General features: G+C 41.5%; 96 protein-coding genes, 6 pseudogenes and 2 riboswitches (2 of these 104 only partly in view). Of the genes and pseudogenes, 20 read left to right on the top strand and 82 right to left on the bottom strand.

Annotated features, from left to right (window positions below; genetic code table 11):
* Positions 1-1,581, bottom strand: the 5' portion of a protein-coding gene (uvrB, locus tag ACFSN5_RS03330) for an excinuclease ABC subunit UvrB (protein WP_165209554.1). 411 nt of this gene lie to the left of the window's left edge; only the first 1,581 of its 1,992 coding nucleotides appear in the window; it begins with the start codon at positions 1,579-1,581; the stop codon falls past the left edge of the window.
* Between the two features lie 174 nt (positions 1,582-1,755).
* Between uvrB and ACFSN5_RS03325 the strand changes: the two genes are divergently transcribed.
* The 3 genes from ACFSN5_RS03325 to ACFSN5_RS03315 all read left to right on the top strand — a co-directional run bounded on the left by ACFSN5_RS03325 (position 1,756) and on the right by ACFSN5_RS03315 (position 6,579).
* On the top strand, positions 1,756-3,951 hold the full coding sequence (locus ACFSN5_RS03325) for an ABC transporter substrate-binding protein/permease (protein ID WP_165209551.1): 2,196 nt from the start codon (positions 1,756-1,758) through the stop codon (positions 3,949-3,951).
* The gene (locus ACFSN5_RS03320; protein WP_165209548.1) at positions 3,951-4,691 is read left to right on the top strand and encodes an amino acid ABC transporter ATP-binding protein; all 741 of its coding nucleotides are present in this window, start codon (positions 3,951-3,953) and stop codon (positions 4,689-4,691) included. Before ACFSN5_RS03325 ends, ACFSN5_RS03320 begins: the two co-directional genes overlap by 1 nt.
* A 382-nt stretch (positions 4,692-5,073) precedes the next feature.
* On the top strand, positions 5,074-6,579 hold the full coding sequence (locus tag ACFSN5_RS03315) for an ATP-binding cassette domain-containing protein (RefSeq protein WP_165209545.1): 1,506 nt from the start codon (positions 5,074-5,076) through the stop codon (positions 6,577-6,579).
* A 322-nt stretch (positions 6,580-6,901) separates the two neighbouring features.
* On the opposite strand, the gene ACFSN5_RS03310 is transcribed toward ACFSN5_RS03315, so the two are convergent.
* From ACFSN5_RS03310 to cdaA, 7 genes and pseudogenes are all read right to left on the bottom strand, one after another.
* Positions 6,902-7,084: a hypothetical protein gene (locus tag ACFSN5_RS03310; RefSeq protein ID WP_165329151.1), complete on the bottom strand. Its 183-nt coding sequence runs from the start codon at positions 7,082-7,084 to the stop codon at positions 6,902-6,904.
* A 150-nt stretch (positions 7,085-7,234) separates the two neighbouring features.
* The gene (obgE, locus tag ACFSN5_RS03305; protein WP_165329152.1) at positions 7,235-8,548 is read right to left on the bottom strand and encodes a GTPase ObgE; all 1,314 of its coding nucleotides are present in this window, start codon (positions 8,546-8,548) and stop codon (positions 7,235-7,237) included.
* Between the two features lie 314 nt (positions 8,549-8,862).
* Entirely contained in the window at positions 8,863-8,991 is a 129-nt protein-coding gene (locus ACFSN5_RS03300) for a DUF4044 domain-containing protein (RefSeq protein ID WP_165209536.1), read from the bottom strand.
* 51 nt (positions 8,992-9,042) lie between these two features.
* Positions 9,043-9,788 (bottom strand): annotated as a pseudogene (locus ACFSN5_RS03295) (pseudouridine synthase).
* 106 nt (positions 9,789-9,894) lie between these two features.
* Positions 9,895-11,247: a phosphoglucosamine mutase gene (gene glmM / locus ACFSN5_RS03290; RefSeq protein ID WP_165209533.1), complete on the bottom strand. Its 1,353-nt coding sequence runs from the start codon at positions 11,245-11,247 to the stop codon at positions 9,895-9,897.
* A gap of 50 nt (positions 11,248-11,297) precedes the next feature.
* A pseudogene (locus ACFSN5_RS03285) lies at positions 11,298-12,287 on the bottom strand (YbbR-like domain-containing protein).
* Positions 12,277-13,134, bottom strand: a complete 858-nt coding sequence (gene cdaA, locus ACFSN5_RS03280) for a diadenylate cyclase CdaA (protein WP_165209530.1) — start codon at positions 13,132-13,134, stop codon at positions 12,277-12,279. Before cdaA ends, ACFSN5_RS03285 begins: the two are co-directional and overlap by 11 nt.
* Positions 13,135-13,421: 287 nt before the next feature.
* On the opposite strand from cdaA, the gene ACFSN5_RS03275 reads away from it, so the two are divergent.
* From ACFSN5_RS03275 to gatD, 3 genes are all read left to right on the top strand, one after another.
* Complete coding sequence (locus ACFSN5_RS03275; protein ID WP_004225329.1) at positions 13,422-13,652, top strand: GlsB/YeaQ/YmgE family stress response membrane protein; 231 nt, start codon at positions 13,422-13,424, stop codon at positions 13,650-13,652.
* A 952-nt stretch (positions 13,653-14,604) separates the two neighbouring features.
* Entirely contained in the window at positions 14,605-15,948 is a 1,344-nt protein-coding gene (gene murT / locus ACFSN5_RS03270; protein ID WP_165209527.1) for a lipid II isoglutaminyl synthase subunit MurT, read from the top strand.
* Positions 15,948-16,736, top strand: a complete 789-nt coding sequence (gatD, locus tag ACFSN5_RS03265) for a lipid II isoglutaminyl synthase subunit GatD (protein ID WP_165209524.1) — start codon at positions 15,948-15,950, stop codon at positions 16,734-16,736. The genes murT and gatD overlap by 1 nt, the downstream gene beginning before the upstream one ends.
* Positions 16,737-16,924: 188 nt before the next feature.
* Here the strand turns inward: gatD and ACFSN5_RS03260 are convergent, their stop codons facing one another.
* From ACFSN5_RS03260 to murF, 18 genes and pseudogenes are all read right to left on the bottom strand, one after another.
* A complete protein-coding gene (locus ACFSN5_RS03260) occupies positions 16,925-18,838 on the bottom strand; it encodes a GbpC/Spa domain-containing protein (RefSeq protein WP_165209521.1) in 1,914 nt (637 codons plus the stop codon).
* A gap of 322 nt (positions 18,839-19,160) precedes the next feature.
* Complete coding sequence (locus ACFSN5_RS03255; protein WP_165209518.1) at positions 19,161-19,394, bottom strand: hypothetical protein; 234 nt, start codon at positions 19,392-19,394, stop codon at positions 19,161-19,163.
* Positions 19,395-19,776: 382 nt separating this feature from the next.
* Positions 19,777-20,391 carry an SGNH/GDSL hydrolase family protein gene (locus tag ACFSN5_RS03250; RefSeq protein WP_241154183.1) on the bottom strand — a complete coding sequence of 205 codons (615 nt, stop codon included), beginning with the start codon at positions 20,389-20,391 and terminating at the stop codon, positions 19,777-19,779.
* Between the two features lie 237 nt (positions 20,392-20,628).
* A complete protein-coding gene (locus ACFSN5_RS03245) occupies positions 20,629-22,476 on the bottom strand; it encodes a GbpC/Spa domain-containing protein (RefSeq protein WP_165209515.1) in 1,848 nt (615 codons plus the stop codon).
* A 199-nt stretch (positions 22,477-22,675) separates the two neighbouring features.
* Positions 22,676-23,665 carry a lipoate--protein ligase gene (locus ACFSN5_RS03240; RefSeq protein ID WP_165209512.1) on the bottom strand — a complete coding sequence of 330 codons (990 nt, stop codon included), beginning with the start codon at positions 23,663-23,665 and terminating at the stop codon, positions 22,676-22,678.
* A 130-nt stretch (positions 23,666-23,795) separates the two neighbouring features.
* Positions 23,796-25,562 carry a dihydrolipoyl dehydrogenase gene (gene lpdA, locus ACFSN5_RS03235; protein WP_165209509.1) on the bottom strand — a complete coding sequence of 589 codons (1,767 nt, stop codon included), beginning with the start codon at positions 25,560-25,562 and terminating at the stop codon, positions 23,796-23,798.
* A gap of 196 nt (positions 25,563-25,758) precedes the next feature.
* Positions 25,759-27,201 carry a dihydrolipoamide acetyltransferase gene (locus tag ACFSN5_RS03230; protein ID WP_165209506.1) on the bottom strand — a complete coding sequence of 481 codons (1,443 nt, stop codon included), beginning with the start codon at positions 27,199-27,201 and terminating at the stop codon, positions 25,759-25,761.
* Positions 27,202-27,276: 75 nt separating this feature from the next.
* Positions 27,277-28,275, bottom strand: coding sequence for an alpha-ketoacid dehydrogenase subunit beta (locus ACFSN5_RS03225; protein ID WP_165329153.1), 999 nt, complete (start codon positions 28,273-28,275; stop codon positions 27,277-27,279).
* A gap of 47 nt (positions 28,276-28,322) precedes the next feature.
* Complete coding sequence (locus tag ACFSN5_RS03220; RefSeq protein ID WP_165329154.1) at positions 28,323-29,291, bottom strand: thiamine pyrophosphate-dependent dehydrogenase E1 component subunit alpha; 969 nt, start codon at positions 29,289-29,291, stop codon at positions 28,323-28,325.
* 176 nt (positions 29,292-29,467) lie between these two features.
* Positions 29,468-31,396, bottom strand: coding sequence for an ABC-F family ATP-binding cassette domain-containing protein (locus tag ACFSN5_RS03215; protein ID WP_165209497.1), 1,929 nt, complete (start codon positions 31,394-31,396; stop codon positions 29,468-29,470).
* A 169-nt stretch (positions 31,397-31,565) separates the two neighbouring features.
* On the bottom strand, positions 31,566-31,934 hold the full coding sequence (locus ACFSN5_RS03210; protein WP_165329155.1) for a hypothetical protein: 369 nt from the start codon (positions 31,932-31,934) through the stop codon (positions 31,566-31,568).
* 8 nt (positions 31,935-31,942) lie between these two features.
* On the bottom strand, positions 31,943-32,659 hold the full coding sequence (locus ACFSN5_RS03205; protein ID WP_165329156.1) for a matrixin family metalloprotease: 717 nt from the start codon (positions 32,657-32,659) through the stop codon (positions 31,943-31,945).
* A 113-nt stretch (positions 32,660-32,772) separates the two neighbouring features.
* Entirely contained in the window at positions 32,773-33,558 is a 786-nt protein-coding gene (locus ACFSN5_RS03200) for an alpha/beta hydrolase (protein WP_165329157.1), read from the bottom strand.
* A 110-nt stretch (positions 33,559-33,668) separates the two neighbouring features.
* Entirely contained in the window at positions 33,669-35,330 is a 1,662-nt protein-coding gene (locus tag ACFSN5_RS03195; RefSeq protein ID WP_165329158.1) for a ribonuclease J, read from the bottom strand.
* A 460-nt stretch (positions 35,331-35,790) separates the two neighbouring features.
* Positions 35,791-36,372, bottom strand: a complete 582-nt coding sequence (locus ACFSN5_RS03190; RefSeq protein ID WP_165209482.1) for a DNA-3-methyladenine glycosylase — start codon at positions 36,370-36,372, stop codon at positions 35,791-35,793.
* Positions 36,373-36,379: 7 nt separating this feature from the next.
* Positions 36,380-36,868: pseudogene (locus tag ACFSN5_RS03185) on the bottom strand (endonuclease III domain-containing protein); the annotation flags it as partial.
* Positions 36,869-37,578: 710 nt separating this feature from the next.
* On the bottom strand, positions 37,579-38,268 hold the full coding sequence (locus tag ACFSN5_RS03180) for a YwaF family protein (RefSeq protein ID WP_165329159.1): 690 nt from the start codon (positions 38,266-38,268) through the stop codon (positions 37,579-37,581).
* A 135-nt stretch (positions 38,269-38,403) separates the two neighbouring features.
* Complete coding sequence (murF, locus tag ACFSN5_RS03175) at positions 38,404-39,768, bottom strand: UDP-N-acetylmuramoyl-tripeptide--D-alanyl-D-alanine ligase (RefSeq protein WP_165329160.1); 1,365 nt, start codon at positions 39,766-39,768, stop codon at positions 38,404-38,406.
* A gap of 179 nt (positions 39,769-39,947) precedes the next feature.
* A riboswitch (THF riboswitch) is annotated at positions 39,948-40,037 on the top strand.
* A 95-nt stretch (positions 40,038-40,132) separates the two neighbouring features.
* On the opposite strand from murF, the gene ACFSN5_RS03170 reads away from it, so the two are divergent.
* Entirely contained in the window at positions 40,133-40,699 is a 567-nt protein-coding gene (locus ACFSN5_RS03170; RefSeq protein WP_165209473.1) for a folate family ECF transporter S component, read from the top strand.
* A gap of 168 nt (positions 40,700-40,867) precedes the next feature.
* Here ACFSN5_RS03170 and ACFSN5_RS03165 read toward each other — a convergent pair whose 3' ends face one another.
* The 5 genes from ACFSN5_RS03165 to ACFSN5_RS03145 are packed head-to-tail and all read right to left on the bottom strand — an operon-like array spanning position 40,868 to position 44,084.
* Positions 40,868-41,638, bottom strand: coding sequence for a class II aldolase/adducin family protein (locus ACFSN5_RS03165; RefSeq protein WP_165329161.1), 771 nt, complete (start codon positions 41,636-41,638; stop codon positions 40,868-40,870).
* Positions 41,639-41,653: 15 nt separating this feature from the next.
* Positions 41,654-41,878, bottom strand: a complete 225-nt coding sequence (locus ACFSN5_RS03160) for a hypothetical protein (RefSeq protein WP_165209467.1) — start codon at positions 41,876-41,878, stop codon at positions 41,654-41,656.
* Positions 41,879-41,901: 23 nt separating this feature from the next.
* Positions 41,902-43,248 carry a PTS galactitol transporter subunit IIC gene (locus ACFSN5_RS03155; protein WP_165209464.1) on the bottom strand — a complete coding sequence of 449 codons (1,347 nt, stop codon included), beginning with the start codon at positions 43,246-43,248 and terminating at the stop codon, positions 41,902-41,904.
* A 40-nt stretch (positions 43,249-43,288) separates the two neighbouring features.
* Positions 43,289-43,609 carry a PTS galactitol transporter subunit IIB gene (locus tag ACFSN5_RS03150; RefSeq protein ID WP_165209461.1) on the bottom strand — a complete coding sequence of 107 codons (321 nt, stop codon included), beginning with the start codon at positions 43,607-43,609 and terminating at the stop codon, positions 43,289-43,291.
* Between the two features lie 13 nt (positions 43,610-43,622).
* The gene (locus ACFSN5_RS03145; RefSeq protein ID WP_165209458.1) at positions 43,623-44,084 is read right to left on the bottom strand and encodes a PTS sugar transporter subunit IIA; all 462 of its coding nucleotides are present in this window, start codon (positions 44,082-44,084) and stop codon (positions 43,623-43,625) included.
* 90 nt (positions 44,085-44,174) lie between these two features.
* On the opposite strand from ACFSN5_RS03145, the gene ACFSN5_RS03140 reads away from it, so the two are divergent.
* Positions 44,175-45,014 (top strand): DeoR/GlpR family DNA-binding transcription regulator, encoded by an 840-nt coding sequence (locus tag ACFSN5_RS03140; protein WP_241154181.1) that lies wholly within the window; start codon positions 44,175-44,177, stop codon positions 45,012-45,014.
* Positions 45,015-45,034: 20 nt separating this feature from the next.
* Positions 45,035-45,991, top strand: coding sequence for a 1-phosphofructokinase family hexose kinase (locus tag ACFSN5_RS03135; protein ID WP_165209455.1), 957 nt, complete (start codon positions 45,035-45,037; stop codon positions 45,989-45,991).
* Positions 45,992-46,264: 273 nt separating this feature from the next.
* Here ACFSN5_RS03135 and ACFSN5_RS03130 read toward each other — a convergent pair whose 3' ends face one another.
* From ACFSN5_RS03130 to ACFSN5_RS03115, 4 genes and pseudogenes are all read right to left on the bottom strand, one after another.
* Positions 46,265-47,215 carry a bile acid:sodium symporter family protein gene (locus tag ACFSN5_RS03130; RefSeq protein ID WP_165209452.1) on the bottom strand — a complete coding sequence of 317 codons (951 nt, stop codon included), beginning with the start codon at positions 47,213-47,215 and terminating at the stop codon, positions 46,265-46,267.
* A gap of 306 nt (positions 47,216-47,521) precedes the next feature.
* The gene (locus ACFSN5_RS03125) at positions 47,522-48,568 is read right to left on the bottom strand and encodes a D-alanine--D-alanine ligase (RefSeq protein ID WP_165209449.1); all 1,047 of its coding nucleotides are present in this window, start codon (positions 48,566-48,568) and stop codon (positions 47,522-47,524) included.
* Positions 48,569-48,764: 196 nt separating this feature from the next.
* Positions 48,765-50,002, bottom strand: a pseudogene (locus ACFSN5_RS03120) (acyl-CoA thioester hydrolase/BAAT C-terminal domain-containing protein).
* On the bottom strand, positions 49,992-50,471 hold the full coding sequence (locus ACFSN5_RS03115; protein WP_165209446.1) for a MarR family transcriptional regulator: 480 nt from the start codon (positions 50,469-50,471) through the stop codon (positions 49,992-49,994). The pseudogene ACFSN5_RS03120 and the gene ACFSN5_RS03115 overlap by 11 nt, the downstream one beginning before the upstream one ends.
* Positions 50,472-50,618: 147 nt before the next feature.
* Between ACFSN5_RS03115 and ACFSN5_RS03110 the strand changes: the two genes are divergently transcribed.
* Positions 50,619-51,215 carry a TetR/AcrR family transcriptional regulator gene (locus tag ACFSN5_RS03110; RefSeq protein ID WP_165209443.1) on the top strand — a complete coding sequence of 199 codons (597 nt, stop codon included), beginning with the start codon at positions 50,619-50,621 and terminating at the stop codon, positions 51,213-51,215.
* Positions 51,212-51,775: an NAD(P)H-dependent oxidoreductase gene (locus ACFSN5_RS03105; protein WP_165209440.1), complete on the top strand. Its 564-nt coding sequence runs from the start codon at positions 51,212-51,214 to the stop codon at positions 51,773-51,775. Before ACFSN5_RS03110 ends, ACFSN5_RS03105 begins: the two co-directional genes overlap by 4 nt.
* An 81-nt stretch (positions 51,776-51,856) precedes the next feature.
* Here the strand turns inward: ACFSN5_RS03105 and recR are convergent, their stop codons facing one another.
* The 3 genes from recR to ACFSN5_RS03090 form a co-directional block, all read right to left on the bottom strand.
* On the bottom strand, positions 51,857-52,453 hold the full coding sequence (recR, locus tag ACFSN5_RS03100; RefSeq protein WP_165209437.1) for a recombination mediator RecR: 597 nt from the start codon (positions 52,451-52,453) through the stop codon (positions 51,857-51,859).
* 67 nt (positions 52,454-52,520) lie between these two features.
* Positions 52,521-54,683, bottom strand: a complete 2,163-nt coding sequence (gene pbp2b, locus ACFSN5_RS03095) for a penicillin-binding protein PBP2B (protein ID WP_165209434.1) — start codon at positions 54,681-54,683, stop codon at positions 52,521-52,523.
* Positions 54,684-55,196: 513 nt separating this feature from the next.
* Positions 55,197-55,889, bottom strand: coding sequence for a phosphoglycerate mutase (locus tag ACFSN5_RS03090; RefSeq protein WP_165209431.1), 693 nt, complete (start codon positions 55,887-55,889; stop codon positions 55,197-55,199).
* A gap of 278 nt (positions 55,890-56,167) precedes the next feature.
* Between ACFSN5_RS03090 and ACFSN5_RS03085 the strand changes: the two genes are divergently transcribed.
* Complete coding sequence (locus ACFSN5_RS03085; RefSeq protein WP_165209428.1) at positions 56,168-57,103, top strand: dihydroorotate oxidase; 936 nt, start codon at positions 56,168-56,170, stop codon at positions 57,101-57,103.
* 169 nt (positions 57,104-57,272) lie between these two features.
* Positions 57,273-58,310, top strand: a complete 1,038-nt coding sequence (locus tag ACFSN5_RS03080; RefSeq protein WP_165209425.1) for an NADH:flavin oxidoreductase/NADH oxidase — start codon at positions 57,273-57,275, stop codon at positions 58,308-58,310.
* A gap of 122 nt (positions 58,311-58,432) precedes the next feature.
* On the opposite strand, the gene ACFSN5_RS03075 is transcribed toward ACFSN5_RS03080, so the two are convergent.
* The 5 genes from ACFSN5_RS03075 to ACFSN5_RS03055 form a co-directional block, all read right to left on the bottom strand.
* Positions 58,433-58,618, bottom strand: coding sequence for a hypothetical protein (locus tag ACFSN5_RS03075; protein ID WP_165209422.1), 186 nt, complete (start codon positions 58,616-58,618; stop codon positions 58,433-58,435).
* A 68-nt stretch (positions 58,619-58,686) separates the two neighbouring features.
* Positions 58,687-58,962: an HU family DNA-binding protein gene (locus tag ACFSN5_RS03070; RefSeq protein WP_004228960.1), complete on the bottom strand. Its 276-nt coding sequence runs from the start codon at positions 58,960-58,962 to the stop codon at positions 58,687-58,689.
* Positions 58,963-59,219: 257 nt separating this feature from the next.
* Positions 59,220-59,816, bottom strand: coding sequence for a YpmS family protein (locus ACFSN5_RS03065; protein ID WP_165209419.1), 597 nt, complete (start codon positions 59,814-59,816; stop codon positions 59,220-59,222).
* Entirely contained in the window at positions 59,794-60,636 is an 843-nt protein-coding gene (locus tag ACFSN5_RS03060; RefSeq protein WP_165209416.1) for an SGNH/GDSL hydrolase family protein, read from the bottom strand. The genes ACFSN5_RS03065 and ACFSN5_RS03060 overlap by 23 nt, the downstream gene beginning before the upstream one ends.
* Entirely contained in the window at positions 60,629-61,471 is an 843-nt protein-coding gene (locus ACFSN5_RS03055; RefSeq protein ID WP_165209413.1) for a DegV family protein, read from the bottom strand. Before ACFSN5_RS03055 ends, ACFSN5_RS03060 begins: the two co-directional genes overlap by 8 nt.
* 882 nt (positions 61,472-62,353) lie before the next feature.
* Between ACFSN5_RS03055 and ACFSN5_RS03050 the strand changes: the two genes are divergently transcribed.
* Positions 62,354-63,934 (top strand): putative cross-wall-targeting lipoprotein signal domain-containing proteiin, encoded by a 1,581-nt coding sequence (locus tag ACFSN5_RS03050; protein ID WP_165209410.1) that lies wholly within the window; start codon positions 62,354-62,356, stop codon positions 63,932-63,934.
* Positions 63,935-64,110: 176 nt separating this feature from the next.
* Here ACFSN5_RS03050 and ACFSN5_RS03045 read toward each other — a convergent pair whose 3' ends face one another.
* From ACFSN5_RS03045 to queG, 16 genes are all read right to left on the bottom strand, one after another.
* Complete coding sequence (locus tag ACFSN5_RS03045; protein WP_165209408.1) at positions 64,111-65,856, bottom strand: ABC transporter ATP-binding protein; 1,746 nt, start codon at positions 65,854-65,856, stop codon at positions 64,111-64,113.
* The gene (locus tag ACFSN5_RS03040) at positions 65,819-67,588 is read right to left on the bottom strand and encodes an ABC transporter ATP-binding protein (protein WP_165329162.1); all 1,770 of its coding nucleotides are present in this window, start codon (positions 67,586-67,588) and stop codon (positions 65,819-65,821) included. Before ACFSN5_RS03040 ends, ACFSN5_RS03045 begins: the two co-directional genes overlap by 38 nt.
* A 167-nt stretch (positions 67,589-67,755) precedes the next feature.
* A complete protein-coding gene (locus ACFSN5_RS03035; RefSeq protein WP_165329163.1) occupies positions 67,756-68,283 on the bottom strand; it encodes a VanZ family protein in 528 nt (175 codons plus the stop codon).
* 6 nt (positions 68,284-68,289) lie between these two features.
* A complete protein-coding gene (rlmN, locus tag ACFSN5_RS03030) occupies positions 68,290-69,405 on the bottom strand; it encodes a 23S rRNA (adenine(2503)-C(2))-methyltransferase RlmN (RefSeq protein ID WP_165329164.1) in 1,116 nt (371 codons plus the stop codon).
* A 1-nt stretch (position 69,406) separates the two neighbouring features.
* On the bottom strand, positions 69,407-69,970 hold the full coding sequence (locus ACFSN5_RS03025) for a YutD family protein (protein ID WP_165209399.1): 564 nt from the start codon (positions 69,968-69,970) through the stop codon (positions 69,407-69,409).
* 157 nt (positions 69,971-70,127) lie between these two features.
* Positions 70,128-71,210 carry a SepM family pheromone-processing serine protease gene (locus ACFSN5_RS03020; RefSeq protein ID WP_165209788.1) on the bottom strand — a complete coding sequence of 361 codons (1,083 nt, stop codon included), beginning with the start codon at positions 71,208-71,210 and terminating at the stop codon, positions 70,128-70,130.
* On the bottom strand, positions 71,200-71,691 hold the full coding sequence (gene coaD, locus ACFSN5_RS03015) for a pantetheine-phosphate adenylyltransferase (protein ID WP_165209397.1): 492 nt from the start codon (positions 71,689-71,691) through the stop codon (positions 71,200-71,202). Before coaD ends, ACFSN5_RS03020 begins: the two co-directional genes overlap by 11 nt.
* The gene (gene rsmD, locus ACFSN5_RS03010; RefSeq protein WP_165209394.1) at positions 71,681-72,220 is read right to left on the bottom strand and encodes a 16S rRNA (guanine(966)-N(2))-methyltransferase RsmD; all 540 of its coding nucleotides are present in this window, start codon (positions 72,218-72,220) and stop codon (positions 71,681-71,683) included. The genes coaD and rsmD overlap by 11 nt, the downstream gene beginning before the upstream one ends.
* Positions 72,221-72,402: 182 nt before the next feature.
* The gene (locus ACFSN5_RS03005; RefSeq protein ID WP_165209391.1) at positions 72,403-73,482 is read right to left on the bottom strand and encodes an MmcQ/YjbR family DNA-binding protein; all 1,080 of its coding nucleotides are present in this window, start codon (positions 73,480-73,482) and stop codon (positions 72,403-72,405) included.
* An 83-nt stretch (positions 73,483-73,565) separates the two neighbouring features.
* Positions 73,566-74,558 carry an aspartate--ammonia ligase gene (asnA, locus tag ACFSN5_RS03000; RefSeq protein WP_165329165.1) on the bottom strand — a complete coding sequence of 331 codons (993 nt, stop codon included), beginning with the start codon at positions 74,556-74,558 and terminating at the stop codon, positions 73,566-73,568.
* A gap of 553 nt (positions 74,559-75,111) precedes the next feature.
* Positions 75,112-76,893, bottom strand: coding sequence for a zinc ribbon domain-containing protein (locus tag ACFSN5_RS02995; protein ID WP_165209385.1), 1,782 nt, complete (start codon positions 76,891-76,893; stop codon positions 75,112-75,114).
* A 23-nt stretch (positions 76,894-76,916) separates the two neighbouring features.
* Positions 76,917-78,245, bottom strand: a complete 1,329-nt coding sequence (locus tag ACFSN5_RS02990; RefSeq protein WP_165209382.1) for a hypothetical protein — start codon at positions 78,243-78,245, stop codon at positions 76,917-76,919.
* Positions 78,246-78,886: 641 nt separating this feature from the next.
* Complete coding sequence (gene ftsX / locus ACFSN5_RS02985) at positions 78,887-79,801, bottom strand: permease-like cell division protein FtsX (RefSeq protein ID WP_165209379.1); 915 nt, start codon at positions 79,799-79,801, stop codon at positions 78,887-78,889.
* On the bottom strand, positions 79,794-80,486 hold the full coding sequence (ftsE, locus tag ACFSN5_RS02980; RefSeq protein ID WP_003048823.1) for a cell division ATP-binding protein FtsE: 693 nt from the start codon (positions 80,484-80,486) through the stop codon (positions 79,794-79,796). The genes ftsX and ftsE overlap by 8 nt, the downstream gene beginning before the upstream one ends.
* 12 nt (positions 80,487-80,498) lie before the next feature.
* Positions 80,499-81,597 (bottom strand): peptide chain release factor 2 gene (gene prfB, locus ACFSN5_RS02975; RefSeq protein WP_165209376.1). Its coding sequence is split into 2 segments (ribosomal slippage): positions 80,499-81,524 and positions 81,526-81,597, totalling 1,098 coding nucleotides; the frame shifts between segments, so codons are not numbered across the junction.
* A gap of 84 nt (positions 81,598-81,681) precedes the next feature.
* Positions 81,682-82,806, bottom strand: a complete 1,125-nt coding sequence (queG, locus tag ACFSN5_RS02970; RefSeq protein WP_165209373.1) for a tRNA epoxyqueuosine(34) reductase QueG — start codon at positions 82,804-82,806, stop codon at positions 81,682-81,684.
* 99 nt (positions 82,807-82,905) lie between these two features.
* Between queG and ACFSN5_RS02965 the strand changes: the two genes are divergently transcribed.
* Together ACFSN5_RS02965 and ACFSN5_RS02960 are read left to right on the top strand one after the other, a co-directional pair.
* Positions 82,906-83,763 (top strand): metallophosphoesterase, encoded by an 858-nt coding sequence (locus tag ACFSN5_RS02965; RefSeq protein ID WP_165209370.1) that lies wholly within the window; start codon positions 82,906-82,908, stop codon positions 83,761-83,763.
* 109 nt (positions 83,764-83,872) lie between these two features.
* Positions 83,873-85,654, top strand: a complete 1,782-nt coding sequence (locus ACFSN5_RS02960) for a glycerophosphoryl diester phosphodiesterase membrane domain-containing protein (protein WP_165209367.1) — start codon at positions 83,873-83,875, stop codon at positions 85,652-85,654.
* A 239-nt stretch (positions 85,655-85,893) separates the two neighbouring features.
* On the opposite strand, the pseudogene ACFSN5_RS02955 reads toward ACFSN5_RS02960, so the two are convergent.
* Both ACFSN5_RS02955 and ACFSN5_RS02950 read right to left on the bottom strand, forming a co-directional pair.
* A pseudogene (locus ACFSN5_RS02955) lies at positions 85,894-87,969 on the bottom strand (prolyl oligopeptidase family serine peptidase); the annotation flags it as partial.
* A gap of 233 nt (positions 87,970-88,202) precedes the next feature.
* Positions 88,203-88,335, bottom strand: a pseudogene (locus ACFSN5_RS02950) (YSIRK-type signal peptide-containing protein); the annotation flags it as partial.
* Between the two features lie 220 nt (positions 88,336-88,555).
* Here ACFSN5_RS02950 and ACFSN5_RS02945 point away from each other — a divergent pair.
* Positions 88,556-88,708: a hypothetical protein gene (locus ACFSN5_RS02945; protein WP_165209346.1), complete on the top strand. Its 153-nt coding sequence runs from the start codon at positions 88,556-88,558 to the stop codon at positions 88,706-88,708.
* A 991-nt stretch (positions 88,709-89,699) separates the two neighbouring features.
* On the opposite strand, the gene ACFSN5_RS02940 is transcribed toward ACFSN5_RS02945, so the two are convergent.
* The 10 genes from ACFSN5_RS02940 to ACFSN5_RS02895 all read right to left on the bottom strand — a co-directional run bounded on the left by ACFSN5_RS02940 (position 89,700) and on the right by ACFSN5_RS02895 (position 104,084).
* A complete protein-coding gene (locus ACFSN5_RS02940) occupies positions 89,700-91,244 on the bottom strand; it encodes a peptide chain release factor 3 (RefSeq protein ID WP_165209343.1) in 1,545 nt (514 codons plus the stop codon).
* Between the two features lie 889 nt (positions 91,245-92,133).
* A complete protein-coding gene (locus ACFSN5_RS02935) occupies positions 92,134-93,513 on the bottom strand; it encodes a hypothetical protein (protein WP_398601168.1) in 1,380 nt (459 codons plus the stop codon).
* A 586-nt stretch (positions 93,514-94,099) separates the two neighbouring features.
* A complete protein-coding gene (locus ACFSN5_RS02930) occupies positions 94,100-95,263 on the bottom strand; it encodes a cell division protein FtsQ/DivIB (RefSeq protein ID WP_165209337.1) in 1,164 nt (387 codons plus the stop codon).
* A gap of 33 nt (positions 95,264-95,296) precedes the next feature.
* The gene (locus ACFSN5_RS02925) at positions 95,297-96,379 is read right to left on the bottom strand and encodes a UDP-N-acetylglucosamine--N-acetylmuramyl-(pentapeptide) pyrophosphoryl-undecaprenol N-acetylglucosamine transferase (protein ID WP_165209334.1); all 1,083 of its coding nucleotides are present in this window, start codon (positions 96,377-96,379) and stop codon (positions 95,297-95,299) included.
* Between the two features lie 2 nt (positions 96,380-96,381).
* The gene (gene murD / locus ACFSN5_RS02920; protein ID WP_165209331.1) at positions 96,382-97,737 is read right to left on the bottom strand and encodes a UDP-N-acetylmuramoyl-L-alanine--D-glutamate ligase; all 1,356 of its coding nucleotides are present in this window, start codon (positions 97,735-97,737) and stop codon (positions 96,382-96,384) included.
* Between the two features lie 432 nt (positions 97,738-98,169).
* The gene (locus ACFSN5_RS02915; RefSeq protein WP_004229369.1) at positions 98,170-98,472 is read right to left on the bottom strand and encodes a DUF3165 family protein; all 303 of its coding nucleotides are present in this window, start codon (positions 98,470-98,472) and stop codon (positions 98,170-98,172) included.
* A gap of 133 nt (positions 98,473-98,605) precedes the next feature.
* Positions 98,606-100,453 carry a translational GTPase TypA gene (typA, locus tag ACFSN5_RS02910; protein ID WP_165329166.1) on the bottom strand — a complete coding sequence of 616 codons (1,848 nt, stop codon included), beginning with the start codon at positions 100,451-100,453 and terminating at the stop codon, positions 98,606-98,608.
* Between the two features lie 192 nt (positions 100,454-100,645).
* Positions 100,646-102,457 (bottom strand): oligoendopeptidase F, encoded by a 1,812-nt coding sequence (pepF, locus tag ACFSN5_RS02905; RefSeq protein WP_165329167.1) that lies wholly within the window; start codon positions 102,455-102,457, stop codon positions 100,646-100,648.
* A gap of 32 nt (positions 102,458-102,489) precedes the next feature.
* A complete protein-coding gene (locus tag ACFSN5_RS02900) occupies positions 102,490-103,473 on the bottom strand; it encodes a competence protein CoiA (RefSeq protein ID WP_165329168.1) in 984 nt (327 codons plus the stop codon).
* A gap of 119 nt (positions 103,474-103,592) precedes the next feature.
* On the bottom strand, positions 103,593-104,084 hold the full coding sequence (locus ACFSN5_RS02895) for a YkgJ family cysteine cluster protein (RefSeq protein WP_165329169.1): 492 nt from the start codon (positions 104,082-104,084) through the stop codon (positions 103,593-103,595).
* 176 nt (positions 104,085-104,260) lie between these two features.
* On the opposite strand from ACFSN5_RS02895, the gene ACFSN5_RS02890 reads away from it, so the two are divergent.
* Entirely contained in the window at positions 104,261-104,863 is a 603-nt protein-coding gene (locus ACFSN5_RS02890; RefSeq protein ID WP_165329170.1) for a TetR/AcrR family transcriptional regulator, read from the top strand.
* Positions 104,856-105,242 carry a hypothetical protein gene (locus tag ACFSN5_RS02885; RefSeq protein ID WP_165209313.1) on the top strand — a complete coding sequence of 129 codons (387 nt, stop codon included), beginning with the start codon at positions 104,856-104,858 and terminating at the stop codon, positions 105,240-105,242. The genes ACFSN5_RS02890 and ACFSN5_RS02885 overlap by 8 nt, the downstream gene beginning before the upstream one ends.
* Positions 105,243-105,266: 24 nt before the next feature.
* Here ACFSN5_RS02885 and ACFSN5_RS02880 read toward each other — a convergent pair whose 3' ends face one another.
* From ACFSN5_RS02880 to nagB, 11 genes are all read right to left on the bottom strand, one after another.
* Positions 105,267-106,226 (bottom strand): ketopantoate reductase family protein, encoded by a 960-nt coding sequence (locus ACFSN5_RS02880; RefSeq protein WP_165329171.1) that lies wholly within the window; start codon positions 106,224-106,226, stop codon positions 105,267-105,269.
* Positions 106,223-107,074: a CPBP family intramembrane glutamic endopeptidase gene (locus ACFSN5_RS02875; protein ID WP_165329172.1), complete on the bottom strand. Its 852-nt coding sequence runs from the start codon at positions 107,072-107,074 to the stop codon at positions 106,223-106,225. Before ACFSN5_RS02875 ends, ACFSN5_RS02880 begins: the two co-directional genes overlap by 4 nt.
* A gap of 124 nt (positions 107,075-107,198) precedes the next feature.
* Complete coding sequence (locus tag ACFSN5_RS02870) at positions 107,199-107,576, bottom strand: hypothetical protein (RefSeq protein ID WP_004229801.1); 378 nt, start codon at positions 107,574-107,576, stop codon at positions 107,199-107,201.
* Positions 107,573-108,031, bottom strand: a complete 459-nt coding sequence (locus tag ACFSN5_RS02865; protein WP_004228967.1) for a LytTR family DNA-binding domain-containing protein — start codon at positions 108,029-108,031, stop codon at positions 107,573-107,575. Before ACFSN5_RS02865 ends, ACFSN5_RS02870 begins: the two co-directional genes overlap by 4 nt.
* Positions 108,032-108,103: 72 nt before the next feature.
* Positions 108,104-108,616, bottom strand: a complete 513-nt coding sequence (locus ACFSN5_RS02860) for an HXXEE domain-containing protein (RefSeq protein ID WP_165329173.1) — start codon at positions 108,614-108,616, stop codon at positions 108,104-108,106.
* Complete coding sequence (locus ACFSN5_RS02855; RefSeq protein WP_165329174.1) at positions 108,616-109,602, bottom strand: AraC family transcriptional regulator; 987 nt, start codon at positions 109,600-109,602, stop codon at positions 108,616-108,618. Before ACFSN5_RS02855 ends, ACFSN5_RS02860 begins: the two co-directional genes overlap by 1 nt.
* A 26-nt stretch (positions 109,603-109,628) precedes the next feature.
* Complete coding sequence (locus ACFSN5_RS02850; RefSeq protein WP_165329175.1) at positions 109,629-110,447, bottom strand: oxidoreductase; 819 nt, start codon at positions 110,445-110,447, stop codon at positions 109,629-109,631.
* Between the two features lie 523 nt (positions 110,448-110,970).
* On the bottom strand, positions 110,971-111,753 hold the full coding sequence (locus ACFSN5_RS02845; RefSeq protein ID WP_165329176.1) for a creatininase family protein: 783 nt from the start codon (positions 111,751-111,753) through the stop codon (positions 110,971-110,973).
* Positions 111,746-112,354 carry an ECF transporter S component gene (locus tag ACFSN5_RS02840; RefSeq protein WP_165329177.1) on the bottom strand — a complete coding sequence of 203 codons (609 nt, stop codon included), beginning with the start codon at positions 112,352-112,354 and terminating at the stop codon, positions 111,746-111,748. Before ACFSN5_RS02840 ends, ACFSN5_RS02845 begins: the two co-directional genes overlap by 8 nt.
* Positions 112,355-112,720: 366 nt before the next feature.
* Positions 112,721-112,835: riboswitch (FMN riboswitch) on the bottom strand.
* 353 nt (positions 112,836-113,188) lie between these two features.
* The gene (locus tag ACFSN5_RS02835; protein WP_165329178.1) at positions 113,189-113,905 is read right to left on the bottom strand and encodes a pseudouridine synthase; all 717 of its coding nucleotides are present in this window, start codon (positions 113,903-113,905) and stop codon (positions 113,189-113,191) included.
* A 48-nt stretch (positions 113,906-113,953) separates the two neighbouring features.
* On the bottom strand, positions 113,954-114,655 hold the full coding sequence (nagB, locus tag ACFSN5_RS02830; protein ID WP_165209283.1) for a glucosamine-6-phosphate deaminase: 702 nt from the start codon (positions 114,653-114,655) through the stop codon (positions 113,954-113,956).
* A 122-nt stretch (positions 114,656-114,777) separates the two neighbouring features.
* Here nagB and queA point away from each other — a divergent pair, with 122 nt between their 5' ends.
* Positions 114,778-115,343 carry the 5' portion of a tRNA preQ1(34) S-adenosylmethionine ribosyltransferase-isomerase QueA gene (gene queA / locus ACFSN5_RS02825; protein WP_165329179.1) on the top strand. It continues 463 nt past the right edge of the window, so 566 of the gene's 1,029 nt are visible here — the first part of the coding sequence; it begins with the start codon at positions 114,778-114,780; the stop codon falls past the right edge of the window.

Raw genomic sequence — 115,343 nt, 5'->3', positions numbered from 1 at the left:
AGCGTCCAAAATGGCAATCAAACTGACCTCAGGCACATCGATCCCTTCACGCAGGAGATTGATCCCAATGAGAACATCAAAAACGCCCAGACGCAGGTCGCGGATAATCTCCGTTCGCTCCAGAGTCTTAATGTCGCTGTGCATATACTTAACCTTAACCCCCATCTCTTTGAGATAGTCGGTCAGGTCCTCTGCCATTTTCTTAGTCAGGGTTGTAATAAAAGTACGCTCACCCTTTTCTACACGGTCATTGATTTCACCTAACAAATCATCCATCTGCCCCATGGTAGGCCGCACTTCAACTTCTGGATCAAGCAAACCAGTCGGGCGAATAATCTGCTCAATCACTGTGTCAGTCTGTTCCATCTCATAGTCACCTGGCGTGGCAGACACGTAGACAATCTGGTGGACATGGCTTTCAAACTCCTCACGACGTAGGGGACGATTGTCCAATGCACTAGGCAGGCGGAAACCATAATTAACTAGCATCTCCTTGCGGGAGCGGTCTCCATTGTACATACCCTTGATCTGTCCCATTGTCATGTGGCTTTCATCAATCATAATGAGGAAATCCTCTGGGAAGAAATCCAGCAAGGTATAAGGCGGCTCCCCTTCACTGCGCCCATCCATGTGACGGGAATAGTTTTCGACACCATTGGTGTAACCCATCTCACGGAGCATCTCAATATCATAGTCCGTACGCTGTTTGAGACGCTGAGCTTCCAGAAGCTTGCCTTCGGATTCAAAGAGCTGCAACTGCTGCTCCAGTTCGGCTTGGATTTTCCGGATAGCAGTCTCCATGTGTTCTTCATTGGTCATAAAGTGAGTAGCTGGGAAGATTGCCAGATGGTCTACTTCACCAAGGTTATGACCTGTTAAAGCATCAATCTCACGGATGCGGTCGATCTCATCTCCAAAAAATTCAATCCGAAAGGCATGCTGGTCACGGCTGGCTGGGAAGACCTCAACCACATCGCCCCGAACTCGGAAGCGCCCCCGTTGGAAATCAATGTCATTGCGTTCAAATTGAATATCAACCAAATCGTTCAGAAGCTGATCGCGGGAGATTTCTTGACCTGGCCGTAGACTGACTACACTGTCAGCATATTCCTTAGGCGAACCCAAACCGTAGATACAGCTGACAGAGGCTACAACGATAACATCGTTGCGCTCTAATAGAGCTGAAGTCGCTGAGTGGCGGAGCTTATCAATTTCGTCATTGACCGAGCTATCCTTCTCGATATAGGTATCGGACGAGGGGACATAGGCTTCTGGCTGATAATAATCATAGTAAGAGACAAAGTACTCGACAGCATTATCAGGGAAAAACTCCTTAAATTCTCCATAGAGCTGACCTGCTAAGGTCTTGTTATGGGCGATGACCAAGGTCGGCTTATTGATCTTGCTGATGACTTGGCTCATGGTATAAGTCTTACCTGTCCCTGTCGCCCCCAGCAAAATCTGCGCCTTCTCGCCTCCCTCGATATTATCTACCAGCTGCTCAATGGCTTGCGGTTGGTCGCCAGATGGTTGGTATTTTGATACTAGTTTAAAGGTATTTTGATCTGTTCTATCTATCATAATGGTCTTCTTTTCTACTCCTGTTTTAACTACTATTTTAACACAGTTTATGGACCTCTTAAAAAAATTTACCCAAATCACGTGTTAGGTTTTCTGACATAAAATCAATAAAAATTTGCCTGAGGCCTTATTTTCTGGTAAAATAGAGAGGAAATTTACCATAAGGAGACAAACATGAAGAAAAAACTTCTGGCGCTTATGTTAAGTGTCTTGTCCGCTCTTCTTATTTTTACAGGAAGGGCTCAGGCTGCTGAAAAGATTTCCATCGTTTCCGATACAGCTTACGCTCCCTTTGAATTTAAGGATAGTGATCAAACCTATAAAGGGATTGATGTTGACATCATTAAGGAAGTCGCCAAACGTTCAGGTTGGGACTATAAACAAACCTATCCCGGCTTTGATGCTGCTGTCAATGCCGTTCAATCTGGTCAGGCTGACGGCCTTATGGCTGGGACAACCGTGACCGAGGCCCGCAAAAAGGTCTTCAAATTTTCTGACACCTACTATGATACTTCAATCGTTGTTTACACCAAGTCAGGAACAACTAGCATTACCAGCTACGACCAATTAAAAGGCAAAACTGTTGGGGTTAAAAATGGTACCGCTGCCCAAGACTGGTTGGACCGACATGCTGATCAATATGGCTATACGGTTAAAACTTTCGATACTAGCGACCTGATGAATAACAGCTTGGATCAAGGGGCTGTTGATGCGGCTATGGATGATAAGCCTGTGGTTCAATACGCTATCCAGCAAGGTAAGCCGTACGATATGAATATGGATGGTGAATCTGTTGGTAGCTTTGCCTTTGGCGTCAAAAAAGGCAGTAAAAAAGAGTACCTCATCAAGGACTTCAACAAAGCTCTGGCAGCTATGAAGAAAGACGGAACCTATGATAAGATCATGAAAAAATGGCTGGGAGATTCCGTCAATGAAAACTCTAAAACACCGTCAGCTAGTCTGCATTTAACGGGTGACGCCAGCAAGAAAGCAACACCAGTCAAGGAGAGCTATACTATTGTTTTGGACTCTTCATTTGCTCCATTCGAATACCAAAATGGTTCTGGTGGCTATACCGGTATTGATGTTGAATTAATCAAAGCCATTGCTAAGCAACAAGGTTTTAAAGTCAAATTGCAGTTCCCTGGTTTTGACGCTGCCCTTAATGCCGTTCAATCCAGTCAGGCTGATGCCGTTATCGCCGGCATGACCATTACAGATGAACGTAAGAACACCTTTGATTTCTCAGATGCTTACTACTCCGCTAATACGATCATCGCGGTTCCAGCCAATTCAAACGTAAAAAAATATGCTGACCTCAAAGGAAAGACTGTCGGTGCCAAGAAGGGAACAGCTTCTTACGACTGGTTGACCCAGCATGCAAATCAGTATGGTTATAGTGTGCGTGCCTACGATGATGGCTCAACTCTTTATGATAGCCTGCAAAATGGATCCGTTGATGCTATGATGGACGATGAAGCTGTCCTCAAATATGCTATCAAGCAAGGCCGCAAATTCAAGACCCCAATCAAGGGCGAAAAGTCTGGTGACATTGGCTTCGCGGTTAAGAAGGGGGCTAATCCTGAACTCATTCAAATGTTCAACAACGGCCTAGCTTCTCTCGTTAAATCAGGCAAATACGATAAGATTGTCAATAAATATCTGGCCAGCGACAAAGAAAGTAAGAAGAAAACCGCTGATGAAACTACCATTATCGGCCTCATCCAAAACAATTACAAGCAACTCTTGCAAGGTCTTGGAATCACAGTTACCCTGACCCTCCTCTCCTTCGCTATTGCCATGGTTATCGGCATTATCTTCGGTATGATGGCTGTCGCTCCTAACAAGACCCTGCAGACTATCTCTCGCATCTTCGTCGATGTGGTGCGCGGTATCCCGCTGATGATTGTAGCAGCTTTCATCTACTGGGGGATTCCAAACCTGATTGAATCCATCACTGGCCATCAATCACCTATCAACGATTTCGTGGCCGCTACCATCGCCCTTTCCCTCAATGCTGCGGCCTATATCGCAGAAATCGTTCGCGGCGGTATCGAGGCCGTGCCGAAAGGACAAATGGAAGCCAGCCGAAGCTTAGGTATTTCTTACCGCACAACCATGCGTAAGGTTATCCTACCACAAGCTGTCCGTGTGATGTTACCAAATTTCATTAACCAATTCGTTATCTCGCTGAAAGATACAACTATCGTCTCAGCAATCGGTCTGGTTGAACTCTTCCAAACTGGTAAGATTATCATTGCCCGCAACTACCAGTCCTTCCGAATGTACGCGATTCTCGCGATCATCTATCTGGTCATCATTACTCTCTTGACCCGCTTGGCAAAACGATTAGAAAGGAAGCTGAAATAATGGCAGACTTGAAAATTGATGTGCAAGACCTTCATAAATCTTATGGGGACAATGAAGTCTTGAAGGGCATCAATGCCCAATTTAATGAGGGCGATGTCGTTTGTATCATCGGTCCTTCTGGTTCGGGAAAATCAACCTTCCTGAGGACACTCAACCTCTTGGAAAGCATTACCAGCGGTCGAGTTTTTGTTGATGGTTATGAACTGTCCGATCCGAAGACCAATGTCGATAAGGTTCGGGAAAATATCGGAATGGTTTTCCAACACTTTAACCTCTTCCCCCACATGTCAGTTTTAGACAATATCACCTTCGCTCCAATTGAATTAGGCAAGTATTCCAAAGAAGAGGCTGAAAAAGTTGGAATGGATCTGTTGGCAAAGGTAGGTCTCTCCGACAAGCGTGATGTCAGCCCCGAAAGCCTCTCAGGAGGACAAAAACAACGGGTGGCGATCGCACGTAGCCTCGCTATGAACCCTGATATCATGCTTTTTGACGAACCAACCTCAGCCTTGGATCCAGAAATGGTCGGCGATGTTCTCAACGTTATGCGAGACCTAGCCGAACAAGGTATGACCATGCTGATTGTTACCCACGAAATGGGCTTTGCCCGCAAGGTAGCCAACCGAGTTATCTTTACCGATGGCGGTCAGTTCCTCGAAGACGGTTCCCCAGAGCAAATCTTTGATAATCCTCAGCATCCCCGTCTTAAAGAATTTTTAGACAAGGTGTTGAATGCCTAGAAACAAAGGAATTACAGATATTATAGAGCCGAAAAACACCCTGACGATGTCAAGGTGTTTTTCGTATTTCCACAATTAATAATCTTTTTCTACTCCTTGTCCTACCAAAACTTTATGTTATAATAAAAACGAATAAATGGAGGTAAAGGTGCATTGAACAATTAATTTTCTTCTCATTTGATTTCAATTCTTTACGGTCATTGCTTGATGACCTTTCGTTTAGAATTGAAATCACCAAAGTGATAGTATCCTTAAACCAGAAGAAAATTTTTTGTGTGCACTGATTCCGATACTTGACTAGTTTCTGGCCTTTTTGTGCAACCAAACAAGTTCTACTGGATAAGGTAGGACTTGTTTTTTTAATCCCTGTACGGAGGTTTTTATGCTACAAATACAAAATTTAACCATTATCCAAGAGAAAGATTGGCATACTCTGATTGAAAAATTAACGATGACCATCAATGCCGGTGACAAGGTGGCAATTATCGGGGAAGAAGGCACTGGCAAATCAACTCTGCTCCAATACATCTATTCGCCTGAGCTCATTGCAAATTATGCCAACGTATCAGGACAGATCGTCAATCACTTCTGTGCCATGGGCTACTTGCCTCAAACCTTACCTCAGGAAGACAATCAATTATCTATTAGGGACTACCTCTACAAAGACATAAACTATGACTTATTCGACTTCCACCTGCTTTATCAATTCGCGGCAACCCTGCACTTTGACCGTCAGCGTTTTGAGGACGACAAACAGACGGTCGGACAACTTTCAGGTGGTGAAAAAATCAAACTCCAGCTCTTAAAAATTCTAGCCCATCAACCCGACCTGCTTTTGCTCGATGAACCGTCTAGCGATTTAGATATAGAAACCTTTACTTGGTTGGAACATTTTATCGCCCAAAGCCCCTTGACGATTCTTTTTATCTCCCATGATGAACAATTGCTCAGCAAGGTTGCGACCCATATCATTCACTTGGAGCAAATCAAAAAGGGAAGTCAAGCTCAATCGACCAGCTCTGCTATTGATTACAAGACTTACAAAAACAACCGTCAGAAAGCACGGATAAGGCAGGAAAAAACAGCACGGAAAGAGCGCGAGAAGCAACAAGAACGCTTAGAAAAACTCAATCGTGCCAAATCTGCAGTACGACACGACCTAACAGTCACAAAGAATGACGTTCAAGGACGCCTGCTTTCTAAAAAAATGAAAAACCTGCTATCACGGGAAAAACGTTTTAACCGAGAAGCAGAAAACTTCACTGAATTACCTGACAACCCCGATACAATTGCTCTCTTCTTTGCAGATATTGAACCTTTGCCAACTCAGAAAGTACTTCTATCCTATCACGCAGAAAAGCTAATCACAGGCCAAGTCATTGACCTAACCATCAAAGGCCAAGAGAAAATTGCCCTCATCGGTCGCAATGGAATTGGCAAGACCATGCTCATCCGAAAAATCTATCAGGATTTGGCAGCTAAGACCGGCATTTCTGTTGGCTATCTCCCCCAAGAATACACAGAAACAATTGACCAAAACCAGACAGCCCTAAACTTCCTCAGTCAAACCGGCCGTGAAGAGGAAGCACGCACACTACTAGCCAGTCTCAAATTCAATCGCAAGGAAATTCTCCATCCTATCAGTGAGTTATCAGGCGGACAAAAAGCCAAGCTTTTCTTGGCAAAAATGGTCTTTGAACGCAATAACGTCCTGCTCCTTGATGAACCGACCCGACACTTCTCTCCTACTTCCCAACCAGAAATCAGACGACTTCTTGCAGACTATCCCAGTGCTATCATCAGCATCTCGCATGACCGCACTTTTATTGAGCAAGTAACCCAGACGACTTATCAACTAACCAACGATAAACTTAGCCGGCAAAAATAATGAAGAACTGCGACAAAAGTTCAGCCACTAATCAAAAAACGAACAATGTTAGAATTTTAATCATGTGAAATTCATCATTGTTCGTTTTACATTCTATAGCTTGTAGAATGAGAGTTGGTCATAAAGAATTGCTAAAATGAAAACCTTTGCTTCCCAACTCTTTCAAAAAGCTCCAAAAGGAAAACCAGCCAGCAGTGGCTCATTGGTGCTAAAGTACCTAATAAATTGCAGGGGTAAGACTTCTTGGCCTAGCAACAAGCCTTACTTCCAACACTGCTCCAAGAGTTTATTTCAAAAGAGGAATACTGGACGAGTTTTTGCCCTACTCTCCATCTCCTTTATTTTTAGCAGCCCGATCCGCTTCCTTTTTCTCTCGCTCTAAGCGCAGCTTACGGTTAGGGTTAAGCTTGTTAAATAATTCTTCTAACTTTTCAGCATTCCAGACATCAGCTGCGGAAACAAAATTGCCATCCTTGTCTTTAAATGATATTGGTTTATCTCCCATAAAAATACCTCACGTGTTAGAATTTAAATTAGTAAATAACCAGACTGAAGCGGCCTGCTTAATACACGGCCTTCACAGCACCCTCTATCTAAAAGGCTACAGCGTAAGAAAAACAATTCGCTTTTCAAGCTAGTAAGATCGCTAAAGAAGTTAATCCACAAATTCAAATTCAAAATTTCCAATACGAACGAGGTCACCATCTTTAGCACCGCGCTCACGCAGAGCTTGGTCAACCCCCATACCGCGCAGCTGGCGAGCGAATTTCATAAGAGATTCGTCACGCTCTAAATTGGTCATGACAAAGAGCTTTTCCAGTTTAGCCCCAGACAAGACCCAAGTCGCATCATCGTCACGCGAAATTTCAAATGGCTGTTCGTCAGATTCAAAGCCATAGTAAGCTTCCTCTTGTTCCATATCTTCTTCGCTGTAGAGTAAGAACTCATCCGTTTGATCGAGTAGCTCTGCCGTCGCTTCTAATAAATTTTCCAAGCCTTGATGCGCCAAGCTTGAGATTGGGAAGATCATCGGTAGGTCTTCAAATTCATCATAGTTAGCGGCGAGTTTTTCCTTAAAAATCTTGAGATTGTCCTGCGCCTCAGGCATATCCATCTTGTTCGCTACAATAATCTGCGGACGCTCCATGAGACGGAGATTATAGGTTTCCAATTCATTGTTGATAGAAAGGTAATCTTCATAAGGGTCACGTCCTTCAGAAGCAGACATATCAATCACATGCAGGATCACGCGGGTACGCTCAATGTGGCGGAGAAACTGAGTTCCAAGTCCAACACCTTGACTGGCCCCCTCAATAAGACCAGGTAAATCCGCCATAGCAAAGCTCTCACCCGATTTGGTACGTACCATCCCAAGATTAGGCACAATCGTTGTAAAATGGTAGGCTCCTATTTTGGGCTTAGCTGCGGTTACGACACTAAGCAAGGTCGATTTCCCGACTGACGGGAAGCCAACCAGTCCTACATCTGCTAAAATCTTCAGCTCTAACTGCAACTCACGTTCTTCGCCTGGTTCCCCATTTTCAGAGATTTCCGGTGCCGGATTGCGTGGTGTTGCAAAGCGAATATTTCCACGGCCACCGCGACCACCTTTAGCGACCACGAATTCTTGACCATTCTCAACTAAATCAGTTAGAATCTTGCCAGTTTCAGCAGCTCGTACCGTTGTACCGGGTGGAATAGCGACAATCAAGTCTTCGGCACCACGTCCGTGCATGCCCTTAGTCATTCCCTTTTCGCCATTTTTAGCCTTAAACTTACGGTTATAACGAAAATCCATCAGAGTGCGCAAGCCCTCATCGACCTTGAAGATGACTGAGCCACCCTTGCCGCCATCACCGCCCCATGGTCCACCATTAGGGACATATTTCTCACGGCGAAAGGCCACCATACCATCACCGCCACGACCAGCTTTGACACTGACCTTAGCTGTATCCAAAAACATACTCATTCAAACTAGTTCCTATCTTGTAAATTCTAAAAAAGGAGTAAGACAGATAGCCGACTCTGCTCTCCATAATCTCTAGCAGTACGTCATCCGAGCAGGCTATTTGAGTATCACTCAGCGAAAAAGAGCTGAATCCGCCCTTTTACTCTTTCCATGTTCAACCTTAATCTATCGGATTAACTTTACTGGCTCATTAAACTAACGCTATGTTCGACTTTTCAGCAAAGCATAGAGAATCTCATCACTATCCTATATCTCTACCCCTATTGACCCCATACAAAATTTAAGGCCAGAACACCTCTGTCCCAGCCTTTACATTAGAAAATAGCAGCCAGCGCTCCCAAAACAATAGCAGCTACCGTTACAATGATCATAATCAGCATAACAAAGCGCGTTAGGTGTTCAAATCCTGTTTTCTTACGTGGGCCATTATCTCCAAAAGCCATATTTTCTACCTCTTTATTGCATTTTTCTAACCTATCTTACCATGATTAGGCCTACAAATCAACTTGAAAGCCAGATAAATCAGCCAAGTTCTAGTCTATTATAAGCGGTGATAATGACCTTAAGCTAAATCCCTTGGTAGACACAAGGAATCTGTGCTCAATCGTTTGATTTCCACTACTTTTTTACCTCGACTGGCTACCATGCGTTTAATCTGGTGAAACTTCCCTTCTGCAATCCGAATTGGCACCAAGCTAGTTTGACCAGTCTGGTCGATTTCTAAGATCTGCAATGTTGCTGACTGACAGACCAAGCCTTTCAACTCAATTCTTTGGAAAAAACTTCTACATCTTCGGTCATCATCAGTCCCTCAGATTTGATAAAACCAACAGGGTGTTGAGGTGATAGCAAAGCATGGGCTAGTGGGCCATTATTGTTCAAGAGCAAAAGACCAGTCGTATCTATATTCCAAGTGCTCAACAAGAAAAACTTGTTTTTGCCTAGCTGTCTCACTCAGTAATTCGAGAATGATTCAGTATTGACTTCTCCTCAATTTCTGAATAAGAGAGTGGACAGGCATAATGGTTTAATCCTCACCTTTATTGAGTAGGTAGCAAACAATGGTCTCATGTTTGAGGACTTCTTCTGCAAAATGACCTAATATCCCTATTCATCAATCTGTCGTTTGGGTGAAACCTTTCAATCTTCTGTTAATCTGAACCAGCTTCTTTAAAAAATTCTTGACCTGACTGCGACTGCCAATACTACAGACTGCCAAAAATTTATCCAAGCGTACGATTTTCCAACTCCAGCTTGCTTAAAATTCACCCTAGTATATTTAATATAAAAGACCTGACCTTAACGGCCAAGCCTACTGTCTTAATTAGCTTTTAATTTCCTTCACTTCAGTCTAAGCCAATCTCATCTTGAACAACCTTAACAATGGTATCAACATAATAATCGACTTCCTCGGTGGTCGGTGCTTCTGCCATAACCCGCAAAAGCGGTTCAGTACCACTGGGACGAACTAAGATACGACCGTTGCCTGCCATCTCGGCTTCCATTTTTTCGATAACGTTAGCAATGACCGGCACATCCATAGCTCTATCTTTCATACCATTTTCTACACGGATATTGACTAATTTTTGCGGATAAATGGTCACTTGGGCTGCTAACTCCGATAAGGTCTTACCAGTTTCTTTGAGCACCTTGGTCAGCTGGATAGCCGTCAGCTGACCATCTCCAGTCGTATTATAATCCATGATAATAACATGACCAGACTGCTCACCGCCGAGATTATAGCCATTCTTCCGCATTTCTTCAACCACATAGCGGTCACCAACAGCTGTGACAACTTTGTTAATTCCTTGCGTATCAAGAGCCTTGTGGAAACCAAGATTGGACATAACGGTAGTCACGATAGTATTCTGAGCCAATTTACCTTGTTCCGACAGGTGCTTCCCAATGATAAACATAATCCGGTCACCATCGACAATCTGACCGTTTTCATCAACAGCAATCAAACGATCGCTATCGCCATCAAAGGCCAGACCGATTTCTGCCCCTGCTTCTTTAACAGCTTTCTGCAGCTGCTCGGGATGGGTTGAACCGACACCATCATTAATATTGAGACCATCTGGATTTTCTCCTATAACCGTAATATCAGCATTTAAATCTAGGAAGACATCACGGGCAGAAACTGAAGCCGCACCATTTGCTGTATCAAGGACAATCTTCATACCTTCTAAATCTGTGCCTGAATCAACCAAGAATTTTTCATACTTACGCAGACCTTCTGGATAATCAACCAGAGTCCCCAGCCCCTGGGCCGAGGGACGAGGAAGCTTATCTTCTGGAGCGTCTAGCAGTTCTTCAATTTCAGCTTCTCGGTCATCGTCCAGCTTAAAACCATCACCGCCAAAAAACTTGATACCATTATCCTGAGCAGGATTATGGCTGGCTGAAATCATGACACCAGCACTGGCTTTTTCCGTCCTTACCAAATAAGAAACACCTGGAGTTGCTAGGACACCTAACTTATAGACTTCGATTCCAACTGATAGCAGACCAGCAATCAAGGCAGATTCTAGCATTTCTCCTGAAATTCGGGTATCACGAGCTACAAAAACACTCGGACGATCGGTTTCATGCTGACTGAGGACATAACCGCCAAAACGACCCAGTTTAAAAGCCAATTCTGGTGTCAAGTCAATATTTGCTTCTCCACGGACTCCGTCCGTTCCAAAATATTTTCCCATAAGATGTTAGTGCTAAGCACTTTCCTCCATTCCTAATCTTGCAATTTTTCTTAGTTCTTTGTGGTGATCAACTTGACATCAATCTCAGGTGGATCAACTGTTGCACCATTCGCCGATAATTTGATCTTTTTTGTAGTTTCGGTCACATTAGAAATCCCCCAAACAGCCGTTAGTTCACTAATATTATTAAGACTGACTGGATTGCCATGCACCAGAACCATCGAGCGATCAAGGGAATAACTGATATTAGATAAGGCATTACTCATATTCCTGAAAATTTGACTTTAATGAACATTGGGAACCTTCTTTGTCAGAAGAACAACCTCCACAGAGAGGTCAGCTGTCTCTGGCGAAATTGTAGCCCCTAAAACATTGCCATTACTATCAACCGCTTGTAGGTTGACCTTACCGTCATAATCCTCAGTCAAAGCTGGCTCATCATCAGGCAGAGTTGCTCTGATATGGTCAATCTGAGCAATTGTTGCTTCATTACTAGTCACCTTAGCCTCATCAATGTCTAAATTTGTTGATCTTACTGCATAGCCCTTGGCTACCTGATCATCAGAAATTTCTGTTTTGACCGCAAAAGTCTTACTTTCCTTTTTACCAATGGTAACTGTCGCAGTATTCGGCGAAATCTTAGCCGTCATACCAGCCGGCAAGTTATGAACATCCAGTTGTACCTTGGACGTCCCTTCTTTTAGATTAGTCAAATCTGCAGTTACCTGAAAATTGCGAGTTGACTTATTAGTTTCTGTTGTCAGATTAACTCGATTAGATGAACTCAACGTCACCGTGACTGTTGAAGCATAGCCAGAAATGTAGTACTCATTGCTGTCATACTTAAAGTTGATAGGAACATTTTCAACAGTATCACTAAAATTAGACGAATTAACTCCGCTCGAATTTCCCTTGTTGATACCATCGCCACTGACTACAGTCATAAAGATTAGAATAGCTAAAAATAGAGAGAATATTCCAGTACCAACCTGTCGGATTAATCGGCGCCTTTGATGCCAGCGCAATCTCTTATTTTTCATGGCGACGACCTCCTCTTAACTGGTCTAGGAGATTTGTTTTTTTAGGCTCAGCCTTGATCAGTTTATCCCGCAAAAAATCTTCTAAATCATCCCGACTTAAATCGTGAAGGAATTCTCCCTTATAGGTCACCGATAGACCACCTGTTTCTTCAGAAACAACCAGAGTTAACGAATCGGAGTTTTCCGACAAACCAATGGCAGCCCGGTGGCGGGTTCCAAATTCTTTAGAAATATTACCAGATTCAGAGAGAGGCAAGTAAGAACAAGCTGTCGCAATCTTATTTCCTTGAATAATAACAGCACCATCGTGCAGCGGTGTATTAGGGATGAAAATATTAATCAGCAGTTGACTGGTCACATTAGCATCCAGAACAATACCAGTTGCAATATATTCCTGCAAGGTCTGTGTCCCTTCGATCGCAATTAAAGCCCCAATTTTTCGCGGACTCATATAGGCTACAGCCTTCATCAGAGCATCAACTAAGCGCTCATCTTCCGTCATATTATTCGTTTGAATAAAAGCCTGAGGTGTTCGTCCAAACTTCTCCAACCCCGTCCGAATTTCCGGTGCAAAGATAACAACCGCTGCAATAACTCCATAAGTGATAATCTGATTCATCAGGTAAGTAACCATCGTCAGACCGATAATCTGCGCTAAAAAACGCAAAAGAACAAAGAGGACAACGCCTTGAACGAGTGACATAATTTTCGTTCCGGCCAGAGCATTGATAAACTTATAGATGAGATAGGCAACGATTAAAATATCTAGGATATTGACAACAACAGCCCAAGGGGAATCAAAGATGGACCGCCAAAAGTCAGGATCTAAATTGATTAAATCGTTCATGAATTCCTCTCTTCTTATTTTTCTACTGTAAAAATCAGCACCTTTTATTATAGCATTTTTTAATAGGTTTTTCCTTATCATTCTGATAAAGAGAAGAGCCGAGTTTTAATAATCAATGCTCTCCAAAATTCTACCTTTTAGGAAATTTAATTCTGTAGGTCAGAATTTCCTCTATATTACTAAGAATATGGAGAGCTCCAATTTATCCTAATCTGAGGCTAGGCTTTGTCAAACATCAGAAAATTAGTTACAATAGCAACAAATTAATTCACTAAAAAGGAGAAATTATGCTAGGTTCAATTATCGTTGGAGCAATTATCGGAATGCTGGCCGGAGCTATTACAAAAAAGAGCGATTCTATGGGCTGTTTAGCCAATATCATTGCTGGCTTGATTGGATCCTTTGTCGGGCAGTCTCTCTTTGGCTACTGGGGACCATCGCTGGCTGGTATGGCTCTGATTCCCTCCATTGCTGGGGCAGTTATCGTCATTGCCGTTGTTTCCTTTTTCTTGGATTAAATAAACAAAAGTGGTCTAACACATAATCAGCTCCATTTTAAAGTTGTATAAAAGAATAGCCAGAGTGCGCTCTACTCTAACAAAACAGTGATAACTAGCTTCCCTATTTTATGTTTTTGTGAATGATAGCGAGGCTGAACCAAAAGTTCCTCTGTGTGTTAACTATTCCGCAGTCATTGAGAAGGGGATTACTCCAAAAACTGAAATTTCTGGTTCATATTTCCACAACCGCACAGTTGACTGACTTTCGGCTTTGGCTTTATGACAAAAGGAAAACCAGCTAATCACTGCGCGTCAAGAGCTTATTCCAAAACGGAAATACTGGACAAGTTTTTACCTGTCCTCATCAACCACTGCATCAATCTAGTAAATCTAAAACCACGCTAACGAGTCTGGACTTTGGTCCCAGACTTACCTACCATGCAAGTGATAATTAATAGTTGAACGCGCCTGCAGTGCTGTGAAATTAGATCCCTAGCTGTTGTTCTTACAAATATGGCAACTGAAAGCAGAAAATCTCTTAGGTGTTTTATCACCTGCGGTGATCTTCCCAAATCCCTTTGCACTGCTTAACGGCTTTGTATCTTGATAAAACTGTACGAAGATAGGAGCGATATCTCAGTGGTGGTGTTTGGCAGTCCAGAGATAGACTGCCACCCAAGCCTACCGATTTAAAATTGGGAGAAAAATCAAAACTGCCATGAAATAGTGATTGACCAATTTTTGTCCTACTCTCAAGGATTTAACAGCAGAGGAAGCAGAAAATTATCTAACACTTCCTTACCTCGCTTTCTTATTTCTATGCTCGGGAAAAAATAGTCCACTGGACTTGCCTCGCTTTCTTATTTCCATGCTCGGGAAAAAATAGTCCACTGGACTTGCCTCGCTTTCTTATTTCCATGCTCGGGAAAAAATAGTCCACTGGACTATTTTTTTATGATAAAATATTCTTATGAAATTACAAACATTACTAGGGATTACGGCGGGAAAGTCAGCACATTTCATGCTCAGTAAGATGGGACGAGGGTCAACCCTGCCTGGTAAACTAGCCCTAAAATTTGATAAGGATATTTTAGATAGTATTGCTAAGGACTACGAAATCGTGGTCATAACAGGAACTAATGGCAAAACTTTAACAACCGCCTTAACTGTCGGTATTCTTAAAGAGGCCTTTGGGGAAGTTGTAACCAATCCGAGTGGTGCTAACATGATTACTGGCATCACATCAACCTTTTTGACAGCCAAGAAAGCCAAGTCTGGCAAGAAAATTGCAGTACTGGAAATTGACGAAGCCAGTCTGCCAAAAATCACAGATTACCTCACTCCTAGTCTCTTTGTTTTTACAAATATCTTTCGCGACCAAATGGATCGCTACGGAGAGATTTACACAACCTACCAGATGATTTTAGATGGGGCTGCCAAAGCTCCTCAGGCCACTATTTTGGCCAATGGGGACAGCCCTCTCTTTCATTCCAAAAAGGTTGTCAACCCTGTGCAATTCTACGGTTTTGCTACAGACAAAGAGGAGACTAAACAGGCTCACTATAACACTGAAGGCATTCTCTGCCCCAAGTGTCAGCATATTTTGGAATACCGTCTCAATACCTATGCCAATTTAGGAGACTATATCTGCCCTAACTGTGGCTTTGAACGGCCAAAATTAGACTATGCGCTTACGAAGTTAACTGAAATCACCAATACGACCTCTAAGTTCATCATTGATGGTCAAGCTTATAAAATCAATGTTGGCGGCCTCTACAATATCTACAATGCTCTAGCTGCTGTGGCTGTAGCCGAATTCTTTGGTGTGGAACCAAGTCAAATCAAGGCTGGCTTCGATAAAAGCCGTGCAGTCTTTGGGCGTCAAGAAACTTTTAAAATCGGTGATAAGTCCTGTACTTTGGTCCTGATTAAGAACCCTGTTGGTGCCAGTCAGGCCCTAGATATGATTAAGTTAGCCCCTTATCCTTTCAGTCTCTCTGTTCTGCTCAATGCCAATTATGCTGATGGTATTGATACCAGCTGGATTTGGGATGCTAATTTCGAGTCTATCCTAGACATGAATATTCCAGAAATCAATGCCGGTGGTGTCCGTCACTCTGAAATTGCCAGACGTTTACGGGTCACCGGTTATCCCGAAGACAAAATTACCCAAGCTGAGAGTCTCAAGGACATCATGACCTTGATTAAACAGCAGGATGAAGAGCATGCCTACATTCTAGCCACCTACACAGCCATGCTGGAATTCAGAGACATTTTGGCCAGCCAACATGCTGTTGGAAAGGAGATGCATTAATGGTTTATACTTCCTTACAGTCTCCTAGTCATCGAGATTATGATTTTGAGCTTCATATTGCCCACCTCTATGGCAACCTCATGAATACTTACGGCGATAACGGCAATATCCTTATGCTCAAATACGTGGCTGAAAAGTTGGGAGCCCAGATCTCTGTTGATATCGTCTCCTTGGATGACGACTTTGATGACAGCTACTACGATCTAGTCTTCTTTGGTGGCGGTCAGGACTATGAACAATCTATTGTCGCCAAAAATCTCCCTCGCATTAAGAACTCTATTGGACATTATATCGAAAATGACGGGGTTCTCCTAGCCATCTGTGGTGGCTTCCAATTACTAGGTCAATACTATGTTCAAGCTAATGGCGAAAAAATCGACGGCATCGGTGTCATGGGCCACTATACCCTCAATCAAGAAAACAATCGCTATATCGGTGACATCAAGATTCACAATGAGGAATTTGATGAAACCTATTATGGCTTTGAGAATCATCAAGGTCGTACCTTCCTTGCCGATAATGAAAAGCCTTTAGGCGTCTGCCTCTACGGTAATGGTAACAACAAAGAAGACGGCACCGAGGGGGTCCACTACAAAAATGTCTTTGGTTCTTACTTCCATGGCCCAATCCTTTCTCGCAATGCTAACCTAGCCTATCGCTTAGTTACAACAGCGCTACGAAACAAATACGGTCAAGACATCAAGCTGGCCAGCTACGATGACATCTTATCCCAAGAAGTCCCCGAAGAATACGCAGACGTTAAGAGCAAGGCTGAGTTCGAAAAATAAGACCAGACCACTGCCACTATTTTTGAATTTAGATGTTAAGAAAGCCCAAGAACTTGCTGGGCTTTTGTTGTGCCATTAAGTGCCTATTAAAATTGTTCTGAAAACATGCAAAAACTTCCACCTTTTATGAGATGGAAGTTTTATAATCTTAACGTAAGACGTCCTCTACTACTTCTTATTAGGCCTACTTAGTCTTCATGTTCATCCATTTTACGGCTACCAAGTAAAGTAAGAGCTGCATAGAGAACAATACCAACACCAAATGCTGCAAGACCATAACCATTTGAATCACCCGTTTGTGGAAGAGCTGCTTGTTTTTGAACTGAACCAGCAACAGATTTTGGTTCAGCCATCTTCACCGGGATTGGAGTGGTTGGTGTTTGTGGCTGAGGCTGCGGATCTGGTGTTTTAACAGTTGTAATTGTTGTCGGAACAATTGGAATAACCGGTATCGGATTCACTGCGGTTTTCTTGACAATATTTTTATGCCAAGTTAATTCTAAAGTTTTTGGAGCTTCAGGCTTCTTAGGATCTTCGACTGGTTCTGGTTTTTCAGGAGCTTGACCTGGATCTTTCGGCACTGAAACAACTGAGTTAGCAGAAAACCAAATGGTTGTTGGCAGGTATTGATCGTTACCTCCAGCAGTAACTGTGAATGGTTGCCCCTTATAAGTCATGGCACCAGCACCGTAGAATGCTGTTTTAGACCGTGGGGTACCATCATCATTGATAGCATCCCAACCGTTTTCACCGTCACCATTGAAGGCCGAACCATTGGTCTTGTATTGGTTATCATTTTCTGAATAGGCTGAACCATTGTGATTTTGAATAGATGACCCTGGAATTTGGATATATTCGTTATCACCCACTTCTACTGCTTCCAAGTGATTACCGTATTCAGTAATCCAGTGGTTAAGAGAAGATAAGCCCATGATAGCCTTGTTGGTACTCAAATCAACTTGTTTCCCATCAGTATCGAAGAAGGTTGGATGGATAGTGATACTAATCTTATCACCACGGCCTTCCTTCGATGTCTGTGCCCCAATAAAAATCGTCTTAGTTGGATCGTGGAAAAGTTTAGCCAAGGCATCATTATCGTTATTAGTTGTACTATTAAGTGTATAGTTAATGACAACCTTGCTCAATTTTTTGCCATCGTAGTAAGAATTTTCCAGTCCAGTGTAGGTTGCTGTTATGGTTTTTCCAACTGGAATGCGGAACCAAACATCTTCTTTACCAGTTGTTGGATTTTTGTCAGTAAATTCATCAGCATTATATTTGCCGTTAGTTTGGTACCTATCGGTATTAAATTGGTCTAAGATACCATCTGCATGGTGCTTAGCAACAGCTTCATTCGTCAAGAAGTGGCTAACACCTTCTAAAGCGATAGTAGCATTTGGTTCATTTTGGTAAATCAAACCTTGTGCCTTCTCAATACGACCAGCATCAATACCTTCAGCAAGTAGCTTTTGGTATTCTTCGTAGGCAGCTTTTTGAGCCTCATATTCCTTAAGATCTTCTTCATACTTAGCTAAAGCTTCTTGATATTTCTTTTCCAACTCTGGTTTACGATCAAGCTCACGTTGATAGTTTTCCATATCAGTTTTATATTGGTCAAGTTTCCCTTTTTGAGCTGTTAAAGCGTCTTCAATCGCCTTAGCCTGCGCTTGATTATCAGCATGTGCTGCTTCTACAGAAGGCTGTTCTTTCACGTCAGTTTCTGAAAAATTTACAGCTGGACTAACAGTAGCCACATTATCTTCGTTAAACTGAGAAACATCCGCCTTCGCTGTTTCCAAATCTTGTGAAATCACTTCTGATGTCGTGGTTGACGTTCCATCACCATTATCTTGCCTGTCAATTTCTGTAACGGTTGGATCAGTGACAGGCACTGCTTGATTGTTGCTATCAGTTTGAGCATCTTGGCTTTGACCGCCTTGAGCTTGCCCAGACTGTGCTGCCTGCTCCTGTGACACCGCTGGCTGATTCGTTTGATCGCTGCCGTTCGCGGCTTCATCAGCAAAAGCTGTATTCGTTGCAAAAACAGTAGCCAAAAGTAAACTACTAAAGAGCGTGTAGCTCTTGAATTTTTTTGTTGACATTTCATTATCCTCCCAATGATAATTAAAATTAAAAAAGTTTATTTATTCGATGAGCTCCCATAACTCATTCAACACTCTCACACATTGAATCGTTATCTCATCTTTCCTATCGTAACATTCAGTAATTGTTTTGTAAACTAATTTGTTTACTGAAAATATTTTATAGTAAAAATTTCTTTAATATTCAAATAATTTTTGAGTTTATTCCGCCCTACTGAGCTTTATCTTCTTCCCATTGCTATTGTCTGTATCTGTCACTCCATCAAAGTTGCAGTAAAATAAAAAACCAGTCCCAAACTGAACCGGCTTTCAAAACAAAAATTTAGAAATTGTGCTTTTTCATCTTAGCTTCAAAGATACCATTGATAATACTGGACAATTCTTGAGCCAAGTCATCTGGTAATTCCCCAGCTTCCTCTACCTTAGCATAAAGGTCTGGATGTTCCTGAGCAATCTTTTTTACCGTTGCCTTGGTAGCATGTCCCCGAAACATTTTAGGAATTCTTTCCATATATTCTGGTTTTACCAAAGCTAAAATTTTTTCATCCGCTGTCATATTTGATTTCCTCCCATTTCAAAAATTTACGCTTCGTTCTGACCTAGTCTACCACTTTTCTCACAAAAAAGAAATCTAAAAAACCTCCAGCCAGGAACTGAAAGCTTTAGACGCTTAAGAGTTATGCAGAAGGGGTATTCTCTTTGTATTTAAGACCTGTTAAAATAGAAACACCAAAGTAAAAGTACTAGCAGCAAACTCAAGAAATTCATGATTAGTATCACTCAAGTCAACTGGATTAGCAGCTCCATCAAAAGAAAACGATCTTAACAGATAAACAAAGAATTTCATTTCAAAAAAGGATTTTAAAAAGTGCGTTTATCCCACCTAGTAATCTTTAATGCTTACCTAATTCAAGCTATTGCTATCCTAGACTTATCCTTTAAAGGTAGGATTTCAGGGCTTTGGATAAAGCTTTGTACCCTTCTTGCGTTAAATGTAGCCCTTCTTGGGTATAAGGTTCTGCTAGTTGTCCTTGCTCATCAAGCAGAGCATCATAGACATCAACAAACTCAATTGCTGGTATGTTCAGCAGCTCTCGGTTCAAAGCTTGAATAGTCTGATTGCGCCGAATTTTAACTTTAGCTTGATAGCTTTCCGCTTCATTTATTGGCAGAACAGATAGGAGCGAGATAGGACAGCCAACAGCTTCAATTTGCATATGATGGATCAATTCTTCAATTTTTTCAGCAATAGCTGGCACATCATATCCCATACCAATATCATTGGTGCCAATCAGCAAAAAAATTCTATCGGGCTCCTGATGTCCCAAAACTTCTGGAATATGATCAGCCAGCCAATGGGCCGAAATACCAGCAATACCATGGTTAACAAAATTAAAATTATGCCCCAAATATTTTTTCAAAGGGAAAAATTCAACAATGGAATCTCCCATAAACAGGATACTGGCCTCTTTGACCTTCTCAGTCTGAAACTGATGGCACCGTTCCTCTTGATGATTAGTAAGCGCAGGATTATTTCTCGATTCAAACATCATAAGTTTAGTCTAGCAAAAAAATTAGCAATTGACCATTATAAATCAATAAATGGAAGTTAGAAGCCTTATCAGCCACCAGTTTAGCCGGTGGTTTTCTTAGAAAAGCTGGAAGCCCTAATAAAAAAAGCTCTTCTCGTGTCTAGCTATAAGTCACCGTTGACAGAGAGCCATAAAAAAGACCCACCATCCAAATGATGAGCAGATCTTTTAAGTATTTTATCAATATAGAAACTGAGCTTAGTCTTCTTTACGTTTCATACTTCCAAGAAGTGTTAAAGTAGAGAAGGCTACAATTCCAGCACCGAAGGCAGCAACACCATAGCTGTTAGCATCACCAGTTTGCGGCAGAGCTTGAGCTTTCTGCATCGTTGGAGTAGCTTGGGCACCTTGAGCAGCTGTAACAGGCTTTTCTGGCACTTTAGGAGCTGGCGAAGGTGCTGGTGACTTAGGAGGTTCCGGACTAGTAGGAGGCGTTGGTTCACCTGGTGTTGTTGGTGTTGGCGGCGTTGGTTGTCCTGGAGTTGGCATTTCAGCAACCGCCTTAACAATAGCCTTGTTATACTTAACGCTCACAGCAGATAGCTTAGGTCTCTCTGGTTCTTTTGGAGCTTCACCCGGAGCTTTAACAGCCAAGGAGTTCACAGCAAACCAGATAGCTGTTGGAACTCCAACATTGTTACCAGAAGCTGAAATGGTGAATGGCTCACCATTATAAGTCATTGCTGCGGCACCATAAGCAGATGTTTTGGTCCGTTTTTCTCCATCTGGATTGATCTTATCCCAACCGTCTTCACCGTCACTATTGAGAGCGGCACCATTAGCAACAAATTCATTATCAGATGGTGAATAAATAGCACCATCAGGATTAATCTTAACAGATGAATCTTTAAAGCCAACAAATTTATTCTCACCAATGTTAAGAACTTTCTCAACGTGATCACCGTATTCAGTTGTCCAGTGGTTGAGTGAAGACAAGCTGATAACTGAGTTGTCACCATTGATATTAATCAAATGACCATTTTCATCGTAGAACTTCACTTGCAAATCAGCAGTGATTTCCTTAGAAGGATCATCTGATGTTTGAGCACCAATAAAGATTGTCTTGGTTGGGTCATGATAAAGTTTTACAATAGCAGTGTTATCATTGCTAGTCGTACTGTTCAACTTATAAGTTGCGACAACCTTACCAATCTTAGTACCAAGGTAAGTTGCATTTTCAAGGCCAGTGTAAGTAGCCGTAACGGTATCACCAACATTCATCTTGAACCATGCATCTTCATTATTAGCGTATGGATTTTCTGATGTGAAGTCAGATCCTGGATACTTATCCGTATTAAATTGTTGAAGAATTTCATCTTGAACGTGGTTAGCTTGTGCTTCTTTAGTCACATATTGGCTAACACCGTCAATAGAAACCACTGCGTTTGGTTCATTGTTATAAATAAGTCCCTTAGCAACTGTTGCGTTTTCAGGATTTGATAGGTCTTTTACTTTAGCTTGGTAGTCATTGTAAGCCTTAACTTTTTCATCATAAGCAGCCTTATCAGCAATGTACTTTTCATTTTCTTTGTTGTAATTAGCTAATTTTTCTTTATAATCAGCAACATCTTTTTGATACTGAGTCAAAGTATTTTTAACTTCTTCAGCTTGCGCCTTATTAGCAGCATCTGCTTCTTCAACAGTATCATAAGTCTTAGTTTCACCTTGCGAAATAGTTACAGGCGGAACAACTACATTTGATTGTGTAGTATTAGCATCTTGAGCCCCATCTTTGTTGACATCACCTTTATCAGTATTGCCAGTTGATGGTTTGTTAGCTTCATTGAAGTTATTAACATCATTGACAGCTTGAGTCAACTCAGGTGAAGTAACTTCTGATGTCGTCGTTGTTTTGTTACCTTCAGTTTGTTGATCAACAACTTTAACTTGAGGTCCAGTAGTCGCAACTTGTGACGCTTGATTATCAGCTGCTGTATTAGCAGTTGTATCAGTTGCTTCATCAGCCAATACCTGTTGGCCAGCAGCGATTGAAGTTAAAACTAAACCGCTAAGAAGTGAATACTGAGTCAATTTCTTCTTTCCCATTTTAATAACCCTTCTTGATTATAGAAATTTAGCAATTGTTACAAAATTATTTTATTTGTAAAAGATTTGCTATGTCAAACAGTGTAACAAATTAGTTATTAAAAATCAATCTCAGGAGGCGTTTAAGGATATTTTATAAAAAAACTCAATATTTTCGTATTTCCAAAGTAATATTTGTTATTTTGGTGTAATTTTTCTATCAAACTACAATTGCTTTAGCGACTTCTTCAACACTCATACCAGAGAAATAGCGACTGATATCCACCGTTTTCAAGCGCTCCAAAATATCCATATATTCGTATCGGCACCCCAATAAGATATTCTCTACAGCGGCAACATCCAAGACACCAAAGAAATCACCATAAATCTTAATTCCTTTAATGATTGAATTTTCAACATTGGCAAAAGTGTTAATCTTACCGGCAGGATAACGAACATTGCGTTCAATGGTATATTCTGGTGCCTGACCATAAGTCCAATCCCATGTATTAAATTGCTCTTCGTAAGATTTTTGAATTTTAGCCAGTTCATCAGCACTGAGAACATACTCAGTCATATCAGGATACATTCCTTTCATTTTATCCAAAATTTTATCAGAAAACTCTTGAACTGTAATCTTCTCTGGCAGTTCACTTAGAATATTAGTCACGCGTGAACGCACAGATTTGACTCCCTTAGATTCAATCTTATCTTTACTAACTTTCAAAGCATTACCTAAGACGGTCATATCCACATCAAATAGTAGACAGCCATGGTGCATCATCCGCCCCTTATAGTAAGCTTGGGCATTCCCGCAAATTTTCTTACCATCAATTTCTAAATCATTACGGCCAGAAAACTCTGCTGTAACCCCCAGATCAGCTAATGTTGCAATCACAGGCTCCGAAAAGGTTTTAAAATCAAAAGCCCCTTCATCAGACTTATTAGAAATAATGGTGTAATTGAGATTGTTAAGATCATGGTAGACAGCACCACCACCAGATAAACGACGAACAACATGGATACCATGCGCATCCGTATATTCTTTATTGATCTCCTGAATAGCGTTTTGGTGCCTACCGATGATAATAGCTGGCTCATTAATCCAGAGAATAAAGATTTCATCTTCATCGACTAATTCTCGAAAGGCATACGCTTCCAAGGCAACATTGTAGGCAGGATTGTTAGACTTATTGACGATATATTTCATGTAGTAACTCCTCATATCTCATTCAAATTTTGTTAATATTACGATTTAACAAGATTTTCAAAACAAAAGAGTTCAGATCAACCAGAACTCTTTCTTCCTTTATTATACATAAATGAGCAGAATCAGCATATTATTTGCGTTTCGGTGGATTATGGATGGCTTCTCCAAGCACATCAGCAAAGGCTTCGTAAAGTACCTCAGAGAAGGTTGGATGTCCATGAATAGACTGGAGCAATTCATCAACGGTCAGTTCATTCTCCATAATAGTCGAAGCTTCATTAATCATTTCAGCAGCAGACGGACCGATAATATGAACACCAAGAATTTCATGATACTTGGTATCGGCAATGACTTTTACAAAACCTTGAGCTTCATTTGACGCAATAGCACGACCATTGCCAGTAAAGCTAGCCTTGCCGACCAAAATATTGCCATACTGTTGACGGGCATCTTCTTCTGTGATACCACACATGGCCACTTCCGGATGAGTATAAACGGCAGCCGGCGTATAATCAAGATGAGCCTTACGGACATTACCCCAAATAGCATTTTCAGCAGCAATCTCACCCATGCGGTAGGCAGCATGGGCCAACATCTTGATACCATTAACATCGCCCGGTGCGTAAATTCCAGAAATAGAAGTTTCTTGGTAATCATTAACCTTGATACGACCATGCTCCATTTCCAAATTAAGTTTTTCCAAACCTTTTAACTGTGGTACTCGGCCGATAGATAGAAGAGCCTTTTCAGCAACTACTGCTTCGCCATTATTAAGTTTAAGCGTCAGTTGATTGTTGGCCTCAACAATTTCAGAGACACCGACCTGTGTCTTAATTGTCATCCCTTTCTTCGTCAGGATTTTTTCTAGTTCCTTCGATACTTCTTTATCCATAGCAGGAATGATACGATCAGCCATCTCAATAACAGTAACTTCAACACCATAAGAGGCCCATACTAAACCTAGCTCAATACCAACAACGCCACCACCCATCACAGCTAGCGACTTAGGCATTTCACGCAGGTCTAAAATGTCATCAGAAGTCAATACTAATGAAGAATTAATACCCGGAATATTAATACGAGAGACTGTTGAACCCGTTGCCAAGATGATACTGCGACCCTTAATTGTCTCAGAGCCAATTGTCACGGTCTTATCGGGATTTACTGTGGCAAAACCATTGAACATGGTAACCTTATTAGCCTTGAGGAGACCGCGAACACCACTAGTCAATGTTTTAACCACTGAGTTCTTAAAGTCAACAGTCTTGTCCATATCAATGCTGTAGTTAGTTGATGCGAGATTAATGCCGCGGCCTGCAGCAATCTTTAGACCATCCAAAATTTCTGCATTTTTCAGATAGGTCTTGGTCGGGATACAGCCTTTGTTGAGGCAGACACCGCCATACTCTGCTTTTTCAACGATAGCGATCTTTCCGCCTAGCTGAGCACCACGAATAGCGGCATAGTAACCAGCAGGACCGCCGCCGACCACAACAATATCATACTCATCATCAGCTAGGGCTGCAGGGGTTGGTACAGCATCAGGAACCGGAGCCTTAGGAACTTGCAGACCTGCGGCTTCTAAATTAGCAGTCGCTTCTTCGACAACTGGCTCTGGAGAAGCAGGGGCTGACGCAGTACCAGTATCCACAACTTCACCTTCCGCACCAATATAACCAATAACTTCGGTCACTGGTACTGTTTCACCAGCTTGATGGACAATTTTAACCAAGATACCAGAGTCTTCCGCTTCGATTTCCATATTGGTTTTATCGGACATGATTTCAAGGAGGATATCCCCTTCTTGGACGGTGTCTCCTTCTTGTTTTTTCCACTCGATGATTTCGCCTTCAGACATATCAACACCGAGCTTGGGCATAATAATTTCTACTGCCATATTTAAGATACCAAGAGCGAAAAGAAAGCAACTGAATCTAGGAAATCGTAGAAAATCCTGATTTTCCAAACGACTGGTCTTTTGTCCGAGCTTCCCGCTCGAGTTCAGTTTCCTCTTTCTCTCGCTCTACATCCTTTCTTTATTGTGATTTTGTTTAAAAATTCTTCTACTGATAGCCTATCTCGTTATTTCGCCGTCAAATCAACAATTCCATTGGGTTTTCAAGGATGTGCTTGAGGTCAACCATGAATTTAGCGCCATTCATACCATCGACAATCCGGTGGTCAATGGTCAAGCAGAGCTGCATGATTGGACGGATAACAATCTCACCATCAACGACAACAGGTGTCTGCACTGTTGCTGCCACACCCAAAATAGCTGAGTTTGGCTGGTTGATGATTGGGTTAAAAGACTTGGTTCCAAACATTCCCAAATTAGTAATAGAGAAGGTTGAACCAGACATCTCGGCCGCCTTAAGCTTACCATCCTGAGCCTTCTTGATAACATCTTTTGAAGCGACGACAAATTCAGACAGACTCATCCTGTCAGCACCATGAACGACTGGTACTACAAGACCATCATCTAAACCAACTGCGATGCCTAAGTTGACAAAACGGTGCAGCTCGATATCCTTGACATCATTAATCAGAGAAGCATTGAGGTATTTGTGCTCTGGTTTCATTAGAGTACGAACAACAGCTAAACCAATCAGGTCGGTAAAAGTTACTTTTTGCCCAGTTTTTTCCATGATTGGGTCGATGACTTGCTTACGAAGCGCCATAAGGTTGGTCATGTCAATATCGTAATTAAGTGTAAAGGTTGGTGCTGTCAGATAAGAATTTGTCATACCCTTAGCGATAGCCTTTCGCATCGCAGACATTGGCTTAATGTCAACACCTTCTGGAAGACTTGCTTTAGCTTTAAGTACCTCGGAAGTCGGCGTAGCTGCTTGAGCCGGCGCTGTCACTTGGCTAGCAGCTAAAATATCTTTCTTAGTCACCTTACCAAAGATTCCTGTACCCGAAATGCTTGTCAAGTCTACACCTAGATCAGCTGCCATCTTACGAGCTAAAGGTGTTACCTTAGGCTGAGTACCCTTGAAGTTCTCAACATCGTCCTTATGGACACGGCCATGAGGACCAGTTCCAGGTACTTGTCCAAGATCAATTCCTTGCTCGGCTGCCAATTTACGGGCTGCCGGGGTTGCACGAACTTTACCAGAACCCTGCGGTTTGGCGGTAGGAGTAGAACCAGCTTGCACTTGCGGAGCCGACTCTTGAACCGGCACTTTTGCTTGAGTTTCAGTCGCTTGCGGCACTTCTTGAGGAACTGTCATCGATGCTGTTTTTTGAACAGCAGCTGAGACTGATTGACTAGCTGAACTAGCCTCTATCACTTCCCCAGCCTCACCGATATACCCGATAACTTGGGTAACGGGTACAGTATCACCAGCAGGGTGGACAATTTTGACTAAGACACCAGAGTCTTCGGCTTCAATTTCCATATTGGTCTTATCCGACATAATTTCAAGAAGGATATCGCCTTCAGCAACAGTATCACCCTCTTGTTTTTTCCACTCGATGATTTCGCCTTCAGACATATCAACACCGAGCTTGGGCATAATAATTTCTACTGCCATAATCTATTTTTGCAAGCACGACGCTTTCTGAGCTGGCTTGCTACCATCCTTTCTAATACTGTTAGAGTGATGTTCTTAATTTCCGTTATTTGCCATTTTGATCATTGCAGCCTTAATTTTCTCGACATCTGGCAAGATGGCTTGTTCCAAAACACGCGCATAAGGAACTGGCACATCTTCGCTGGCCAAACGTACGATTGGATGATCAAGATAATCGAAGGCTTCACTCTCAGTAATCATAGCTGCGATTTCACCGATAAAGCCGCCTGTCTTGTAGGCATCATTGACCAGCATAACCTTACCCGTTTTCTTGACCGAATTAATAATCAGTTCTTTATCAAGTGGCACGAGAGTGCGAGGGTCAACAACTTCAACATTGATACCTTGTGCTGCTACTTCGTCAGCGGCCTGCAGGACACGCTCAAGCATGCGACCGTAGGTCACAACAGTCAGGTCAGTTCCTTGGCGCTTGATCTCTCCCTTTCCCAGCGGAATGTAAAAATCAGGGTCGAGATTAACCTCTTCTTTTTTACCGTAGAGGGCCTTTGGTTCCATGAAGACAACAATGTTATTGTCTTGAATGGCTGACTTGAGGAGGCCCTTGGCTTCATTGGCGTTGCCAGGGGCAACCACCTTGATGCCTGGAATGTGGGTCAACCAAGCCTCCAGAGATTGCGAGTGCTGGGCTGCTGAACCGATACCAGAACCCGATGCCACGCGGAAAGTGACAGGGGTCTTGAGACCACCACCAAACATATAGTTATTCTTAGCACCATTATTGACAATCGCATCAAGGGCGATCGTCAAGAAATCCATAAAAGTGATATCTACGATAGGACGCAGTCCTGTGATAGCGGCCCCAATAGCTGATCCAGCAATAGCAGCTTCTGAAATTGGCGTATCTTTGATGCGTTTGGGGCCAAACTCCTCGTACATACCAACTGAGGTACCAAAGTCTCCGCCGTAGATACCGACATCTTCACCCATTAAAAAAATTTTCTCATCTTTACGCATTTCCTCGGTCATTGCGAGGTTTACAGCTTCGCGCAAGGCCATAGTTTTTGTTTCTGTCATTGTGTTCTCCATTAATCTATCAACTACATTCGAAAAATGATTACAACTTAATCTACCCAGACGTCTTCAAAAGCTACTGAAAGCTCTGGATCCGGACTATTTTGAGCAAATTCATAAGCATCGGCAATTTCTTTAACCGCTTGCTCATGGATAGTATCCAGCTCCTCTGCTGTGATATCTGTTTCTTTAGCTGCAAAGTCCCGGAACTTCAAAAGCGGGTCTTTAGCTTTCCAGCTATCCACTTCTTCTTTGCTACGGTACTTACCAGCATCAGCTGTCGAGTGACCGAACCAGCGGTAGGACTCAACTTCAATAATGGCTGGGCCATTGCCAGCACGGACATAGTCTACTACCTCTTGCATCTTATCATAGACAGCCATGACATCATTACCGTCTTCAACATAGTAACCTGGGATACCATAAGCTTCTGCACGGGTATAGAGGTGAGGAGTGTTTGTCGCCTTGTTGATAGCCATCGAGATACCATAGCGATTATTGATGATAAAGAAGATAACCGGTAGCTTCCATGTTGCTGCCATATTGACAGACTCATGAAAAGAGCCCTCGTTAGTCGCTCCATCACCAGAAAAAGCTACGACGATATTGTTAGTGTCATTGTACTGTTGGGTAAGAGCAGCTCCGACTGCTAGAGCATAACCACCACCAACAATACCGTTTGTCCCATAGTTGCCTTTTTCAAAGTCAGCCAAGTGCATCGAACCACCCCGACCCTTTGAAACACCTGTAGCCTTACCAGCCAACTCAGCCATCATACCATTAAGGTCCATATCCTTAGCGATAGACTGACCATGACCACGGTGGTTTGAGAAAATAATATCATCGTAAGTCAGATGAGCAATAGCTCCCACACTGGCTGCCTCCTCCCCTACTGAGAAGTGAGTCATCCCTTGGACAAAACCACGACGGACTAATTTATTGATTCGCATATCAAACTCACGAATGCGTTCCATTTTCAAGTACAAGTCTAATAACTGTTCTTTAGAAAGTTGTGTCATAACGACCTCCCATAATCTTTTATAAGCCTATTCTATCTCAAAATTTCACAAACTTCAAAAAATACGCTCATTGATATTACAATAAAGAAAGGGCTTTCAGGGTAAACTTTAATATTTTTTTCACAAACTCAAAAAATCCTCGCCCAGACATAAAGGACGAGGAATCCAACCGTTTACTAAATTTTTTCTAACTGCTCATTCAATTCTTCCCACTCTGACATAAGATTGTCTTGCTGCTGGGTGAGTTTATCAAGCTCTGCCTGCAAATCCACTAAGTCTTGAGTGTCATTTGTTTGCTCCATTTCCCCTGAAATGGCTGCAACCCTATTATCAATATCTTCTAAGTCATTTTCTACCTGTTCTATACGACGGGTCAGTTTGCGAGCCTCTTTTTGATTAGCTTTTTGAATCTGGTAATCTTGACTTGAGTTACCACCAGACTCAGCTAAAATAGAAATATCTTTGTCAGCTTCTGCTTGAGTTAACTGAACCAAGGCTTCTTCCTCGGCCTTTTTCTCCAGATAGTAGTCATAATCCCCCAGATAAAGTTTAGAACCAGCTTCCGAAATTTCTAACACCTTGGTGGCCACTCGGTTGATAAAATAACGGTCATGACTGACAAAGAGCAGAGTGCCATCAAAATCAATCAAGGCATTTTCTAAAACCTCCTTGCTGTCAATATCCAAGTGGTTGGTTGGCTCATCCAAAATCAAAAAATTGTTATTTTCCATGGAGAGCTTAGCCAGAAGCAATCGAGCCCGCTCCCCACCAGAGAGCATAGCCACAGACTTCTTGACATCATCACCTGAAAAGAGGAAAGCGCCCAAACGGTTGCGGATTTCCACTTCCGCTGTGGTCGAAAAATTATTCCATAGCTCATCAAGAACGGTATTGGTTTGAGTCAGATTAGACTGGGTCTGATCATAATAACCCATTTCGACATTAGCTCCGTAGTGGCCTTGCCCCTTAATAAAAGGGATTTGACCAACAATAGACTTAACTAGAGTAGACTTACCAATACCGTTGGGGCCAACGATAGCAATAGCGTCAAATTTACGAACATCCAAATTAATGGGTTGGGACAAGATCTGATTGTCATAACCGATAGCAGCCTCCGAAACTGTCAGAACAACATTACCAGACGGTTTATCCGCATGGAAGGTCATATTGGCTGACTTCTGCTGGGCTTGAGGCTTATCCAGTCGTTGAATCTTCTCCAACTGCTTACGGCGGGCTTGGGCCCGTTTAGTCGTAGAGGCTCGGACAATATTCCTTTGAACAAAATCTTCTAGCTTAGCAATTTCCTTAGCCTGTTTTTCATAAGCCTTCTCCTGACTGGCCAATTTTTCAGCCTTAGCATCCATAAATGCGGAATAATTCCCCATATAACGATCCAGCGAATGAGGCGTCAAATCGTAGGTTACCGTTGCTACCTTATCCAAGAAATAGCGATCATGGCTGACGATAATCAAGGCCCCCTGATAATTGGCCAAATAATTCTCCAGCCAAGCGATAGTCTCAATATCCAGATGATTGGTCGGCTCATCCAAAACCAAAAGCTCGGGCTTTTCCAAAAGCATCTTAGCTAAAGCCAAACGAGTGTTTTGACCACCAGATAGTTCCGAAATAGGGGTCTGCCAAGTCGTCTCATCAAATTGAAAGCCATTTAAAATTGCTTTAATATCAGCTTCGTAGGTAAAACCGCCTTGAGCTCGAAAGTTCTCAGATAAACGATCATAGTCCTGCATGAGCTTATCCAGCTCTGCACCAGATAGCTCTCCCATTTTCATCTCCATAGTCCGCAGAGTTTTTTCCTGCTGACGCAGATCCTCAAAAACCCGCAGCATGCCATCATAAATAGTATCTTCAGACTCAAAACGGCTATCCTGTGCCAGATAAGATAAGCTGAGGTCTTTCTTCGTATTAATTTCACCCGATGTTGGAGCTTCTTCCTTCACTAAAATCTTCAACAGAGTTGATTTTCCAGCCCCGTTTCGGCCAACCAGAGCAATCCGATCCCTCTCATCAACTTGAATGTTAATATTTTCAAAAAGGACATCTCCTGAAAAGGAGCGTTCAATCTTATTTCCTTGTAAAATAATCATAGAATCATTATAGCAAAAATCAGTCTTCTAGGCACTTTTGCTGACGGTGAGAATCAGAAAAAGAAAGGACTACTTTTCTTACACTGTTAGTAACCCTGCATCTGTTAAACTAGAAAAAATGCAACTCCAGTAGGATAGGAGTTGCAGTCATTGAGTTATTAATCTCATTTTAACCAGGTAGCTGCCCCAGAATACTTTGATGGCGGTAAACTAGATAGACCCCTACACCTACAATCAAGAAAAAGAGCAGAAATTTAACTAAACCCTTGATAAAATGCAGGACGAGAGTCAAGACCATAGACACAATCAGCCAAGTGATAGCCGTATGACCAAAGAAGCCTTGCAGGCCAGCTTGACTATGTTGACTCAAACTAACCAGCCAATTGGGCAAATGAGCCAGATGGTCCCAGCCTAAAGCCAACTTATTTGAAATCGCTGCTCCAGCCAGCCGCAACCAAACAAAGACCCCACTGTTAAAAAGTAACAGAAAGGCTTGTTCAGGATAACGGCCAGCCCAATTTTTTAACACAGAAAACATAAGCACTCCTAGTTCGCATAAAGTTTTTGCAGGGCATCAATGTCAACCGTCTGAATAGAGTAATAAGAACCTGCAGACTGCATCACTGAGGCCTGACCGTCATTATGATCCAGTCCCATAGCATGGCCCAATTCGTGCTCTGCTGTATTGACAATCCTCTCCTGACTGTAACCATAAGCATCATTGAGCAGATAATAAGAATTGAGATAGACATCAGCATGAGTAATACGGTTGGACAGAGATTCTGTAGTTGTCTTGGCTTCACCGGCAGCCTGACTGGAACTATCAGACTGATCGGTCAAAATGATATCAGCCGAGTCCTTATCCGACACAAAATTGAGAGTAAAAGCACCGGTGTCGTTCCAAGCTGCGACAGCTTCTTTATAGGCTGAGACAAAAGTTGAATCTGTTGAATCAAGATAAACTGTCGCCGAGTTGGTCTCCCAACGAGCTCCTTGGTTTTGGTGGTCAGATGCTGCATCAGTTGCCAAATTTTGGAGATTTTGCTTAAAATCAGCCTTAGGTGAAAAATGGCTAGTAACGTTAGTCAAGCCAGTCTGTAAGGTTTGCGCAAATTGAGACTGACTGTGATTCGCATACCAAGCCAAACCAAAAACAATAATGGCAAAGATGGCTAAAGTTCTGATGAAGCCCCAGAAAAAATGCCAAATAAAGCTGAGAGCGGCCCTAGGAATGGCCCATAGAATTTTGAAAAAACTTTTCATAACTATTCTCTCCCTCTTCATTAATCTTTCAAGTGACCACAAGTATAACAAGCTCAGTTCCAAAACTCAAGTCACAGCCCAGCTGTCACTGTTTTGTTAGAGAAGTGATAAGTTTAAGACAAACGCTCTTCTTCATGGTAATCTAGCGGTAACCAGCGTAAAAAGGCCTCTAGCTGCTTTTCCCAATAGTACCATTCATGCCTACCAGGCGCTGTGCTGTAAGTGATATCCAAGCCCAATTTTTTAAAATCGGCAACAGCCTTCTCATTAGCCTGATAAAGAAAATCTTCCTGGCCGCACCAAGCATAGAACTTAGTTTCCATATCGTGAGAGGCCACCATATTAGTCAAATAATGTCGGTCAATATCCGCAGCAGATAGATGACCAAAAATTCCTTGCCAGTAATCTAGATTCTCATCAACATCATTCTGCAGACTATCCATATCAAGACTGAGAGCACCTGAAAAAGAGCCAGCATAACCAAATTGATTGGTTAAAAGAGCCATCTTATAAGCTCCGTAACCACCCATGGAAAGACCAGCAATATAAGTTTTCTCTCGCTTGGTCGTCATATTGGGAAAAAAGCGATGCATAACCTGAGGAAGCTCCTTGGCAATTGCATCAAAATACTTGAGACCGTAAGCTGTATTAGTGTACCAAGCCAGATCCGTTGAGGGCATAACGACAATCAGATTCGTGTGACGCAGAAGGCGTTCAATATGAGTCCGCTTCTGCCAAGAATTCTGATTTCCCCCCATGCCATGCAAGAGGTAGAGAACGGGAACATCTTTACTGTCTGCTTCTTCTTGAATCAGTTCAAAACTATCTGGATAAATCACATTGACTTGACGCTCAAAACCAAGAACCTTTGAATGATATTCGATTTGAAAAAATGCCATAATTGACTCCTATAAGAAAGAGGTGAGACCAAGCCTAACCTCTTTTTGTTTTTTTATAATTGCGTTCAATAGTTAAGTTTTCCAAAAAGCCGTCAAAACTAAGCAGAGACTTATCGCACTTCCATAATCACTGGTAAAATAGCTGGACGACGTTTGGTTTGATCAAAGAGGAATTTGCCCAGCTCATCACGGACAGAACCCTTAAGCTCACTCCAATCAAAACCATCGGTTGCCAAATAATCTTCTACCGTCTTATTGACCAAATCAGCACTTTCCCGCAAAATATCACGGCTCTTACGCACATAGACAAAACCACGGGTGTGGACTTTTGCTCTGGAAACAATGGTCTTTTTCTTCTTATTGACCGTAATAACTACAATGAAAATACCGTCCTCAGAAAGAATCTTACGATCCCGCAGAACAATATTACCAACATCACCGATGGCATTCCCATCAATCATAACATCGCTGGCAGGCACACCGCCTTCATGCATGAAGCCTTGATCACCTAAAACCATAATATCTCCCCGCTTCATGATGTAGATGTCTTCAGGCAGCATACCGATTTCTTCAGCCAAATCTGCATGGGCTTGTAATTCCCGATATTCCCCTTGAATAGGGAAGAGGTACTTCGGACGTAAAATATTCATCAAAAGCTGTAAATCACGGCCGTTAGCATGACCGGACACGCGCAGATTCTGTGTAATTAACTTAACAGAACCGCCGGCCTTATAGATCATATTTTCCACACGTGCCACAACGGCTTCCTTAGCAACACTAGGTGTGGTAACAATATAAACCAAATCGCCGTCCTTAATTTCCACATAACGGTGGCGACCGATAGCCATCTTACGAAGCCCCTCGATTGGTTCCCCCATCCGACCAGCTTCCAAGATAATCAGCTCATGGTCTTCATACTTATGCATGTCCTTAGGCTTCACAATCAGCTTTTCATCAGCAACACTGAGTTTTTTCAAACGAATAGCTGTACGGACAATATTTTCCACATCGAATCCTGTCAGGACAACGCGGCGGCCGTACTCGGCAGCTGCATCAAAAACCTGCTGAATCCGAGACAAGTTGCTGGCAACAGCAGCAACAATAATGCGCCCTTGAACATCCGAAATGACATCATCCATCTCTTCGCCAACTTCTGCTTCACTGGCTACCTGCACCTTGCTATCAGCATTGGCTGAATCTGCCAAGAGAGCCAGAACGCCTTCGCGACCAATTTCAGCCAAACGACCGTAGTCAGTCTGATAACCTGGACTAGCCGCTTGATCAAATTTGAAGTCCCCAGTGTAGACAATGTTTCCTTGGTCAGTCCCCAAAACAATCCCCAAACTTTCAGGAATAGAGTGAGTGGTGCTAAAGAAGGAAACAAGCGCATCCTTGAATTCAATTTCCGTCCCAGCGTCAACCACATGAAAGTTGTTGAACTTCTTGACTTGAGAATTATTCTTAACCACTAATTTAGCCAATTCAATGGTCAACTCTGAACCAAAGACAGGCACCCGCACATCCTGCAAAAGATAAGGTAAGGCACCGATGGCATCCGCATGCCCGTGAGTCAGAAAAACCCCTTGCACACGTTTCCTATTTTCAATCAAGTAATCCATGTTCGGGATGATCACATCAACCCCCAACTGCTCATTTTCAGGGTACTTGAGCCCAGCGTCCAAAACAAAGATGGATTCATTAATCTCCGCTAGGTAGAGGTTTTTACCATTTTCACGCACCCCACCTAGGGCAATAATTTTAATATCACTCATGGTGATAAACTCCTTTAAAATATTTTATTCTTGTTGATGGCCAAACTGCCATCTTATTCTTTACCAACGGTCCTTAACTGATCCAATTTCTAAGACTGGCCTAGCTAAGTCGAATTACAGTCTCCTGTATTATAGCATAAATAGAAGCAAACCGCTGAAGGCGGGAGATGATTAAGCTGGACTCTAGTGTGAAAAGCCATAACTAAAAATTATACATTATTTTAATAAAATTCCGTTCACGACTTATTTTAACCTTTTCGTGACATTTATTGGGTATCAACACAAATAAGATTCTGATGGCCAAATATGAAATACCTCCTATTTGATACAACAGTCCCTCGACATCATTAATTAATCCTTGTAAGCCATGTCCCCTTTGAAAGTGTTATGAAATTACTGATTTCATATACAAGAGATGACAAATTAGGCAACAGATAAAGATACTCTTCCACACAAGCCTTTAATCAATGGGCAACCAAGTATCATTATCCATCAATAGGCCTTTCTTTTTTATCCTCGAAACATGTCTATTGCCTCGGACATAAAAGCAAAGTGGCTCTGTCTTCCAATGATCTGTACAGGTTACACCTATTCTAGCACGGCTATCAATACATACAGGCTTTACACCCTCCTTAAGCGATAAAGCACAATTATCAATAGGTTGACCATCAAAACTCTTAGTAATGTGAGCAAAGCGAGTTAATTTCCCTGGTCCATTGGCAACTGATTGCTCCTCTTTAACTTCTAACGCACGAATCAGTACAGCCTCGGCGATGCCACTTTTCCTGGTGACCAAATTAAGCATGTGATGTCCATACATTTGATACACATACCAATGACCAGCAGAAAGATACATAGATTCATTTTTCTTACTTCGCTTACCACCTGCACTATGAGAGGCACTATCTTTAGCGCCTAGATAAGCCTCTGTTTCTACGATTCTTCCAATCAGTCTATCTTCTAAGTAGAGCTCCATGCCAAGCAAAGCCTTAGCCGTAGCCACAGTATCACTAAACATCAAATGCTCAAAACTATCTTCCATGTCATATCTACCTCAATACCTCAGAGTCATAGTTCGCTTTATAAAAATCACAAAGTGGTCGCAAAGGACATAAAGAACAAATCGGTTGTTTTTTGCAAAAGTTACCTCCCAGCTCATCAATCATCGCATGAAACTGCTGCAATTGATTGACTGATAAGTTTTCTAGATAATACTGTCCCATATCATGATAACGACGAAATTTTAATCCAAGACAACGTCCAAACACTCTTCTAGCATAGGCATCTGAGATGAATTTTTTACAATCTAGCAAATATAATAAGATAACATCTGCCGTTTCATCTCCAATGCCCTTTACTGACAAAAGCTGCTTTCTAAACCAATCAATATCAATGGCTTTTAGAGCTTCAAAGCCACCACAAGTCTGGATTAAGCCAAACACCTCACGTATGGTTTTACTTTTTTGAACATAAAAACCACTTGGTTTGATTTTTTCTTGAAGCTCTTCTGGCTTTAACGCAAGGAGAGCTTCAACAGAAAAAAATCTTTTAAATTCCTAATTGAATAACGAACATTAGTAAAGTTCGTATTTTGAACTAAAATCATACCAAGTAATTTTTCAGTCTCATTATCACCAGGATACCAGCCTAAGTCATCAAAAGAATTGTCTAATAGCCGAAAAATTTCAAATAAATACTGATCATTTATCATTTTTATTCCATTTCATTATTATAATTGTCTTCCCATTTCCTAGTTAACATATATACAAAGGTGATTAAACATACAATAGCCAGTAGAAAAATATAAGTTTTAATACTATATGACGATATAATGATTTAGGAATAGCCATATCTCTCCGTTGAGGTGTTTTTATTAGTCAAGTAACGATGTCTCGAATTCTTAGCTGAAACAAAGGTATTTTTATGAAAACCGAGAAACTCTAGATATTCCAACACAAAAACAAGGCTTTTCTCAGACAAACAGCCTAGGCACTTTTTTGAATTCCGTAAAATCATGCATGTGATTTTCTAGAAATAGTGAACAGGATATCCAAGCAGTTGTGAGGCTTACAAATTATCTAGGCTGAATAAGTCACAAAATCATAAGGTTGCCCTAGACCCATTAGTATAATATTAGTACCGCCTGTCAGACTGAGGCTAAAATCAAGGTCTCGAAGGCTTGAAATGAGGTAATGACTCAGAATAGCATGAAGCCATAATAAGTTGACTTACCAAATAAATCCACTATCTAAATTTTTAAGGAAACTTTTTTAAATCGTCTAAAGCCAAGTTCTGTCAGGACCAAAGCCAAACTCAGAATACTTGAAACAACAAGATAATTGAACCAGACATTGCTATTATCAATAAAAGGAGGTTCTCGCAGAATACCGTAATTTCCTCCAGTCAGATGATTCACTCCAACCAAGAAGAGATCCAGCACAAAAGTATAGACCACAATACCAGTCAGACTGAGATTATCCCTGTTAAAGTAATTAAGCAGATAGGTTAAGCCATTGGCAAAGAGAGCAAAGTGACCAACCAAGAAGGAAATTCCTGTAATATGCGGAAAGGTATAAGGATCCATGACTGGATAACCCAAGGCAAAAATTGCCCCGCTAAAGCCCATCAGACCGATGTACTGTTTAAACGGCCATCTGGCTGGCAAAAAAACTAGCCCAATCATCGCTAGGCGGCAATGATAGAAAGGCAGACTGTAGTCCAGCGGAATACGGCAAACCAGATACCAACCATAGAGTGCTAATAATTGAGCCAATTGGATCCCCTTAAAAAGGCGGATATAAGCGACGTTTTGATGATAACGATAGGACAGCCAAATCAAAAGAGCCATCCCCAAGATAATCATGCCATACCAGAAGCCCGAAATGATCGGTACGGTTGTTTGCTGAGTCGTAAAAAAATTCTGCCAAAATTCTGTCACAATAGCTATCTCCTCTATCTAAGACACAAAGGGCCTCCGTGGACACAGCTAAAATAGGAGATTCGACGCAGAGTCCTAAAGACTCTAGGAGAAGCTAGCTTTTTAGCCAAGTCCGCAGCCCATGTTCAATTAACTCTATGCTTCCAAAGCCTTGACAACCTTGTCTAAGTGCATGGAGTTCGATCCTTTAAGTAAAATTTGATCAGCCGGTTGCAAGAGAGTCTTAACCTGCTTAACCAAGTCCTCAAACTGATCCTCTTGGCCTGTTTTCTTGAAATAATAGACCTTGCCAAGCGGGAACATCTGGCTGGCTAATTGAGCCAGCTCCGCAATATCTTCTCCATAGCAAATTAGATAATCCAAATCCTCTGGGTTGATGGCCATAATCATATCACTGTGCATCTGAACCGAGTTTTCTCCCAGCTCTTTCATATCAGCCAAAAGAGCAATCTTCCTTCCGCCCTCATTAGCCGGAATGGCTAGGAAGGTTTCTAAGATCAATTTCATGGCTGTCGGATTGGCATTATAAACATCAGCTAAAATGTCAGCTCCGTTACTGGCCTTCTTCCACTCCGTTCGGTTTTTAGTCAGCTTCAAATGCTTCAAGGCTGAAGCAATAACCTCATCTGCTACTCCTTCAAGCTGGCCAACATAGGCCGCCAGCATAGCATTAGTGGCATTATACTTACCTGTAACAGGCAGTTCAATCGGATCGTCCATAAAGTTGACTGCAAACTGCAGGCTGTCCTTACGTTCGACTAACGTTGTCAAGAAAATATCTTGGTCTGGACCAAAGCGGACAATCTTTTGTTTGCTGGGTAGGAAAGCATTGATGATTTTGTCCGCTGGGGCAATCAAAGTCCCATCTGCTGCCATACCATTGACAATCTGCATCTTCCCTTGAGCAATCTTCTCACGACTGCCAAAAAATTCCAGATGAGCTTCACCGACTAAGGTCACGATGCCAATCTTAGGCTGAGCAATCTTGGACAGCAAGTCAATATCACCCAGATGGTCCTGCCCCATCTCAAGGACAATTTTCTGGGTATCATCTGGCATATGGAGAACAGTATAAGGCAGACCAATTTCATTATTGTAATTGCCTTGAGTCTTATAGGTCTTATAAGTCGTCGCCAAAACATCATGAATCATATCCTTGGTCGTCGTCTTACCATTTGAACCCGTCACTGCAATCACATCAACTGCCATCTTTTCCAAGTAATATTTGGCTAGGGACTGAAAGGCAGACAAGGGATCCTTAACCAAGATATAAGGCACTTCATCCAGTTCAATGCGGGAAAAAGTTGCTACAGCTCCATTTTCAAAGGCTGTCGGAATGAATTCGTGACCATCACGAGTCCCCTTGAGGGGTAAAAAGAGGTCGCCAGAAGTAATCTTGCGACTGTCAAATTCAATAGCATGGATGGGAAAATCCTCAAACTGGGAAACATCATTGCGTGCCCCGACTACTTCAGCAATTTCATATAAACTTAATTTCATTAGTATTCCTTATTCTTATAGTATAAAAGTGATTTTCTCTGAAATTATACCACAAAAATCTGACTCAAAATAGGCCATGCCATTGAAAGCGACTAAGAAAAGACGAACAATAATTATGGAATTCTCTGAAAATCTAGGAAAACTCCTGCAAACATGCTAGACTAGAACTGTATTCAAAATACAGAGTAAGTGATTTGCGTTAAGTGTATGTGAATGGGATGTTGTCACATAACGAAGCAAGAGCGCGGTAAATCACTGCATCCGCTGTTTTTAATTAAGGACGCTCAATCCTGATTTTCTCATTTTTAGGACTGGAGCGTCTCCATTTTAAACAGCTCCACTTAATTTAGAATAGGAGCTTTTTATGTTTTCTAAACCCTTTTTTCCAAAATTATCAACCAAACACTTGGTTAGCTTGGCTATGCTCATGGCTCTGTCTATCGTGATGGGAAAACTGTCCATTCCTATCATTCCCCAGCAATTGGTCATCAGCTTGACTTTCATCATCTCAACTATGATCGGTGCTATCGGCGGTCCAGCCTATGGATTTATTATCCTAGCCTTGATTGATCTGATTGATATGATGACAGCTGGAACAGCCAACTTCATTATCTGGTGGACCCTGCTGGAAGCTGTTCAAGGTGCCCTCTACGGCTTCTTTTTCTATAGAAAACCACTAAGCTGGACCTCTAAAAAAGACTGGGCCTATGTCAGCGTAGCAACGCTAATCATTATGGGCATTGGAAGCTTTATTTTTACACCTCTTTTGATCCAAATCTACTACAAAGTGCCTATTGCCGCCCAATTTATCTCAGGCCGCTGGTTAAAAATCTTTGAAATTCCAATCCGTGTCATTCTAACTATGCTAGTGATGACCCAGCTGCAAAAGTTAAGAGACTGGCGACAATTAATTAATATTAATCCAAAATAACCGTTATAAAATCTCGATTTTTAATAAATTTCTCTGTCCAGTAAACAGTTTCATTAGAAAAGCACCCTAACCGTGCAATTATTTTGGTTAGGGTGCTTTTCACTTTTAAATTTTTATTCTTTAGTGTCTATTTTAAGAAAAGTATAGCACTCTGGCAGTTCCTTATGATTAATCCCCATTTTTATTTTGGACAGTCACAGTATTATATAAAGCTTTACCAGCCTTAACATCTTCCCATGTTCCGATTTTAACACCTTCTGAATAGTAACCATCTAAAATACCTTCGTGTTGTAAAATGGTCTGCTCATAGGCTACTTTAGAATTCCACTCTGTGATATCAACATCTGCTAGAGATTTATGTAGAGCCGTAATTGGATCCATATCCTTTCCACCAGATGTGAATAAGGTCCCGTGAGAATTCAATAAGAAACCATTTCGTAAAGCTTTATCGCCAATTTTTTTAATTTCTTCAGCAACATATTCTGCTAGTTCTTCAGAACACATAGGGTGCCAGTCCAATGTTCGGATTTCTTTTAATTTTTGAGTTGCTTCTGTCAAGTTTGGCATACTTAGCCCAATAGTAGCCCAAAACATCGACTGATCAGCATGTGAATGGAATACGCATTTAATATCTGGATTAACATCATAAATTGCTTCATGCATATTAATTTCACGCGTAACCTTGCCATTACCTGAAAGAATTTTTCGAGTATGTGGTTCAATTACCAAAATTTGATCAGCTGTTAAATGGCCTAAATAAGCTTCCGACATCATTGTTGGAGTCATTACGTAATAGTCGTTCCCTTCTTCATCTGTCACACGAATACTAATATTTCCGCCAACAATATTGGTATCACGACGATCCATAACTGTTTTAACAACTTTTGCTAAATCTTCACGTTCATATTCAAATGGAATACGACCTGCTGGATATCTCATAACTAATCGACCTTTCTATTTTCCTTTAGATTCATGTATTACTTTACTTCTTTCCAGTACAATCTTTTTCTTTTCCAAATAGTTAGGGAACAAAATAGACGTTCCCTCTTTATTTACTAGTAGACCCAATACAATCACAAAAATATTTAACCAATATAATTTTGTGTAAATAGCTACTATAAATAGTAAAAATGCCAGAAAACTTAGGAAAGTCCAAAATGCTTTAGATCTTACAGTCATACTCAGTCCCTTCTAAAAATTTACTAGTCTTTGTATTTATTTGTTGGAATTGGATTTTTCTTAAATCCCCTGTATAAAATATAGAACAAAGCTAACAGTGCCACAAAACCAACAATTGCCATAACATTGCCGCGACCAGCCCAGCCTGCTAAGAAGCGGAAATCTGGTGCTTCGATAGAACTCCATGAAACTTCTGATCCCTTAGGAACATTGATAGCACCAGTACTCTTGGCTAATTTTGTAAAGATGCCTGCAAAATAAGTTGATCCATATAAAAACAGCGGTTCATAGATAATACCTAGGACAAGCATTCTCAATAGATTGCCACCTGTCAACAAAAGACCACCTACACCTAGGCAATAGTTAATGACACCAGCAAGAGGCAAGATCTCATTGCCTGGCAACACCGCAGAAAACAGAATAGATACAGGAATCAAAAGTACCATCGTTACCCAAAGTTCTGTACTTTGACCAACAATTGGCCAGTCTAAACCAATAACAAACTCACGACCTTTTACATGTCTCTTCATGAAGTCGCTCATTGTGGTACCAAATGGCGTCAACGCATCCATGAAGAATTTAGCCATTACTGGAAAGATTGCCATTACAGCACCAGTTGTGACTGCAAGATTCAATGAATTAGCAATCCCGTATTGTCCAATCAGTCCTAGAAGCAAGCCAATAATTGCCCCCATCACAACAGGCTCACTCAAAATTCCAATTTTACGTTTTAAGGCATCGGCATCCCATTTTTTATTAAACACTGGGATATAATCCATCAATTTATTGACAGGACTCATAATAACAGCAGTAAATGTCTCTATGTGTGTTACAGTTACACCCTCGTAACCTAACATATCTTTAATTTCATCTGCCCACATATCTCCCAATTTCAGAGCGATAATGACCTGAATACCAGCAACAATAAAGCCCCAAACAAGATTACCAGAGAATTGATATACAATGTAACCAGTCAGAGCAACTCCCCATACATTCCACATATCTGCATTCAATGTTTTGGTCATTTTACTAAGCAGCATAACTAAGTTAATCCCAAGTTCAACCGCAAAGAATGTAAATGCAAGTGGCCAAGCCCAAGTAATTGCTGAAGCTCCTGTCCATCCAAAGTCAACAACTGGCAAGTTAATCCCTGTGTTTTTCGCCAAGGCTTTCGCTGCTGGACTAACTGCTGCAGTTAACTGATTAATAGCTAAGCTCATCCCAATAAAACCAGTCCCTAGATAAAGACCTGACAGCAGAGCTTTAGAAGGTTTCATTCCGAAGATTAAACCCAGAATAGCAATAAAGATGGGAATAAGAACAGTAGATCCAACTCCCAATATTGCTTGAACAATATCATTCCAGTTCATAATAAATTCCCCCTGAGAATTCTATAAATTTTAATTATACTTACTTATATTTTTCAACGACTTCTTTAATACGTTCGTTTGCCCCATCTTGTCCCATACCTGTCAGCCATGGCAAGCCGACCATTCCAACAACATCATGTTCATCAAGTACTTCTTGAAGTTCTTTATTCGCTGGGGCAATGCCGATATATATGATGATACTTGGATCGCTTTCAATAGTTGATTTAGCTGTTTCAATAGGTTTAGGAGCTGCCTTAGCATATCCATCTAGTCCTACTGAAGTCAGATATTCATTCACTTTATTCGTTACTTGGGGGCTTGTAGCGACACCCGAACCACAACACACCAGAATTGTTTTCATAATAGTACTCCTTTTATTCTTCAAAATTGCTGACAACCAAATCGTACATTTCTTCTTTGGTTGTAACGTTTTTAAATTTATTCACAAATTCACTATCTTGAAACGCTGCTATCATATTTGCTAATAATTGTGGCTGCTTCGACCCATCTTTGATTCCTAAAAACAGGAAATCTCTGGAAGACATTTCAGCTGCATCGCCCATTTGCCTAATCTCTAAGACGCCGTTGTTCCTTGCAATGTAGATAAATGGCTCTTTGATATACTTACTATCTACATGTGGGAATGCAACAGATATCTCAGGAAATTGTAATCCTGTCGGATATGATAACTCTCGCTTCTCTAAACCAGCAATGTATCCTAATTCTGCAACACCTTTTTCTATAACTCTCATTCCTATTAAGTCGAACAGCTGTGCCTCATCGGATACAATAACATCCAAGTCAATCAAATCTTCTTTGAACATTTCACTAATCATGGTAATCTCTCCTCCCTTGAATGATATCGCTTACATCTTTAATTATAATCAAAATAATTCATAAGTCAATCATTTTCGAAACTTTTTTGAATGTTTTTTTTTGAAGATGATTATTTATTGATTATTGATTCATTGTATACTATAATAAAAGCAAATACATTAACGAGAGGTATAGAGATAGTGATTAAAAATATTCGATGGAATAAAATCATTGATTTAATCAATATGAACGGAGGAATGATGACAACTTCTGAAATTGCTTCCATAACTGGGGTGTCTGAAGTCACCATTCGCCGCGATTTAAAACAATTAGAAGAACACGGAAAACTAAAACGCGAGCATGGTGGAGCCTTATCCATTGATCGTTCAAGACATATTGAATTTTCAACAGATGAGAAACTGCTACTTAATGTCGAAAAGAAAAATAGTATAGGAAAAAAGCTAGGTAATTTAATTCCCAGCAACTCCACTGTATATCTCGGTGCAGGTACCACACTTCTTTTAGCAATACCGCACTTAGCCACTAAAAATATACGATTTGTCACCAACAGTTACCCTGCTTTTCAAGCACTATTGGAATATGACAATCAGATCGTATTAACTGCCGGTGAGTTTTATAAAAAAACCGGCGAGTTTTTAGGACCAATTGCCGAAGCTTCTTTTAAAGACCTAAACATTGACTTTGCTCTCTGTTCAACAAATGGTATTAGCAAAAATAGAGTTACAACAAGCAATTCTACACAGGGAAGCATACAGTTAACCGCTATGGAATGTGCGGATAAAAAAATCATTGTAGCAGATACATCAAAAATTGGAATATCTGATATGATAACATTTGCTCCTCTGGAAGCATTTGATAGCTTAGTCAGCGATGATAACTGGGATCCCATAAAAAAAGAAGAGTACTCAAAATATGTCAATATATTATAATGTCTGGAAAGGAATCTTATATGATTATCACACTTACCATGAACCCTTCTGTAGACTACCTCTATAAAGTTGATAGCTTATCTCCAGGGAAATTAAACAGAGTAAATTTAATAACCAAAATGGTAGGAGGAAAAGGAATTAACGCTGCACGCGTTTCTGCAATACTTGGCACAGAAGCCACTGCTATCAGTATTATTGGCGGAATGAATGGAGATTACATCCTTTCTCAAACAAAAAATGATAAGTTCACATCAGATTTTATTCGTACAAATGATGAAACTAGGAACTGCTATGTCATTTTAGATAAAGAAAATATGAAAACAGAAATAAATGAATTAGGAGCAAGCGTTACTCAATCGGTTTTAAATGAACTGGATGGAAAAATTGAATCTTATGTTAAAACTAAAAAGGTCACAGCAATTTCAATTAATGGCAGCCTGCCACTAGATTGTCCGCGTCATTTTTATTCTGATTTAATACAAAAAATCAGGGGATTAAATCAGAATATAAAAATTTTGTTAGATACTTCCGGTAATGCATTAAAGGATTGCCTAGATTCAGGTTTTCTACCAGATATTATTAAACCTAATGAAACTGAGATTGCTGAATTACTCAATACGAAAATAACAGCCGATGTGGAAACACTGCAAAAAAACATTATGTCTGATGAGTTGCTTTCTAATATCCCTGTCATTTTTGTATCATTAGGGGCTAATGGATCACTTATCAAATATGAAAATGAATTCTATCAAATTACATTTCCAAAAGTTAATGCTATTAATACGCAGGGATCCGGTGATGCAACCGTTGGAGGTATCTTGTCTGCTATTGATAAGAACAGATCCTTTGTTGATGTATTAAAATATGGTTCCGCAGCAGGAACTGCTAATTCATTAGATGTTAAAACAGGATTTCTAGAAAATAGTGTATTTGATTTAGCTTATCAAGACGTTTCAGTATCAAAATTAAAATATTAATAGCTATCGAAATGTGACATGTGCACGCTTTTTTTCTATTTTTAATGAGCTAAAGAAGTTACCACATATATTGTACTCAAAGTGGATAATAATGCTCACTTGTTAAACGAGTAGTTTATTTGCTTTATATCTATCGGAGCGAGACAAGCTAAAATCGCAGCAAAACAGCCTAATAAATAGCAATTAGGCTGTTGTTTAACTTTTATAAGGTTAATGGCCACTAAACAGGGGGACTAAAAAACTTCACCACATTCGTGATGAAGCTAAAGTTTATTAATCCTCTTTCATCAAGGTTTCTTTGGAATGATTCTTCCACCAGGATGATAATATCGAACCAGAGATATTATGCCAAATAGAGAAAATGGTTGAAGGAATGGCTGCTTGGGGAGCAAAGTATTTAATGGCCAGTGTTGCTCCTAAACTTGAATCCTGCATACCGACTTCGAAAGTAATGGCTTTTTGCTGAGGTTCTTTCAAGCGCAGTAACTTAGAAAAGCCATAGCCTAAGCCATAACCACAAAGATTATGCAGCATCACAACAGGAATAACTAAAGCCGTTGCTGAAGTAAAGATATTAGCATGATTAGCTGATACGACTGCACCAATAATCAAAAGGATAGCTGCTTGTGATATCAGAGGCATCAGTTTAATAACTAAATCAATTTTATGAGCTAAAAGCCGATGGACGATAACCCCCAAAACGATTGGAACAACAACAATTTGGAGCGTTGATAGAAAGAGCTTAGCCGCCGGTACTGCAATAAATTGACCTGCCAAAAGGGACAGGAGAGTCGGCAGCATCAAGGGGGCAAGCAAGGTCGATAAGACTTCGATGGAGACATCTAAGGCAACATCTCCACCAGCAAGAAAGGCCATAACACTGGATGATGTCCCACTAGGGCAAGAGCCAACTAAAATAACCCCAGCTGCTGTTGCCCCCTTTAGGTGGAAAAGCAGACAGAGCAGCCAAGCCAAGCCCGGCATAATGATATAGTGGGCTACTGTCCCCAAAATGACAGGAATAGGTCTTTTTGAGATACGAACAAAATCCTCTGTCGTCAAGGTCAAACCCATCCCAAACAGAATAATTCCCAGTAGATAAGATGTATTGGGAATAACCCAAGTACTCGTTTGCGGCAGGACATAGTTAAACGCTGCCCAAATGATAACAATGACCGTGAACCATTTGCTAAGCCATTTGCTAAACTGTTCAACTTTTTGCATAAGAACCTCCTATAAGATATTAAGCCTTTAAACAACTCAAAGCAATTAGAAAACCAGATAAAGAATCACTAAAAATTCTAGAAAGGTAAGCCTAATTTCACAGAGTGTAGGCATGTTTAATTAATAAGAATACCCCTATTGTACTCCTATTTGTTGTAATTTTCAAAATATTTTTTAAATTATCTTTTCAAAAATCTAGCAGAAATTTTAGCAAATTCAATATCCTTTTCCAAAAACATTTCAAACAAGTGCTAACTACATCCTGTTCCAAAAGAAAAAACGAAGACAATTCTCCGCTTTCCATTTTTATAATAAGTGACTTTCTCGTTTGTCAAACACTTCCTGAGCCAGATGGGCCAGCTCAGTAATCAACTCTTTATATGGAAGACCCATGTTTTCCCAAAGTAGGGGATACATTGACCATTGGGTAAAACCTGGCATGGTGTTAAGCTCGTTGAGATAAATCTCACCGCTCTCAGTTAGAAAGAAATCACAGCGAGACAAACCGCAGCCACCGATAGCTCGGAAGGCCGTCTCAGCGTAGGTCCGCATCTTGGCCATAATCTCCTCAGATACCTTGGCTGGAATGTCCATAGTAATCTTGTTATCGATATACTTGGCCTCGTAATCGTAAAAGGCCACATCTTTGACGACTTCACCAGGCTGAGTCGTTTTAATCTGGCTATTACCCAAGATCCCAACTTCAATTTCACGCGCATTGACACCTTGCTCAATCAAGATGCGGCTGTCGTATTTGAGGGCTAGTTCAAGGGCAGCACGCAATTCCCCATCATTTTCAGCCTTAGAAATCCCCACAGAAGATCCCATATTAGCCGGTTTGACAAAGACGGGATAGACAAGCTTGTTAGCCACTTGGTCAATAGTGGCTGCCATATCCTGTCCCTCCATATAAGTGACATAAGCTACCTGAGGAACACCGGCTGATTCTAAAACATGCTTAGTGGTAATCTTGTCCATAGCAACACTAGATGAGAGGACATTCGTTCCCACATAGGGCATCTTCAACACCTCAAGGAAGCCTTGAATGGAACCATCTTCCCCCATAGGTCCGTGAAGAACAGGGAAGACAATCGCATTTTCCTCATAAATATCACTAGGTTTGATAGTCTGACTAGCAATCACAGTCGCATTAGTCATGAGCTTTTCTGCTTCGCTAGGCTGACTGGTAAATTCTTGCGTCTTGATAAAATCACCAGCTTGGGTGATAAAGTAAGTCTTGACAGTAAACTTATTATAGTCAACGGCACGCATAACGCTTTCAGCCGATAAGACCGAAACCTCACGCTCTGCCGAACGTCCACCATACAATAAAATCAGAGTTTTCTTTGACATGATTTCTCTTTTCTAGCAAATTATTCGCCCTTTATTATAGCATAAATTGCAGGGAGTTTGGAATCGGTAGATAAAACCGCTCCGTAAGCGTAAACGATGTCAAAAACGCCCAGCATAACCGTACTGAGCCTTTTTCTACCTCGTGTTGAAATACTGCTATATCATAAAACAAAAGTGGGGGGAAGCAAATTTGAGCTCACAAATACTTTGGAAAGAATCCTATCGTAGCTTGCCAAGACCGCAAACTATCAGACAAAATTTCTTGCCAAGCTATTTTTTTATAACGATTATTAGGCTGGTAGGCAACCGTCAGCATGTGACCGCTATGGTTTAAAACCAGTTTTTCTAAATGATACATCTGATCTTTTCTTTGCGCCCATCGCTCTGAAATTTTTTCAATAGATTCATTAGCTGGCCAGATTTCATCCTGCTTACTTCCTATCAATAAGAGATGCCCTTGAATGGTCTCAACTGGAATATAACTATCTGCCTGATAATGAATTTGCGGTTTTCTCGATAATTTACTTACCAAAAAATCTCTGAGCAAAAATTTAGTAAAAGGCTGCTCCTGTCCTCGATAGACCCAAGACGAATGGCCCGAGTTGCGATAACCCTTCATACCTTCAAGTACAGCACAAGAGGGGGAATTAACAACAATACATTTGAATCTTGGAAAAAAGCAGCCGCCATCAGAGCTAATTCGGCCCCTTTGGACCGCCCATAAATCCCAATTCTTTCTTTATCAACTTGAGACATAGAGCTAAGATAAGGTAGGATTTCTTCCATAAAACCTAAGTCAATTCTATCTAAAGCTTCAGGAGTGCCCTCCAAACCAAAATAGGCTACAGCTAGAGTAACAAAACCATGACTGGCCAGTAATTGAGCTATATTTTGGGCTTTTTCAATCCGACCGTCGCTGCCGCTCAATACAACGATAGCTGGTAAATTGCGAGCCTTTTCTGGGTAAAAAAGTCTGGCTTTAGCTTGGGAAAAGGAAACATCTTGCCTACTGATATGAAGCAATTGATAATAACGCTGAAACCTCAGTTCTCCCAGCTTTTGCTTCCCTTCGAACACTTCCAAAAGAACGTCAAAACGTTCATTTAATGGAATGTCTTCTAAACGCGAAGGCAAGTTCATCTTCCTTATTTTGTCTGGCCTACTGTTAAAAAACAGCCCCATAGGATACTGACCTTGATAGGAACCAGACTGGCAAACAGTTTCGTTAAGGCTGATAGAGCCTTGCTGATCCGAATAGTAAAGGCCGCTAGCTCGCCATGGAACTAGGTAACTTAAGTCCATGGGAGCATTGATATTGTAGTAATTTTCAAGAGTCATTTCTAACCGATAGGAACTAAATGGCTTTAACCCACTGATGATGAGATCAAAAGTGCTATCAGCCAGAACACTGTCGCTAATAAGTCTAATTTTCATTACTCCAGCCTTCTTGATTTTTCTGTGCTAAAGCATCCCAGACACCTTCTACATCCGACATCAACTGTCTTACTCCTTCTAAAAAATGTTCAGGATAAGCTGCGAAAATCTTTTGCAGCTTTTGCCTTAGAAACTCATGCTGGTAGAGGTGTATCTGATAAATTTCCTGCCCTAATTCTGTTAAAATCACGCCATAGGCACTCTTCTTATATGGCGAAAGTTTCTTTTGCAGATAGCCTTTTAGGACTAACTTATTGACCAGCTGGGTGACAGCGCTGCGGGAAATTTGCCGTTTTTTGGCAATCTGTGATAAACCAATACCGCTCTCTTGTCCAACTAAGACTAGCAGATGAACTTCAGCCATCGTCAGATCTTTATTAGGTATATGGTGCTGCTCCTGCTCCAGTTTTTTATATCTTTCTACAAATATCTGCAAGTCTTGGCTCAAATCGAGTATCTTATCTGCCACTGTTTTTCTCCTTGTTTTGTTAAACTACTTAACAAAATAGCAAAGATGCAGTAGGTTGTCAAATTTTTTCTTGACATACAAAAGTAGACAGCGTATACTTTATTTATAAAGTAGTCAATGTATACTTTTTTTGAGAAAGGAGATTATGTGAAACGAAATACAGCACAGCTCAAGGAAAATTTGATTCAAACAGGAATAGAAGAAATTTGCCAGCATGGCATAGATAATCTATCGCTAAGGACCGTCTCACAAAAATGTGGTGTCACACATGGTGCTCCCTATAAACACTTTGGCAGTAAAGATGGTTATCTCAGAATCGTTCTATCACGTCTCTCTAATTTCTGGGCCAATGAGATGACCGTAAACATCAAGTCATCCTCACCAGCGAGAGATGAATTGATTCAAATGGGATTTAACTTTGTTTTAGCCGCACAAAAAAATCCTTATGTCTTTGAAGCTCTTTTTATTAAATATCCTTTTAAATACATGGAGCTTTCTGAAGATACTATTTTAGCAGACAAAGACTTACCCGGTTTTGATGCTTTTAAGCGTATTGTTCTCAATTTAAGACAGGAGGAAGGATTCCACAATAGTGAAGCTGAAACCCTTTTTCACTTCTGGAGCTTCATTTCTGGTCTGGCCATTTTGTCACAAAGTCCTATTGGAACGGACTTTTCACAAGCATCTCTTCGAACCATGATCGAAAATATGCTTGACATTTACATCAAAGGAGAAAACGCATGAATATTTTAATGATTACCGCTCACCCTAACCCACAAAGTTTTAATGCCTATATTGCAAAACAAGTGCAAGAAAACTTAAATAAATCCCATAAACTTCGGGTAATAGACCTCTATGCTGAAGGATTTGATCCCATTTTGCGTTTTGATAGTAGACATCGTAGGCGTGACTTGGCCTCTGATCCTGAAACCGCCAAATATCGTGATTTGGTAACTTGGGCAGACCAATTCATTTTTATCTTTCCCATTTGGTGGTCGGGAATGCCGGCAATGCTCAAAGGCTTTATTGATCGGGTCTTTGTCGCCGGTTTTGCCTATCACAACACTAAGACCGGCCTGAAGGGCCATCTCAAGGGCAAAGCGTGGATAATTATCACACACAACACCCCGTCCTTTATCACCCCATTAGCACAAGATTACGGTAAAGTTCTGAAAAATCAGATCCTTAAATCCTGTGGCATTTCACCCGTTACCATTAGTCAAATTACGGGTGTTGAAAAAATTTCTGATCAGGAGCGACAAAAAGCCTTAAATAAAATTATTCAAAAAGCAAAAAATCTATAACATAAAACGAGGCTGAAACAAACGTTCAGCCTCGTTTTAATAACCTTAGATATAACAGATTAATGGATACCACATTAACGATTATAATTCTGTTCGATTCTCGATAGCACGAAGGAGGGTAACCTCATCAGCGTATTCAATATCACTGCCGACAGCCAGTCCACGCGCTAGACGAGTAACCTTAATACCCGCCGGTTTAAGAACACGAGAAATATACATGGACGTTGCTTCCCCATCAGCTGTAGCATTAGTCGCCACGATGACTTCGCTAATTTCGCTATCCATCAGACGATGAATCAGTGACTTGAGATTGATATCATCAGGTCCTACACCATTCATCGGAGAAATAAGGCCGTGCAGGACATGATAGAGACCGTGGTACTCTTGGATTTTTTCCATAGCTGTCACATCCTTGCTCTCCTCGACGACTAAGAGAGTTGATTTATCTCTAGTTTCGTCGGTACAGATGACACAGGGATCCTCCTCAGTTAAATTACCACAGACCGAACAATAGGTCAGCTCCCGTTTAGCCGCTAAAAGGTTCTTAGCGAAATCATTGACATCTTCATCTGACATACCAATGGTATAGAAAGCCAGTCTGGTTGCAGTCTTGGTTCCGATACCAGGCAGCTTAGAAAAACTATCTATCAATTTTGCAATAGGTGTTGGATACAGCACTTCTCTCTCCTTCAACTAAAAAGGTCTGGAAATTCTTCCAGCCTTTCTATTATAGCGTTTATCTTTCTTAATGGCCACCACCATACATGGATTGATAAAGATTTAAAATTTCACGCGCAATATTTTGGTGAGCCTTGGTTTCTGAATTAGCAGCATGCGGATACATAACCGCTACGGCCACACGAGTACCATCGTTAGCTGTTGCATAGGCAACAACATTGAGATTTACAGTTGGAACAGTATTTCCATTACCATCACTAGCAAAAGTTTCAGCTGTACCAGTCTTACCAGAGATGGAAATCGAACTGCTGGCCATATCTTTACCAGTCGCATAACCAGAAGATGAATTAACCACCGAATAGAAACCTTGTTGAATCAAACTCATTTGGTCATCAGAAATATTTACCTTGTTAAGAACATTAGTATCAACTGCTTGAATTTGATCGCCCAAGCCACCATCAGCATTGTTATTATAAATACCCTGAACGAGGTGAGGAGCGACGCGATTGCCACCATTAGCAACTGTTGCAGCATACTGAGCCAACTGCATAGGCGTATAGCTGTCGAACTGACCGAAGGCTTCTGTTAAGACGTTACCAGGCTTATAGTCCTTGGTCGTGTAGCCCTCGGACTCATTAGGTAGGTCAATACCTGTCTTAGTTCCCATACCATACTCAGCATAGACACTGCGAAGTTTCTCCATTGTGCTGTCAACACCATCATCGCTAAGACTCATTCCAGGATAGTAGTCTTGTCCCATCATCTTAAGAGCCACTTGAACCATATAAGTATTGGATGAATATTCCAAAGCCTGAGTAGCTGTGATAGAACGACTGCCTTGGTCGGTAAACCACGATTTGATAGGATTAGAACCATTGACACTGATGGTTTGGTCGGTCAAGGTTTGATTGCCTTCCAGCACACCAGATTCCCAACCAGCTGTTAAGGTTGCTCCTTTGACCACAGACCCCGGAACAAAGACGTTTGTGACATTGCCCAGAGCATTCGAGGATAGTTGACCGGTATCTTTGTCATGAGCCAGACCAGCCATGGCCAGGACGGATCCTGTATCAGCATTGAGGGCAACCGCATAGATCCCTTCCGAATTAGCTGCTGTTCCAGAAGAAACCTCTGAGCCATAGAATTGGTTGAGAATACCTTCAACACCATTTTGGAAGCCAAGATCAATTGTCAGTTTCAGATTATTGCCCTTGCTTCCCTTGGTTGTTTGTTTAGTCTTAACAACATTTCCATCATTATCGACACTAATTTTTCTTGTTGTTCGACTCCCTTGAAGAATATCCTCATATTGCTTTTGCAGGTAAGACGTTCCTACACGGTCGTTAAGAGAATAGCCCTTAGCCAAGTATTCCTTGGCCGTTTCTTCTGGCAGACCAGTCTTCTCACTTGACAGTGTTCCGATAATATCTGACAGAGATGAAGAAGAGGTTGTTACTTCTTGATTCCAGTCTGTCCCAATACTGATACCGCGCAATTTAGATTTATTAGCAGTAATATAGGCAATCTGATCATCTGTCAAATCTCCAGTTGTCAGATTGACGGTACTGAAATTGGAAGCGTTATTCATCTGATTAAAGATGTAAACCTTTTTGAGCGTTTCCTCCGAATAATTAATCTTACTCTTAGGGACTGCATCGACTGCATTCTTATAAATATTCGATTCGGTCAAATTATTACCATAATTATCGAACTTTTTCTTATCAGGAAGTTTATCTACCACTGATTGATAATGTTTCGGATTGGCCAAGTAATAATCCCGCTTCTGACGATTCGTCACTTTGGTTTCAGTTAAATTAACCATTTTAGCTAAATCATTAGCATTTTTAAGAATATCAGCAGCTGTTGCCTTATTACTGCGCGTGTAGGTTACAACAGTCTTCTTTTCATTATCAACCAAGGGTTGTCCTGTCGCATCATAAATCTGCCCCCGTTCAGAAGACTGCTTAACCGTATAAGTGGTCTGTTTATTGAGCTTACCTAAATAAAAAGAATGGTGGCTAATCTGCATATAAGCTAAGCGACTAATGAGCACCGTCAGCAGAGTCAAAACCAAGGCAAAAATAATATAAAGACGGCTGGTTAAGCTAGAAAGAAAACCCGTTCGCTTTCTCAGTTTTTTTCGAGTAGTTCTAGCCAATGTTTTTTCCACTTTGGTTTCAGGTTTATCGCTTTTCTTTTTTCTTTTTTTAAACAGATTCTTCAGATCCATAGTCTCCTCATTTCGATAAAATCTAATGATTTTATTCTATCACAAATCAAGTAAAAAAACTTAGCTTCTCAGTAAGGAATTTTTAAAATTTGATTACCAAAAAGCTAGTTAAAAATCGGATTAAAAGCATTTAAAGGCTGTTCCGTTCGAAAACCAAGATTCCAAATGCTCTAGCTAAAAAAACGGATCAGCAATTCTTTTAGTTACTATTATCACTATTATCTTTACAATAACTGAGACTACTTAGCATTACAGCAAAAGCCTATCGTCTTACGATAGCCAGAAAATAACCTTCTAGGAAATCACATTGTTCATCTTAATTTCCTTAAAAAACTCATCTCAGAAGTTTTGTACAAAAGAAAACAAGCTTGAAACTTTAGATTTCACAGCCTGCTTTTCCTCTATTATCTTTAAACTGATTTTCAGCTTCTTTACTCATAGTACAAGCTGAATCAGTCTTGTAGGGGCAAGAACAAAATCGATTTCTAGAAAGTTGCGATTTTATCTCATTCCCTATTTTCCAAGATAATATTCTTTTGTAACGTTGAGTTTTTCGTCAAATTCAAATACTAGTGGTGGGAAGTTAGGAATTTCAACACCCATGATTTCATCGTCGCCCAAATGCTTGATGTGTTTTACAAGGGCACGGATTGAGTTCCCATGAGCACCAATGAAAACATTTTTACCATCTTTAAGGGCTGGAGCAATTTTATCTTCCCAAAATGGAAGCGCACGTTCCAAAGTAACTTTCAAGTTTTCTGCATCTGGAATAACAGAATCATCAAGTGATGCATAACGACGGTCAGTATGTGCTGAATATTCGTCATCTTTAGCCATAGCTGGCGGCAACACATCGTAAGAACGGCGCCAAATATGAACTTGATCATCACCCCATTTTTCAGCAGCCTCTGCCTTGTTTTGGCCAGTCAAACCACCATAGTGGCGTTCGTTCAAGCGCCATGATTTTTCAACGGGTACCCAAAGTTGATCAGCAGCTTCAAGAGCAAGGTTAGTTGTCTTGATTGCACGTTTCAAAACAGATGTGAAAGCAAGGTCAAATTCAATACCTGCTTCTTTAATCAAGTTACCAGCATCAATCGCTTGTTGTGTCCCTTTTTCTGAAAGATCAACATCTGCCCAACCAGTGAAAAGGTTAGCTTTGTTCCATTCTGACTCACCATGGCGAGCGAAAACCAATTTTACCATTAGTCATTCTCCTTTTAAAATATAGCCCCGAAGGTTAATTTAGGTTACAGCATTACGCTATTACTCCTATATTTTACAAGAAAATCACTAAAAAAGCTAGTCTAATCTCGGATAAAAGTCCCAGTTGAATTGAATCAAACTAAGTTAATCAGCTTGTCACTAGTAAAAAGCGAATATTAGTATAAGAATGTTGCTGAATATTTCGTTTTAACTTGTCTTTAACAAACCGAAATAGTAGAATGTAAGTAATTCCAAACCATCTATTCAAGGAGGACACAATGGTTTCTACAGCAACAAAAATAGGCCAATTTGCTTTTGATAACTGTCTGATGAATGCGGCAGGCGTTTACTGCATGACCAAAGAAGAGTTAGCAGAAATCGAGGATTCTGCTGCGGGTTCCTTTGTCACCAAGACTGGAACCTTAGAAGCACGCTCTGGCAATCCCGAACCCCGCTACGCTGATACTCAATTTGGTTCTATCAATTCTATGGGCCTTCCCAATAAGGGATTCCACTACTACCTCGATTATGTCACAGAATTGCAGAAAGAACCGACAAGCAAGAATCATTTCTTATCTCTGGTCGGAATGAGCCAAGAGGAAACCCACACTATCCTTAAGACCGTTCAAGACAGCGACTACGAGGGCTTGATTGAACTCAATCTTTCCTGCCCAAATGTTCCTGGCAAACCTCAGATTGCCTATGATTTCGAGACGACTGATAGCATTTTAAGCGAGGTCTTCTCCTACTTTACCAAGCCGCTGGGAATTAAGCTGCCCCCTTATTTTGATATTGCTCACTTTGATCAGGCTGCTGCTATTTTCAATAAATATCCATTAGCCTTCGTTAACTGCGTCAATTCGATTGGTAACGGCCTAGTTATTAATGACGAAACCGTGGTTATTAAACCTAAGCATGGATTCGGTGGTATCGGTGGTGACTACATTAAACCAACCGCCCTAGCCAATGTACACGCCTTTTACCAACGTCTCAACCCTTCTATCCAAATTGTCGGAACTGGCGGGGTTAAATCCGGTCGTGATGCTTTCGAGCATATTCTCTGCGGTGCCAGCATGGTCCAAATCGGAACCGCCCTTCATCAAGAAGGACCGGCCATCTTTGAACGAATCACCAAGGAACTCAAGGCAATTATGAAAGCAAAAGGCTACCACAGTCTTGAGGATTTCCGCGGCAAACTCAACTACCTCAACTAACTTAATAAATAAGGCTAAGACAAAAGTTCTCAGCCTTATTTATTTGATCAATTTTATTAGCTAGACACAGTGGTTGGGAAACTACTTATTATGCCATTCTATTTTCCTAATCTGAAAAATCACAAATGATTTGCTATAATGAGCTCAAAAAGCAAGAAGGAGGATAAACATGTCCAAACTACTCTCACCTGCCGAAATAGCAGGCTTATCATTAAAAAATCGAGTGGTCATGCCACCTATGTGTATGTATGTGGTCGATGAAGAAGATGGTAAAGTCACACCTTTTCACCATGCCCACTATGGATCTAGGGCTATCGGTCAGGTCGGCCTTATTATCTTGGAAGCAACCGCCGTTGAACCAGATGGCCGCCTAACAAATAAAGACCTTGGTATTTGGAGCGATGACCACATTTCTGGACTTAAGTCCTTGGTCGATGAACTCCATAGTCTAGGAAGCAAGGTTGGTATCCAATTAGGCCACGGCGGCCGCAAAGCTCAAGATGCTAAGGATAAAATGGCTCCCAGTCCCCTAGCCTACAATGACAACTATGGAAAACCACGTGAAATGTCTCTTGACGACATCAGTCGAGTCCAAAGGGCCTTTATCGCAGGAGCCAAGCGCGCTCAAGCAGCAGGTTTTGACCTAATCGAACTCCACGGAGCCCACGGTTATCTCATCAATCAATTCTTAGAACCCTTAACGAATCACCGGACAGACAAGTATGGTGCTAGTTTAGAAAATCGTTATCGTTTCGTCGGAGAAATGCTGCCAGACATTCGTCAGGTTTTCTCTGGTTCTCTCTGGATTCGCCTGTCAATGACAGCCTACGATGAGTCCGGTCAGCAAAACACCATTGAAGATTGGCAGACTCTTGGCCGTTGGCTTGAAAGGGACGGCCTTGATTGTCTAGATATTTCAACAGGCGGTCTGCTTGATACCCGGCCAAATATCCCTATTTATGGCGGTTATCAAGCTCCCTACACCGCTAAAATGAAAGAGGCTGTCTCTATCCCTGTGACAGCAGTCGGTCTGCTAAATAGTCCCGAACTAAACGAATATCTCTTGCAAACCGAACAGGCTGACCTAATTGAAATCGGACGCGGTCTCATTCGTAATCCTAACTGGCCTGCCTATGCCGCTCAAGTTCTGCATGACCACGATTTCAAGCCTTACAATAATTCCTATCAAAGAGGACAGGTTAAATAAAGTATATAAAAAAGCTTGAGTCGTCCAAGCTTTTTTATATAACTGTTCAAACAGAACCCCTATTATCTGGAGCAAAAGGCTGCTTAATTAATATTAATGGTTGAATCACTTGAAGTCTTTTTTTAAGTTAAATCCTCAAAATCTTCATCTTCGTCTTCGCCGTCCATTTCTCGGTCAAAGTCTCTTTTTTCTTTTTCCGTCATTTCTTGCGGTTTAAAAATTTTAAACATAGAGCCAAAAATCAAAAGTTTAACAAAAGTCAGCCCCAGCAAAATCAATAAGACAATAAAAAATGTTGTTTTAGTCATATTATCTACTTTTCTAAAAAGAGGCTGGGAGCAAATCCCAGCCTCTTCTTGCTATCAAGAAATCATTCTTATTTAACAGCGTCTTTAAGAGCTTTACCAGCTTTGAATGCTGGAACTTTTGAAGCTGCGATTTTGATTTCAGCACCAGTTTGTGGGTTGCGGCCTTTACGAGCGGCACGTTCACGAACTTCAAAGTTACCGAAACCGATCAATTGAACTTTTTCACCTTTTGAAAGGAATTCTTCAATTGATGAGAAGACTGCATCAACTGCTGCAGCTGAATCTTTTTTAGTCAATTCTGTTGCTTCTGCAACTTTTGCAATCAAATCTTGTTTATTAGCCATTTAACTAATCCTCCAAATATTATTAAGCCTTCAAGTCTTCACTTGAGCTTTAACAATGACTATCATATCTGATTTTCCTTGCTAGGTCAAGTATAAAACGTTATTTTAAGCCATTTTTCCCCGTATAAACTAATTTGTAAAAAGTCAGCCAAAACAGAGATTAAGGAAAAATGCAATTTAAAGCATTCAACAAGTCTTAGCTAGCAAAAATTCTCCTAGGTCGGAGAATTTTTATTGCTAGGGAAATTGTCGAAAAACTACTTTCTCTTGTAGATAGCAAAACGTAATTTATCATTAACCAAATCGAAGTCAGTCGCTTTAACATAGAGGCCTGCCTTATTATCCATTTTCGGCAAGTTAAGCACAATGGCTTCCTTCTTGCTATTAACCTCAACAAAATCAGGTAACTGATAGCTAGAAGCGATAAATTTCAAAACATCAGAAATTGGAAGGGACAGAGTCCCAGCAGAAACTGAGCTGACATTAAGCTGAATACTGCCATCTTCCAAGACAACAGGCGTGAAATAAACGTAGAGAGGAACCTGATACCCCAAGAAAGTATAGGTCCCTTCAAATACCACTTCTTTTTCTGTCGCCTTAAAACTGTAACTGTTATTATCAGTCTGATACTGCTTGAGATAAGCCTCGACCGTATCATTAAGCTGATTCCGCGAGGAACTGAAGGTCCCTACCATAACATCCGATTGGCTCTGCTGGCTGCTGATATGACCAGCTGGTTCTCTAAGAGTGCCTATCCGCAAGAAAATGATACTGACGAAAGCAAGATTAAAAGCAAGCAGGGCAAGACAGCCCCACTTCCATAGATTTTTTTTACCATTTGTCTTTTGTTTCATTAATTTTCTCCAAAACAGCATTAGCCATAATCTGGTAGCCAGTATTATTAGGGTGGAAATGATCCTTTTCAAAAAGAGCATCATTTTTAACAGACGTATTAGACTGACTGTCTGAGGCTTCTGCGACTCCTTCCTGACCATCAATGCCCTTATAAAGTAAGTCATTCACAGGAACGAAATAAACATTATCATATTCGTCCGTTACCGCCTGAGTTCCGTCATTCCATGAATCAACAACGTCTTGTATCTGAGTTAGATCGGGAAAGTTGAGATAAAAAGGATTATAGATGCCGAGGATATAAATCGGCAGATCCTTGTTATCCTGACGAGCCAACTCAATAATCTTTCGCAGGCGCTCCTGATAAGCTTGAGCAGGTTTAGTAAAACTATCAAGACTCAAGTCTGCTAGATTCTTTCTCAGAACTGCCATGACATCATTGCCCCCGACAGTTAAGGTCATCAGATCAGCCTGTTTCAAATCTTTTTGAATATCAGCCTTATCCTGCATTCTCGTTAAAATCTGCTGACTAGTATTACCAGCTACACCGTAATTTTTTGATGTCACCCGGTAATGATAATCTGTTTCTACCTGCCTAGATAAGATGGGAACAAAGCCCCCTTGATTAGTAGAGTCACCAACTCCTTCTGTCAGTGAATCTCCCAAAGCCACATAGCTAAAAGTACTAACCTTTCTAGAATGTTTAAAATCAGCCTTTGTTAATCGACCTTTAGCGCCGGGCAGGAGAAAATTAAGAATCAAGCCAAAAAAGAGGAGGCAGATGATAAAAAAAGCTGGAGCTAAAAACAATCGCTTATTCATAGCGCACCATAACCGCAAAAGCTCCCTCACCCGTATGAGTTTGGATAATAGATCCGGTTTCTAAAACCGAAATGTGTTCACCATCAACCAAAACTTCAAGCTTATCCTTCATGGTATTGGCCCAATCAGGTGTTCCTGAATAAGAAATACCAATTTCAGCAACCTTACGTCCTCTAGCATGCTCAATAAAACTATCCAACCATTTGACAAAGGTCTTCTGTCCCCGACCTTTAACAACAGGATTTAAGGCAGAATCTCTGAGTTCCATCACCACTCGGATATTCAAAAGGGAAGAAAGCATTCCTGAAACACGCCCAATACGGCCACCTTTAACCAAATTTTCTAAGGTTGAAACCCCAATGAAAAGTTCGGATTTTTTTCGCACTTCTTCTACCTTAGCCAAAACTTCTTCCAGACTAGCTCCTTGTTCAGCCAGAAGGGCAGCCTGAACCACCTGATGCTTCATAGACTGATCAGTAAAGGTTGAATCAATGACCGTCACATTCGCACCAGCAATACTTGCCCCTTGACGAGCGGCTTCAACCGTTCCAGAAAGGCTGTTAGTGATGTGAATAGAGACAATTTGATCCGCACCTTTTTGGACCAAGTTTTCATAAACCTCCGCAAAGACTCCAACGGGCGGCTGGCTGGTTTTAGGCAATTCTTTACTCTGTCGCATCAGATCTAGAAACTTGCCTTCTTCCTTTAAATCATTATCACTATAAATAACCCCATCAATCATAACCGACAGGGGGACAACAGTAATTCCCAAACTCTCTACCAGTTCTGGCTCAATAGTAATTGAAGAATCCGTTACAATTTTAATTTTAGACATTGCTGCTTCCTACTTCATTCTTTCTAATAAAACATTTCCATTATACCAAATTCTAATGGTTTTTGGGTTCTATTAGCCAATTTAAAACTCAAGACTGAGCCAAGTCCTCGAAAGCTTCAAAAATGTCATCCAAAAATTGAATAGAAGGCTAATTTTTAGTCATTAAAGTTAGCCAAATGGCTGAGGTTAAAAAACGAATAGACCTCGTCATAGTCCTCACAAAGAAGAGCACCATCAAGAACTGATTTTGATGAACAAAGAAGCAGCTGGTTTACAGACAAACAAGGTGGAAAAAACACACTCAAAGTCAAATTTAACATGAACGGATTACTTTCTTTATTGACCTGCTGACCATACACATCCCTAGAATTACTAAAAAGATACCAAGGTAAGCCATTAGAACAGTAAAGCCACTTGTCACTTCCCCGTTGATTAACAAGATATCAGTAAAGCAGTCACCAAAGAAAATCCAAGTTGTTGAGGAATAATAGGTTCTAATAAAAGTTAAAATTTCTGATAATTTCAAGGATTTTGATGGATTAAAAAATTATAGACAGGAAAGTTTTGAAAATGGTAGTACTCGATAATTATCATAAATAGCTTTAAATCAAGCTTTGTTGCTTGCCTGGTCACATTTGAGACCTTTGTAATAAACTCGACATGCTTTTTTAATTTTCTAACCTTTTATCCGATTAAAAAAAGTACAAAAGTAAAATTGGGCTTTATCTAGCAAGGATTTTTGACTAGCAATCATTTTGTCTTATTTGCAAAAATCGTTTGCGAGGACAATTTTAATCTCTGAAGCCTTATTGCGTAATCCAAAAACTGTGATAGAATATTTTACTGTTAAAATAAAAATAAAATTTTTAGATAGGAAGTATTATGCAGAAGAACACATTCAGCAAACGTAAAACAAAATTCGCCGGTCTCTGTGGAGCCATCCTTGCTACAACGACCATCGCTATGGGGGTTGGCGCAACCGTTCAGGCTGATGAAACGGCAGCACCATCAGCTACTGATGCAACTGCTCAAGAAACAACCCCTGCAGATACAAAGCAAGACCAAAAAAGCTTTGAAACGACTCCTGTTGATACCAGCCAAGATACACAGGTAACGACACCGACAGGCACTTTCACGATTGCTAGCAGTCCTGCTCAAACAGCTGTAACAGCTGGACAAACTGCTCCCGCAGCAAACGAAAATACTTCAACCGCTGCTGAGGCACCTGTTCAACAAGCACCTGCCACTGCTGCAAGCACTGAAAACAGCAATCAGGCTAGTGTTCCAGCCAGCCAAATGAACACAAATACTCAACAACCAAAATCTGCTGATAATATCGCAACTAAACCAGCAGATACAACTGAGTACGGCAGTGTTGACTTCAATCAAACGTTGACCAGTACAGCAAAAACGGCTCCTGTTACCGATGTTAACTACAACGGTTCTCAGGATGTCTACATCACGGTTGATGATCCAAGCCAACCTTATACACCAAATGCGGATAACATTGCTAAGTACTTGAATGAGTACTTGACACAATTGCGTAATATCAACGGTATCAATGTTCCTGTTCCGCCAGCTAACGATTTGATGAAGAGCTGGGCTCAAGGACGTGCTAACGAGGAAGCTTCCGAAGCTGACAGCATTGATCACCAAACAAAATTGGCCTTCCCTTCCGGTGTTTCTGTCTATTCAGAAGATGGTCATGAAGATTCTCTCTCTTCCATTGCACCAACCAATCAAGCTGGCCAAAATTTGGGCTCTGATCAGGCAACAGCTTACTACTTGGCCCTCAGCTGGTTTGCTGACTACTTCAATATCGCTGGCAGCAAGGATGATGCAAATGGCCTGACATCATTTGGTCATGCCCTTTCTATCCTTTCCAATAGCGGAGACGGTATGGCTCTAGGCTTTGCTAACGGTACGGGGAAAGAAAATGGCGGTTTCTATGCTATGCTGGAATTCGGTAGCAATTCTAATGTGAAAAATGATGATGGTTTTGCTGCTGATACCAAGGATGCAAATGGCAACTGGATCTTGACTTACAACGGTAAACAAGTCCTGTTCTTACCTAAGACAACCTTCCACTATGTTACCAAAGACCCTAATGCTAAACCAGATCCAAACCAAAACAATGGCGGTCAAGCCGATGATCCGGCTGCTGGTAATGGCGCACAAGCTAACGATCCAGCCAATCCTGCAGCTGGCAATTCAGGTAATGGAGCTGCTGGTAACGGCCAAGCTGGTTCTGGCGCTCCTGCTGTAATGCCTAAGACAGCTGAATTGGCTAACAAGGGAGCAGGTATGGGTAGTGCTAATGCATCTGCTACTGCCGCCAAGGGAGATAAGAACCTTCCATCTACAGGTGATTCTGCTCAAACTGCCGTAACAGCTATTGGTGCTGTTATGGTCATGGCTGGACTTGGACTTGCAACGAAACGTAAAATCCAAGGTCAAGACTAAGATAAATTAAGACTACTCTAAAAAACGTTCTTCGTAAAAACAGCGAGGAACGTTTTTTTCTGTCCACTTCAGAATAAGCTTCTTCTCCTACTACTATTAAAGTTCAAGGTTGAGTTAACGATTAAAAACAGTAAAAGCCGAGTTTGATTGCTCGACTTTCTTACTGTTATATCGATCTAGTCCATCATACCTGCTTGTAACTGATACATACGGTGGTAGGTTCCTCGTTTGGCTAGAAGCTCTTCATGATTACCGCTTTCAATAATCCGACCTTTATCCAAGACATAGATACAGTTGGCATCTTGGATGGTAGAAAGACGATGGGCGATGGCGATGGTCGTCCGCCCTTGTCGCATCTTCCTGAGGGAATTTTGGATAACATCCTCGGTCTCCGAGTCAATATTAGCTGTTGCTTCATCCAAAATCAAAACCTTAGGCTGGCTAGCAACTGTTCTAGCAAAGGCTAGGAGCTGACGCTGCCCTGTTGAATAGGTTGAACCCCTTTCGGTTACGGGTTCATCATAGCCCTGAGGTAGCTTTTCAATAAAGTCGTCAGCATCGACAAATTCTGCCGCCGACTTAACTTCTTGGTCAGAAATATTCTGATACATCCGAATATTGGATTTAATGGTTCCATGATAGAGGAAGGGATCCTGTAGGACTAAGCCGACAGACTGTCTAAGCTCCTCTTGTGAATAGTCTCTGATATCATGACCGTCTAAAAGAACCTGTCCTGATTCAAATTCGTAGAAGCGCATGAAAACATTAATGATAGAAGATTTTCCTGAACCAGTTGGCCCGACAAAGGCAATCGTTTCGCCTTTCTTGACGTTAAAGCTGATATCATCGAGAATCTGCCGCTTGCCATCATAGGAAAAGCTAACATGTTTAAATTCGATATTCCCTTGAGTCACCTGCAAATCTCGGTTAGCTTGTTTAGGCTCATAAGTATCACGGTCAATCAAGGTAAAGACCCGACCAGCTGAAACCATAGAGGTCTGCAGAGTCGAGAAGTTCTGAGTAACTGAAATCAGAGGATCAAAGAGACGATTTATATACTGGATAAAGGCATACATAAGTCCAGCTGTGATGCCGATGCTTTGCCAAGTTAGTCCAAAATAGGCCATAAGGACCGCATAACCCAGCAATTTGAGCAAGGACATAGCCGGCCTTAGGAAGATAGAATCCAGCAGAACCGAGCGATTGGCAAAGGCTAAGTGACTGGAATTGATTGCTTCAAATTCACCCTTAAGTCGTTCTTCTTGCCGAAAAGCCTGGATAACCCGGATTCCTTCAATGGATTCAGATAGTTTAGTATTGATATCACTGAGTCGGGCCCGTGTGGCCTCAATCACGCTGGTTGATTTTTTACGATAAAGATCAACCAAAATAAAGATGAAGGGTAGAAAGAAAGCAACTAAAATAGTCAGACGAATATCCAGAACAATCATGGTATAAAGGGTGGTTGTAAAGATAAAGATGGCTGATATAAAGCTGGACAGAATCCCAGTGAACATCTGACTAATGGCCTCGGTATCATTCGTCAGCCGAGAGACAATAGAACCTGCAGGGGTCTGGTCAAAATAAACCATCCCCAGGCGCTGGATATTGTCAAAGGCATCTTGACGAATATCCCGAACAATAGAATAGGCTACCTTAGCAAAAAGGTAATTCCCCACATAAGAGAAAATCATTTGCCATACATAGAGCAAAAAGTAACCAACTAGAATGACTAGCGCCGTCTGACTAACATTTTGGATATAGTGATCAATAAAATAACGGGCCACTAAAGGAATGAGAGTTTGAACGACCGTTGTCAGGAGAAGAAAGATAAGAGCTAAGCTGGTCAACCATTTGTAGTTTTTTAGGTAGGCCATCAGGCGTTTAAAAGTCTGCCACTGACTCATTGGTTTCACTTCCATACTCTCCTCCTTCCATTTCTAATTGTTGTGAAGCGTAAGTTCTTGCATACCAGCCGTCTTGAGCCAGCAAATCTTCATGACGCCCCCGTTCAATGATCTGACCATCCTGCAGAACCAAAATCAAATCACTGTGTACCACTGCACTGAGGCGATGAGCCGTAATCATGGTAGTCTTGCCCTGACGAGTTTCCTTAAGGTGATCAATGATAGCATTCTCCGTCCTAGCATCAACAGCTGATAGGGAGTCATCCAGAATCAAAATTTCAGGATCCATGATCATAGCCCGAGCCATGGCAATCCGCTGTTTTTGACCGCCAGAAAGAGAAACTCCCTTTTCACCAATTAAGGTGTCAAAACCATCTGGCATGGCTGTAATATCATCATAGACCTGAGCCAATTTAGCGGCTTCCTTGATCTGGTCTAAAGTCAAATCTGGATTAGAAAAACGAATATTTTCCAAGATGGACAGAGCAAAAAGAAATTGATCCTGAGGAACGTAACCAATTAGACTGCGGAGGTCTGAGAGTCGATAATTCTTGATATTATGACCATTAAGGCTGATAAAGCCATCTGTAACATCGTATTCTCGCAAGAGCAATTTCAAGAGAGTGGTTTTACCGGAACCTGTTTGGCCGACCAGGCCTAGAGTCTGACCCTTTTCCAATTCGAAATGGATATCTTTCAGGGTTGCATCATCATCATAGCTAAAGCTATTAATCGCATAAGTAATCGAGCCATTTTCAATACTTGCAAGCGGCTGGTCTGCCTCTTGAACATCGCTCTTTTCCGCCAAAAGTTTAGAAATCCGGTCATAGGAAACATTTCCTCGCTGACTGATATTAAAAAGGAAACCAATAGCTTGAAGGGGCCAAACCAACATGTCCAGATAAGTAATAAAGGTAACCAAACTACCAACTGTGACTGTCCCTGCTGTAATCAGGTAGGAGCCGACCAAGAGGGTCAAAACATAAGACATCCCAACAAAAAGCATAGTGACGGGAGTAAACATGCTATTGTACCGCATACTGACTAGGTTCTTTTGAAAGGTCTTCTGGTTAGTCTCAGCAAATGAATCCGACTCTTGGTTTTGATAACCAAAGGACTTGGTTACTTTGATACCCGAAACACTCTCTTGAACTTTGTTGTTGAGGTCCGAGAAAGCAGCCTGAGAAGCCTTGAAAGATTCATGATTTTTGCGACCCAAACGACCCGTAGCTAAAGACATCAGGGGCAGAGGAAGGATAGCAATCAGGGTCATCTGCCAAGAAATCGTAAAGAACATGGTAAAGAGAGTCACTAAAGCCGTAATTGACGCATCTACTGCCGACATGACCCCCGCTCCAGCCAACATAGTCAGAGAGTTGATGTCATTAGTAGCATGAGCCATCAAATCCCCGGTCCGATACTTCTGGAAGAAAGAGGGAGACATTTGGGTAAAGTGCTCAAAGAGGCGACTGCGAAGAATTTTCCCAAGCCGATAAGAGGTCCCAAGTAAATAGAACCGCCAAATCAACCGTAAGAGATACATGCCCAAGGCAGCTGCAAGGAGGATGACCAGTTTGGTCAAAAGCGAACTCAGTGTCAGATTTTTAGCATCAATGGAATCGATAACCTGCCCCATGACTTTTGGGGGAATCAGATTAAGGACACTAACCAAACTGAGGGAAAGAATCCCAATTAAATAGCGGCTCTTTTCCTGCCGGAAGAACCACCAGAGTTTTTTTATAATCATGCTATTTCCTTCAAAAATTGATTGCTGTAATGGGGACTGGACGGTTTACATTTTTCCACGTGGAGAAACAACCTGTCCAGTCTGCCATCTGAAAAAATTTAACCATAACAAGAGGCTGGGAAGATTTCCCAACCTTTCTTATGTTTATCAAAGCCCAGAACGAGCTGTTAATTTCTTACTTTCTTTATAAAGAATTTTACCACAGGCACCAGCCAGAGGGCAAGCAATCCGCCCAGACTATTAAAAATAAGATCATCAATTTCAAAGACTCGATTGGCATTGAAAAACCAGTCCATAATAATCTGGGTCGTTTCAATACTCAGACTCATGCCAAAACTCATTAACAAAACTTTGGACCAACGCCGCCAATCCGGACGCAAGGACAATAGGCCCAAAACCAGCGGGGTCAACAGGAACAGATTGGAAAAGTTCTGCCCGATGACCCAGAAAAGTTTTTTAAAGGTATCTAACTTGCCGATAGAAACAAAAGAATTGAAGGGCACTAGCAAATAAGGCACCCGTCCCCAATAATGAATATTTGGGGTATCAACACCTTCTAAACCAATTGGTTGGGGACAAAAACAGAGATAGAGCAAGCAGAGAAAATACCCTGCCAGCAGAAACCAAACTAACTTATCTCCTAAATTTGTCAATTCCGCCTCTTCATCAAAGAATCTCCTGATAAACTTAGCCATCTTTAGCTACCTTGCCATTGCTTTTTGGCGATCTCGCTTCATGGTGTTAGACCGCAGCTGACCACAGGCCGCATCAATGTCTGTTCCGTGTTCCTGACGAACGACACAGTTAACACCATTCTTCTTGAGAACATCGTAGAAGGCATCCACACGCTCCTTGCTTGAACGACTATACTGATCATGTTCGGATACCGGATTATAAGGAATCAAATTGATATAAGAGAGCTTGCGAATAGATTTTGTCAAATCAGCAAGTTCTTGAGCATTTTCAGGACTGTCATTAACCTCATTAAGCATAATATATTCAAAAGTCACCCGACGGTTAGTCGTTTCGATATAGTACTCAATGGCATCAAAAAGTTTTTCCAGCGGGAAAGAACGATTGATACGCATGATGCTCGAGCGCAGCTCATTATTAGGAGCGTGAAGAGAAACGGCCAGATTGACCTGAATCCCTTCATTAGCAAAATCACGGATCTTATGAGCCAAACCAGAGGTGGAAACGGTGATATGACGAGCCCCGATAGCCAAACCATTATCATCGTTGATAGTTCTTAGGAAGCGGATAACATTGTCATAGTTGTCAAAAGGTTCGCCAATTCCCATAACCACTACGTGGCTGACCCTTTCGCCTTTACCTTGGTCGTCCAGATATTTTTGCACCAGCATAATTTGAGCTGTAATTTCTCCATTGTTGAGGTCCCGCTGCTTCTTAATCAGACCGCTGGCACAGAAGGTACAGCCAATATTACAGCCAACCTGAGTTGTTACACAGACAGACAGGCCATAGTGCTGCCGCATAAGCACCGTTTCAATCAGCATGCCATCTGGCAACTCAAAAAGATATTTAATAGTACCATCGGCAGACTCTTGAACAATGCGTTGCTTAAGGGGATTGAAGTCAAAATTTTCCTTGAGAACAGCAATAAAGTCTTTAGAAATATTGGTCATTTCCTCAAAGGACTGCACCCGCTTTTTATAAAGCCAATCCCAAATTTGTGTCGCCCGAAATTTCTTCTCACCATGTGCCATAGCCCAGTCAATCAATTGGTCTCGCGTCAAACTATAGATTGATGGTTTCATTTCTGTATTTTCTTGATCCTTCTTGCTAGTAGCTGCCATCTTAGTTGCCCTTCTTTCTTATGGTGAAATGTTGGTTCTGATTCTTATCGTCACGCCTTCTGCTATCTGGCCCCGACTTATGACGCCTTTGATTGAATTGCTTATAGGAATTATCTTGCTCATGCCTCTTAAAATCCTGCTTGAACTTCTGACGAGAGCGACGTTTGCGGTTATCCCGTTTGCGGCGAGGCCAGTTCTCTTCTTCTTGTTTAGGTTCCCTTGGCTCTGGATTTTCTAAGAGAAAATAGGCACAACCAAAATTACAATATTCCTTAAGGTAGTCATCCAAACGACTGATTTTGCTGTCTGTTTTTACGACTCGCTCATCTTTATAGAACCCCCGCAAACGGAGCTCATCACTGGACCAATCCCCAAGGATATAATCATATTTAAGTAAAATACGTGAAAAACGCTGCTGAAAATTTTCCAGTTTAAAGCCGTCTTTATAATTATCAACCAGCTCTAACTCGATACCTTCCGAACGAACCTGATTATCAAAATAGACAAACTCGGGCCCTGGGAACTTATTATAATTAAGCATATCAGGGGTAATATCTTTTCGCATGGGGCTCCTTTCTTTTTTATTATGATTTTAAATAGCTTAGAACCTTTATATTATACACTATTTTGGACATTTTGTAATACTGAAATGCTGATTACTAGACCTCCTGAGCTCTGCTGACAGCAAAAGCAACTGCTCCTTCCCGGACAGTTGCTCACTTTTATTTGGTTTTTTCTAGATAGTCGATAGCCTCCTGAGCTGTCTTGACAGGGACAATTTTCATCTTGCTATCAATCTTCTTAGCCATCATTTTGGCCTCTTGATAGTTATTTCCCTGAGGATAGTATTTCTTATCCGCCTTAGTCACAGGGTTATCGGGAACAAAGAAAATCTCAGCACCCGATTTATCAGCAGAAACAACCTTTTGTGAAACACCGCCGATGTCACCGACTGAACCATCTGGCTCGATAGTGCCTGTTCCAGCAACCATCCGTCCTTTAAGCAGATTTTCCTTATTGAGTTGATCATAGATGGACAAGGTAAACATAAGACCCGCACTAGGTCCGCCGACCCCTTGGGTGGAGAACTTAACCTTTTCAGGCGAGCTAACTTCGGTATGATCGGTCAGGGTAATCCCGATACCATTTTTACCATTTTTTAGCTTGACCACTTTACCCTTGGACGACTCCTTCTTACCTTGACTGGTATATTGGACAGTGACTTTGGACCCTAATTTAAGACCAGTGACATACTTGACCAATTCCTTAGAAGATTTGAAGCTCTTGCCATTGATACCTGTCACAGTATCAGCAATATCGAGAATGCCTTTAAAGGTTGAATTGTCAGCGATATTAAGGACATAGACACCTTTATAGTCTAAATTAACCTTTTTACCAGACAGCTTGAGGGCCTGATAAACAGCCGTATTCTGGGAATTTTCCATATAGTACTGATTCATCAGTTCATAGTCTTTGGTGCTAGCACCGCCGGTTATCTTTTCCTTGGAAACAATCTCGGTTGTGTCTTTATTGAACCAAGAATAAGCGAGATTAACAACTGTCCCCGGCCGAACTTCGACCGCTACGAAATTGTAAGAACCTTTATCCTTATTAGTCTTGCCATTAACCGTCATAACCTGATTAATATCAAAGGCACCACCAGGAGCTTCAACATAATAAGGGAGAGGAACTATAAAACAGAAGGCCAGAGCCAAGAGGGCAAAACCGCCAATCAGCCACCATTTAAAGCGTTTAACAAAACTCCCTTTTTGGGGACTGACCTGACTTGCTGCCTTATTTACCATCATATTTTTTCTCCAATTCTAAAGCCACGACTTCTGGAACATAGGGCCGAATGTCAGCGCCAAAATACGTCAACTCACGGATTCTTGACGATGAAACATAGGATAAATCTGGCTGAGCTAAAAGATAGATGGTTTCTAGCTTCGGATCCAAATCATGGTTAAAATGGTCCATACTAGCTTCATAGGTCAAATCCTGACCATTGCGAAGCCCTCTTACCAAAATCGTTGCCCCAAGTGATTCAGCTACATCAACAGTCAGTTGGTCGTGCGAAGTCAGGACAGAAACATTAGGAAGGTCTTTAACCACTTCTTCCAGCAAAGCCTGACGCTTGGCTAACGGCAAGAAGCCTGCCTTATCCTGATTATAAAATATGCCTACATATAGCTGATCAAGGAGCTGGCTAGCCCGCTTGATAAGATCTAAATGACCATTTGTCACAGGGTCAAAAGAGCCTGCATACAAGCCAATCTTATTTGACATAAATTGTCACCTTACTAATTCCATATATTTTTTGTTTCCAAATTTTTAAATCATTGATAGTTTCTGGCAGCACAACTGCCTTGTCAGTTTCACAAACAATCATAGCAGCTGGTGCAAGCAAGTCATAGTCTTGAAGCTGTTGAATCGTCTGAACAATCTCTTCCTTAGCATAGGGGGGGTCCAGCAAAACCAAATCAAACTGGCCCCTCAAGGTTGGCAGGACCTGTTTAGCATCTCGCTTAATTAGCTGAAACTGATCTTGGGTGTTAGTCATCTTGATATTAGCCTCAATGACAGCCTGGGCCCGTCTATCCCGTTCAACTAAAACGGCCTGCTCCATACCTCGGGAAATAGCCTCAATGGAGAGACCGCCACTGCCAGCATAGAGATCCAAGACACGCCCCCCATCAAAGAAGGGACCAATCATACTGTAAATAGCTCCTCTGACCTTATCTGAGGTTGGCCGAGTAGTTTGTCCTTCCAAGGTTTTAAGCGTACGACCGCCAAAATTTCCTGCAATAATTCTCATAACAGCTATTATAGCAAAATTTCACAATCCATAAAGGATTAAAATCCAGCTCGAATTTTTTTAGTCTGGCTACAAGAATTGCGAGCAGCACTTCTTTCTCCCCTCACGAACACAATAATCTGTTAACTATTTGAACTTCTGATTGACAGGCCTTCTGTCTGTCTCCTTTTTCCCCAACTCTCTTAGAGTTTCACTTTAATCTTATCAATCAATTTTTTGGTCATCCGTCTAGGCCCTCGAACGGCCTTGACTCCAGATTCCTTGAGGACTGGCAGAGGAAACTCTCGATCTGCAAAAGTCTTGACCCGCTTGATGGTCATAAACTCCTTGATATCTGACCCTTCCCGATAGCCTTCATTGGGGAGATTGCTAGCTAAAACTTGGCAAGCATAACGAACCGCCTGAATGGGACTCGTCATATAGATGAAAACCCAGTCCCCTTTTTTAATCTGGGCCTTCTGAGTCCAATGAATGGTATCTGAAACGGCAAATTCGGCATCAATATCATAGTATTTGGGATTAGCTGGAATCAGCCAGTAGTCCGGCCCTTCTTCGGCCTTAAAGGACTTGGGACCAACCAAAGCACGACTGGCCTCCACCAGCTCAAAAAGTTCCTTATCTGGTAGACTATCGTCCATAATCAGGGAAATCCACGACTGCTTGTTCATGTGATAACTAGGATAGATGCCTGGCTTTTCCAAAAGCTCATCTAAGAGTCTTTTATCAATTTTAATATTGACAACCTCAGCTTCCCGATCCAAATCTGATCCTACTAGAGGCTTGGTTTCACTATCTAATTTGTCTAATTTGAGAGGAAAGACCAGAGCATACCATTTATTGTTAGTCGGGTGACGAAAAGAAGCATATTGCGAATACTTGGCAAAAGGATGATCAAAATCATCGCCGAACTTATCTTTTAAATGTTGGGCCAGACGATTGGTCTGAGGTAGGTCAAAAGGTGTGGCTTCAAAGCAGGCATCCGCAATCTCTTGAAGCAGCTCCCCATAGGCTTCCCTGACCTGACCTAGATAGGATCCGGTTTGACCGATGACATGAATAGCCGTGTATTCTTCATCAAGGTCGGTATCCATGAGTCGACCGGACACCTGACCCTCCTCAGTCACTAGAATTTGAGCTTGAAAATCCCCAGACATAATAGCACGATTATAACGATAGTCAGTTCCTTCTTTTTTAAAGCCAAAATCCAATAATTTTTGGACATTCACGGTTCTACGTTTAAAATATTGACTTTCAAATATCATTACAACATCTCCTCTGACCTCTTGCTGCCTTCTTATTATAGCAAAAAAGCGAGCAGGTTTTCCTAACCCACTCGCTCTTCATTTTATAGAATGTTATCAAAGTCTTTTCTGACTTGGTCTGGCCAAACGCTGGATTGGACTTCCCCAATGTGTTTTTTACGCAAGAGGAACATAGCCATGCGAGACTGACCAATACCGCCACCGATGGTCAGAGGGAAGAGACCGTTAAGGAGGGACTTATGCCATTCCAATTTCAAACGATCTTGGTCACCGGTGATTTCAACCTGACGCTTAAGGGCATCTTCATCGACACGAATTCCCATAGAGGAGAGTTCAAGGGCGTGACCTAGACTGTCATTCCAAACGATAATATCACCATTAAGACCATGATAGCCCGATTCAGATTCGCTGGTCCAATCATCATAGTCAGGTGCCCGGCCATCATGAGGTTTACCATCTGGCAGGATACCACCGATTCCAATCAAAAAGACGGCACCATATTCCTTAGCAATCACATCTTCACGTTCTTTAGGTGTTAAATCAGGATATTGCTCAACCAGATCCTCGGTGTGGATAAAGGTAATCTTCTTAGGCAGGATTGCATCAATATCGAAACGAGCTTCAACAGCCAACTCTGTCAAACGAATTGCCTTATAGACCTTTTCAACCGTTTCTTTGAGGTAGGCGAGGTTACGTCTGCCATCTGGGATAACTTTTTCCCAATCCCATTGATCAACATAAACTGAGTGAATCTGATCCAAAGAATCTTCATCAGGGCGCAGAGCTTTCATGTGAACAAAGAGGCCTTCGCCCTCATTGAAACCAAAACGTGCTAAGGTGTGGCGTTTCCATTTCGCCAAAGAATGAACAACTTCATAGGTTTCATCAGGAATTTGGAGGACATTCACGCGCACAGGATTCTCAACCCCACTTAAATTATCTTGCATACCGTCCCCGACCCGGCTCAAAATAGGTCCTTGCACTTCAACGACATCAAGCTTATCAATCAAGTATTGGGTGAAGGTATTCTTGACAAAAGAAATCTCCTGCTGCTGGTGAATAAAGCTCTTCTTCATAAGCTTTCCCTCCTTTAAAATTTAATATGAAGCTATTATACTCCCATTTACCTAAAAAATAAATAGCTTGAAGCATAAAAGTTTGATTTTCCTGAATTTTTCTGGAAACTTTTGAAAACAGTCAACAGTTACTAGACAAGACAGCGACCCCTTGTCCTTACAGGAAAACAGCCTTGACATTATCAATGATCAAAAAATAAAGTGAGTCTGGGACAAAAGTCCAGACTCGTTAGTATTATTCTAGATTTACCAGATTGGCGCAGTGATTGCTGACTGGTTTTCCTTTTGCCATAAGGCTAAAGCGGAAAACCTAAACGAATGTGATGACCATCGTTCATCTTATTTCCAACCTTAAAAGATCCCTCGGACCTTTTGAGTTATGCGGCGAGTGGGTTAAAAAGGTCTGGAAGACCTTTTTAATCGGGAAATAAAGCTTGCAAAGCAAGTGTCAAAATGGTCTTGGAAGAGACCGTTTCAGGTCACCACCTTAAAACCAGAACGGGGTGGGAATCAAAATTTTCAATTTTTGAATTCTTTCCTCCCCCATTTTACCTTATTTCACAGTATCTTCCCGACTAATATTAGTCGAATTACCATTCTTACCTGTAATAATATAGTCTGCGTAATCCTCATAACTAGAATCATCATCATAATCATCGTTGTCACTGCTTGAATCAGCAGACTGGCCATCATTATAATCTACCTTCGCAGACCATGACACCTTATCCTTAATATCACCAGATGACTCATGGTCTGAATCATAAGCATAGTAGAAATCACATACTACTGTGAAATTCACTGTATAACTTTTCGCACTGGTTTGGGTAACGCTAGTGACATCGACATCGCTAAAGGTAACACTATCCGCCTTACGAACCTTAGCATTAATGGTATTGGTGTCAATCATATCTTTGAGATCCTTATACATGCTGTTATCCGTACCACCTTGGAAAATGTCAGTTAAATCATCCGGTGTCGTATTATCAGCAGCGTAATCTTCCATTTTACTATAGGCAGCTGTCATAAGGTCATCTGCTGTATCACGCTCTAAGATACCATCCGCATCTAAATTCAAGCTGTCACCATCACTGATATCTTCAATTGATGTAGTGTCTGATTTAACACTAGTACCATCGCTAAATTTCTTCTGAACATAGACCGAGGCGCTGTCTGTAACCGCCAATTTCGAGGCAGAATATTGACCATTTTTCATGCTCCCAATTTTCTTGCTGCCGACATAAACATCACCATCCGTCAAATTACTATTGACAGTGAAACTAAGGTACTTGACATTAAGAGCAATTGTCAGAGAGTTACTTGAATGATCGGGTTTCAGTTTCTTTTCTGAACTGACTTCAAGAGTCTGACCCTTAACCTTGCCCGCTGCCACAAAATCATAAGTCCCAGGATAAAGGCGCTTTAGAGTTGAACTGTATCTATCGCTATCAGAAGTCGAAAAGTTGACATCATTAATGCTGATTTTCAAATCCTTAGTGTTCGTTGAAACCTTTGCTGAAACAGGCTGAATAGCCACTTTCCATTTAGGAAATAGGAGATACTCACGCCCCACTTGTACCATATTGGAGCCCTTCATCAGATCTGACTTACTGGTATTCGAGAAGACTTTAGAGGGATTCGTGTATTTTAAGTCCGAATCCTTGATAGCCTTTTTATTATCAGCCCAAACTTCATAGGTTAGTTGCTGTTTAAAATTTTTACCAGCTACAGCCAAATAGCGGTTTGCCACAGCGTCACGCGAATAATAATGACTGCCGTAAACAATCATACTGATTAGGGCTAGAACGGCCAGGGTGGCGAAAGCGATTAAAAACTTTTTCCAAGTCGCCATCGGTGGTTTAACAGGCTTGGGACTAGAATTTAAAAACTGATTGACACTCGTCAGATCAAACCCTGCTGCCTTACCGATTAAAAATTCTTCTGGCCGAGGCTGACGGCCAACATATTTCTGAAAGGCTGAAATCCAAGCATCTTTTTGCAATTTATCAAGATCATCCTGCTCAGATAAATTGGACTGATGAATCCCTGTTTCGGACATTCTTTCGACAGACTGACTGGGCTCTTTCTCCTGACCTGCAGTTGTTTTCGAAAAATCTTGATCGGCTAAATCGGAGACAAACGCTTTCTGTGTAACATCACTGTCCTGAGAAACTGCTTGGGCGCTTGTAATAACCCCATCAATACTTTCCAAGCCAGCAATTCGACGAATCTCCTTAGGTGAAAAGTCAGCTTTTTTCCCAGCCATAAATTCCTGAGGCGTAGGTTTGCGGCCGACAACATCTTCAAATAATTCTGTCCATCTTTCTTTCGTAGCCATAGTCGCACCTAATGTATTGTCAATTAGAAAAAGTTAGAGGATAACTCTGTGAGAATATCCCTTAAACCACCAATAATCATCGAACTTGAAATCTTGTAAACGATGAACAGAACCAAGGCAAACACCAAACCAACTAGCACTGACATGTAAAAATTGTTAACTTTCTTAAGAGAAAGATTAATGTTTTTGAGCAGAGCCACAAAGATGAAAAGAAGACCAAGAATAACAAAGAAGGTCACAAATCCTCCGCCAACAGTAATCGTTTTAAGAGCTGGCAATGCTTGTTCCAGCTTGGCAAACATTCCAAAAGATCCAAATAAAGAATCAGAAGTATCAAAGGCATCCATTGCTGAGGTATCAACATCTAACTGGTTCGTAACAATAAAACTACTGAAGAACGCTAGGATATTCAAGACCAAAACAATTGGACTATAAGAGAAATATTGACCAAATTTTTTGAAGAAGGTCTTGGTCTTATCTTTATCAAAAATAGCAGGTGCCCCCATAACAAGGACATAAAAGACAAAGAAGATAAAGATGAATGCGAAAGTCTTAAGAAAACCAAAATGACTAGAAATACTATTTACAATTTCCTTATAGGCTTCATGATCTGCTTCCTTAAAGCTTTCACCATCAGCTGTAGCATTAGGGAACATCATCAATAATCTATGGAAGAAGTTGACTAAGCCCCATGAAATGAACCAAGAAGCCAAACCAATCGTTACCAAACCAAAAACAGGATGAGCCTCTTCTTCCTTAGCTTGAGGATTCTTGAAGCCTTTCAAGAACCAGGCAAAGTAATCCTTAAATCCTTTCTTAAAGGCTTCTACTTGTGGATTGGGTTGCTTAGGTGCTGGAGCCATAACCGCTTGAACTTGACCGTCTGGACCTTGTTGATAATAGACTTGTTGCTGAGGTTGTGCTACTTGGCCTGGCTGAGTAAATTGACCTGACATTGGTTGACCAGCTTGAACTGAACCTTGTTGGACCTGAGCAAATTGACTGGCTTGATCGGCCTGAGGATTTTGAAAGCTCGGCATTGCTTGTGCTTGACCAGAAGCCTCTGCAAAATCTTGCGGAGCCGCTGCTTGAACAGACTCCTGTCCTGCTTGTGGCTGAATGGGAGCTTGAGTTTGCGCCATTTGTTCAGCTTGGGCCTCTGCTGAGTTTGCTGCTTGTGCTGGCTGCGGAGCAACTGGTTCCTGCGGCGCTACTGGTTGGACTTGTTCTGGAGCTGCTGCCACATCTTCTGCCACAAATTCTCCCGCCGCAAGTCCTTGGGCCACCTCAGCCTCTGAGGGTGTTCGACCATTGATGGCCTCAAAATATTCAATCCAATCCTGTTTGTTCATGTTATTCTCCTTATCATTTTAAAAAACTGATGTTGGCATTTGAATATTCCATTTCTATCAGAATGTAACTCTTGCCCCATAAAGAAGCAAATCAAGACTAAACATAGAAAATGAGACAAAGCTTCTATTCAGTTTTCTTTTAGAATACTTCCCCATTATACTATAAATTGAATCAGAGAACAATAACGTTTTTAGATAAAAAACCTTGATAAATCAAGGTTTTTCATTACTAACTAGTGTTATCCTTTGCCCTTCTAGGAGAAAATCGCTAAAAATCAGCTTCCCAATCCGCTCAATTTTCAAGCCTGCTTTACAATCTCAAAACACTAACGGCTGACAATACTATAGTTCGTGATGAAAACAGGAAAGCTATCCTCACGCTTGCCCTATCTTAACTGATGAAGTTAATCTTACTCCCCACGACACAAAAAAAGGAAAGACGAATGTGCTTTCCTTTGAATTTAGTAAGAGATAGGCAAGTTGACGACTACCGCTATCACTCAAAACTTTTAAACCGTTTGATTGGTCTTAACGATTTGGGTCTTGAAAAGCAAAGTTGATTTCACCCTTTGGTCATTAGTAGGAAGATAAGTGTTACCGTAGTCTATAAAGAACTTTAGAATCTCAACAGACTTTTGCCATCAGGCTTTCAAATATCTACGAATAGAAATCATAGAACCGATGGAACCAATGACAATACCAATTAGGAAGAGCCCACCGATTAAATAATAAAGATAAGGATTAGCAGGATAGAGACCGAGATTTTCAGCTGCCATGGAAGGATTGATTCGATTATAGGTAATTGTATAGAGGTAATAGACAATCAGAGCAGGTAAAATAGCTCCCAAAATCCCAACCCAAGCTCCTTCGAAGAAGAACGGCGTTCGAATATAGGAGTTTTTAGCTCCGACCAAACGCATGATGATGATGTCATCCTTACGCGACATAATAGTAATACGAATCGTATTAGAAATCAGGAAGATAGCAACCAAAACCAGAAGTACTGTACCAGCCAAGCCCCAGGTCCTAATTTTCCCAACAACAGCAGTCAAACGGTCCGTATCAACACCGCCATAGTTAGCATCATTAACCCCCTCAATTTCCTTGATTTGCTTAGAGATACTTTTCATATCTTTGGCTGACTTAACCTTGACAAGATAGGCATCAAAGAGAGGATTGGAGCCTTCATCGTAAGACCAAGCGTCACCATATTGCTTTTGTAAATCTGCTAATTGATCATTTTTACTCGAGAATTTGATGGATTTGACGCCGTTGATTTCTTGAATTTTGTTGTAAATGGCATGGTAATTTTCATTGACCGACCCATCAGCCTTATTTGGGGAATCATCAAAAACATTGGTTTCCATATAAACATTAATGGTCAAATTATTTTCCACATCAGTCCCCAACTTATTGATATTGAGCAAAACTGCAAGAAAAATTCCTACCAAAGTCAGAGTAATAGTTACCGAGGAAACCGCTGCGAAGGTCATCCACCCCTGGCGTTTGAGACTGACAAAAGATTCTTTTATGTGACGGAAAAAGTTTCTAATCATCGTAGCCGTACTCTCCTTCCTCTTCATCACGCACCAACCTACCATCTTCGATAGCCAGCACCCGATGTTTGTGCGTATTAACAATACTGCTGTTATGGGTCGCCATCAAGACAGTCGTTCCCTGCTCATTGATGCGTTCTAGAAGCTGCATAATTTCTTCAGAAATCTCTGGATCCAAGTTACCAGTCGGTTCATCAGCAATAAGCACTTTAGGATTGTTGACGAGGGCTCTGGCAATAGCCACCCGCTGTTGTTCCCCACCAGAGAGCTGATTAGGGAAGGAGCGTTCCTTATGTTTAAGTCCTACCAAGCTAAGGACCTCTTTAACCCGCTTTCTAATGTAATGCGGTTTTTCGCCGATAACTTCCATAGCAAAAGCGACATTTTCATAAACTGTCTTATGGTTGAGCAGTTTATAGTCTTGAAAAACTACACCAATGGAGCGGCGCAAAATGGGAATCTGCCGTTTTTTAATCTTGTTGAGGCGGAATTGTCCCACCTTGATAGAGCCTCGGCTCACTTCTTCTTCACGATAAAGCATGCGAATAAGGGTTGATTTCCCTGCTCCTGAAGGACCAACGATATAGACGAATTCTCCATTTCTTACATCGAGGGTAATATCACGCAGGGCAGTCGAACCATGAGCATACTTTTTAGAGACTCGATTTAGTTCAATAAGTGCCATTTAATTTCCTTTCTATTCTTCTAATCGCCATTTAAGGTAGGCATCGATAAAGCCATCAATATCGCCATCCATAACCTTGTCTACCTGAGCAACCTCGTAGCCAGTTCTGTGATCTTTGACCATAGTATAAGGTGTGAAAACATAAGAGCGAATCTGTGAGCCCCATGTGATTTCTTTTTTATCACCCTTGAGGGCAGAGACTTCTTCGGCCTTCTTCTCCTGCTCTAATTGATAGAGTTTCGCCTGCAACATTTTCATAGCCCGGTCACGGTTGCCATACTGGGTTCGGTCAACGGTCGAAGCCACAACAATGCCTGTTGGGATATGTGTCAGGCGAACACCTGTTGAAACCTTATTGACATTTTGTCCGCCCGCACCGCCTGAACGAAAGGTATCCATTTTAATATCTTCATCGCGAATATCAACCTCAATGGTATCATCTAATTCAGGCATAACCTCAACCGATGTAAAGGAAGTATGCCGCCGCTTGGCTGAATCAAAGGGCGAAATCCGAACCAGACGGTGAACACCCATCTCAGACTTGAGAAGACCATAAGCATGAGGCCCTTCAAAGGAAAGTGTCACCGACTTAATACCAGCTTCATCCCCTGCCTGATAATCTAAGACTTCAACCTTAAAACCTTTGGCATTTCCATAGCGCTGGTACATCCGCAGCAGCATATCTCCCCAATCCTGAGCCTCAGTACCTCCAGATCCTGGATGAATTTCCAAGATGGCATTGTTGTTGTCATAAGGTTCAGACAAAAGCAAAGTCATTTCATAGCTTGCCATCATCTTATCCAACTTAGCCAAGGTGTCCTCCAAATCCTCTTGGACACTGGCGTCTTCTTCCAACATCTCCAGATAGAGCTCTGTTTCTTCTGAGAGTTCTTCCATCTGATTAAAGGTATCGTAGGTTTGCTTGAGCTCATTGAGCTCCTGAGAAGTCTTTTGGGCAGCAACATTGTCATCCCAAAAGTCTGGCTCGGTCATCTTATTTTCTAAAAGAGCAATATCTTCTTCTAAGCGATCGAGGTCAAAGAGACCTCCTGAAGCTAGTCAACTTCTCTTGATTTTCTACTATTTTTTGGCGAATTTCAGCCACTTCCATAATTTTTCTCCATTCTGTAGATTCAGAAAGCTAAACTCCTTAATAGAAGTTAGCCACAATTGTTCTTATTCTAACACAAAGCCCTTAAATTTGCCATTTTATACAAACTAAACGCCACTCCTCTTTAGCAGCTTGATCTCGAGGATTAAGAGCCTTCATATAATCCTTAATAGCTTGGTCTGGTTTTTTGACAATTTCTCCCAAGGCCCAGATAGCTGTCGCTGTATGGATAGGATTGTTATTTTTATCAATAATTTCCATGAGCTTAACAAGGGCATTTTTATCATGAGCATTGGCCAGAGCAATAATAACATTGCGCTGCAAGATATTCTTACCGCGCCAAGAACCAGCAATCTCGCCAAATTTTTTCTTAAAATCGCTATTCGATAGCTCTAGAAAAGGCAAAAGCTCCGGCCAGGCCAGTTCGGGATCTATCGGAGTTGCCAGAGGATTTTGAATTCCCTTGTTATAGGGACAGCAAATTTGGCAGATATCACAGCCATAGATAACTGTCTTAATCTTCTTGCGAAATTCCATTGCCATCATCCCCTTGTCCTGAGTTTGGAAGGACAGGCAGCGTTTGGCATCCATAGAGCCATTGCCAAGTAGACAGGCAGTTGGGCAGGCATCCAGACAGCGCCGGCAGTCCCCACAACCATAGTCAACTGGACTATCTGGTTCAATCTCAAGATTGGTGATTAGCTCACCTAGAAACATGTAAGAACCATACTCTTTGGAAATAACCAAACCATTTTTACCGATAAAGCCAATCCCAGCACGCTGGGCTACCGCTGTATCCACTAAGGCTCCTGTATCTACCATAGCTTTATGTTCTAAAGGAAAATTCGCACAAAGATCTTCTATTCCTTTAGCCAAACGAGTCAGCTTGTCATTCAAAACACGGTGATAATCTAATCCCCACGAATTAGGCGTAATCTTCCCTCTCTTGTACTGAGTTTTAGGCGGCTGAACTGGCAGCTGACTAGGGTAGGCTACCGCAATAGAAATGATGGTCTTTGCCGAAGCCAAACTCAGTTTAGGATTAATTCGCTCTTCAACATTTTTGTGCTCAAAACCAGAATTTCGACCTTCATCTACTGAAGCCCTCAGGGATTCTTCCAGATAAGCAAAATCATCGGCTGTCGTAAAACCAATTTTAGAAATACCAAGATCCTTGGCTAATGTTTGAATTTCTGCCTTAATATCCATAAGTCTATCATAATGGAAAATACGCCAGCTTTCAAGACTCGTTCTCACTTTCAGGCCAACCTTTCTTATCTTTTTAAATTTTTTTGCTAGAATAGACCTATGACAAAACTAGCGATTATGAGCGACCTCCACATCGATCTTAATAAATTTGGTGATTTTGAAAAAAAGACCCTTCTGGAAACTTTGCAGGAAAAAGACATTGATCACCTCCACCTAGCTGGTGATATTTCTAATCACCATCAGGATATTTCCTTGCCTTTTATCAATGAACTTCAAAAAAGCCTGAGAGTTACCTATAATCTGGGCAATCATGATATGTTGGATTTGACAGATGAGGAAGTTGATAGATTGGACTTTCAGCTCTACAGTTTGGGCAGCCGCCAACTCCTAGCCTTTCATGGTTGGTACGATTACTCATTTAGCCAAGAACCGATGGATAAAATCCTGCGCCGTAAGCAAACTTTTTGGTTTGACCGTCGACTCCACCGGCAGGCAGATGACCCTACTATTACCGAAAAAATTCTCACCAAGCTTGAAAATCAGCTCAAGCAATTAGATACCACTGACCTTATCGTCGCCATGCACTTCGTGCCCCACCAAGATTTCACCATGACCCATCCAAAATTTGCTCCCTTCAATGCCTTCCTAGGCAGCCAAAAATTTCATCATCTCTTTGCCAAGTATGGTGTAGCCCATGTAATTTTTGGACATGAGCATCGCTCCTATGGCCATGTGATTCTAGATGGAGTCAACTACCACTCTCACCCCTTAGGATATATCAGGGAGTGGGATCTAACCATTAACTTTGTTTCCGACAACCCCGAACTTAACCCCAGCGGTACCTGGAACCTCTCCAAACGCTACAATCTGGTTAGAAAGAATCCTGCCTATCAGGCCTATAAAAAAGAGCAATTCAAAACTGAATTGCTCAACTCCATGACAATATTTGACTGTTAAAAAGACCGATGAGGTCTTTTTATAATAGAAAGAGTAGGTCTTAGCATTTTCCTGCTTACTACCACTTTATGCTACAATAGCACTAAATTATTCTGACGAAAGGAATCTCATGATAGTATCGTTTAGAGCCCTCTTAAAAGAGACTTGGAAAAATTTGTGGCAGCATCTATGGACCTATCTACTGACAGCTATTATTTTGCAAATTGGCTTAGCCTACTTGGCCAAGGGACTGCTCTCCTTCCTCTTTAATAGAGTGGTCGGCTTTGCCGGTCTCATCAACTTGACGCCTGATAGTTGGTCGGCTATCCGCCATCATCCGCTAGCTTTACTCTTTTTCTGCCTCTACCTCTTAGTCTTAGCAGGAACCATCTACCTAGAATTTGCCATTTTAACCATTACTGTTGCCAGGACCTACCAGCCTCTTTCTATTCGTCAAATTATTAAAGATCTGCCTCAAAAATGGCGAGAGCTTTGTAGCTGCCAGCTCCTAGTCTTTCTTTTTTATCTTACCCTCATGGTGCCTCTGGCCGTCTATGGCTTGAAATTCGGTCTGCTTTCTCACTTTAATATTCCTAATGTCATTTCAGATCCATTAGTAAAATCCAGCTTAGGAAAATTTAGTTATCTGACTGGTCTGATCCTAATTGTCTATTTCAACCTCCGTTTTATTTATTTTATCCCCCTCTATACCATCAACAACCGCAAACCCAGTCAGGTTTTGCGAGACTCTTGGCAGCTAACCAGAGGAACTCAGATCAAAGTCTTAGCCTTCTTTGGCTGTTACAGCCTATCTACAGGACTTGGCCTCACCCTTATCTATAGTGGGGCCGCCCTGCTTTTTGACCAGCTAGATCAAGCAGGTAACAACCTCCTACTTCAGACAAGCTTCGACAATCTGGTGCGATTCCTCAATTTTGGAACTATTTTGGAACTAAAATATGTTCTGATTATCCTCCTAACTAGTCATCTCTTAAAGCATAAAAAGTATCAGTTACACCTTTCCTACCGATCCGAAGACAGACCAGTTTGGGGCTTTCCTCACTGGACTCGGCTCCTGATTCCACTAACACTTTTAACCTGCTTAATTTCCAACGGCCTCAGCCTCTACCTCCTGCCACACCATTCTCAGGCTCTCCTAATCGCCCATCGGGGAGATGATACCCACGGTGTCGAAAATTCTATTACAGCTATGCAGGCCGCCCACAAGGCTGGAGCAGATTATTCAGAGATGGATGTTGTCATGACCAAAGATCAGCAATTCGTCGTCAGTCACGACAATAACCTCAAACGTCTGACTGGTTTAGATAAAAATATTTCTGATTTAACTTTAGCCCAAGTAATTAAACTTAAAACTTACCAGAATGGCCACAGCGATCATATTGCTTCACTAGATGAATTTATGAAGGCCGCTCAGGCTTGTCATCAGAAAATTGCTATCGAATTAAAACCCTATGGACATGAGCCAGCCAACTATGTTGATATATTTCTTAAGAAGCTTAAGGATCTAAAAGCCGTTCAAGGCAACAAGATTATGTCCATGAAACTGCCAGTCATCGAAGCGATTGAAAGAAAGCTACCCCAAGCTGATACCGGCTATCTGGTTTCTCTCCAGTTTGGACCACTTCCGCCCCACAAGGTTGATTTTTACGCTATTGAAGAATTCTCTTATAATAATGTAGCGGCCCTGTCTGCCTATCAACAAAAAAAGGATCTCTATGTTTGGACCGTCAATGATGATAGTCTCTTATTCCGTTTCTTACACAGCCCAGTCAATGGGATCATTACCGATAAACTGACTGATTTTAAAACGAACCAAAAAGAAATCGATCCTCAGGATTCGTATTTTGACAGAGTAATCCGTCTCTTAAAAATCGAGTTTACAGACTCTTGAGCTCAAAACATGATTGGGATAATGGGAGTTAAAAATCTTTGCCATTGATTCATGTTTCTTCATATAGAAAACCAAAAAGCGAACAAAATTAGAATTTTCGTCATTAGAAATCTAACTTTGCTCGCTTTTTATTTGTTACTAGCCTTTGTCTGTCATCTCAGAGACGACAGAACCTGTGAGTAGAGCGTATCGCTCATGAACATCTGTCCCACTTGCATTTATGCCCGTGTTCTCCTTGATTAGGCTTTACGATTCTTTTTATTTTGAGCATTCATCCAGTCAAAGATATTAGCATATTTTTTGCCCTTATAGACCGCCTGAGCATCACCGCCGCGGGTAGCATTGGTTGGTACCATACCGGTCAAACCTGCCCAATTTTCAGCATTAGTAGCATTTTGCACACCGGTAACTTGGTCGTTCATAAAGTAAACCCATGACCAGTGTCCATTGTAAGTTGGATGATTAGCAAACTCACCAACATTGGTTTCAAAGTAAGACAGCCATTTATTTTGCCCGCCAGCCTGCAACATATCTTTATAGAACGGCAAGACATGATTGTCAACATCAAGAGTTGCATCTGCCTTAGAAGAAATCAGCCACATTGGTTGATTCCTTAAAGCAGCTTGCACATCCACCTTAATATTATTATTATTGTTAGTCAAAATAACATCATACGGTGCAGAAATCGGAACTAGAGCAGCAAAGTAATTAGGATAAGCAGCAGCTAAAGCCCAAGTCATTCCGCCGCCATTTGAGGCACCGGCCAAATAAATACGATTACTATCAATATCTGGATGGGCAGCAACATAAGAGCGAATAGCGGCCATGACTTGAGTCTTATCTGCTTTTTCCCAAGACGTTGGGCTCTGCAATACCATGACATAAGCGCCTTTTTGGGTACCCTTGCCAGTTGAAGTGAAATGACTTTGAATCGGATCTTCTGTCAAGTTGACAGCGTTGCTGGCAAGAATCGGAATATCAACATCTGTACCAACTTCACCAATACCATGCAGCCAGATAATCAATGGATTCTTTTCACCAGCCTTGGCGTTTTCCGGCGTATAGGCTGCGTAATGAAAATCGCCATAAGTAGCACGTTCTGAGAAACGTTCTGTCTCAGGAATCACTCGGTTAGCAATAGCATTTTGTTCCGAAGTAAGATTTTGATGATAAACAGAACCATCATATTGAACAGACAAGCCATCTACTTTAACATTATAGGCACTAGCCCACTGGTTAGAAAAAGTAGCCATATCAAAATTAAATGGAGAAGCATTCTTGCTGGTATCATTACTATCATAAGGGATGTTCAATTCCAGTGTTACATAATTGCTGCTGTCGAAATAGACCACATGACCAGTCGCATCTGAAACATAAGAATTCAAGACTTGACGAGCTACACCTGCGGTCATAACACTGGCACCATTATGAATAACCGATGGGGTTACCTTATGATCAAATTGTAAGATGATTTTAGAAACAGCAGGGCCAAATTCATAGCTATCAACCACAATACTGGTTTTGACAACCTGAATCTTATCTTGAGCCTGACCATCGCCATTATTATCAAATCTATAGGTTACACCATCAATCAACAGACTAGTATTTCTAAGCATTTGGCCTGAATTTTCATCATAATAATGAGTTTTGCCATCAACTTGAACGAGACCGCCTTTAACTTGGCTACCATCAGCATTGAAATAGAGATCTTGTCCATTAATCGTTTGAGTACCTGTGGCGGCAGCTCCGTCAGAACCAAAATAATACCATCTGCCATCAATTTGAGCAAAACGGTCGGTCCAAAGATTGCCACTATCTTGATCATAATAGCGAATCTTCCCATCACTATCAGTGACCAAACGTCCCTTAGCCTGCTTGCCAGTAGTTGGATCAAAGTACAGCTTTTGGCCACCGATTTCTTGGCTCCCAACAACACGAGCACCGTCAGAACCATAATAGAACCAACCTTGTTGATCATCTGCTTGGCGGAAACGGTTGATCCACAGCTCACCACTATCCCTATCAAAATAATAGACCTTACCATCAATGGTAGCCTCTTGACCTTTGACCTGCTTCCCATCTTGAGCGAAATAGAGCCTTTGACCGTTGATATCTTGACGGCCAGTCACATTGTTACCATTATTATCAAGATAGTACCAGTTGCCCTGTCCATCATCAACAAAAGTATTCTTGTATTTAACATCAGCTGTGACGGCTCTTTTAGCCAAGGCGGCATCAAGCTTATCAGCCTGAGCACCAGTCCCGGTCGCAATCTTAGAATCAGCTAGATTAGCCTCAAAGCTGGCAGTCTCACTCCCTTGGTCTAGATTTAACGTCGTCGTTGCCGCATCGGGATTCGCTACTGATTCGGTAGCAGGCTGAGCAACCATACTAGTTTCGCTGGTACTTGTCGGCGTGACGGCTTCTTGCTGATTATTGACTTCAGTTGGAGCAACAGCAGTCTGGCTAGAACTACTCTGCTCAGTATCAGTTTGAACTTGATTGTCCTGATCGTTACCTGTTTGTGCAGCAATTTGGTTATTATTCTCTTGCTCATCAGCACTTGTTTCATCAGCTTGAGCTAAACCAGCTGTTCCTGATAAAAAGGCAGCAACCGCAACAGATGCTAAGCCAAATTTCAATTTACGAAAACTGTAACGTTGATGTTTTTCCAATGACATAATATCATTCCTCCTTGTAATCCCTGTCATTTTAGCACATTTTGCGCTATCAAACAATTTTTAAGTCTGATTTAAGTTTTGTTTGAGCTATTTTCAATATGCCTATAAAAATTCTGACTTCTAACAGATTTATCAAGACCCGCTTTGACCATACTGAAATCACATTCCTGCATTAACACTTCTTTCATAAAAAGAAAGAAGGAAAAATCAGGCCTTAGGCATGGAAGAAGCTGCCTTTCTACCAGAAAAGGCACCTCTTGATTGCATTACCAGTGATCCTCATGATGCTTATAGTGTTTTCTTGCCTAGCCTAGCCAACGATCTAGGACGGGCCATCATGGTAATCGAAATGGCTCCGCTCAAGCTTACCTAATCAGCGATACTACTAAGAAAATCCTCACTCTTCCTAACTTGGCACAAACCAATCAAGAGAGCAGTAAAAAGGCCAGCTCAGCCCACCTGGATAGACTCAACATTCAAAAAACAGGCGTATCGAGGGAAGGACCGCGCTAGCAAGGTTTGAACTTTGCGAGCCAAGGTGCAGCTTTTATCGACAATTATCCCACTAAAAGAAATAGTGAGACCTCTTGATGATCGCCGTTATGTTTTTAAAAGCTCATTCCATTCTTAGAAATCTTTTTCATACAGTAAGGAAAAAGATTCCCAATATACCATACTGTCCTTATGAAGTCAGTAAAATAAGTAAACAAAGTACCTACAGTACTTGTCGCAGACTATTACATTCATCAGAACTTACGTAGAAATATTTCAGTTAGAACACAAAAATTGAGAGTGGGACAAACAGCCATGATAGCTTAGCCCTCACCCACAAAGCATTGTAATCTCTGAAGATTACGTATAAAAAATCAGTAAATCGTGATAAAATCACAACTTTGATTTTCTTCGCTCTCCCATTTTAAGGCTCAGGTCTCTGCCACTTTCTTATCTTTAGGTGGCAGGCTTTGGCAGTCTATCCCCAGACTGCCAAAGTTCACTGGAGCATTTCACCCACCTCCGCACAGTTGATTAGGTTAGTCGCTATCCCTTGCTACGAAAGGGATAAGGACCGCCAATCAACCACTGCGTCGATCTGGTAAATCTAGAAATAATGCTAACGGATATGGATTTTTGTCCCGGACTCAATTTCTCCTTTAAATTTTAGGGCATTATGACATGAAAAAGAGATGGTCAAATGGCCATCTCTTTTAAATGAGTGAGGGGAATAGGCAAAGCACCATCGTACTCAATTCCAGATTTCAATCATGACATAGAGCCAAAGCAGCCAATAATACTACTTTGGCGAAGTCAGTGAATGAGCTCACCATTCGCCACCAAGTTCTTCAAAACTTAGGCGGTTGGGCCTCTCACATCTTGGCTTCCAACTCCACATCGGGGTACTTGTCTGCAAACCAACGCAGAGCGAAGTCGTTTTCAAAAAGGAAAACGGGTTGATCGAAACGATCCTTAGCGAGAATATTACGGCTGGACGACATACGCTCATCCAAGTCGTCAGGCTTAATCCATCGCACAGTTTTGCTGCCCATCGGGGTCATGACAACTTCAGCATTGTATTCACTTTCCATACGATGCTTAAAAACTTCAAATTGTAGTTGACCGACAGCTCCCAGCATATATTCGCCAGTTTGGTAGTTGGTATAGAGCTGAATGGCTCCTTCTTGTACCAGCTGCTCAATTCCTTTATGGAAGGACTTCTGCTTCATGACATTCTTGGCTGAAACCTTCATGAAGAGTTCTGGGGTAAAGGTTGGTAGCGGCTCAAATTCGAACTTATTCTTGCCGACGGTAAGAGTATCACCAACTTGATAAGTTCCCGTATCGTAAACGCCAATAATATCACCAGCAACAGCATTTTCTACATTTTCCCGCGATTCCGCCATAAATTGAGTAACATTGGACAATTTAGCCCCCTTACCCGTCCGCGTTAAGTTGACTGACATACCTTTCTCAAACTCACCAGAAACGATGCGAACAAAAGCAATACGGTCGCGATGACGAGGATCCATATTGGCCTGAATTTTAAAAACAAAACCAGAGAAATCCTTATCCAGTGGATCAATCATACGATTATCTGTCGTTCGGTGACCATGAGGTTCTGGGGCAAACTTCAAGAAGGTATCTAGAAAGGTTTGTACCCCAAAGTTTGTTAAAGCGGAGCCGAAGAAGACAGGGGTCAGCTCACCCGCCAAAATGGCCTCTTCTGAAAATTCATTACCCGCCTCAGTCAGAAGCTCGATATCTTCCTTAGCTTGTTCGTAGAAGGGATTGCTGGCAAAGAGGGTATCTCCATCTAAAATTTCAGCAAAGCGCTCATCACCCTTGTAGAGCTCCAGACGCTGATTATGAATATCATAGAGCCCCTCAAAGGATCGTCCCATACCGATTGGCCAATTCATAGGATAGCTAGCGATACCTAGGACATCCTCTAATTCTTCCAAGAGGTCTAAGGGTTCTCGCCCATCACGATCCAACTTATTGATAAAAGTAAAAACGGGGATACCACGATGCTTTACGACCTCAAAAAGTTTCTTGGTCTGCGCCTCAATCCCCTTAGCAGAATCGACTACCATGACTGCTGCATCAACAGCCATCAGGGTCCGATAGGTATCTTCAGAGAAATCTTCGTGCCCCGGTGTATCTAGGATGTTGACACGCTTGCCAGCATAGTCAAACTGCATAACCGAGGATGTTACAGAAATCCCACGCTGTTTCTCAATATCCATCCAATCTGACTTGGCAAAAGTCCCAGTTTTTTTCCCCTTGACAGTACCAGCCTCACGAATTTCACCCCCAAAATAAAGCAACTGCTCTGTAATCGTTGTTTTTCCAGCATCTGGGTGAGAGATGATAGCAAAAGTGCGCCGTTTCTTAATCTCGTCTTGTAAAGTCATTGTTTTCCAATCTTATCATGTTCAATCTAAATCTAGCAGAGCTAATTTCAGCTAGACACAAGCCAAAATACTCTGCAACCCTTTCATTATAGCTAAAAATGAAAGTGAAAGCAACTCAAGCTCCCATGGCAAGACCTAAAGTCTCGTACCTTCTGTACACATTTTTCGGGGGAACTGCTTAGCTGCCCCCCTTATGAAACTGTTTTTCTTGTAAACAAAAACAGAACGTCGCCTGAGGCGAAATTCCGTTAATTTCATGTAGGATTCTCAACCTAAATGCCAGCTATACAGTTTCTAAAACTTACTCTGAGACTTAGCCTAACAATCAAAAAGAGTGGGAACACCCCAAGAATTGAAAATTTTGGTTCTCACCACATCCTAGTTTTTAGGTGATGACCTGAAATGGTCTCCCCTCAGACCGTTTTTAACACTTGCTTTGCAAGCTTCATTTCCCGATTAAAAAGGGCTGGGGGCCTTTTGAGGTTGGAAATAAGATGAACGATGGCCATCACATTCGTTTAGATTTTCTGCTTTAGCCTTGTGGCAAAAGGAAAACTAGCCAGCAGTGGTTCATCGAGGCTAGGAAAAAATATTCCAGCCTTCTATTTTTACAGTAATAACAGTTTGGCGCAGTGGTTGGGAGTCCTTATCTTGGGGTGCAGCCCCATTTTCAGGCATCCCCTTAAACAGTCCACTGGACTGTTTAACTACTCCGCAAGTGTTAGCGACCATCCTAATCAACTGTCCCACTCTCTAATGAACTGTGCAGGAGTAAGACTTCTTGGCATAGCTAGTAAGTCTTACCCTCCAACAACTGCGCCAAAAGTTTATTACAAAACAGGAAGACTGGACGAGTTTTCGCCCAGCCCTTTTTTATAGCTCTCTTACATTAGTTATCCTTGTCACTATACTTAGAAGACAAGTTATAAGTTTTTCCGCCATCGTCTGATTTAAAGGTTAAACCTACATAGGTCAAATGAGAATCATCAGTACCATAATCTGAGTAAGTGACTGACAAACCATAGCTGATATCTTCGTCACCATAGAAAGACAGATTATAATAGGCTGAAGAAACTTTTGGATGCTTATTCTTAATATCATTCCAACTGCTACCGCCGGCACCCGTTTCACTGTCGCCTTCTTTCAATGCATCATAGTCTTCTTTTTTCCAGTCAGATTTATAATCCCTGCTCGAATCAATATCATCAGCATTAAAATTCGCATTTCCGCTTGAAAGAACGAACTTGCCATTGTATTGCTTTTCAAAAATCACCGTGACACTATTGTTGCTTCCAGCTTTGCTGTCCTTATAAGTCAAAGTCAGACGATCACCCGAAATTTGTGCGTCAGAAGCCTTACCATGTTTCTCAATAACATCAGAAACCGAGTCTGATTTGGCCTCCAAGTCCTTGAAGTCATCCTGCTTCCATTCAAATTTATAATCTTTATCAATATAGTCATTGACATCTGTACTGTCATCTTTGACCTTACCATCTTTTTTACTGATTGAAGCTGAACTAGTGTCTGTAGTTTTATGCGACACAGAAGCAAAAGTGGCAACACTAGTAACAATGAGAGCCAGCAGAGCAACACCAGTCGCAACAATCGAAAGGACTGGCTTGCCTTTAAGATTCAGGATAATCAGGACGGCAGCGCCGATTAAACCAAGCACCGATAAACCTAAGAATAGGGGAGCTGCCAGTAGGAAAGATAAAATCATAAAGAGCACTGACAGAGTCAAGGAAATAATTGGTAAAATTAGGCTCAGAAAGTTGCTAGACTTAGCCGGAGCCACTCCTGTCATCTGTCCTTGCGGCATAGCTGAAGCAGTCGGTTGAAAACCAGTCTGAATTGATGTTGGGCTTGACACTTGTTGAGCTGAGGCAGACAGACCAGAGTCTGGCATTTGACCAGCTGGATTAAAGGCTGAATTTGCTGGTTCAACAGGCTCTTGAGTTGGATTCGCTGGTCCCTGAACAGGCTGGACAGGTGCCCCCTGCTGAACAACTGACTCTGCTGGCTGAACCAAAGGCGCTGCCTCTCGGACTGGTTGGTCTGCTTGACCAGCTGAATTTGTTATCTCTGGACTAGCTTCAGAAGTCAAACTCTCAGATTCAGCACTTGTTTGAGTTGTTTCAGCCACTGAACTGCTAACAGGAGCAGGGTTAAGGATACTAGCCATTTGAGCTTTATCAAAGCCGGTTGCTTTAGCCTGCATAAATTCAGCAGCTGTTGGTTTTCGACCAGAAACTGATTCAAATAATTTCATCCAGTCTTCTCGAGCATCCGCTTGACTCGTAGCTGGTTCTTGAACTGGTGTTTGTTGAGCTTGTCTCGGAGCAAACTCGCTAATATCAAAATCGTTTCTCATCGCCTGCGCATATTCAGCAGCTGTTGGTTTTCGACCTTTAGTGGATTCAAATAGGTTTACCCATTCTTCTTTGGTTGCCATATGAGGAAATCTCCTTATTTTTTTGTTAGAGAGCTAGTCTAAATACTTTCTTCAAACAAGATAGGGATACATCAGTAATATCTACTAGCTTTTTATCATTTAGAACTAATACTCAAAGAAAATCAAAAATAGACAAGGCGACGAAGCGCAGGCAGTACCGATGTACAGCAAGCAGAAGTCAACGATGTATAGTTTTGATTTTCAAAAAGTATAACTAAACCGTCAATAACAATTATCATTATTCTAGCATGTTTTTAGAACCTTTGCAAAGCAATCTTAATGATAATTTAAGATTTATTTCAAAAGAAAGACAATTCTAGCTAGAAAACATCAGCAGGCCAATCCCACTGATACCTTTAAAAAATTAGCAGCAATTCCCAAAGAAGAGATAAAAAACAGCAACTCACTGAGGATTTGCTGTTTGATCATTGTTAGCTTGCTCAGAGCCATCGGTCTCTGAAGAAGATTCCGTTGCATTCTGATCTGGGTTTTGATCGCCCGAATCATCTGACTGCGATTCTTCTGGAGCTTGATCAGGATTGTCGCCATCAGAATTTCCAGTATCTTCTTGTTCGCCTTCATTATTGGTCGCAAAGATACCAACCTCCATATCAATAATATGGTTGTCCTTCAAGCTATCCTTAATTTTATCATAGTAAGGAAGCTTTTTATCAATTTGAGACAGAGGCACGCGCACTGTATTTCCATCCTGCATTTCCAAATTGAGGAGATCAGGTGTTGTCTTAGAATCTGCCAAGGTAATGACCTTAATTTCAGAAATCAAAGATTTATCCATCTTGGTCAGTTTTCTAATCAAACTGGACAAGTACTTACCATTTTCAAGATTTATAGTCGTAAACGCATCAGGCAAAGCCGTTGCTTCAACACTGTTGAGACGAGTCCCACTCTCTAGGATTGGGACATACCCCTGATCTGTCTGAGCATAGGCAACGATACTGTATTCCTTGACCTTAATCGAGAAAGTAAAGGGAAATTGATAATCAACCGTGGCAGATTTGACCCAAACATCATTTTTAGCAATCGACTGGGCTAACCGAGAACGATTAAAGATAGTAGCTAAGGTATAGTCGCTATCCTTTAAACCAGAAGCCTTCAAGACCGACTGACTATCGGTTTGATTAACCCCTTCAACCGTTACCTGTTTAATCTTGCTAAGCGGAGTCATCATATAGAGTGCCAAGAGAAGCCCTAAAAATGCAGGGACAAGTACACTGGTCAGACGTCGTTTGAACTTAGTTGACTTAGGCTTGGGCTTTTTAGGCAAAGGCTTTACTGAAGCCTTTTTAGCAGGTTTAGACTTTTTCTTAGAACCAGCCTGAGACTTCTGCTTTTTTCCCTTGCCATTGCTTTCATTATCTTCTTTAGAAAACGAAGATTGGCCTGTGAAACGAGCTCGATTCTTATCGGCCAACTCCTTCTTGAGCTTTTCTTGCTCCTTCTTCTTTTCTTCCTTCTGTTTCAAAAAGTCAAGATTGCGTTTTTGCCACTCAGTCAGAGGAGCTTGCTCTTGCTTTTGATTTTTTTCATCTTTTGATTTTTTAGCCAAGATTTCCCCCTTTTCGACAAAAACAAACAACTGCTAGCTTTTCGATGATCCTTGAGAGATAGCCATGCTTAATAGCTGATAAAACTCTTCTGGCGATTTAAGTTCTGTCGTATCTGCCATAGCAGATAGATAGCTTTTTTTAGCGGATAAAAGTTGCTTTAGCTTTGCTTCAAGATTTTTTAATGTCAAGTCAGGCTCTAGCAGCTGAGTTGAATAGCCCTTTTTTTCAAAGTAGGCTGCGTTTTCTAACTGATCTCCCCGACTGGCCTCCTTACCAAGAGGGACAATGATATGGAGTTTTTGCATAGCCAGAAGCTCAAAAATCGTATTTGAGCCTCCTCTTGTCACTACAACATCCGCCAAATCCATCAAAGGTTGGTAGAGATCAGTCACATAATCAACCCGATAGAGGTGAGACTGCAAACCATTTAGGCTCTTATCACCGGAAATATTGATGACATTGTAAGACTCAGTCAAGTCAGGATTGTTGGTGATGAAATCGTTAAAGACCTTGGCCCCAGCAGACCCACCAATAAAGAGGAGAGTTTTCAGATTGGAATCAAAGGCTGCTTTAATTTTCTTAATTTGCTCAGAATCAGGAGTAGTTTGGTCGGTCTGATTCACCTTAGTAATAGCTCCTACGTGCTGAGCCTTGCTCAAGCCCTGCCCTTGCTCAAAGGTAGTGAACATCTTGGTCGCAAACTTGTAGGCAATCCGATTAGCCAGCCCCATAGACAGGTCTGATTCATGGACGAAGACAGGAACGCGCAAAAGTTTAGCGGCTACAACAGGCGGAACCGAGACAAAACCTCCCTTAGAAAACAATGCTTGCGGCCTAATTCTGGCAATGATAGCCAAAGACTGCAGGACACCCCAACCAACCTTGAAGAGATCTAACAGGTTCTGAAAAGAAAAGTAACGCCGTAATTTCCCTGTCGCAATACTATGAAATTTAACATCTAGGTCCGACTGGAGCAATTGTTGGTGTTCGATGCCATGCTTATCACCAATATAGTGAACTTCCCAGCCATCTTTCAAAAATTTGGGAATCAGAATCAAATTGAGAGTAACATGGCCGACAGTTCCACCACCGGTAAAGACGATTTTTTTAGCCATGCTCACTCTCCCTTTAGGCTTTCAAAGGCAGCGATAAAGTCATCTCCACGCACCTCAAAACTCTTATACATATCCCAAGAAGCATTGGCTGGGCTCAGGAGAATCACATCATCAGGAGCCGCTTCTTTAAAGGCAATGCTTGCAGCATCTTTGACATCCTCAGCATCCAAATAAGGAACGCCCGCTTTATCTGCAGCTCGCTTGACACGAGGGGCAGATTGACCGATGATAATCATTTTTTTCAAGCCGACAATATCTGGTATTAGCTCATCAAATTCATTTCCGCGATCCAAACCACCGGCAATCAAGATGACCTTGTTATTATCAAAGCCAGACAAAGCTTTTTGAGTAGCAAGAATATTGGTTGACTTAGAATCATTGTAGAAGGAAACGCCCTTTACCTGTCCCAAAAATTGCAGACGATGCTTGACTCCACTGAAACTGGACAAAGTTTGAGCGATGACAGCATTATCTACACCTGATAACTTAGCAACCGCAATAGCTGCCAAGGCATTTTCAATATTGTGACTGCCAGGTACACCAATAGTATCTGCGGCCATGACTTGCTCACCTTTAAAGCAGAGGTAACCATCCTTGAGATAAGCACCATCGACTTCTTCCTGAGTTGAAAATGGCAGGACGGTTGCTTGTGTCTTAGAAGCCAGCTCCTTAGCCAAATCTTGATTAAAATTAAGAATCAGATAGTCATCAGCCGTCATCTGATCTTGCAGGTGCCACTTAGCTACCACATAGTCTTCAAATGTTCCATGGTAGTCAATATGAGTTGGCATAAGATTGGTGATAACTGCCATGTGAGGGTGAAACCTCTCAACTCCCATCAATTGGAAGGACGATAACTCCATCACCAAAGTATCCTTATCAGTTGCTGTCATAGCCACTTCTGAAGCTGGAAAACCAATATTTCCAGACAGGAGAGCCGACTGACCAGCTGCATTAAGGACATTCGCAATCATGGTTGTTGTTGTCGTTTTCCCATTAGAACCAGTAATCCCAATAATTGGGCTCTCAGAAATCCGATAGGCCAATTCAACTTCAGTATAGACAGGAATACCTTTTCCCAGAGCCTTTGCCACCATAGGATTGTCGTAGCGAATTCCGGGATTTTTAATCATATAGGCGAAATCTTCGTCCAAAAGTTCCAAGGGATGGTGGCCACAGATAACCTTGATCCCTTCTTCCAAGAGAGCCTGAGCCGAAGGATTTTCTTCAAAAGGCTTGCCATCATTGACCGTTACAATGGCTCCTAATTTTGCTAAAAGACGCGCTGCTGCTTCGCCTGAACGCGCCAATCCCAAAACCAGCACCTTCTTGTTCTCAAAGTCTTTAACTGCTTTCATAATAAGCCCACTTCCAACTAGTATAGTTCTCTTTATTTTACCTTTAATTGAGTGGTTTTTCAAGCCTAGCACCACAGACAAGACCTCTCGACTTTTCCCTTCAAAGCAGACTTATTTGTCCTTGACTAACTGTTTATTTAGGGCTCTAAAAAAGGGAGTGGGAACAACCAAAAAATTGAAAATTTTGGTTCTCACCACTTCCTAATTTCTTTGCGGTAACCTGAAACGGTCTCTTCCCAGACCTTTTCACTCCACACCCGCACAGCTCAAAAGGTTCCACAGGCCTTTTAAGGTTGGAAATAAGATGAACGATGCTCATCTTATTCGCTTAGTTTTTCCGCTTTGTCCTCATGGCAAAAGGAAAACCAGCCACTGCACCAAGAGTTTATTCCAAAACAAAGATACTGGACGAGCTTTTGCCCGTTCTCTTTATCATGACTTAAAATGATTGACAATATAATTTTTAAAACCAACCCAAAGTTTGTGATGCTTGTTGGGCCGAGTAGACAGACCAACAACATCCCGGAGGCTGAAATAAGCCAATCCTACCATAGCTAGGGCTACAAAAACTTCTGGGGGGGATTGAATCAGTTTGACAAAACCGAGAATAGACATGACAATCAGGACCGCAACAATTCCCATGGTTGAAATCATATTCATCGTATTTTTTACGGTCTTAGGAGCCGCAAAGAAATAATAAATGGCAATCAAGATTGCAACAAATAGATAAAACATTGCCGGTACCTCCTAACGCAGTGATGAGCTGGTAACACTAATTTTAATAGTTTAGCCCCCATCCCAGTATAGCTAAGCATCTAAGTACAAGGAAGCATCGAACAACTGAAATGTGCGACTGCTCTCTCATTCCTTACTCAGCTGCTGCAGTTTTTTTCTTCTTGTTAGCCTTGTCACGGGCTGCCTTGTTTAGAATTTGTTTCCGCAAACGGATCGATTCTGGCGTAACTTCCATATATTCATCGTCGTTGAGGAATTCCAGCGACTCTTCCAAGGTCAAAATTCGAGGAGTCTTGATAACTGCTGTTTGATCCTTAGTTGCTGAACGAACATTGGTCATCTGTTTAGCCGTTGTGATATTAACACCAAGATCATTATCACGGGCATTTTCCCCAACAATCATCCCTTCATAAACTTCGGTACCTGGATTAACAAAGATAGTCCCGCGTTCTTCAATTCGCATAATGGAGTAGGTCGTTGCCTTACCATTATCAATAGAAACCAAGGCACCGCGGTGGCGACCGGAAATCTCACCAGGAACAACCGGTAAGTATTGATCAAAGGTATGGTTCATGATACCGTAGCCACGCGTCATAGAAAGGAACTCTGTTGAGTAGCCAATCAGACCGCGAGCCGGAATCAGGAAGACCAAACGCGTTTGTCCATTGCCGACCATTTGCATATCCAGCATATCGCCCTTACGTTCTGAGAGGGACTGGATAATAGCTCCCTGATATTCTTCAGGAGTATCAATTTGTACTCGCTCAAATGGTTCACACTTAACACCATCAATTTCTTTGATGATAACTTCAGGACGTGAGACTTGCAATTCATAGCCTTCACGACGCATGGTTTCAATCAGGATAGACAAATGCAATTCCCCACGTCCAGAAACAATCCATTTATCAGGAGAATCTGTCGGGTCAACCCGAAGAGAAACGTCAGTCTGCAATTCAGACAGGAGACGTTCTTCAACCTTACGTGAGGTTACCCATTTACCTTCACGGCCAGCAAACGGTGAATTGTTAGCCAAGAAGGTCATTTGTAAGGTTGGCTCATCAATGTGAAGAATTGGCAGAGGTTCAACAGCATTGGTTGGTGTGATGGTTTCACCGACGAAGATATCTTCCATACCAGAAACGGCAATCAAATCACCAGCCTTAGCCTCGTCAATTTCCCGACGTTCAAGACCGAAGAAACCAAAGAGCTTAGTAACACGGAAATTTTTAGTTGTCCCATCCAATTTAGACAGGGTAACTTGGTCACCAACCTTAATTTTACCGCGGAAAACACGTCCAATACCAATGCGGCCAACAAAATCATTGTAATCCAAAAGAGAGACTTGGAATTGCAAAGGTTCATCAGAATTATCAACTGGTGCTGGAATATGATCAATGATGGTATCAAAGACTGGTTCCATCGTGTGCGCTTGATCAGCTGGATCATCTGACATAGATGAGGTCCCATTGATTGCTGAGGCATAGACGACTGGGAAATCCAACTGTTCATCATCGGCACCAAGTTCAATGAAGAGCTCCAACACTTCATCAACAACTTCTGCTGGACGGGCTGCTGGCTTATCAATCTTGTTAACCACAACAATTGGAATCAGATTTTGTTCCAACGCTTTCTTTAATACAAAACGCGTTTGCGGCATGGTTCCTTCATAGGCATCTACAACCAAGACAACCCCATCAACCATCTTCATGATCCGTTCCACTTCACCACCAAAATCGGCGTGCCCTGGTGTGTCCATGATGTTGATTCGCGTACCATTGTAAGCAACGGCAGTATTCTTGGCTAGGATGGTAATTCCACGTTCTTTTTCCAAATCGTTAGAGTCCATCGCTCGCTCTTGCAACTCTTTACGTTCATCCAATGTATGAGATTGTTTTAAGAGTTCATCTACCAAGGTTGTTTTCCCATGGTCAACGTGGGCAATGATAGCAACATTACGAATATCTTCTCTAAGTTTAGTCATGTTTTCCTCGATTATTTCTATAAGTTTTCAACCTTATTATTATAGCACGAATTCCCCCAAAAATCAGGCAGCAATGCATGTAAACGTTTTTAAAAAGCAAGAAGAAAACTTTTTTCAAGCTCAAAAGAGAGCCAAATAAAATCAGCTCTCCCTCCTTAGTCATGATAGCCTTTTTCTGAGAAATTGTCTTTTTTAACTTAACTCCTTAAGCCTATTCTTTTTGACTAGGCAATCAAATTCATCCAGACGTTTGGCAAAAGTCTGGAAAGCAGACTCTAAGTAATCCGCCTGAGTCATGTCCACCCCTGCCTTGGCAATGACTTCCAGAGGATCGGCAGAACTTCCGGCCTTAAGATAGTTCAGATAACTCTCCCTATCCTCTTGAGAACCATGGATAATTTTTTCAGCCAGATAACTAGCAGCTGCAAAACCTGTCGCATACTGATAGACATAGTAATTATAGTAAAAATGAGGAATACGTGCCCATTCATATTGAATCTCAGGATTACCTTCCTTGGCTAGGCCATAATAAGTTTGATTGAGGTCCGCATAGAGCTCATTTAAATACTGACTCGTTAAGACTTGACCTTGGGCGTCTGCCTGATGAATCTTCTCTTCAAATTCTGCAAACTGAGTTTGACGAAAGACCGTCCCCTTGAAACTATCCAAATAATGATTAAGAATAGCAAAACGCTCCTTGTCAGTCTTCGCTTCCTTGAGCAGAGTCTCGGTCATAATATTTTCATTAGTAGTCGAGGCAATCTCAGCCAAGAAAATTGAATAATCCCCATAGACATAGGGCTGATTCTCACGGGTAAAAGTCGAATGCATACTATGCCCCATCTCATGAACCAAGGTATAGAGGTTGTCCAGCGTGTCCTGCCAGTTGAGTAGCATAAAAGCTTTGGTATCGTAAGAACCACCTGAATAGGCTCCCGAACGTTTGCCCTTGTTGGCCTGAACATCAATCCACCGCTGAGACAGAGCTTCTTTTACCCGCTCAGTGTAGTCTGACCCATAGATTGCCAAAACCTCCAAAGCTTTGGCCTGAGCTTCTTCATAAGTAATGGACATGTCCAGCTTGGACAGGGGCGTATAGACATCATACATTTTTAAATCTGCTATCCCTAAAACTTCCTGCCGCAGACGTATGTAACGTTGCAATAAGGGAAGATATTTATGAACTGTTGCAAGCAGGGTCTCATAAACAGCCTCTGGAATATGGTTGTCAGCCATAGCAGCCTGACGGGCAGAATCATAATGGCGAATCCTCGCAGTTAAATTATGACTCTTGACCGTTGTCGCCAAGGTCTTGGCATAGGTGTGCTGGAATTGCTGATAAATACTATAGTAAGCTCGATAGGCAGACTTGCGAACCTCTCTATTTTGAGATTCCATCAAGGTGATAAAGTTGCTGTGAGTCAACTCGACTTCTTTACCAGCTTCGTCAAGGACACTTGGAAAAGCCAGGTCAGCATTATCCAAAATTTCGTAAGTCTCACCGGCTGCTCCTAGGACTTCCTGAGCCTGAGCTAAGAGTTCCTCTTGATCTGGTGCTAAGACGTGAGCCTTTTGGGAAAAAATTTGCTGGAAGAAGTGCTGATAAAGATTTAGCTTGGCATCTTCTTGCAGATAATTTGCAAACTTTTCTTCCCCCATGGTTAGAACTTCAGGCTCAAAAAAGGCGAAAGCCTCACCATACTTAGCATAAAGTGTTGTCGCTTTCGAAGCCATTGCTTGATAGGCGGCGACTCTTGTATCCTGATCATTTTTCATGGAAGCATAAACATAGACCTTCTCCAGCCGGCGAGCCAAGTCCAGATAGATTTGCGTTACCTGCAGGAGCTTAGTCGCAGACTGACCAAGCTGTCCAGCCAAATCCTTTGCTTCGACTACCGCCTTTTCTAACGATTGGTATTCAGCCTCCCATGCCTGATCGGTTGCAAAAACGCTAGTCAAATCCCATTTATATTTTTTATCAATATGAGCACGATTATTGGTCATAAGCCTTTACTTTTGAATTGACGCTGAAGAAGCTAGTTCTTCACCTGCACCTTTTCAAAATTTCCCTTCATAGATTTTCCTTCTATTTTATCATAAAAAGCTGGTGGATAAAGCACTTGTACAGTCTGATTATGAGCAGTCTGATAGTAGGCCAGAAAATTGTTCTCAAAAGTCGTCAAATCTCGTTTCATTTGGCAGAAAGGCCCCTTAGGAGGTCGAACTTGCGGATAGTAGTCTGCTAGCGATTTGGCTAGTAAATTATCCCCACGTTCATAAGCTTGAGCTTGACGCTTCAACCACCTAGGATTTCTGCTGTAGAGCTGGCGCTGAATGTAGCCAAGAAGTTGCTGATCCATCTTGACCTTATAGGAAGCTAGAGGCTGCCTGACGTAAGGCTGGCGCAGAAAGTCCAAACAGTTCTCAGAAAAAGGACACTCTTTAATCAAATAGTGAACATGCCCATGCCAGTCCTCATAAATCAGGTACTTTAGGCGTAAACAGCGTTTTGCCAAATCTAGCTCCCAGAGATGAAAGCCTATATTAGCTGAAAAATAGAGGAAATCTTTTTGCAGGGCCGTCAGAGACTTTCTCAGCCAGAGCTTTTTGCCCAAAAGCCAACGCACTTGAAATCCATAAGAGCGATAGGCATGAGTTCGTTCCTTCAAACGCTCTCTCGATAAAGTCGAACATTGAACTTCTAAGGCCAAGTTATCCTCAACCAAGAGATCAGCCACCTGCTGTAAATCTGGCAGAACCACTTCAATCCGCACCTGACAGACTGGTTTCAAGGAGCGATAGAGTTCAGACTTGAGCCCCAAATGTTCTTGACCCTCATTTTCCCAAAAAAATTGACAGCTCTTCAGGGAAAGGTGGGCAAAATAAGGTCGCCTAATCTTGCCCTTTTTCAAACGAACTAAGGCTCCGCAACCTGGACAGGTAAAAGGGGCTTTCCCAACCTCAATTTGTCCTTCTAAAAGAGAAACCAAGTGGCCATCATTGTCTTTAGCGACGAGCATTATTACACCTCCCTTTGCCTAAAAGTACCTTACTTATTGATTCGAAAAATGACACATAAAAAGCATCGTTAGCAAGGCCAACGATACTGGGATGATTGTTGCAATTTTTTCAGGTTTTTCTAGCCCAAGCGCTTCCTAAGTTTTTCCACAAAAAGGTAGGCAGCTGGACAAATCAAGGTATTCTTGATGGTCAGATGATTAATTTGATAAATTTTCTTGCGATCAGTGTGGGGAAACTCCCGACAGGCCTTGGGCCTCATCTCATAAATGGAACAGAGATTATCCTCACCAAGGAAAGGACAGGGCATAGACTGAAAAACCTTATCACCATCCTCATCGATCCGCAGGTAAGTCTCCTCAAAAACCGACAGCTTCATCCGAAAAACCTTGGAAATCCGCTGAATATCGGCCTCGGTAAAGAGGGGACCTAGAGTCCGACAGCAATTGGCACACTGGGTACAGTCAATCTCATTGAAGACCTCTCTGTGGATCTCTTGGACAAGTTTATCTAAGTTTTTAGGGGCCTTTTTCTTCAAGCCTGCCAAGAACTTGCGGTGTTCCCTCTGCTTTTGCTGAGCCAGATCTTTATAGCGCTCGATATCAACTGCCATGCTTTACGCCTCAACTTTCTTATTTCTATTATAACAAATCCGTTTCAGCTTTGGTGGGTCAGTTGAAAGGAATTAAAGCCATCTTGACATTTTCAGAAGACTATTTTAAAATACTATATGACTATTTTTGATTATTTAGTCATAAAATTACAAAGAATTTAAAAGGATAAGAGAGTATGGGTAAGAAATTTTCAGCCGAAGAACAAAAACATATTCGACAAAAACTGATCACTATTTTTGAAAGACAATTACACAAAGAGCGGCCTAGTAAAATCACCATTGACGATTTGGTGCAAGAGGCTGGCATTGCCAAGGGCTCCTTTTACCATTTTTTCCCGACAAAGGAAATGCTTTTTGTCACCCTTATTAACCAAACCCAAGATAAGATGGTTAAAAAAGCCCAGCGAATGACTTCCAATAAAGACATTACCGAAAAAGAAAAGCTCAAGAAAATCCTCCTCCTGATTATCAAGGAACTAAAAGTTCACCCTTGGTTACAAAATTTATCGGGACCAGAATTTGAAAAAACTATTCGCCGCCTGCCCCCTGAATTACAAAAAGACCTGCAGAAAAAAGATAAACTAGCCATTAAAGACCTCTTACAGGATCTGCGATTAACAGCAGCAGTCCCCTTAGAAGATCTCCTTATAATCATTGAGATTATCCTATCTTCTGCCAGTCGCTCTAGTGATTTTGGCCGCCATTATGACCGAGCAGTCAAAATCATGATCAACTGCTTGATTGACGGTCTTTTTAGTGAAAGGAAAATCCATGAATAGACTCCTTCGTTTTAATTTTATCCTCATGATTCTGGCCATGCTGGGAGCCAGTTTCTTGCAATTATTCAGACCAGAGATTCTTGGTTCTCAGACTAATTTCGGTCTTGCTCCTGACTGGCAAAGAGAAATCTCTTTTTGGAATCTGGCTGTGATCCCTATATTTCTAGCTGCTCTTTATAAAAAAGATTACTTTTTTACAAAAGTCTGTGCCATCTCTGCCATAATTGGTGGTCTTGGTTTCGCCAGCAATCACTTACTCGGTTGGTTAGCACAACCATCAGCCACTGCTAATCTAGTCGGCAGTTTGGAAAATTACGCCTTTGTCCTGCTTTGGTTAATTGGTCTAGGCATCGAAATCAAAAAACATAAACAGCTCTGAACAAGACTAGCTCAGAGCTGTTTTTTAATTGTACCATTTCTCTAAACAGACTTGAAAGGCTCTATAAAAATTTGGGGCCTCGACTTGCCTTTCTTGCCCCAACTTATAGAGTTTTTGACAGATAAAGAGCAAGTCTGGCAGATTACTGTGCAAGGTCATGATTTTGCGGCTCAGGAGGTTTTTAGCAAACATGCGTTTCATGAGCGGTGCTGAAAGCCAAATTGGTAAATGATAAGGCAGCAGTTCAGTGCGGTAGTGCCTAAGATCGACTCCCCTATTCTCCACTATCTGAGCTGTTTCACGAATACTTTTAATCACCTGAGAAAGTAGTCTAGTAGAATTCATAACAGTTTCAGCAGCTGCACTAGGATTTTCACTATCTGCATAACAGCCTGCTACTGAGATAACACCGGCATTGATAGCCATGTGTAACCAAATCCATTCCAACATATCATAAGGAAATTCCAATTTAATCTGACAGCTATTAAAGAGTTTTACCAGATCTTGATAATTAGATATCCTAGACTTCTCCTCGGATTCCAGCATAAAGTGATCAAAGACACAGCAGGCCAGACGATTCCCAATCAAATTACCACCAGCAACGGGGTACCCCAGCAAATAATCCCGCTGACTCAGCCATCGCTCTAACTTAGTCCTATCCTCCCAGATACCGCAGGCCAGAACCAAACTGCCCGTAATAGCCAGACGATCGAGGTCTTCAATAACTTTTTTAACCTGTCCTCTGGACACGCTGACAAAAATAAAATCATACTTCTTTTGACTGCATGGATTAATCCGATAAGTATCCTTGATAGCCTGCCCCTGTCTGTCTATCCGACCATCCAATAAATCAACGGATAAATATTTAATGCCTCGCTTAGGGCTTGTATCCCGCAGCAAATGCTCGACCTCATGACCTGCCTTTTGAAAAAGATAGCCATGAGTTGCCCCAATAACACCTAAACCAACCACTAAAATTTTCACTGTGAAACGTCCTTTCTACTCTTTTTTGCAGTCAGTAAATACCAAAGCAAGACCAGAACAAAAGATAGGATTTGTGCAATGGCGACTCTGACAAACATAAGTTCATCTGCCCCCCTATCAGATAGGGTATGAATGATATTGATCAAAAAGTTATTAGTAAAATGGTGGGACATAGCCATATAAAGGCTTCCTGACAGTCTGGTCATGAGTGCAAACTTAAATCCTACTATGGCAGAGGTGACAACCAGCATCAGCGCATTAAGTGTAAATCCTGAAAAATTCATGCCCCCATCTAAGTAACTGCGCAGTGGCCCTACTAAATGCCACAGGCCAAAGAGTGTCGAGGAGCAGACGGCTGAGGTTATAAAGCTGTATTTCTGCTCAAAAAGTTTTTGAAACAGTCCGCGAAAGGCTCCTTCCTCCATGATGACATTGATGACATTTCCTACAAAGCAGATGAGAAAGAAGATTAGACCGGTTTCTCTGCCAACGTTCTTATCCACAGCATAGGCACTGACATAGACATCCAATCCTTGAAATGTAGCCTGGCTCACAAGCAATAGGATTTCCGCACCATAAGCCAGCACAAAAACGACAAGGCCAAAAAGCAGTCCATTCCAAGTGTTTTTGAGGAAACCTTCTTGCCTAAAACCTATCTCCTGCCAAGTGAGCTGAAAAAATTTGAGGACTGCATAGATGACCACGATTCCCAATAGTTTGTGCACAAAGGCTTCGTTCCAGAAGGTTTGATCGGTCCGTAAAATAAAATAGTCAAAGAGATGCAAACCATAGCAGAGCAGATAGATAGCCAAGACTGCTAACTCGATTTTTTTCTTTTTGGGTAGCATAGATAATCCTCCTTACACTAAGACACAAAAGCCGTTAAGCGCTCCAAAGAAAAATAGGGAACCTAACGATGAATCACTAAAGATTCAAAGAAACATTTTTTTCTAGGAGTGTAGGCGTGTTTAATTAACGACGATTTTTAATCAATAAATTAATTTCACGCGCTTCCTGACTGAGATCAAAAAGATCCAAGACTTGTGAAATGATATAAACAGCGATCCCAATAAGAAGAAACATCCAAGGCTGATTCCAATGAAAGAGCCAGCCCATCCCCATTGTCAAGCCTTCAATCGCTACAATTTCCACCAGCACCTGCAGCATAAAGAATTCCCACTCTAGTCTGCGTATAAATAAAACCAGCAATTGGATGAGACCGTTAAGAAAAAAGACCTGAAAAATACTCACCAGCAGGAGCCACTCCGCCTTCAAATACAAGGCAGCCAGAGTTAATAAGAGCAACGATACGCCTGTCGTAGCAAAGACATTAACCAACCATTTTTTCATTTTGGCTCACCTCCTCTTAAGGCTTCTTTAACAGCCTGTAAATAACGGCGATTGACAATAACCTTCTCACCATTGAGCAAAGTCGCTTCCATGCGGCTGTTAAAAAGCGGCCGAATACTTTCTAAGACATTGATGTTAAGCAGACAGCTCTTAGAGATCTGAACAAACCCGTCATTTTGTATGTCATGGAGCAGTTGATAGAGCCTCAAATCCGTTTGATAAATGTCATCTGCTAAATAGACAAAAGTCTTCTTGTCCACGCTTTCAATATAGTAGATATCCGAAAGGTTGACCAAATGCTCTACTCCGTTCTCATAACAGCTAATTTGCTTATCAATACTTTCCAAAAATGTTAAAATCCGCTCAACCAGCCTGTTTTTCTCACTATACTTTAAACTGACTTCCAGCTCCTTGAAGCTGGCATCCTGTTCGATTCGTAATTTCATAGTTTTCATTATAGCACAGCTTTTCTATCAAAAAATCCCGCATCAACCAAGATGCAGGATGGGGAAACTGAAATACATTATTTACGAGTGTAGGAATTTTTCAACCTGATCAGCCTGCCGATGCAGAAAAACAAGGTTGGCGATGATTACTGCAAAAATAAGCGGGGTTATGACCAGCAGCAATAGCCAATGAAGCGGATTGTTCAGACAAAACAGAAAGATACTGTAGATAAGCAAGGGCATGGTGAGAACTGCAGTCACACTGCCAGGAACCCAAGTTCGAAATCGGAGAGCCTGACTGATATGGGATAAAAGATGGACAGTATGTCCCAGCGTAATCGCCAGCACTAACTCTGGTAATTTAAAAAGAATACCTGCAAGCAAAATCAGGCTAGCTAAAATAAATTCCTCCAAAATGCTAGCCGCTAATGTTTCTGTTGAAGGATAATGTACTCTGCCAGCGACAAAGATTTCATTAGCAAATTTTGGATCATTCTTTTTCTTCGCAATCCATGGACAGACTAAAATAATCTCTTCAAACTCATGGACCATAAAAAGCATGAGCGCAAGAAAAGCAAGCAAGGTTGGGGTCATTATTTCTTCTCCTTTGATTGGTTAGTTTCTCTGTACTGTTTGAGTGTTTTGCCGGTCCAGTTTTTAAAAGCACGCAGAAAGCTGGAAGTTTCTGAGTAACCTACGAGATAAGCGATCTCGTCAACCGACATAGATAAATCAAGATAAGAAAAAGCCATCGATTTTTGTATACGTAGAACTTCTTCTTTGAACGTTGTTTTTTCAGCAGCTAATTGGCGCTGCAGTGTCCTGGCACTGAGACCAAGCCTCTCAGCTACGGCAGCAAGAGAGAACTGACCGCTGGGGATAGCCGACAGCAACTCGTTTTGAAGCGTCTGTGTGAAATGGCTGCCGCTTTTTTCCTCCTGAGCTAGCTGCCGATTAAGACTCGGTTCCAAATAATACCACATGACATTGTTCTCAGTGATGAAAGTTTTTTCAAGATCTGCTTTAGATAGCACCAAGAAGTTCCTTTGTGATTTTTGCGGGAGGATTCCTACCTCATTCTCAAGAACCGCTCCGTAATCATAAGGCGAACTGACCCTGCGGGGAAGAACTGACGCCCCTGTCCCTGTCCGTAAAATACTTAAAAGTAGCAGCTGCTCCTGCAGCAGTAACATGCGAGGAAGCGGCAACTGTGATGACTGGTAGGCATAGTTTACAGCAACTTCATCGTCTTTTTCATGAATCTCTACTTTTACTGGACCAATCAAACTTTTATATTTTGAGAAGCGCTGCAGGGCTGTCAAACCATCCGGACTTGATAAAGCAGCAAAAAAGGCTGGTACAAACATCTTAATATTGTCAATATTGCTCAATGCTAATAGGGCTTCATCTGTAATTTGCTTATCCAAGGTCGCTATAAAGCGATAATAATCCTGAGCACTATAAGTCAGCTCTTCTTGCCAAAGTTGGTTTGGCAATTGCGCTCTCTGCAAAATCAGTCTAACATCTATTCCTAATTCTTTTAAGAAGATCTGAAATTGTTTAGTGATAATAAGTTTCATAATCTTATTGTCTAAAAATATTAACCTCAAGTCAAACTCTTAACGACCAGCCAATCAAATACTCTAGCAGGTAAGATTGAATGAAGAAAAACAATAGTTTTAGCGCCCCTACCAACGAGGTAACGCGGTTTAACTCGTTTGGCATTAACAATTTTGACAATCCTTCTTGCTACAAGACCAGGCTCAGAAATCAATCGGCCTGCATACATTTTTTCGATACTTTGGGAGACCTTTTTGGCCATCTTTTCATAGGCTCCTCCAACTGCAGAAGTTCGCAAATTCTCTGCAGCAATCTGGCTCCAAGGCGTTTTAATACTGGCTGGTTCAATAATCACCGTCTCAATTCCAAATGTTTTTGTTTCCATACGAAGGCCATCGGATAAGGCCTCAAGGGCATACTTAGAGGCATGATACCAAGAACCCATAATGGTAGTGATGCGGCCACCGGTTGAAGAGATATTGATAATGCGCCCCGATTTCTGAGCTCGCATATAAGGAAGAACTTCCTGAGTTAAACGAGCTAGGCCAAAAAGATTGACTTCAAATTGCTTTCTAGCCTCCTCAAGCGCAACATCTTCAATCGCACCAAAAGCAGCATAACCAGCATTGTTAATCAAGACATCAAGCCTGCCTTCTGCTTGAATAACCACTGCAAGAGCCTGTTTAATGGTTTGTTCCTTGGTAAGATCAAGGTAAAGCGGCTGGACACCATCTTGCTTGAGTTTTTCCAATTTGTCCAAGCGTCTGGCACCACCATAAACCCTATGTCCCGCTCTTGCCAGTCCTTGTGCCGCTAGATAGCCGATTCCTGAAGAAGCCCCTGTTAATAAAATTACCTTTGACATTTTTTCTCCTTTCACGAAATTATAAATCAATCGTTCACTTTTTGTATAGAACAATGAACGACATTATAATGACAATTAATGCCAAAAAGAGTGGAGAAAGAACCCAAAACAAGGATACTTTGTGAGGAGCTAAATAATTATCAAATTTGCTACAGCTCAATTATTAACCCTTCCTGCTATCAGACCTAAATCTAATCCTTGTACTATCATAGCAATTGGTAGAAAACAAAGGGTGTTCGAGTTTACTAATATCAATAACAAATATGATACGAGAATAAAACATAAATTAATTTAATCCAGTACTAGAATTTACAATATAAGTACAATAAAAAAACTCATAAAATCTTCAATAAAATCGCCTTGAACAAAAGCATTTACCTGAGGAAATTTTATGAGCTAAACCTTGGAATTTTCTTGTATATGTTTTTTATGAGTTTAATGTATCACTTTTGGTTACTGAACAAGTCTATTAAAAGAGAAAACTCTATAAACTCAGAAGGGGTAAATATTTTAGATGCTCCCCTCAATAACCAGCTATATATTTTAATCCCTCAACCATTTTTTCAATATTGACAGTAAAAATAATCTGGCCTTTTTCTGGACTTGCACCAGAAGGATCTCCACCAATACCAATTGGATTACCGTCCTTATCTACAAAATCTTCAGCAACCCAGTTCAAACTGATATTGTATTCCTTTAGCTTACTATCAAAGACATACCCGGTAGCTTGTCCTGCAATCCCCCTATCAAGTTTAACCAATTCTTCATCTATAGCCATGATCATAGATGTCTCCATCTCTCCACCGTGAAAATCGAAGGTATTTCCTTCAGAAATTGTCGCTTGTACGCGCGGATCATCAAATGCCCCAGAATTTAAAATAAAAATATCCAAATCATGTGAATGGCGCAGTTCTCGACTGAGGAGGTTAGCAATCGGTGTATTTCCGCCATGACAAGAGAGGAGGGCTATTTTTCTAAATCCGTGGTGGTACAGAGACTCTATGATTTCTTTCAGCATGTGGTAATAGGTTTCTGTCGAAAGGGTAAGGCTGCCGCAGAAGTTGGCATGCTCAGTGCTCAAACCAATAGAAATATTAGGAAGAATCAAGAGCGGAAAATTCTCGTCAATCTGATTTACTTCCTGTAGAATCAAATTAGCCATTTTCTCAGCGATCAAATCATCCGTTCCCAGTGGGGCATGGTTGCCGTGCTGTTCAATTGCTCCAAGTGGAATCATAACAATTGTCTCTTCTTTATTAAGTTCCTCCATATCAAGCCTTGTTAATTCACGATAATATCTAGCCATTTTTATCTCCTTTTCTGGCCTTATAGATAAAGCGTTTGTATAAAAGGTAAGCAATTGCTCCGTTCAAGCTAACCTTGACTATGTTGAAGGGAACTGTCGCCAAAAGAATAAAGCTAGTCAAGTTGGAAACAGCTGGGTTAACAGAACCAAAAGACTTGGCTAAACTTTCCAAATCAATTCCTACAGCTTTGGCATACAAGGGCAGGCTAACAAAGAGATTGATGGCTGTAGCAGACAAAGTCTTGATCACAATCGTTGCCAAAAGAGCTAAAACTGCTGCTTTTAAAGTCTTACCCTTCTTTTTGAAAATCAAGCCCAGAGGATAGACAAAGAAGATAGCCGAAATTAAATTGGCGAACTCACCGATATACATACTATTGCTACCGACGGTAAAAAGTTTGATCAGGATCTTTAAAACCTCGATAATCAAACCTGACGTAGGGCCTAAAAGGAAGGTTGCAATGATCGTAGGAACATCTGAAAAGTCAACCTTGTAGAAGACAGGCATGAAGGGAACCGAAATTTCAAGAGACATCAGGACGCCTGCGATAGCTGCAAACATGGCCGTGTAAGTGATATATTTTATTTTCGGATTTTTCATAAAATCCTCCTTTCTAGATGCGTCAACAATCATGGGACAATTTTATGAGAAACCCTTTTCATCCATCCAGTAAAAATACCAGCATTCTACCTAAGGCAGTAATCAAAAGACTCTTTCGTCACTCAAAAATAGGTGAAACTATCTCCAAAAAATTTGCCATTGCTTAATTCTCAAAGTATCGCTAGCACTGTTGAGGATACCTTGAAAACTGCTTCACTGATGTGAATGACTAACATTGGAACTGCTTAGATTGAAATAGCTATATGATGAAAAAAGCGCACTTCAAGATTGAAATGCGAGGTTCTTTTGAGACTTAGCAAATAAACTCCTTTTAACTGTTTCCAAGTGCTAAGGAGGTCTTTCAGCTAAATTCTTCTCTCATCCAGACTATACTGTCGGTACTGGAATTACACCAGTTCATGCCTTATGGCTCGCGGACTATACCGCCGGTTAGGACTCTCACCTGACCCCGAAGAATTATTAACGCCGCCATCCTAACACAGGTGTATTGGTCTGTCAACCGATTTGAGAACGCTACTGCTCCTTTCTCTATAAAATCACTATTAAACGGCAACAAAAAAGAGAACAGATGTGACTCTGTCCTCTAATCAAGGTTAATTTATTACTATTCTAAAAACTCTTACCACTTACGAGAACGTAGGCTTGTTTTTTGAAGAATTTGAAAGTTCCAAAATGAAGTTAGCTAGTTGAGGATATGAAAATTCCCCAGAGAGAATTGTCATCACCACAACAATAATTAGAAAGACTCTGAGATGCAAGACTGTGATACACCTGCTACCACAGTTTAATATCCAGCTACCCCCTCTCCCTCTTTTAATCCAAGTATCGTTTTAATAACTCTTTTTCAGCAACTGTTGGTTTCCGATAAGAACCCACAGGTAGATCTCCCAGCTCAAAAGGGCCAAAGGAAATACGTCTGAGATAGGTAACTTTGACACCGTAGGCTAGGAACATTTTCTTGACCTGATGAAACTTGCCTTCTGAAATGGTGACATAAGCTCTGCTGATTTCTGAACTAGAGCTGATAATCTCTAACTTAGCTGGCTTACAAACCCTACCATCTAAAAAAGCTATGCCATTGTCAAAAAAAGCAGGTGCATCGGCACCAAGCTCATTGTTAACCTCAACATAATAGGTTTTGTCCACGTGATGCTTGGGGTGGAGTAGGCGAAATCCTAGGGGACCATTGTTGGTGATAAGAACCAACCCTTCCGTGTCGCGATCCAAGCGACCAACGGGATAGAGTCCCTCTTTTTTGTCTTTTGAAGCAATTAAGTCAATCACCGTCTGATGCTCAGTGTCAGTGACTGCGGAAACCACACCACTAGGTTTGTTGAGGATATAATAGACATCAGGAGAAGAGCTAATCTGCTTGCCAGATACTGTGATGGTTTGCAGGGTTGGAGCGACATTGAGGCTGTCAGAACGCGCTAACTGCCCATCCACGCGCACCTGCAGACTACGAATCAATTTCTTAACGTGATTCCTAGAGCCAAAACCCGCCTGACCTAATAGTTTGTCTAATCGCATACATTCATTGTAACACAAAAGAAGCTTAGGCAGCTCCTTACTTTTGTCTCATAACTCACTGGCAGCTTCTTGATCCAAAATAACGGTAACATCCGGATGTTCCTGCAGAACGCTGGCTGGCAGACTTGGTGTGACTGGTCCTTGAACCATACCAGCGATAGCTTGGGCTTTTTCTTTACCATAGGCAAAGAGGACGATAGACTTAGCCGACATAATAGAAGCAATCCCCATAGATATGGCCTGAGTTGGTACATCTTCTTTCTTGTCAAAGAAACGACTGTTGGCTTCGATGGTGCTTGGAGTCAAATCAACCACATGAGTCCCACTAGAAAAATCGGTTCCTGGTTCATTAAAACCAATATGCCCATTGCGGCCAATTCCCAAAATTTGGAAATCTATGCCATACCGAGCAATCGTATCATCATAGTCACGTGCAGCTTGATGCAAATCAGTCGCTTGACCATCAGGTAGAAAATGCTCCTTAACTGACTTGTACCGAAACAAATGGTCTTCCATAAAGTAGTGGTAAGACTGGGGATTTTCTTTTGGCAAGCCGACATACTCATCTAAATTGATAGAAGTCATCTGCGATAGGTCAAGATCACTGGCAGCTAACGCTTTGTAGAAAGCCTCTGGTGAACTCCCTGTCGCCAAGCCCAAAGTCTTAGCCCCCTGAGATAATTTTTTTCTTAAGATATCTAAGGCACAGTTTGCTCCCTCTGTTTGATTTTTTACGGTGATAATTTTCATGCTGGATACCCCCTGTTTTGGTCTATACCGATTATTATCTTCATTATATGGTATAGACCAATTTTTGTCAAGCGATTTTGTGATATAATAGGTCAGTATTAAACAAAATAAAGAGGAAAAAAGTGAATACACAAGATTTCGATTTTTATTTACCTGAGGAACTGATTGCTCAAACTCCTTTGGAAAAACGTGATAGCTCCAAACTCCTAGTCATCGATCACAAAACCCACACCATGGTAGATAGCCATTTTGATCACATTCTCGATGAGCTAAATCCAGGCGATGCCCTAGTCATGAACAACACTCGGGTTCTGCCTGCTCGCCTTCATGGGGAGAAGTCTGAAACCCATGGACATGTGGAATTTCTGCTGCTGAAAAATACTCAAGATGACCAATGGGAAGTCCTAGCAAAACCAGCTAAACGTCTGCATGTCGGGACCGAGATTAGCTTTGGCGATGGCCGCTTGACCGCTACTATTGTCCAAGAACTAGACCACGGTGGTCGGATTGTCGAATTTCACTATGATGGGATTTTCCTCGAAGTTCTCGAGAGTCTTGGTGAAATGCCCCTGCCGCCTTATATTCATGAAAAGTTAAAAGACCAAGAGCGCTATCAAACGGTCTATGCCAAGGAGAATGGCTCTGCTGCTGCTCCAACAGCCGGTCTGCACTTTACCCAAGAACTGTT

Origin of the sequence: Streptococcus tangpeifui (genome assembly GCF_044503215.1) — a bacterium.
Classification (GTDB): Bacteria; Bacillota; Bacilli; order Lactobacillales; family Streptococcaceae; genus Streptococcus; species Streptococcus tangpeifui.
This window is presented reverse-complemented; position numbering and strand designations above follow the sequence as displayed.

What these genes read in the sequence shown, in the direction of transcription:
- ACFSN5_RS03325 (WP_165209551.1), top strand. Translation starts at nt 1,756, where the DNA reads ATGAAGAAAAAACTTCTGGCGCTTATGTTAAGTGTCTTGTCCGCTCTT.
- ACFSN5_RS03320 (WP_165209548.1), top strand. Translation starts at nt 3,951, where the DNA reads ATGGCAGACTTGAAAATTGATGTGCAAGACCTTCATAAATCTTATGGG.
- ACFSN5_RS03315 (WP_165209545.1), top strand. Translation starts at nt 5,074, where the DNA reads ATGCTACAAATACAAAATTTAACCATTATCCAAGAGAAAGATTGGCAT.
- ACFSN5_RS03310 (WP_165329151.1), bottom strand. Translation starts at nt 7,084, where the DNA reads ATGGGAGATAAACCAATATCATTTAAAGACAAGGATGGCAATTTTGTT.
- obgE (WP_165329152.1), bottom strand. Translation starts at nt 8,548, where the DNA reads ATGAGTATGTTTTTGGATACAGCTAAGGTCAGTGTCAAAGCTGGTCGT.
- ACFSN5_RS03300 (WP_165209536.1), bottom strand. Translation starts at nt 8,991, where the DNA reads ATGGCTTTTGGAGATAATGGCCCACGTAAGAAAACAGGATTTGAACAC.
- glmM (WP_165209533.1), bottom strand. Translation starts at nt 11,247, where the DNA reads ATGGGAAAATATTTTGGAACGGACGGAGTCCGTGGAGAAGCAAATATT.
- cdaA (WP_165209530.1), bottom strand. Translation starts at nt 13,134, where the DNA reads ATGAACGATTTAATCAATTTAGATCCTGACTTTTGGCGGTCCATCTTT.
- ACFSN5_RS03275 (WP_004225329.1), top strand. Translation starts at nt 13,422, where the DNA reads ATGCTAGGTTCAATTATCGTTGGAGCAATTATCGGAATGCTGGCCGGA.
- murT (WP_165209527.1), top strand. Translation starts at nt 14,605, where the DNA reads ATGAAATTACAAACATTACTAGGGATTACGGCGGGAAAGTCAGCACAT.
- gatD (WP_165209524.1), top strand. Translation starts at nt 15,948, where the DNA reads ATGGTTTATACTTCCTTACAGTCTCCTAGTCATCGAGATTATGATTTT.
- ACFSN5_RS03260 (WP_165209521.1), bottom strand. Translation starts at nt 18,838, where the DNA reads ATGTCAACAAAAAAATTCAAGAGCTACACGCTCTTTAGTAGTTTACTT.
- ACFSN5_RS03255 (WP_165209518.1), bottom strand. Translation starts at nt 19,394, where the DNA reads ATGACAGCGGATGAAAAAATTTTAGCTTTGGTAAAACCAGAATATATG.
- ACFSN5_RS03250 (WP_241154183.1), bottom strand. Translation starts at nt 20,391, where the DNA reads ATGATGTTTGAATCGAGAAATAATCCTGCGCTTACTAATCATCAAGAG.
- ACFSN5_RS03245 (WP_165209515.1), bottom strand. Translation starts at nt 22,476, where the DNA reads ATGGGAAAGAAGAAATTGACTCAGTATTCACTTCTTAGCGGTTTAGTT.
- ACFSN5_RS03240 (WP_165209512.1), bottom strand. Translation starts at nt 23,665, where the DNA reads ATGAAATATATCGTCAATAAGTCTAACAATCCTGCCTACAATGTTGCC.
- lpdA (WP_165209509.1), bottom strand. Translation starts at nt 25,562, where the DNA reads ATGGCAGTAGAAATTATTATGCCCAAGCTCGGTGTTGATATGTCTGAA.
- ACFSN5_RS03230 (WP_165209506.1), bottom strand. Translation starts at nt 27,201, where the DNA reads ATGGCAGTAGAAATTATTATGCCCAAGCTCGGTGTTGATATGTCTGAA.
- ACFSN5_RS03225 (WP_165329153.1), bottom strand. Translation starts at nt 28,275, where the DNA reads ATGACAGAAACAAAAACTATGGCCTTGCGCGAAGCTGTAAACCTCGCA.
- ACFSN5_RS03220 (WP_165329154.1), bottom strand. Translation starts at nt 29,291, where the DNA reads ATGACACAACTTTCTAAAGAACAGTTATTAGACTTGTACTTGAAAATG.
- ACFSN5_RS03215 (WP_165209497.1), bottom strand. Translation starts at nt 31,396, where the DNA reads ATGATTATTTTACAAGGAAATAAGATTGAACGCTCCTTTTCAGGAGAT.
- ACFSN5_RS03210 (WP_165329155.1), bottom strand. Translation starts at nt 31,934, where the DNA reads ATGTTTTCTGTGTTAAAAAATTGGGCTGGCCGTTATCCTGAACAAGCC.
- ACFSN5_RS03205 (WP_165329156.1), bottom strand. Translation starts at nt 32,659, where the DNA reads ATGAAAAGTTTTTTCAAAATTCTATGGGCCATTCCTAGGGCCGCTCTC.
- ACFSN5_RS03200 (WP_165329157.1), bottom strand. Translation starts at nt 33,558, where the DNA reads ATGGCATTTTTTCAAATCGAATATCATTCAAAGGTTCTTGGTTTTGAG.
- ACFSN5_RS03195 (WP_165329158.1), bottom strand. Translation starts at nt 35,330, where the DNA reads ATGAGTGATATTAAAATTATTGCCCTAGGTGGGGTGCGTGAAAATGGT.
- ACFSN5_RS03190 (WP_165209482.1), bottom strand. Translation starts at nt 36,372, where the DNA reads ATGGAAGATAGTTTTGAGCATTTGATGTTTAGTGATACTGTGGCTACG.
- murF (WP_165329160.1), bottom strand. Translation starts at nt 39,768, where the DNA reads ATGAAATTAAGTTTATATGAAATTGCTGAAGTAGTCGGGGCACGCAAT.
- ACFSN5_RS03170 (WP_165209473.1), top strand. Translation starts at nt 40,133, where the DNA reads ATGTTTTCTAAACCCTTTTTTCCAAAATTATCAACCAAACACTTGGTT.
- ACFSN5_RS03165 (WP_165329161.1), bottom strand. Translation starts at nt 41,638, where the DNA reads ATGAGATATCCAGCAGGTCGTATTCCATTTGAATATGAACGTGAAGAT.
- ACFSN5_RS03160 (WP_165209467.1), bottom strand. Translation starts at nt 41,878, where the DNA reads ATGACTGTAAGATCTAAAGCATTTTGGACTTTCCTAAGTTTTCTGGCA.
- ACFSN5_RS03155 (WP_165209464.1), bottom strand. Translation starts at nt 43,248, where the DNA reads ATGAACTGGAATGATATTGTTCAAGCAATATTGGGAGTTGGATCTACT.
- ACFSN5_RS03150 (WP_165209461.1), bottom strand. Translation starts at nt 43,609, where the DNA reads ATGAAAACAATTCTGGTGTGTTGTGGTTCGGGTGTCGCTACAAGCCCC.
- ACFSN5_RS03145 (WP_165209458.1), bottom strand. Translation starts at nt 44,084, where the DNA reads ATGATTAGTGAAATGTTCAAAGAAGATTTGATTGACTTGGATGTTATT.
- ACFSN5_RS03140 (WP_241154181.1), top strand. Translation starts at nt 44,175, where the DNA reads ATGTTTTTTTTTGAAGATGATTATTTATTGATTATTGATTCATTGTAT.
- ACFSN5_RS03135 (WP_165209455.1), top strand. Translation starts at nt 45,035, where the DNA reads ATGATTATCACACTTACCATGAACCCTTCTGTAGACTACCTCTATAAA.
- ACFSN5_RS03130 (WP_165209452.1), bottom strand. Translation starts at nt 47,215, where the DNA reads ATGCAAAAAGTTGAACAGTTTAGCAAATGGCTTAGCAAATGGTTCACG.
- ACFSN5_RS03125 (WP_165209449.1), bottom strand. Translation starts at nt 48,568, where the DNA reads ATGTCAAAGAAAACTCTGATTTTATTGTATGGTGGACGTTCGGCAGAG.
- ACFSN5_RS03105 (WP_165209440.1), top strand. Translation starts at nt 51,212, where the DNA reads ATGAATATTTTAATGATTACCGCTCACCCTAACCCACAAAGTTTTAAT.
- pbp2b (WP_165209434.1), bottom strand. Translation starts at nt 54,683, where the DNA reads ATGGATCTGAAGAATCTGTTTAAAAAAAGAAAAAAGAAAAGCGATAAA.
- ACFSN5_RS03090 (WP_165209431.1), bottom strand. Translation starts at nt 55,889, where the DNA reads ATGGTAAAATTGGTTTTCGCTCGCCATGGTGAGTCAGAATGGAACAAA.
- ACFSN5_RS03085 (WP_165209428.1), top strand. Translation starts at nt 56,168, where the DNA reads ATGGTTTCTACAGCAACAAAAATAGGCCAATTTGCTTTTGATAACTGT.
- ACFSN5_RS03080 (WP_165209425.1), top strand. Translation starts at nt 57,273, where the DNA reads ATGTCCAAACTACTCTCACCTGCCGAAATAGCAGGCTTATCATTAAAA.
- ACFSN5_RS03075 (WP_165209422.1), bottom strand. Translation starts at nt 58,618, where the DNA reads ATGACTAAAACAACATTTTTTATTGTCTTATTGATTTTGCTGGGGCTG.
- ACFSN5_RS03070 (WP_004228960.1), bottom strand. Translation starts at nt 58,962, where the DNA reads ATGGCTAATAAACAAGATTTGATTGCAAAAGTTGCAGAAGCAACAGAA.
- ACFSN5_RS03065 (WP_165209419.1), bottom strand. Translation starts at nt 59,816, where the DNA reads ATGAAACAAAAGACAAATGGTAAAAAAAATCTATGGAAGTGGGGCTGT.
- ACFSN5_RS03060 (WP_165209416.1), bottom strand. Translation starts at nt 60,636, where the DNA reads ATGAATAAGCGATTGTTTTTAGCTCCAGCTTTTTTTATCATCTGCCTC.
- ACFSN5_RS03055 (WP_165209413.1), bottom strand. Translation starts at nt 61,471, where the DNA reads ATGTCTAAAATTAAAATTGTAACGGATTCTTCAATTACTATTGAGCCA.
- ACFSN5_RS03050 (WP_165209410.1), top strand. Translation starts at nt 62,354, where the DNA reads ATGCAGAAGAACACATTCAGCAAACGTAAAACAAAATTCGCCGGTCTC.
- ACFSN5_RS03045 (WP_165209408.1), bottom strand. Translation starts at nt 65,856, where the DNA reads ATGGAAGTGAAACCAATGAGTCAGTGGCAGACTTTTAAACGCCTGATG.
- ACFSN5_RS03040 (WP_165329162.1), bottom strand. Translation starts at nt 67,588, where the DNA reads ATGATTATAAAAAAACTCTGGTGGTTCTTCCGGCAGGAAAAGAGCCGC.
- ACFSN5_RS03035 (WP_165329163.1), bottom strand. Translation starts at nt 68,283, where the DNA reads ATGGCTAAGTTTATCAGGAGATTCTTTGATGAAGAGGCGGAATTGACA.
- rlmN (WP_165329164.1), bottom strand. Translation starts at nt 69,405, where the DNA reads ATGGCAGCTACTAGCAAGAAGGATCAAGAAAATACAGAAATGAAACCA.
- ACFSN5_RS03025 (WP_165209399.1), bottom strand. Translation starts at nt 69,970, where the DNA reads ATGCGAAAAGATATTACCCCTGATATGCTTAATTATAATAAGTTCCCA.
- ACFSN5_RS03020 (WP_165209788.1), bottom strand. Translation starts at nt 71,210, where the DNA reads ATGGTAAATAAGGCAGCAAGTCAGGTCAGTCCCCAAAAAGGGAGTTTT.
- coaD (WP_165209397.1), bottom strand. Translation starts at nt 71,691, where the DNA reads ATGTCAAATAAGATTGGCTTGTATGCAGGCTCTTTTGACCCTGTGACA.
- rsmD (WP_165209394.1), bottom strand. Translation starts at nt 72,220, where the DNA reads ATGAGAATTATTGCAGGAAATTTTGGCGGTCGTACGCTTAAAACCTTG.
- ACFSN5_RS03005 (WP_165209391.1), bottom strand. Translation starts at nt 73,482, where the DNA reads ATGATATTTGAAAGTCAATATTTTAAACGTAGAACCGTGAATGTCCAA.
- asnA (WP_165329165.1), bottom strand. Translation starts at nt 74,558, where the DNA reads ATGAAGAAGAGCTTTATTCACCAGCAGCAGGAGATTTCTTTTGTCAAG.
- ACFSN5_RS02995 (WP_165209385.1), bottom strand. Translation starts at nt 76,893, where the DNA reads ATGGCTACGAAAGAAAGATGGACAGAATTATTTGAAGATGTTGTCGGC.
- ACFSN5_RS02990 (WP_165209382.1), bottom strand. Translation starts at nt 78,245, where the DNA reads ATGAACAAACAGGATTGGATTGAATATTTTGAGGCCATCAATGGTCGA.
- ftsX (WP_165209379.1), bottom strand. Translation starts at nt 79,801, where the DNA reads ATGATTAGAAACTTTTTCCGTCACATAAAAGAATCTTTTGTCAGTCTC.
- ftsE (WP_003048823.1), bottom strand. Translation starts at nt 80,486, where the DNA reads ATGGCACTTATTGAACTAAATCGAGTCTCTAAAAAGTATGCTCATGGT.
- queG (WP_165209373.1), bottom strand. Translation starts at nt 82,806, where the DNA reads ATGGATATTAAGGCAGAAATTCAAACATTAGCCAAGGATCTTGGTATT.
- ACFSN5_RS02965 (WP_165209370.1), top strand. Translation starts at nt 82,906, where the DNA reads ATGACAAAACTAGCGATTATGAGCGACCTCCACATCGATCTTAATAAA.
- ACFSN5_RS02960 (WP_165209367.1), top strand. Translation starts at nt 83,873, where the DNA reads ATGATAGTATCGTTTAGAGCCCTCTTAAAAGAGACTTGGAAAAATTTG.
- ACFSN5_RS02945 (WP_165209346.1), top strand. Translation starts at nt 88,556, where the DNA reads ATGGAAGAAGCTGCCTTTCTACCAGAAAAGGCACCTCTTGATTGCATT.
- ACFSN5_RS02940 (WP_165209343.1), bottom strand. Translation starts at nt 91,244, where the DNA reads ATGACTTTACAAGACGAGATTAAGAAACGGCGCACTTTTGCTATCATC.
- ACFSN5_RS02935 (WP_398601168.1), bottom strand. Translation starts at nt 93,513, where the DNA reads ATGAAATTATTTGAATCAGTTTCTGGTCGAAAACCAACAGCTGCTGAA.
- ACFSN5_RS02925 (WP_165209334.1), bottom strand. Translation starts at nt 96,379, where the DNA reads ATGGCTAAAAAAATCGTCTTTACCGGTGGTGGAACTGTCGGCCATGTT.
- murD (WP_165209331.1), bottom strand. Translation starts at nt 97,737, where the DNA reads ATGAAAGCAGTTAAAGACTTTGAGAACAAGAAGGTGCTGGTTTTGGGA.
- ACFSN5_RS02915 (WP_004229369.1), bottom strand. Translation starts at nt 98,472, where the DNA reads ATGTTTTATCTATTTGTTGCAATCTTGATTGCCATTTATTATTTCTTT.
- typA (WP_165329166.1), bottom strand. Translation starts at nt 100,453, where the DNA reads ATGACTAAACTTAGAGAAGATATTCGTAATGTTGCTATCATTGCCCAC.
- pepF (WP_165329167.1), bottom strand. Translation starts at nt 102,457, where the DNA reads ATGACCAATAATCGTGCTCATATTGATAAAAAATATAAATGGGATTTG.
- ACFSN5_RS02900 (WP_165329168.1), bottom strand. Translation starts at nt 103,473, where the DNA reads ATGCTCGTCGCTAAAGACAATGATGGCCACTTGGTTTCTCTTTTAGAA.
- ACFSN5_RS02895 (WP_165329169.1), bottom strand. Translation starts at nt 104,084, where the DNA reads ATGGCAGTTGATATCGAGCGCTATAAAGATCTGGCTCAGCAAAAGCAG.
- ACFSN5_RS02890 (WP_165329170.1), top strand. Translation starts at nt 104,261, where the DNA reads ATGGGTAAGAAATTTTCAGCCGAAGAACAAAAACATATTCGACAAAAA.
- ACFSN5_RS02885 (WP_165209313.1), top strand. Translation starts at nt 104,856, where the DNA reads ATGAATAGACTCCTTCGTTTTAATTTTATCCTCATGATTCTGGCCATG.
- ACFSN5_RS02875 (WP_165329172.1), bottom strand. Translation starts at nt 107,074, where the DNA reads ATGCTACCCAAAAAGAAAAAAATCGAGTTAGCAGTCTTGGCTATCTAT.
- ACFSN5_RS02870 (WP_004229801.1), bottom strand. Translation starts at nt 107,576, where the DNA reads ATGAAAAAATGGTTGGTTAATGTCTTTGCTACGACAGGCGTATCGTTG.
- ACFSN5_RS02865 (WP_004228967.1), bottom strand. Translation starts at nt 108,031, where the DNA reads ATGAAAACTATGAAATTACGAATCGAACAGGATGCCAGCTTCAAGGAG.
- ACFSN5_RS02860 (WP_165329173.1), bottom strand. Translation starts at nt 108,616, where the DNA reads ATGACCCCAACCTTGCTTGCTTTTCTTGCGCTCATGCTTTTTATGGTC.
- ACFSN5_RS02855 (WP_165329174.1), bottom strand. Translation starts at nt 109,602, where the DNA reads ATGAAACTTATTATCACTAAACAATTTCAGATCTTCTTAAAAGAATTA.
- ACFSN5_RS02850 (WP_165329175.1), bottom strand. Translation starts at nt 110,447, where the DNA reads ATGTCAAAGGTAATTTTATTAACAGGGGCTTCTTCAGGAATCGGCTAT.
- ACFSN5_RS02845 (WP_165329176.1), bottom strand. Translation starts at nt 111,753, where the DNA reads ATGGCTAGATATTATCGTGAATTAACAAGGCTTGATATGGAGGAACTT.
- ACFSN5_RS02840 (WP_165329177.1), bottom strand. Translation starts at nt 112,354, where the DNA reads ATGAAAAATCCGAAAATAAAATATATCACTTACACGGCCATGTTTGCA.
- ACFSN5_RS02835 (WP_165329178.1), bottom strand. Translation starts at nt 113,905, where the DNA reads ATGCGATTAGACAAACTATTAGGTCAGGCGGGTTTTGGCTCTAGGAAT.
- nagB (WP_165209283.1), bottom strand. Translation starts at nt 114,655, where the DNA reads ATGAAAATTATCACCGTAAAAAATCAAACAGAGGGAGCAAACTGTGCC.